This window comes from Pedobacter sp. N23S346, from assembly GCF_048515415.1.
In the GTDB taxonomy this organism is placed as follows: Bacteria; Bacteroidota; Bacteroidia; order Sphingobacteriales; family Sphingobacteriaceae; genus Pedobacter.
In genome coordinates this window covers 115,344-230,686 of sequence record NZ_JBLYEE010000003.1, presented here as the reverse complement: position 1 = coordinate 230,686, position 115,343 = coordinate 115,344, and the positions used below count along the sequence as shown (strand labels likewise).

Sequence of the window (115,343 nt, the reverse complement as noted above, 5' to 3'; positions counted from 1 at the left end):
GGTGTTTTAAAACCATGGCGAAAAAGATTCTCATTACAGGCGCGACAGGGCTCGTTGGAACTGAACTCAAAAAACAGTTATTAAACCATGGATATGAAGTAAATACGCTTTCCCGTAAAAAGAATAGCGATCCAAATAACTTTGTTTGGGATGTTTATAAAGGTGAAATTGATGCAACTTGTCTGCTCGGTGTTGAAGCCATTATCCATTTGGCTGGTGAACCCGTGGCCGATAAAAAATGGACTGATGAACGAAAAAAGCAGATTATAGATAGTCGTGTGAAATCTACTGAACTAATCTACAAAGCCATCAAAGCAACACCAAATCACCAGGTAAAATCTTTTATATCAGCCTCAGCTGTTGGTTTTTATGGCGATTGTGGCGATGAGATTTTAACGGAGGAAAGTCAGAACGGTTATGGCTTCCTGGCAGAATGTTGCAAACTTTGGGAAGATGCGGTTGATGAGGGAAAGAAATTAAGTTTACGAATAGTAAAACTTCGCACTGGGATAGTTTTCAGCAATGATGGTGGTGCATTGCCCCAACTGGATAAACCAGTACGACTATTTGCAGGCGCACCTATAGGAACCGGAAAGCAATGGACGCCGTGGCTTCATATTGATGATATGGTTGGCATGTATATTTACGCGCTTGAAACCTTAAACATGGAAAACTGCTACAATGCCTGCGCTCCATTCCCGGTTACCAACGAAGGCTTAACAAGAGCAATTGCCAAGCATTTACATCGCCCGGTTTGGCCAATTAAAGTACCAAGAAAGGCGATCGAATTACTTATGGGAGAAAGGGCCGAGGCCGTACTGATGAGTAACAACACCTCTGCTCAAAAAATTTTAGATGCAGGTTTTAAATTTAAATTCACACATTTGGATGATGCCCTGACAAATCTATATCAAAAGTAAACCAGCATCAATATCCTTATAAATCAAAAATGAAAAAGACAATCAGTATCTTTTGGTTCCGCCGCGATTTACGCCTGGAAGATAATGCCGCATTATACCATGCCCTTAAAGGGGAACATCCTGTTTTACCACTTTTCATTTTTGATCAAAATATTCTGGATAAGCTGACAACAGATGATGCCCGGGTTACTTTCATTTATCAAACCATCGAGGATTTAAAAAAGTCGCTTCAGGAAAATGGATCAGATATATTGGTCAAATATGGCAAGCCCGAAAACATCTGGCCTGAAGTGCTGAAGGAATATGATGTTACAAAAGTTTATATCAACCATGATTACGAGCCTTATGCCCGAGAACGTGATGATAATATGGCGGAGTTTTTAAGGAGTGAAAATATTGAATTTAAGACTTTTAAAGATCAGGTAATTTTCGAAAAAGGAGAGATTCTGAAGGCAGATAAAACCCCTTACACAGTGTTCACTCCATTTTATAAACAGTGGCTTGCGAAGCTGAATGATTTTTACCTGAAAGCTTATCCAACCCAAAAATATTTTAAAAATTTGTTTGATACGAAGCATTTGCCTTTGCCTGCATTAAAAGCAATGGGCTTTGAAAAAAGCGAATTGGAATTTCCGAAAATCAGCTACGAAAGTAAACTTGATAATTACGCTAAAGAACGAGATTTCCCTGCCTTGCCCGGAACTACACGCATTGGTTTGCATTTGCGTTTCGGAACGATCAGCATCCGAAAGCTTGCAAAAGATGCTGTTGATGCGAAATCGAATGTCTGGCTCTCGGAGTTGGCCTGGCGGGAATTTTACATGATGATTTTGTGGCATTTCCCATACGCTGCTTTCGATTCCTTTAAAAAACAATATGATAAAATTAAGTGGCGTAATGATGAAAAGGAATTTAAAGCCTGGTGCGAAGGAAATACAGGATATCCATTGGTTGATGCAGGCATGCGGCAACTTAACGAAACCGGCTGGATGCACAACCGTGTAAGGATGGTAACGGCAAGTTTCTTATCCAAACACCTGCTAATCGACTGGCGATGGGGAGAAGCTTATTTCGCTAATAAGTTGCTGGATTATGAAATGGCCAGCAACGTGGGCGGTTGGCAATGGGCTGCTGGCTCAGGCAACGATGCAGCACCATATTTCAGGGTTTTTAATCCTGAACTCCAAACTAAGAGATTCGATCCGAAATTTGAATATATCAAGAAGTGGGTACCAGAGTTTGATACCAAAAAATATGCCCAACCAATAGTTGAGCATAAATTCGCAAGGGAAAGGGTTTTAAAAGTATTTAAGGAAGCTTTAAATTAATAAAGCTAGAAAACTGGAGTATTTGGAACCCCACCAGAAGTAAAATGACCCGTACCTTGAAAAAGAATAATTTTATCGCCTATTGTTCCCATATCAATTAAAACTGGGCCATAAACTCCCTGAACACTATAACTAGCTAAATTAAAATATTGGAATCCCACTCCCCCTGTTGTAAGTGTCCAAGTATAATTTAAATTATTAAAATAATAATCTGTTTCATTAGTTCTCCATCCACCAAATGTTTTCTTTAATTCTTGCCTTGATGTACAATAATATCTAGATATTGGATAAGTTACCCAATCAGTTGGAGTTTCATCAACCCAAACATCAACAAATAATCTTCTTTTACCATCTTCATTATAAAACAATGCAGACTTTACAGCTCTGGTTGTAGTCGACTCAACACTTGCCGTTTGATTACTTTTTGCATTAGTGTAACTTTCAGAAAGATTCTTGACAAAGATTCCTTGACTTTGATCTGTTTTGCTAATAGTTCCAACTTCAAATTCATTTTTATGTTGTCCCTTATAAGATACCATTCTTTGATCCTTAGTATATACAGTTGTAAAATCACCAATTTTTACCTCCCCCTTGCTATTTGTAAATAATGCAGAAAGTGGGGTACCGAATTTATACGTCAAGGAGCTATCCGACTTAATCTCTACTATTTGCGAATATTTATTCTTAAAATCATCAAATGAATTATTGGTATTCACATTTTCGTATTCCTTGTTTATTTCCAGATAAACATCATTATAAGACTTAAATTTTTGCAATTCTCTAGGCTTTACATGCAAATTTTCTGGCTTTATCAAAATATTAACCAAAGAATCAAATGCTTTTTGATCTCTGAATTTGAGGTAGCCGTTTTCGATACTAACAGCATTCGTTAAAAGTTTTTCATTTGGATTCCCAATATTGTTGGCATCCTTTTTACAAGAAGCAATCGAGATAATACCTAATAATGGTAGTATTAAGCAGCGTAAACTTATTTTTTTTTCCATATTTATATTGTATGATTTCCCTTACCCTTCAAACATACAACTAAAAATTAGGTTGTACAAAACTTGTCACCAAAAAAAAATGCCCAACTAGTAGTCGGGCACAATTCGAAGAAAAAAATTGAAGTTTTAAGGGAGCATTATCTAATTTGTAACACTAACAATTTCGATATCAAAGTCTAAAGGTGTTGCTCCATTTCCTAAATCTGCAGGAATAATTAAGCGAAGTTTTCCTCCAGCGGTCACCTTGCCTGGTAGAATCAACTGCCAACCCTTGAACAACCCGTTTAATACACTAGTGATCTGACCTGATGGCTGCGCTATTTCAACACCATCTAAAGATCTGACTACATAATTTGCTACAATAGTCGAGTTTAGTGAAATAGCATCCGCGCCTGTTCCAGCATTTATAATACTGTAACGAGCCCGTGAAGCATCTTTAATCACAATTAAATTATTTTTAGTAATAAAACTATTAATTTCAAGTTCATCTATCTGATGCCTTTTTGATTCGCTAAATATACCTAACTCAACCAAAATATTCTCATTCGAACCTACATTAATAGCACTTAAACCATTTTTACCAAAAGCAAGATTCGATGGCAAAATCAATGTTGCCTTTCCTCCTCTGTTTAACTTTGAAAGAACTTCTCTTATTGGAGCAAAAACATAATTCACCGTTGTACTATTAATGCTAAATTGATCCGTATAACCTAAAAATTTGCCTGGAATCATAACATCAGAACTCTCAAGTAATAGTTGTCCAGCTAGCGTTTTGAATTTATAGGAGTAAAATACAGAGTCTGAATTTTTCACTGCGGCACCCGTACCTGGATTAGTGATGCTATAATAATAGCCTTTTGTATCCTTTGTATATTTAATACTGCTGGCATTAACGAAAGTTTGAATCGCGGCATCATCAATCGTTTCGATCGAATCATATTCTTTTTGGCAGGCGCTAAAAAGTACTGTAGCCAATAAGCACAGGCAAAGGCTAATTTTGGTAAATTTGTTCATTTATTATTGTACTTCTGTAAGTGTGATATTAAAATCGAGTATAGAATTGGCTGGAATACTTGCTCCCTGAGCTACATTTCCATAACCATATAATGAAGGCATAATCAATCTGATTTTTCCTCCTTTTTGAATTTTTTGAATTCCTATTTGCCAGCCTGCAATTACATTGCCTAGCAAAAAGGTTATTGGCGTACCTTTCGAGCTATCGAAAATAGTTCCATTTAGTAATTTACCTTCATAATCAGCTGTAATCCGGGTATTAGTGCTGTAACTAATACTTCCATTTCCAGGTTCAATAATCTGATAGAAAAGACCCGATTGATCTTTTACTACATTCTGGATGTTATTGGCTTTTATAAATGCTCTGATTGCGGTAGTATCTGCAGTAAACTGCGGTGCAGGATCATAAGTTTCGAACGCCTCATCCTTTTTACAGGCAGCAAAGCATCCTACAATACAAATTAACAGTATTAAATATTTGAATTTAAGCATCATTGGCAAAAATAAGCTTTTAATACGGTTGCTCCAATTTTTAACCAATTTTAACAAAAAGCTGAAAGCCAAGAGCAAAAGTTGAAAGACTAAAACTGAAAGCCAAAAGACTAAAGCTAAAAGCCAAAATCAGAGGATAATACTATGCAACATAATCGTGTGGTATGCCATTATTACTGTTTTGTATTAGGCTGTTCTAACCGTCTCGCCACTACGGTCTTTCACGCTCGAGCTTTCAGCTTTAACCTTTAAACTTACTGCGTATTAGACAGTTGAATATTAAAATCAAGAACAGAGTTTCCTGGAATCGGTCCTGTGGCATTGCTTCCATATCCAAGACCCGGAGGAATAATTAACCTGATTTCGCCACCTTTCTGAATTTTTGGAATGCCGATTCGCCAACCCTGAATTAATTGCGAAAGCACAAAAGTTTGTTCTTTACCACTACCATTGTCAAATACACTACCATCCAGCAGCCTGCCTTCATACTTAATTGTGATACTCGTATTCGCAGGGTAAGTAAAATTTCCGGTACCAGGCTTGATAATTTGATAATATAAACCAGAGGCATCCTTGGTTGCGGCAATATTATTTTTAGCAATAAAATCAGCAATCTGCTTATCTGGATCTTCATCCCTTTTACAAGAGAAGATTGTGATTATCATAAGCAGCACAAGAAAAGAAAAGTATTTAATTTTAATCATTTTCAAAAATAGGCTTTAATGTACAATTGACAAAGCTCATTGCGAACAGATTTTTTCTTAAACAATTTATCGTAAACCGGAGAACTGAAAATAAAAAAGGTTTAAGATTCTGACGAACCCTAAACCTTTTAACTTTTGACTTTCAGCTTTTACCTTTCTACTTAAAAAATATATTTATTGGCTTCTATCAATTCTTGCGCTACCCGTTGACGAGCATCCTTCACATTAAACGGCTCTACTTTAGTAAACCTGCGGAGCCCAACCAACATCATGCGTTGCTCATCGCCTTCTGCAAAAGCCCAAAGTGCTTCTTTACCTGCTTTGGCTACACCATCAACAGCTTCTACCATATAAATGCGCAATAAATCTAATTGAACAGCTGTTGCCTCCTCGCCTTTTGTAGCGACCAATTTCTCCGTTCTCAACAAAGCTGATTCAAATACGTAAACATAACCAGCCATATCTGCAATGTTCATTAGAATTTCCTGCTCTTTGCTTAGCGTCATCATTAGTTTTTGAACCGCAGCACCAGCCACCATTAGAGTTGCTTTTTTAAGATTAGCCAACACTTTTTTCTCAGCGGCAAATAAGGTAGTGTCTTCTTCACCGAAATCTGGAATGCTCATTAATTCGGCAGCCACTGCTGTTGCAGGTCCCATTAAATCCAACTCACCTTTCATGGCCCGTTTCAACATCATATCAACGGTAAGCAAACGGTTAATTTCGTTTGTTCCCTCAAAAATTCTATTGATCCTTGCATCGCGGTAAGCCATGTCCATTGGTGCATCGGCACTAAAGCCCATACCTCCATAAATCTGAACACCTTCATCTACCGTATAATCCAGGGCTTCTGAACCCCAAACTTTAAGAATAGCACATTCAACAGCGAACTGTTCAACAGATTTTAATCGTGCTTTACCAGATTCCATTCCGTCAGCTAGCAGTTGATCATAGGTATCATCTATATTTTGTCCGGCCCTGTAATTCGCAGCATCAACAGCATAAAGTTTGGAAGCTATTTCAGCGATTTTAAAACGTATGGCACCATATTTCGAAATTGGGCGACCGAATTGACTACGCTCATTCGAATAATTAATAGCTGTATTTAAAGTTGCTTTTGAAGCACCGATTGCCGCAGCAGATAATTTAATCCGACCGATGTTTAAAATATTTACCGCAATTTTAAATCCGTTCTCTCGTTCGCTTAACATATTTTCTACGGGCACAGCACAATCATTAAAGAAAACCTGGCGTGTTGAAGAGCCTTTAATTCCCATTTTATGTTCTTCTGGATTCATGGTAATGCCACCAAAATCTTTCTCTACGATAAATGCTGTCAAATTTTTATCATCATCTATTTTGGCAAACACGATAAAAATATCTGCAAAACCACCATTGGTAATCCACATTTTTTGTCCGTTGATGATGTAATGTTTACCATCTTCAGTCAAGGTTGCTTTTGTTTTGCCTGAATTTGCATCTGAACCAGAATTTGGCTCGGTTAAACAATAAGCAGCCTTCCATTCACCAGATCCTAACTTCGGAATATATTTTGCCTTTTGCGCTTCGTTACCGTAATATAAAATTGGTAGTGTTCCAATTCCGGTGTGTGCTGAAAGTGCAACGGCAAAAGAGTGGCCTGCGCCAATTACATCGGCCACTAACATGGAAGTATTGAAATTTTTCCCGAAACCACCATATTCTTCAGGAACTGAAACTCCAAGAATACCCAATTCGCCAGCTTTGGTTAGAAGTGTTGGCATTAATTCGGGATCTTCCTGCTTATCAATTTTCTCTAAATTCGGATATACTTCCGACGCCAAAAAATCACGACAAGTTTGTGCAATCATTTGTTGCTCTTCATCAAATTCTTCAGGAATGAATATATCCTGATAAACGGTTTCTTTAATTAAAAATTCACCGCCTTTAATTGTGTTTTTTTCCATTTTTAGTAGTATCTAGTAGTGTGTATCAGGTATCAAGACTGGGCTCAAAAACCGGAAGTCACTAGTGTTAGTATTTAGTAGCGAGTATCAGGTATCAAGACTAGGCTCGAAAACCGGATGTCGCTAGGTTTAAGTATTTAGTATCAAGACTGGGCTCAAAACTGGAATCTTGATACTTTCTTTATATTTTAATGCTCTTATCTAACGCATAAATCATTTTTTGTATCTCAGTTGTTTTTTCAATCAAACTTGTCGATAAATTATCATCAAGTAATTCTAGTCGATTTGAAATAATTAGTTGTGTTTCTAATTCAAAAGCTGAACCCTGGCTTATATTCAAGAAATATTTGAATTGAGCACTACTTCCTCTCCCCGAACCTTCAGCAATATTCGAAGAAACCGAAACGGAGCACCTCTTCATTTGTGATATCAAACCATATTTTTCCTCATTTGGTAAAAGTGAAGTCGCTTTATAAACTTCAACGGCAAGTTCAATCGATTTTTGCCAGACCTTTAAATCTTTAAAATTGTGCATGTTTTAATAATATTAAGATTAGAGTAAATATTTGGGATGGAATTCTATTAAGGATGATTATTTCCTACCGATATTCAATCTTGATACTTGATACTCATATCTTGATACTATTTACAACAATTCAAAAATCCCTGCTGCGCCTTGCCCGGTACCTACACACATGGTTACCATTCCATATTTCTTATCTTGTCGTTTCAATTCGTTCATTATTTGCACCGTAAGTTTTGCACCGGTACAACCCAGCGGGTGACCCAAAGCAATTGCCCCTCCATTTACATTAATGATTTCCGGATTTAAATCCAATGTTCTGATAACGGCTAAAGATTGTGACGAGAAAGCCTCATTCAATTCAATCAGATCAATATCATTCTGATTCAATCCAGCCTGCTTTAGCGCTTTCGGGATGGCTTCAATTGGTCCGATGCCCATAATTCTTGGTGGAACGCCTGCTACGCTATAGCTTACTAACCTGGCAATTGGTTCGGCATTCAGTTCTTTCATTTTCTTTTCAGAAACTACTAAAACAAAGGCCGCACCGTCAGATGTTTGTGAAGAATTACCAGCAGTTACACTTCCAACTGCATCAAAAACAGGCTTTAGCTTTGCTAATTTATCTAAAGTGGTATCTGCACGTGGTCCCTCATCTGTATCCACTACATAAGACCTGGTTTTCTTTTTCAGGTTTTCATCCAGATAATTTTCATTAATGGTGATCGGCAAAACACCATCTTTTAAATGACCGTTTTTTATAGCATGAATCGCTTTCTCATGAGAGTTTAGTGCAAATGCATCCTGATCTTCACGACTCACATTGTATTCTTTGGCTACAGCTTCTGCAGTTAAACCCATTCCCCAATACCAATCTGGATTGTTTTTAGCCACCTCAGCATTTGGAACCAGTTTCCAGCCTCCAAAAGGCATTCCACTCATTACTTCCACGCCACCGGCAATGATACAATCGGCCATGCCTGCCTTAATTCTGGCCACCGCAGTTGCAATAGTATCTAATCCGGATGCACAATAACGATTCACCGTAACGCCAGGAACCTTATCAGTATCCAAACCCATTAGTGAAATCATCCGACCAATATTTAAGCCTTGTTCTGCCTCTGGAGTGGCGTTGCCGACAATTACATCATCAATTTGTTCTTTATCTAAATTAGGAACCGATGCTACCAAAGCACGGATCACTTCTGCGGCCAAATCATCAGCCCTTGTAAAACGGAATACGCCACGAGGTGCTTTACCCACTGCTGTACGATATCCGGCTATAATATATGCTTCCATTGTTTTAGCTTTGTTTAGTAGTAAGTAGCGAGTATCAGGTATCAAGACTGGCTCGAAACCAGAAATGCTAATTTTATAGTTTTAAATATGTTTGGAATCTTGATACTTGATACTCATATCTTGATACTCTCTTTTTAATTCCTCAACGGTTTCCCTTTTGTTATAATGCTCTGGATTCGCTCCAAACTCTTTCTTTCGCCAGCAAGTGATAAAAATGCTTCTCTCTCCAAATCCAATAAATATTGTTCGCTCACTTCAGTTGGAGAGGATAAATCACCACCGCACATTACATAACCCAATTTTTCGGAGATTTTTTTATCATGTTCAGATATATAATGACCTGCGTACATGCTATTTGCACCTGCATAAACAATTCCTAAACCTTGCTTACCCAGAACTTTAATATCTGTTCTTTGCACGGGTTTGGTATAGCCTGCATCTGCCAACTCAATAGCTTTTGCTTTAGCATCGGCCAACAAGCGATTGCGATTCATTGAGATAGAAAATTTATCTTTTTGAAGATAGCCTAGTTCATAAGCTTCGTAACCTGAAGTAGAAACCTTCGCCATTCCAATAGTTAAGAAACGTTCCTTCAAAGCATTTTGAACGATCTGATCATCTTTGTATTCATCAGATGCACGTAAAGCGAACTCTTTTGTACCTCCACCGCCAGGAATCACACCAACTCCAAATTCCACTAACCCCATATAAGTTTCTGCGGATAACTGAACATGATCTGCATGTAAGCTAAACTCGCAACCACCACCCAATGTTAAATTATGCGGTGCAACCACAACCGGAATAGAAGAATAACGAATCCGCATAGATGTATTTTGGAACATACGAATCGCCATATTTAATTCATCCCACTCCTGCTCTACCGCCATCATGAAAATCATACCTACGTTGGCTCCAGCAGAGAAGTTTGCACCATCGTTACCAATTACCAAACCGCGATAATCTTTCTCGGCCATATCAATGGCTTTGTTAATTCCTAAGATTACATCACCACCAATGGTATTCATTTTGGTATGGAATTCTACATTCAGGATGCCATCACCTAAATCGATAATGGAAACACCCGAGTTTTTCCAAAGGGTTTTATTTTCGCGAATGTTATCTAAAATAATAAAATCATCTGTTCCAGGTAAAGCTTTATAAGACTTTGTAGGAATATCATAGTACTTCTTAGTGCCACCTTCTACCTTATAAAATGAAGTATTCCCGGCATCCAGCATTTCATGAACCCAAATAGCAGCTTCATTTCCGTATTGCTTCATTCCTTCAATCGCTTCTTTAACGCCAACCGCATCCCAAAGTTCAAAAGGACCTAATTCCCAACCGAAACCTGCACGCATGGCATCGTCGATACGATATAATTCATCTGATATTTCTGGAATCCGATCCGAAACATATTCAAATAAACCGAAAGATGAATGACGGAACAGCTCGCCTGCTTTATCTTTTCCTTTGGCAAAAATCTTCATGCGTTCCTGAAGATTTTCAACCGGCTTGGTCATTTCTAAGGTGGCCGATTTTATTTTTTGCTGTGGCTTATATTCTAATGTTTTTAAATCAAGCGCAAGAATCTCTGTTTTACCTTCAGCCGTTTTAGTTTTTTTATAAAAACCTTGTTTGGTTTTATCACCCAGCCATTTATTTTCTTCCATTTTCTGCACGTAAGCAGGAAGTTTAAATAAATCGTGTGCTTTATCTTCAGGGCAATTATCATAAAGTCCTTTCGCAACCTTAATCATGGTATCTAAACCCACTACATCCGAAGTACGGAAAGTAGCCGATTTTGGCCTGCCCAAAGCAGGGCCTGTAAATTTATCAACTTCTTCAACCGTTAGGTCTAATTTCTCAACCAGATGTAATAGGGCCATAATAGAATAAACCCCTACCCTGTTTGCGATAAAGGCGGGTGTATCTTTACATAAAACCGTGGTTTTACCTAAAAACTTATCGCCATAATGCATTAAGAAATCAACAATTTCTGGTTTGGTATGTGGCGTTGGGATAACCTCCAACAATTTTAAATAACGAGGCGGATTAAAAAAGTGGGTTCCGCAGAAGTTTGCCTTAAAATCTTCACTTCTACCTTCAGCCATCAGGTGAATAGGAATACCGGATGTATTCGAGGTAATCAACGTTCCAGGCTTACGGAATTGCTCCACCTGCTCGAAAACTTTTTTCTTAATGTCGAGATTTTCGACAACCACTTCTATCACCCAATCAAAAACAGCAATTTTCGACATATCATCGTCGAAATTTCCAGTCTTAATTTTATTAACCACCTTTTTTGAATATACCGGCGATGGATTGGTTTTAATCGCCGTTTGTAAGGCCGTATTTACAATTCGATTCTTAACCGCTGAATGATCAAGAGTTAATCCTTTTGCCTGCTCTTCGGCTGTAAGTTCTTTGGGGGCAATATCCAAAAGCAAAACCTCTACACCAATGTTGGCGAAGTGGCACGCAATACGAGACCCCATAATACCTGATCCCAGAACAGCAACTTTATTAATGCTTCGTTTCATAATTATTAATCAACAGTATATGCTACAGTAATATCATTTAATTTTATTAATAGATTGATGAACGTTTCCTTCTCTTTTTTAGAAAAATGCTCATCGAGGTACTCATTAAATTTCCGGACAACACCCTTGGCCATTTGTTTTTTTTCTTTACCAAAATCAGTCAGAAAAACTTTTACGGAACGTTTATCTCCAACCGATGTTTCCCGGTAAATCAACTTGGCCTCTTCCATGTTATTCAGCATCCGAGACAAGCTCGTTGCTTTTACACCAAGTAAGCCAGCCAGGTTAGAAACAGCAGTACCTTCATCATCGTTAATGTTAATTAACATATAGCCGATTGCCTGGGTAATTCCAAAACTGGCAGCCATTTGATTATACTTATTAAACATGTTCTGCCATGCAAATTTGATATGGTAATCTAATGTTTGCTGTTGTTTCATTTCACAAATTTATTATGCTTGCATAACAAAGCTAACAAATGTATTTTGTTAATGCAATAGAAAATTTCAAAATAATTGTTAAAAGATTCTTATTATAGTCGGACATAAATCAGACCTACAGAATTATGCTGTTATTGAAAAAATTTCTACTTACTAATTTAACTATGCTACTGGTAATTAGCAGCATGGCACAAACATCATATTTTGGAAATGTGCATCTTGTTGCTGATAAGCTTGAAGCTTTTAAGAAAACGACCACGCTATTTACACTACCCTATGCAGATTATAAAGAACTTGATAAGTTTGAGGAAGCCATAAAAAATAGCTGGACCATCACCCCTTACAAAATCATTAAGCCCGAAGAACTGGCCAATTATCAAACGTCACCCGATTATTCCTTTTTTTACCTTGATACTTACACTGATCAGGTTGATACAATTGTAAATCAAAATCTTGTTTATGGACTCAAAATGATCTCACCAACAGAAAAACCTAAGCAAATGCAGGAGACCACTTTAGCTACCATAACCTTATTTCCAGATGCAGTTAGCAATTTGCAAATTGCATGGGTTACAGAACAAGGAGGATCAAAAAGGGCGGTAAAATCTAAACAATTGGGGATATTATATAATCACTCTAAATTTTTAAACTGGTCTGCCGGGTTGCTTACCGGCTATTTGAAACAGATTAACGATGGACTATTATTGAAACAAACACGTGGCTTAGATTATCAGTTTTACAATAAAATAAGGGTTCCGGAATTAGTGGAAGAGACACTTTACATTCCTGAATATGTACGGGAGGTTTTTTCTTCGCAACCGGTTACACTCGAACAAGCACCAGTTGAAGAACGATACCGCTATAAATTCAAGTTTGTTACCAATGCTGTGTTGGATAGCCTTATCTTAAAAAAAGGTTCAAGCATAAAATATTTAGTTTATACGAAACGCTCTAATGATAAAATTATCAGTATCTACGATAGCAAAGATGGATTATTGATTTACCAGATGTTCTCTTTCCAATCGCCGAATTTTAGTATGAACGATTTGAATAATATCAAAAAGACAATTAAAGAAATCGAAAAGTAATTGAATTGATAATCATCAGACTGAAACAATATTCTTTACTACACGAAGGAACAACAAAGAGGCTTCAAGTACTAAGGTTGCTACAATTTCGATGTTATTCTTGTCCTAGCCGGACGGGCTCTCTTCTTTGGGCAACCAAAGAAGCAAAGTTGCCGACTCGCAATTTTTCTGTTTAAGTCAGTAGGTAGGCTTTGTTAGTGCCATCCCGAAAAATTGACCATGCCGGTCTAAGAGCAGAACGAAGAAACAGTGGTTTGGCCTTTTTAAGTGGTTATAGCGATCGCTGTATCCCATTTGCTGTCATGCTGAGGGTTAATCTATTTCATAAAAATCAATATAGGTGACGTTTTTTTTGCAATTAATTGATTTTCTGCATTTTAATAAACGATAGCGTACCTAAACACCGTTAAGAACATTTTTCCAAAATCCTTTGACAGGTTCAGGATGACATTTCAAATTTATGGATACAGCTTCACAAAAAAAGCTCCCGATTTTCATCGGGAGCTTTCATTTTATATTTTAAAATCGACTAGTAAAGTGTGAACTCTACACGACGGTTTTGTTGACGACCAGCTGCAGTTTTGTTAGTTGCAATTGGCTGACCCATTCCGTAACCTGTAGCCTCAATACGTGATGCATTTGCACCTTGAGATACTAAGTAAGCTTTAACAGATTCTGCTCTTTCTTTAGATAAACGTAAGTTTAATTCTTTAGAACCAGTATTATCTGTGTGACCAGCTAATTTTAAGCTAAAGTTTTTCTGAACCAATAATCCAGCTACTCTGTTTAAAGAAGCGTAAGATTTAGAACGGATAGTTGCTTTACCTAAATCAAATTCTAAGTTTTTGATTGCTTCGCTAACCACTTTACGATCTTCTTCAGTAATGATTGTTACCTGAGGTTTTGGAGCAACTAATGGACAACCTGATCCATCAACTACAGTACCTGCCGGAGTATCTGGACATTTATCCAATTTATCTGCAACACCATCATTATCGCTATCTTTTAATAGATCAGACATTTCTGAACGTAATTTAGCATTCTCAGCTTTTTGAGCATCAAGATCACCTTTCAACGCATCAGCAGCTTGTTTAGCTTTAACAGCTTCATCATAAGAAACAGCAACCGGGCTATGGAAAGCTAATTGTTGTCCTTTACCTAATGCAAATTCTAAACCAGCATGAGCATAGTTATATTTATCATTAGATCCACGGCTGAAACCATCAAGATTATCAGCATCAACAAAGTTGATTGTCCAACCTAAATCGATGTTAATACCGTCCGATACTTTAAATTTAGCACCTAAACCTACCGGGATCACTAATTTATCAACTTTCTCGCTTTCTACAGATGCACCTGCATTGTTCACAGTAGTAACCTGATAATTTGTAACACCACCACCAACTGATCCGTATAACTGGATATTATTTTGTTGTTTAAATGCACTGAAGTTAAACATGTTTACTACAGCATTTAAGCTTGCAGAATAGTTTAAATCAGTTTCAAAAGATCTGAAAGGGCTAGGATTTACAACACCACTGTTGAAAGGCTCAGTATTGTCACCTTTTAATTTACCACGAACTCCGTCTAAACGTAAAGAGAAATACGGTGTGATTTGTTTTTTGATATACAAACCGTAACCTAAGCTAGATTTCCAGTTAGAATAATCATTTTGTCCTCCTAGTGGAGAAACCGGAGATAAAACTCCTGCATTTACACCAATAGACCATGTTCTGAAAGGAGTAGTTGAGGTAACCGGTTCCTGTGCCGAAGCTGCAGTTCCGATGAACAAACCGGCTAATGCAACCGGTAAAGACTTAAATAGATTTAATTTCATGTTCGTTATATTAATTTGTAAGCGTTTTCCACATTCAGCAATTGCCATACCAAAAATATCGTTTGGAAAAAATAAAATTAATTTAAAATTTAATAGCCGATTGCCTGGTCATCTCCACGCGGATCTGCCCCTCCCTGATAGCTTCCTGAGCTAGTTTTTAAAATGGCATCTACTCTGCCAATTGCACCACGAGGTATTATTTTATAGCCTTTTAACTTTAGTTTTTCTATCGCCAGACTGTCAATAGCATCTTTTTCAACATATACTTCATCTGGCAACCATTGATGATGAAATTTCTTTGCTGCAACCGCTTGTTGCATATTCATATCAAAATCGATCACATTAATTATAGTCTGGAAAACTGATGTAATAATGGTAGAACCACCAGGCGTACCCACAACCATAAATAAATTTCCATTTTTCTCTACAATACTAGGCGTCATCGAACTTAACATTCGTTTACCTGGCATAATGGAATTTGCTTCTCCACCAACTAAGCCATACATATTTGGCGAGCCAGGTTTAACTGAAAAATCATCCATTTCATTGTTTAATAGAAATCCAGCTCCTTTTACTGCCACCAGTGATCCATATGAACCATTAAGCGTTGTGGTAATAGAAACTGCATTTCCATCATGATCTACAATAGAAAAATGGGTAGTTTCCTCATGCTCAGCTCCATTAATTTTTCCAGCTAAAACCTGATTGCTTGGTGTCGCTACGGCCCAGTTAAAAGTGGCCATTCGATTTTTATTGTACGTATTACTGAGCAACTGGCTTTGCGGAACTTTATAAAAATCAGGATCACCAAGATGTGTTGCACGGTCTGCGTAAACCCGTCGTTCGGCCTCTACAATTACCTGAACTGTAGAATCTGTATTATAGCCCCATTTTTTTAGCGGAAATGGTTCCACACTTTTTAATAATTGAACCAGGGCTATTCCACCACTGGATGTTGGCGGCATGGTGATAATTTTGTAACCACGGTAATCGCCAATAATTGGTTTCCGCCATGCGGAATGGTAACTTTTCAAATCTTCTTTAGTAATTAGTCCTCTGCCCCTTTGCATTTCCGCAACAATAGCATCTGCCACCACTCCTTCATAAAAACCAGACCGCCCCTTTTCCTGAACAAGTTTCAATGTATTGGCTAGTTCGTTTTGTATGAGCAAATCATTCTCCTTCCAGGTGCTTTCTAAATTTACCAGAGCAGTTCCATCGGGATTGAAAGCCATGAACTTTTGATGCAAACCATTTAATTCTGCCGCCTGGCGTTTGGTAATCTTGAAACCATTCTGTGCTAAATCTATCGCAGGTTTAAGCACTTCTGCCCAGGTCAATTTGCCATATTTTTGATGTGCTTGTACCATCCCATCAACAGCACCCGGAACGCCAGCAGCTAAGTGACCGTAAAGGCTTTTATCAACTACAGGGTTTCCAACGCTATCCAGATACATGTCTCTACTGGCGGCGGCTGGGGCTTTTTCTCTAAAATCAAGCGCATTTACTTCGCCCTTGGCAGATCGGTAAACCATAAAACCACCGCCTCCGATATTGCCGGCATTTGGATATACTACAGCCAACGCAAACTGAACAGCAACGGCAGCATCAACTGCATTACCTCCTTTTTTTAAGATCTCAATACCAACCTGAGAGGCTTCGGGATGCGCAGAAACCACCATTCCATTTTTATATTCGCCACTATTGTTTTTACTTAATTGCCCGGTTACACAACCTGAAAGCAAAATAGTAACTGTAATTAAAACCGCTAATCCCTTAGTTTGGGGCCTTATAGCTTTCTGCATCTTTATATATTTTTTCGATAATATCGATATTTTTTTCGGTGATTATTTTTCTTTTTAAACTTAATTTTGGTGTCAGCTCTCCCCCAATAATACTCCACTCTGTTGGCAGCAAAGCAAATCTTTTTACCTGCTCCCATTTACCGAAACCAATACTTAAAGCTTCAATTTCTTCATTATATTTGGTTAAAACCAGATCGTTTTTAATCAATTCTGCATGATTGGTGAAATTAATACCCTTTCTACCTGCCCAGGTTTTTAAGGTTTCAAAATTTGGAACAATCAAAGCTGATGGAAATTTCCTGTTCTCACCTAAAACCATAATCTGCTCTATAAAAATAGATTCCTTGTATTTATTTTCTAGCATTTGCGGTGCAATATATTTACCACCTGCGGTTTTAAACATTTCTTTTTTACGATCAGTGATTTTCAGAAATCTCCCATCTATTAATTCACCGATATCTCCGGTATGGAACCAGCCATCCTCATCAATGGCCTCCTTTGTTAAATCAGGGCGATTGTAATAACCCTTCATTACCTGATGACCACGCGTTAATACTTCACCATCCGGAGCAATTTTAACTTCTACACCTGTAATAACTTCACCAACGGTGCCAAACATAGTGCCGCCCATACGGTTCACGGTAATTACGGGCGAGGTTTCTGTTAAACCATAACCTTCAAAAACGGGCATCCCTGCTGCCCAGAAAATCCGGGCCAAGCGTGGGTTTAAGGCTGCTCCACCAGATACGATTACAACGATTTCTCCGCCTAAAGCTTCCTGCCATTTCTTAAACACCAACTTTCGGGCAATGCTTAATTTGAAATTATACCAGGCGCCAGCATCAATCGTATATTGCTCTGCCAAAGCCACCGACCAGAAAAAGATATTTTTTTTAATGCCTGTTAGCGATTTCCCTTTCTCCATAATCTTATCGTACACCTTTTCCAACAGGCGTGGTACAGTAGAAAATAAATTTGGTTTTACATGCTGAATATCTGCCACAATGGTTTCCATACTTTCGGCATAATAAACATCTGTACGATTATACAGGTACAGGTAAATGATCATTCGTTCAAAAATGTGCGATAAAGGCAAGAAGCTTAGTCCTTTTTTTCCTCCCTCCGGAATGATCACCAATGAATTTAAAAAATTAGAAACCAGATTTTTGTGGGTTAGCATTACTCCCTTTGGAGTTCCGGTTGTACCTGAGGTATAAATTAAAGTGAGGATATCTTCGCCACTTACCTTGCTTTTATAGTCATCCAGGTTAATATCTGTGGCAGATTTCCCTGAATCTGTTAATACTTTCCAGTTATCTACCCCGTTTACTTCGCTAAAACTGTATATTTTTATATTCGGATTTACCTCATCAGCACAGGGCTTTATTTTTTCGTATAAGTCCTGATCAGCTACAAAAATGATTGAAACCTCTGCATCTTTGAGGATGAATTTAATATCATGCTCTGCTAGTGTTGGGTACAGCGGAATTTGATAAGCACCGATTTGATTGGCGGCAAAATCGGCGATATTCCATTCTGGTCTGTTGTGAGACATTACCGCCACACGCCCTCCCTTAGCCATTCCAACCTTGATTAATCCGCGACTTAGGTAATCTACAGCATCACAAAATTCTGCTGTACTATAATTCACCCATTTTCCGTGGATTTTACCATTAACGAATTCTTGCTTAGGTTTTTCCAAGCTGTACTTTAATAGATCGAAAACTCGTGTAATTTCTGCAGCCATATCATTCTATAATATTTGGTTAAGTTAAAAAAATCAAACTTGAAAGGTCGCATATCTACAGATATTTTGATGCAATAATTGAGATCGATAACTGAAACACGTTATCAAACCTTCCATTTGAAATATTTTACTAAACTTAAGAATTACAGAATTACTATGCAAGCATTGTTTTTTCAAATCATATTTTTTTACTAAAAAAGTATAATCGGCATTAAAGTTGTTAAGCAGATTATTATTTAAAAATTTACATTAACAAAATCGATTATGAAAAAGTTATTTACAATTTTAGGATGCATTGGACTATTTACGCTTACCTCTACACAGGTTAAGGCGCAAAACTACAAAACTGCCCTTGGTTTAGGTCTTGATTTTGGTGATGGTGCAACATTAGTTGGCCCTTCAGTGAAACATTTTTTCAATGCACATGATGCAGGTCAAGCAGAGGTTTTATTCGGTAGTAACCTAACTACGATCAACTTATTTTATCAATACCATGGTAATGTTAAAGGAGCATCGGGTTTAAAATGGTATGCAGGTGGTGGTCCGGCAGTAAACTTCTTTAGTTTTAATGGATTTAATGATACTTCTTTCGCATTGAAGCCAATGGTTGGTTTAGACTATAAAATTTCTGGCGCTCCTTTAGCATTCGCTTTTGATTGGAGACCAACCATCTATTTAGGTGACAATGATAGTGATTTCGGAGCCGGAAGATTTGGTTTTGGATTTAAATATGCTTTTTAAGCTAAAGAGCGGAAAGCTGAATACATAGAGCACAAAAACCCCGTTAAGAAATTTCCTTAACGGGGTTTTTATCGAAATAGATCAAAGCTCCCGGCAAGAAGAAATACCATATACAAAATAAATTTTCGAATGAAGTTTTAAGCTTTTAAATAACCTGAACGCTAAGTAAGAAACAAATTCATTTGCAAGCTGTTATAGCTCAAATTTTGGTTTAAACCAAAATAAATTTTATCTTTATACCTTATGAAAGCAGAAAAAGCAAATACAGTTAAAGCTGTCGGCGTTGAACAAACTGCTGGCGACAAAGTAAATCCGTTCAAAAAATTGATGGACGATAAAAATCGCATTATCGAAGCGATTAAAGATGGTAAAGATTTATCCATGTTAAAAGGAATTAAGTTTGTCCGCCCGATATGAGATAAACCGTAACGAAGACGGCACATCTTATCAATTTATAACTTTTTCTGGTAATACATACATAGCTTATTTTACAGAATTTTCATTGCAGGATAAGGACGGCAATGAAATCCCGACTGTATCTTTTGGTTTTTATTGTAAGTTGGCTAATGACGAGAAACCTCAACGCTTCGATGCAAAAATAAAACGGACCATCATCTATATTATAAACGAGTTTTTTCGTATACAACCAGCTGAAGCAATACTTTATCTTTGTATGAATCAAGGTGGGAAAGCAAAAAATAGGCATATTACTTTCGATAGATGGTTTAAGGAAGCTGGTGAAGACCTTGAAAAGCATGATGCCGTTGATGAATTGACTGAACCGAGTTTTTACAGTTCTATTATCATTAAATCTACCAACCCCGAAAAGCAAAAATTCATTGATGCATTCTATTATACAATAGGATTTTGGGGCCTGGGATAAGAAAATAATTGAGATAGGTAAATAGGCTTTTTCTTTAAAGTACCGTTACAAAAGAGAGTGATCGAAAGAAATCTATTTTGTAATACTCTAGTCGGCGCAAAGATTTATTAGCAGAGAGTTTAAGTACCAAATACGAACAATTACCCTATTAACTCTAGGCAAAAACAGTGTTAACTGCCATTTAATTAATAATTTAAGACATACAAAAAAGCATCGGCCTTCACCGATGCTTTTGTTATAGTAAAATATTTATCGTCAGAATATAATGACTTTCGGACTTTGCTACGCACAACTACAAGCTTACTTTCCCAACCATTTAGCAAATACTGCTTTCTGAGTAGGTGTTGCATCTTCTTTAATTGTTGGCTTTAAACGCACACTCGGATTCTCTTTCAGGTTTAAAGAGATTTCTTTATCTAAACCATCACGTTTTACTTTCAATTTTAAAACTTCTCCAATGTTTTTCCTGGTCACTAGAGGCAAGGTTTCGAGCGATAACATTGCACTCCTCAATTTAATTGTTTCCAAAGCATCATTTACGGTTACACCGTCTAGAGAAATTATCTCATCGTTTACGTTTAAACCTGCAATCCATGCTGCAGAATTCCTGGTGATTGAAGTTACATTAATGGTTCCGTTGTTGGTTAATTGTCCGGCGGCCCCAGTCACCGGCTTATCTGGCGTTGCGTTTTCCGTGGCTACATCAACACCAGCATATCCGAAATATTTTTTGTACTCAATATCATCTACGCCAATAACATATTTCGCCCAGAAATTAGTGAAACTTATTCCAGAGATTTTTTCTACCATCGCCTTAAATTCGGCATCAGTATAACCGCGTTTTAATGTTTTACATTGCAGGTACATCGCTTTCATTACATCATCCAGACTTTTTTGTCCTTTTGTTGCATTGATGATTTCTAAGTCCATCAAAATCCCAATCACTTCGCCCTTACTATAATATGAGATGGAATTATTTTTTGAATTTTCATTCGGGCGATAGCCAATAATCCAGGCATCATAACTAGATGATGCAGCAGATTGATACTTAGCTCCCGGCGTATTCACTACCGTTCCAATTGCTCCGGCAAGATCTGTAACAAACTGATTAGGGTCGTTAAAGCCAGCCCTTTGCATATATTTATTTTCGTAATATGAGGTAAAACCTTCGGCTACCCAAAGGTTGGTGGTGTAGTTTTCGTTATCGTAATCGAACGGGCCTAAAGCTACCGGACGTAAACGTTTCACATTCCAAAGGTGATGATATTCATGAGCTACAAGAGCTAAGAAGCCTTTATAACCCGCCTCGGTATTGTAAGCATTTCTTGTAGCACCCAAAGTAGTGGAGTTTAAATGTTCCAAACCGCCGCCACCTCTTAAAAAATTATGAACGATAAAAACATAATGTTTGTTAGGATTTTCTCCATAAACCTTGGTTGGTTCTTCAACAATTTTGGCCATATCTACTTTAAGTTTTTCCTTATCATAGTTACCTCCACCATACATCGCCACTTCATGACGAACACCTGCAGCCATAAATTCGAACACATCCTGGTTTCCAACTTCTATCGGACTATCATATAAAATATCAAAATCTGTAGCTGCGTAAGTAAACTGCTGCCCCGCAACTGGCGTTAAGCCGGTAGATACTTTGCTCCAGGTATTGAAAGGAATAATTTTAACGGTGCTTGGTGATTTGATCATCCCATCAGGATGCATAAAAATTCCGGTTGGCGATAAGAAAGCATGAGATTCATCAATAAATGGTGTCCGCACAGAAATTTCGAATGCATAAACCCGGTAGTTGATTTTAATATTGGCTGCCTTTGCAGAAAATATCCGCCAGGTATTTTTCCTCACTTTTTCTACTTTAACGGCTTTACCACCTGCAGTTGCTTTAAATTCTTCTACGCTTTTCTCAAACTCACGTACTAAATATGAACCTGGTGTCCACACTGGCATCTTAACATCTACATAATCTTTCGCCAAGCCAGAGATATTCATCTGAACTTCGGCATAATGTGCTTGTGGTTCTTTAAAAGAAACTTCAAAGCCAATTTTTACCTGCGCCTTTGCTGCCATAATACACGTTAGTAGTAAAACTAAACCTAAAATTGATTTTTTAATAAACATATTAAATGTGATTTGCGACAAATTTATAGTTATTGCTTAGGTTTCCGAATTAAAAACTAGCCTGGGGTGTAAAATAGTTGTGAGTTTTGAGTTGAGAGTCTGAAGTCGTGAGTTTGGACTTGGGAGTCGCCGGGCGATAGCCTTTAGAAGGATGGGGTTGGGAGTCCTAAGTCCAGAGTCTTGAGTCGCTTGGCGATTGGAATTGCTAACCGCCCTGAACTCCCATCTAAAAACTCATAATTCCAAACTAAGCAAGGATGGCAGAAATCCTAACCGCCTTGGACTCCCAACTAAAAACTCATAACTCCGAACTAATCAAGGATAGCAGAAATCCTAACCACCCTGGACTCCCAACTAAAAACTCCCAACTCCTAACCATGCAAGGATAGCAGAAATCCCAACCGCCCTGAACTCCCCACTAAAAACTCATAACTCCTAACTAAACAAGGATGGCAGAAATCCTAACCGCTTTGGACTCCCAACTAAAAACTCATAACTCCAAACTAAGCAAGGATAGCAGAAATCCTAACCGCCCTGAACTCCCCACTAAAAACTCATAACTCCTAACTAAGCAAGGATAGCAGAAATCCTAACCGCCCCAGACTTCCGACTAAAGACTCCGGACTCCCGACTAATCAAGGATAGCAAGAACCCCACTAAGTAACATCCTTAATACAACAAATTTAGGACTAAACTATTTGGATATTTTTACACTCTATATTCCAGAATCATGATCTAATGGAGCTGGTTTGGGGAACTACACAAATATAAACATGAAGAAAAGGTATATTATTTATGCTGTTTTTGCTTTGGGCTTAGCTTATCTGGTTTATTATCGGATCAAAGAAAACAAAAACGTAGAAGGGAAAGACGCTGGCGCAACTGGTCAGGGTAAAGGAGGCGGTGGCAAATCGGCGGCATTAGTGGTTGATGGTATTGTGGTAAAGCCAGTATCTTTTAACAATGAACTGGAAGTTACCGGGGCAATAGAAGCCAACGAATCTGTTGTACTTAAAAGTGAAATCTCTGGTCTGGTGACTGGCATTTATTTCAAAGAAGGAACGAATGTAAGCAAAGGTAGTGTGTTGGTTAAGATTAACGACAGAGATATCCAGGCACAGTTACAGGAAGCGATTACCCGACAAAAACTTTCTGGCACGAATGAAAACAGAGCCAAACAACTATTAGCTAAGGGCGCAATCAGTCAGGAAGAGTATGATACTTCTCTGGCAGATTCCAGATCATTACAATCACAATCGCAATTGGTAAGGGCACAATTAGCGAAAGCAACCATCAGGGCACCATTTTCGGGGAGAATTGGTTTGCGTAGCATTTCTGAAGGCACATACCTTACACCCTCTACCGTAATTGCCAATTTAGTGAGTACCAATCCAATTAAAATTACATTTTCAATTCCTGAGAAATATGCCGGACAAATTAAAACAGGTTCGAGCATTACTTTTACAACCGATGGATCATCGAAAGAGAACACCGGAAAAGTATATGCAATAGAGCCCGGAATTAATGCCGCAACAAGAACTTTACAAATCAGGGCATTGGCACAAAATGCTGATAACGCGCTGTTGCCAGGATCGTTCGCAAAGATAAAACTGGCATTAAATACACTTCAAGATGCTATTCTGATTCCCAACCAGGCTGTTGTTCCGGTTTTAAAAGGAAAGATTGTCTACATTCAAAAAAACGGAAAAGCACAGGAAATAAAAGTGGAAGCTGGTACACGTACCGATGAAAATATAGTCATCACATCTGGATTAAAAGTTGGCGATACCGTATTAACAACCGGATCCATGGCCTTGAAGCAAGATGCACCAGTAAAAGTTCATTTGGTTAAAGAATAATTATGAGTATCTCTACTACGAGTATAAAAAGGCCTGTTTTAGCCATAGTTATGAATTTGCTGATTGTACTTTTCGGCGTAATTGGCTACACTTTTCTAGGAGTCAGGGAATATCCATCTATCGATCCAACCGTGGTTTCGGTGAGAACTTCCTATCCTGGCGCCAACTCTGATATCATTGAATCACAGATTACGGAGCCTTTAGAAAAATCAATCAACTCTATTGATGGTATTCGAAACATTTCTTCTTCCAGTAATCAGGGAACCAGTAATATTACCATCGAATTTAACCTGGATAAAAATATTGAGGAAGCCGCGAATGATGTTCGTGATAAGGTTTCGCAGGCAGCCAGAACCTTACCAAAAGACATTGATGGTTTACCGGTAGTAAGCAAGGCTGATGCAAACTCAGATCCGATTCTTTCAATGACCATTCAAAGTGATAAAAGAAACACATTGGAATTGAGTGATTTTGCGGAGAATGTAATCGCCGACAGGATTCAGACCATTCCAGGGGTGAGTAGCGTACAAATTCAAGGTCAGCGGAAATATGCCATGCGCATCTGGATGGATCCAAATAAGTTAAGTGCTTATGGATTAACCTCGCAGGATCTTGTTACGGCTTTAGATAATGAAAACGTAGAATTACCATCAGGAAAAATTACCGGTGCCACCACAGAATTAACCGTTAAAACCTTGGGTAAATTAACTAATGAAAGTCAGTTCAATAATTTGATTTTAAGATCAGACAGTAACCAGGTGATCAAATTGCAGGATGTTGGTTATGCGGTTTTAGGTCCGGAGAATGAAGAAACCATTTTAAGAGAATCCGGAAAGCCGATGGTTGCAGTGGCAATTATCCCTCAGCCAGGCGCCAATTATCTGGACATTAGTAAAGAATTTTATAACCGTTTTGATAAACTTAAAGCAGATATTCCAAAGGATATTAAACTAAAAGTAGCACTTGACAATACACTTTTCATTAAGCGTTCGGTAACAGAGGTAGCCGAAACCATTGGATTATCACTCGTATTGGTGATTCTGATTATCTATTTATTTTTTAGAGATTGGGCCATTGCTTTCCGTCCGTTAATCGATATTCCGGTATCGCTGGTATTTACATTCTTTATTATGTATGCCTTCGGATTTTCCATCAACGTATTGAGTTTACTGGCCATTGTATTGGCCACAGGCTTAGTGGTGGATGACGGTATTGTGGTTACTGAAAATATTTTCAAAAAGGTAGAAGAAGGCATGTCGCCATTTGAAGCAGCAATTAAAGGTTCGAATGAAATTTTCTTTGCTGTAATTTCAATTTCCATTACACTTGCGGCAGTATTCTTACCCGTAATCTTCTTACAGGGTTTCGTTGGGAGATTGTTCAGGGAGTTCGGGGTGGTAATTGGTGCAGCAGTTTTAATTTCTGCATTCGTATCGCTAACGCTCACGCCGATGTTAAATGCCTATTTAATGAAACCAGGCGGACATAAACCATCAAAATTCTACAACTGGACCGAACCGTATTTTGTTAAACTGAATGATTCATACGCCTCAAACCTGAATAAATTTTTAGATAAACGCTGGCTTTCCATTCCGATTATTGTGGTTTGTATGGGGCTTATTTTTCTCTTCTGGAAATTGTTACCGAAGGAGACCGCACCATATGATGACCGCAGCGCGATTAACATCAGCGCCACTACACCAGAAGGTTCATCTTTTGCTTATACGGATCAGTTTATCATGAAATTGAATCAGTTGGTGATGGATTCTGTACCGGAGAAAAACGTAAATATTACCATCACTTCTCCAGGTTTCGGTGGTTCGGGATCTGTTAACTCAGGTTTTGTACGCATGGGCCTGGTGAATCCGGAAGACCGGGAGCGGACACAAAAGGAAATTGCAGATAAGCTGACGAAGATCACAAAAAAATACACTGAAGGAAAAACGATTATCAATCAGCAGCCAACTATTTCTGTAGGGCGAAGAGGGGGTTTGCCGATCAGCTATATTATCCAGGCACAAAATTTTGAGAAACTGCGGGAGAAAATTCCTCTATTTATGGATGCCGTGGCGAAAGATCCAACCTTTACGGTTTCCGATGTCAACCTGAAATTTAATAAGCCGGAAATTAACTTAACCATCGATCGCGATAAAGCGAAAAACTTAGGCGTTTCTATTGCCGCAATTGCGCAGACGCTTAACTTAGGTTTAAGCGGACAGCGTTTCTCTTACTTTTTTATGAACGGGAAACAGTATCAGGTGATTGGTCAGTTCGATCGTGGTGACCGGAAAGATCCTTTGGATTTAAGTTCGGTATATGTCCGGAGTGATAAGGGAGAATTGGTACAACTGGATAATCTGGTTACCGCAAAAGAAGAAAGTAGTCCGCCACAGTTGTACAGAAATAACCGTTTTATTGCGGCCACTGTTTCTGCTGGCTTAGCCCCCGGTAAAAGTATTGGTGAAGGTATCGATGCCATGGACGCCATATCATCAAAAATACTGGATGAAACCTTTTCAACAGATTTAAGTGGAGAATCGCGGGATTTTAAAGAAAGTTCTTCGAACACTTTTTTTGCATTCGGTTTAGCTTTATTACTAGTGTACTTAATCCTTTCTGCACAGTTTGAAAGCTTTAAAGATCCGATTATCATTATTCTAACGGTACCCATGGCCGTTGCCGGTGCATTTCTATCCCTTTGGTTATGTGGCCAGAGTTGGAATATTTTTAGCCAGATTGGAACCATTATGTTAATTGGCTTGGTAACAAAGAATGGAATTCTGATCGTAGAGTTCGCCAATCAGCTGAAAGAAAAAGGAACGCCTATTGCTGAAGCCATCCGCGAGGCATCTGTTTCCCGTTTACGACCAATTCTGATGACCAGTTTAGCCATTGCCATTGGCGCACTTCCTATTGCTCTGGCTTTAGGTGCGGCTGCAAAAAGCAGAATGAGTATGGGAACGGTAATTGTTGGCGGAACACTATTTTCACTGGTGCTTACCCTATTTGTAATACCGGCCATTTACTCTTATTGGGCCAAGCCGTACAAACCAAATAAACAATTAAAAGATGCCCATCGCTTTGAACAGGAAGCATTAAACATAGAAGAATAAGATGAGCAAGAAATTACAATTATTATCTTTTTTACTGTGCTTATCCTTTTCCGGATTTACACAGGAGCTGCTTACTTTAAAAGAAGCTGTAAGCATTGCGTTGCAGAATAATTACGATATTAAAATCAGCAGGAACGACTTATCAATCGCTAAAAACAATAACAACATTGGGAACGCAGGCATGTTACCAACGCTTGATGGAACTTATGTAAATGGTGGTGGAGTTCAGAACACCAGGCAAACCCCCGCAACCGGACCAGAAAGGGTTATAACCGGCGCGAGAAGTACAAACAACAGTTTGGGTGCCGATTTAAACTGGACTGTTTTTGATGGCTTTACCATGTTTGCGAATTATAACCGGTTAAAAGAATTGCAAAAACAGGGTGAAGTAAATGCCCGGTTAACTATCTTAAACACAGTTGCAGATGTAATTAATGCTTATTATGATGTGATCAGGCAGCAACAATTACTCGTTGCGGCAGATAGTGCCATTGATGTATCTGTTTTACGAACCAATATTGCCAAAACCAAACTGGACCTGGGAAGAGGCTCCAAATTAGATGTGCTAACGGCCCAGGTAGATTATAATACTGATACCTCGAGTTATCTCCAGATTAAGAATTTTTTACAGGTGGCAAAAATTCGGTTAAACCAGATCATGGTACGGGATATTAGCACCAATTTTACAGTCGCCGATAGCATCGACGTAGACCGGGGAATTTTATTCAGTAAACAGGCAGAAATTGCAGAACAGCAAAATCCTGATGTGCAAAATGCTTTTATCAACCAACGGCTGGCCTCGCTGAATCTAAAAGCCGTTCGTGGTGCCAGGTATCCGGCAATCAGTTTGAATTCTGGTTACAGCAGGGCGAATAGCACAAGTCCTACCGGATTTAACCAGAGGTTTGCGGCAAATGGATTTACTTACGGTGTTACTGCCAGCTTAAATTTGTTTAATGGTTTTTTACAGCGACAAAATGAGCGAAATGCAAAGATTGAGATCGAAACATCAAAATTGAATCTGGGCAAAACGAAGCTTGATGTGAATTCTCAATTGCTTTCTGCCTATCAGAATTATGCCACTTACCTCGATTTGGTGAAGCTTGAACAACGGAACGTAGATATTGCCAAAGAAAGTTTAGACATTACCTTGGCCAAGTACCGTTTAGGGAGTATTGCTCCACTTGAATTACGGGAAGCACAGCGTAATGCCATTGATGCACAAAACCGTTTTATTGAAATGCAATATCAGGCCAAGTTAGCAGAAACTATGCTAAAAGAAATAAGTGGAAATATTGATTTGTCGAATTAAACTATACAGATATTTAAAGGTAGATATTTTATGAAACTGAATAATATAGCTTTCTATTTTAGAAATTATTTTAACATAAAGAATGATAAGCATGGTTTTCAAACCCTAAAAGCCTCCAATGAATGCATTTTTTATCGCGAATAATATAAAAACAGAAGAATTAAAGCCACAAATGAGTAACGAAATTATTTCAGGCATAAAATTCTACAATTAATTTTTATATTTAGTGCATGATACTTGTTGCAGATAGTGGCTCATCAAAAACTGATTGGATGGGTTATCTTAATGGAGAAACCATTAGATTTAATACCACTGGAATAAACCCATATTTTTTAAGTGAACAGGATATTTCGAATTTAATTTCGAAAAATGAAACTGTTATACAATACGCAGATCAGGTAAAAGAGATTTACTTCTTCGGTGCTGGTTGCTCTTCGCCTGATAAGCATGAAGTGGTTTCAAACGGCCTTTCTGAAGTTTTCCAAAATGCCTTTATCTCTGTAGATCACGATTTACTAGGCTCCGTTTATGCAACCTGTGGCAATGCCGAAGGGTTAAATTGCATTTTAGGAACAGGATCGAACATTTGCTATTTTGATGGCAAAAAGATTCATGATGGCCACCACGGGTTGGGTTATGTTCTGGGCGATGAGGGTTCAGGCACCTTCTTCGGTAAAAAAGTGTTGCTAGCCTATTTATATGATAAAATGCCTGCTGGTTTAGCTGCCGAATTTAAAAAGGCTTTCCCTGCTGATAAGGAGCAGATTATTACCAATGTTTATCAAAAACCATTTCCTAACATTTACCTGGCAGGCTTTAGTCGGTTTATGGCCAGCCACCGCGATCATCCTTTTATTCAGGATGTTTTGAAAAGTGGGTTTCAGGAATTTGTGAATACTAACGTGAAGGATTACCCAAAGTACAAAGATGTGCCTTGTCATTTCGTTGGCTCTATTGCATACTATTATCAGGAGACTTTAATTGAGGTTTTAGTAGAGAATGGCATTGAACCAGGCAAAATATTACAGAAACCAATAGAAGAGCTTTTCAATTTTATTCTACAAAAAGAAGGAATTGTTCAGCAGGCCAGTTAATATTTCTAAATTTTATTTGTTTATAAATTAATTGTTAAAATATTCTTAAGATTGTAAACTTAACAAGATACATTTTGTTATATTTTTGATGGCAAATAAATTGCTTAAAACATATGAAGAGAATACTGGTAGTTGACGATGATATTGAGGTTTTAGAAACCATACAATTAATACTGGAAATCGGTGGGTTCAAGGTTTCAGCACTTAACGATGGCGAAGAGATATTTAGCAGGATTGAAAGCTTTAAGCCGGATTTGATCTTACTTGACATATCGCTTGGCCATATAGACGGGCGTGTTTTATGTGAGCAATTAAAATCTATTGAGCACACTTCAAAAATTCCAATTCTACTCATTTCCGGTTTATATAATCAGGATGATTTTACTACATTAAATTACGGTCAGGATGATTTTCTTTCAAAACCATTCCAGATGGATGTTCTCCTGAAAAAAATTACCAAAATTCTATCTTTAGAAGAAGATAAACCAAGTTTTCATCTAAATTAGAAATAGATATACTTTATTAAAGGCCAAAAAACGTAACTGTTTTTTGGCTTTTTTTATTTACAATTAAATCGCATCTACAAAACTTTAAGTAGGAAACCAACTCCTGAATAGATAGGCAGCTATTTATTTATTTTTCGTAAACAATAATAAGTCTTAAGGTTGCACATACCTTTACCTTTTCCATCTCCCATCTTCCCTAATAAAGCTATCCGTAAACACATCTTCCCTTTTACATCCCCTTAAAATTCACTGTCATTTTGGCAAACAAAAGGCTTTGGAACAGCCCTTGTTATGCAGGATGTAGATTAAACAATTTATTTACATATGAGCATTCAAGAAAAAGGAAACATCTCAATACATACTGAGAACATTTTCCCAATAATTAAGAAGTTTTTATATTCTGATAACGAGATTTTTCTCCGTGAGTTGGTTTCAAACGCTGTAGATGCGGTTCAGAAAATTAAAAGACTGGGTTCATTAGGTCAGTTTAATGGCGAAGTAGGTCAACCTTTAGTAAAAGTTGCCGTTGACAAAGACGCAAAAACCATTACCATTAGCGACAATGGTTTGGGTATGACCGCCGAAGAAATTAAGAAATACATCAACCAGGTTGCATTTTCTGGCGCAAGTGAATTTGTAGAGAAATTTAAAGATGCAAAAGACGCCAATGAGATTATTGGTAAGTTTGGTTTAGGTTTCTATTCTGCCTTTATGGTTGCAGATTTAGTAGAAATTCAAACCCTATCTTATCAGGATGGTGCGGAGCCAGCACGTTGGGTTTGCGATGGCAGTACAGAATTCGAAATTACGGAAGGCACAAAAACCACCCGTGGTACAGATATCATCCTTCATGTTAACAAAGATTCTGAAGAGTTTTTAGCAGAATCTAAGTTGCAAGAAATTTTAGATAAATATGCTAAATTCTTACCTGTTCCAATTCAGTTCGGTACTAAAACAGAATCTGTAGAAGACGGCGAAGATGAAGAAGGTAAGAAAAAATATATAGATGTAGAAGTTGATAATATCATCAACACTACTAATCCTATCTGGACAAAAGCACCTGCAGATTTGTCAGACGAGGAATACTTAAGCTTCTACCGTGAATTATATCCATTTAGCGAAGAGCCTTTATTCTGGATTCACTTAAACGTAGATTATCCATTTAAATTAACTGGTGTATTGTATTTCCCGAAATTGAAAAATGATTTCGAAATGCAACGCAACAAAATCAAATTATACTCCCGCCAGGTATTTATTACCGACGAGGTTAAAGATATTGTTCCAGAATTTTTAATGCTGTTACATGGTGTAATCGATTCACCAGATATTCCGTTAAACGTTTCGCGTAGTTTCTTACAAGCGGATAGTAACGTAAAGAAAATCAATAACTACATTACTAAAAAAGTTGCTGATAAATTAGCCGAATTATTTACGAAAGACCGTCAGGCATTTGAAGACAAATGGAAAGACATTGGTTTATTCGTGAAATACGGAATGATCAGTGAAGAGAAATTCTATGATAAAGCTAAAGATTTCGCTTTAGTTGGAAACACTAAAAATGAACTTTTCACTTTAAACGAATATAAAGAGAAGGTAGCACCTTTACAGACAGATAAAAACGGTACCGTGGTTTATTTGTACTCCAATGATACTGCAAAACAAGATGCTTTTATTCAATCAGCGAATAAAAAGGATTATGATGTTTTGGTATTAGATTCACCAATAGACAATCACTTCATAAATCAAATGGAGCAGAAATTGGAAAAAACATCGATTAAAAGGGTAGATTCTAGTGTTGCTGATAAGTTGATCGAAAAAGATGAAGTTAACGAGCACGTTTTAAGCGAAGACCAGGTTAAAGAAGTAACAGCGATTTTTGAAAAAGCAATTACTAAACCAGGCATGCAAGTAGAGGTTATCGCTTTGAATCCAGATGAATTACCAGTAACCATTACCATGGATGAATTTATGCGTCGCATGAAAGATATGGCTGCAATGGGTGGAGGAATGGGCTTTTATGGCCAGATGCCAGATAGCTACAAAGTGGCTATTAACGGAAACCACAAATTGGTGAACAAAATCTTAAATACAGAAGGTGAAGCACAGGCTAATCTTGCCAAGCAAGCTGTTGATTTAGCTTTATTGGCTCAGGGAATGTTAACTGGCGCTGAATTAACTGCTTTTGTGAGCAGAAGTGTTGAATTAATCTAATCATTAAATAATATGATTTATGGAAGGGAGAAATCGAAAGGTTTCTCCCTTTTATTTTTTAATAAAAATAGGATTAAACGAATTGTTGGGGGATAAGTATTTTAGACATGCGTTTCAATCTTTCGGTTGCTGTCTCACCAACAGAAAACTCATGCCTATAAATATTAAACTTAGGTAGGTTATCTAATCCTTGGTTGGTGGCGCACCAACTAAAAACCCATCCCTATAATTCAAAACTTAGGCTTGTTGGTGAGATACCAACCTGTAGAGTAAGAATAGAGGACACAAAAAAAGCCCTAATAAATTAGGACTTAATTTCTATAGAATCTCCGGGACGTTAAGATTTTAATAAATATATTAGCTTGCTGCCTGCTTCTGATCAACATTGAAGTAATCTTTATGATCTTCAATCATTTTGGCAATTGTTGCCGCTTTAGTATCCGTTAATTTGAATTCGAATAAAGGCGCCTGATTTTTCTTCGATTTTACCATCTTCTCTGTGTAGAAGCGATAAACTAATCCATTCGTTAGCAAACCATATTTCGCTTTCGTTTTACGGAAATATTTTGATAAACGTGAATCATGAATATCCAAGCTATCTTCGTGGTGCTTACACTCTACCAAAATAGTAGGTTCTCCATCTTTCATAATGGTATAATCAACCTTTTTACTTTTTTTCACTCCAAAGTCCAGCACAGCCTCAGATTGAACCTCTGAAGGATCAAAGCCTAAAATCTGGATGAAAGGCATCACTAATGCATTTCTGGTTGAATCTTCTGTTTGAACTTGTGGAAGCATCTTTTTGATCCTGACAGCAAATTGCCCTATTTCGTCTTTAAGTTCCATGGTAGTGTATATAATTTTTTTAGAGGTATCAGTTTTTTCAAGCTATAGTTGGATGTGGTAATATGCTTATTTGTATTTCTAAATTTTAATCCTTCAACGCTTAACCCGTTTTTGTATGGCCTGTTTAATGATCTTTTCAACAGGCTACACAAATTTGGGCAGGCAGATGTTAGGTTAATTAAAATGATAATGGTTTAAACGCCAATCATCTTAATTATTTGTTTTTGGCAAACAGTTTAAAGATTACAAAAAAGATATATGAAAGACATTTTATTACATGAACCCCCCAGATTTTTACACGAAACCTGTAGATTTTTACACGAAACTAGCGTTGCGTTTTTTTTAATACCATGAAGCTAAATACAATCCATTTTTTATTTAACTTGCAATAATTCATTTCAAGCAACATTATTTATAACTATCATGAATCTAAAATGCGTTGTTATCGACGACGAACAGCATGCAATTGAGGTAATTACCGACCATATCGCAGAGATGCCCGGTTTGAGTGTTTTTAAGACTTTTACCAGTCCTGTCCAGGCACTGACTGAGCTTAGCTTAGATGATGAAATCGATTTATTATTCATGGACATTGATATGCCTGGAATTAACGGCCTCGAATTAGCCAAAAACATCAGGGAAAAGGCGAAGTATTTAATTTTCACCACTGCACATCCTGATTATGCCTTACAAGCCTTCGATGTTCAATCAGATCAATATCTGCTTAAGCCCATCTCATTTGCAAAATTCGCACTAGGCATAGATAGAATTTTGAAAAAGGAAGCAAATAATGCCCGCGCAGCAAAAGAAATAGATCAGGTGTCTGCACTTTATATCAAAGGCGATCACAAATATGCTTTTTCTAATATTGCTATTGATGAGATTCTTTACATCAAAGCACTACAGAATTATATTCAGATTATTACCAATACTGAAACGCATATCACTTATCTCACATTAAAGGAGATTGACAAAGCTCTGGAACGTCATCCATTTATTCGGGTAAACAAATCAAACATCGTTGCTAAATCTGCTATCAAAAAAGTGGATGGAAATATTATCCGTTTAACCAATAATGAAATGATACAAATTGGTGAAGGCTATAAAGAAGCTTTCTTCACCTATGTACAGAATAGTTTATTAAAATCAAACAGAAACCAGTAGTTATTAATCTACGATGTAGCTAGTCATTACTATGGTATGGCTCATATCTCCAGTTGGATTAGTAGCGAAGTTATTTTGAGCCTTAACATTTTTGTATACAAAAACTGTTTTTTTCGCAAGTTTTGGAGTGTTTTGAGTTTTCATAATATGATAAATTTAAAAAAGTTATTATTATAATTAGTTTGTGTAAGCGTACAGGCGAATTTTTTACAAAAACACGGTAGATTATTAGTCTACTATATAACTGGTCATTACTACTGTATGGCTCATATCTCCTGTTGGATTAGTAGCGAAGTTATTTTGAGCTTTAACATTTTTGTAAACAAAAACAGTTTTTTTCGCAAGCTTTGGAGTGTTTTGAGTTTTCATGATATGATAAATTTAAAAGAGTTATTATTGTTGTTATTAATTTCTGTAAAGGTGCAGCCTAAATTTTTGCCCCCCTATTTTTTTACACAAACACTGACTTTTGGAAGATAAAACCTCAATTTCAGTAGATTTAACCTAAAAAATGATACAATTAACGCTTAAAAATTTCTGGAAAAAATATAAACTTCATTGCATTATTTGGGGAATCTATATCATTTACGAGGTCTTTATATTGGGTTTTGCCGCTAATAGATTCCGACCTGTTGGCCAATATGTTCTCGTTTACATTACCAACATTTTCGTTTTTTACACGCATGCTTACCTTGTTGGAAGAGTGATAAAAGACAATAGTGTTGCACTTAAATTTTTAAAGATTTTAGGACTGATAATATTCACGCTATTTGCCTACATCCTTTTAACTTATATATTGGTGGTGTTGTTTGGTAAGTTAGGGATTGTTGAATATGAAGGCTGGAATTTTATTACCCGCACTTTCATTTTATCCTGCATCTACAGGTCTCTGCTTTTCATTGGTTTTGCTACCGGTTATGTTTATATTCTTAAATCATTCGAAGACCAGAAAAAGGTAGAGATTCTGGAGCGACAGAATTTGATTACACAAATTGAGAAACAAAGTTTGGAAACAGATCTGGTTCAATCGCAAAACAATTTTCTGCGAAGCCAGATTAACCCGCACTTCCTGTTTAATACCCTAAACTTTATTTATAACGATACCCGTAAAAAAGCACCCATGGCTGCTGATGCCATCATGAATTTATCAGAAATGATGCGCTATGCATTAAAACAACCTGAAGCTTCTGAACTGGTACCTTTGCGTGAGGAGGTTGAACAAATAGAACATTTAATCAATTTGCATAAATTGCGTACGGCAAATACGATTAACATGTCACTGGAAGTGAATGGCGATTTGTTTGGTTTGAGATTTCCGCCGCTCATCCTGCTTACTCTTGTAGAAAACATTTTTAAGCATGGAAACGTAACCCATTCTACGCAACCTGCTGTGGTAAAAATAGATTACAAACAAAATATCTTAAACATTAGCACCATTAATATGGTGAATGATGGCCGTGGCAAACACGAAAGTCATCATGTTGGCCTTGAGAATGTTGCAAACCGCTTAAAAAGCTTTTATAAAGACGATTTTGTTTTTAAATATTACACAGATCCTTTAAACAGGTACGTGACTGAAATAACTGTTGAGGTAGTTAACCCAATGGCTAAACTCAATATCAGCCGGTAGCTTTGCCACGCTGAAGATCCTTTAACAGTAAATAATACATTACCATTTCATGAGTTCGCTGGCTTTTATCGAAAAGACGGTTGACATGCATGTGCATTAAATCCATAAACAGCCTAACTTTACGGCCCGTTTCCAGGTTTTGTAACAGCAGAACCTGTGATTGAATCATGCGATCAAAACACAATTGCTGGTTTTCATCAAATGCTGTTGCGATGCTGCTTTTATAAGATTGATATTGCTGATTTAGCTTTTTAAAATCTGCTGCATCTAAATGGTGTTCATTATTATATGAATCTGATGCAAGTTTAATCACCTTTCTTAGTTCTTCAATTTCGAAAACGCCTTGCTCCTGTAACTGATCTGCAATTGTTGCACAAAACTTATATTTGCTAAAAGAATCGGGCTGATCAGGGAGAATGGACAATACAAATGCGCTATCAATATTAAAATAAACCTCTACCTGCTCAATCAGATCGCTTCCATAGCGTTCTATTTCCCGCTTATAGGCCCTGGAGTAGAAATCTGATACCAGGCCATTGCTGATGTAAGGAGATAAAAAGCTGGCAAATGAAGCACTGAGTATCTGGTTATGATCTTCATTTTTAACATTGATCCTGAATCTTAAATGATTTCCGTTTTCATTATACCTGATAAAAAACCACGATTTAATCTTATCACCATGTGCCTGCAGAAATGTATGGATTACATTAATGAGAATTTCATCGGCTCGCTGCTGGTGACAAAATATTTCGAAATAAAGCCATTCACTTCCTGGAAGAAAAATTTGCTCAACAGGTCTTACTGCATCTATATTAATTCCCGGAGCCTCATTGTAAATGCGCTCACTGTGTGTAATACCAAGTATAAATTGGGTTAAATAAGGTTTTGCGTGTTCATTAACAACATAATGCTGCTTTGGCAAAATCACTTCTTCGAGATAAATGTGCTTTTGCTTTTGCATGAACTGCATAAATGCTGTTAAATCTTCATCAATGGCTAAGCTGAAGCATAAAGTCTGATCCGATAATCCGGTTTTGAAGTATTCAGATACGCCAAGTTTGGTGAGATGCTGCCTGCATACATCAATAGATAGCGGTACTTTTACAGGAAATAAGGCTTCCTTTTCAACCCGCCACTTCTGCGCGTTTAATATGATATTCTGGTATTGCAGTCTCGGATAATAATTCAAATCTGGAAAAAAAACATCAAGCGGAAGCGATAAACTGCTCTGTATTCCCTGGTACTGTAGATCGCAAAGCAACCTGAATACGGATAGATCTGACCGTGTATAGTTGTATGCAGAAGCAATACGCGGCATCAAACGTTTGTTTAAAAACTTTGACCGAAGCACAACCTGTCCGTTTCGTACCGAGATCTGAATATCATTGAGTAAAAGTGGATTTGCTGAGGTATCGTAATTGAGGATGGAGAGCTGATGTTGGTAAACCAGTTTTCGCCTGTTGATATTGTCTACAGTGGCTTCTACCATATAAGCAACATCAAAAAATAGCACACCTGAATTTGCTTCTTGTTCTATTGTTGAAATTTCTTTGCAATAGTCTTCAACCGCATTGTTTGCCATAGAAAAACGCCCTGCTAATGCATTTGCAGTTACCCCTCCTATTTGATCCATTGTAATTAAATCATCCACTACATTTAATAGTATACTCAGGGAATTTGGAAGCGGACTTGGTTTTTCATTTAAAACCAAGTTTAATTCGTTTAGGAATACCGTTTTGCCAGGTTCGAATTTTTCTATTGATAAAGCTTTTTTCAAGCTAGACTTCAAATCAGCACTTAATTTATTATCCTTTTTTTTGTTATTAAACTGAAGAACGAAATCATCGCCTTCGCTTTGCTCCAGTTCATCATAGCCTACTCCCATTTCCGGATCGAGTGCTAAAAGAAGTGAAACCTCACGCTGTTCGAACTTTTTACTAAATCGCTGAATAAATGTAATTAATGCAGATCTTTCTTCCTTCGGGACGATTTTCTGCAATAGGCTAAGTAAATTTGGAACAGACTTAAAGAGATTGCGGCCTACTCCTCCACTCATAACCTTTCGTTCTGCAATTATATATTGAGGTAGTTTTTCCGTTACCTCTTCCCCAATTCTTTTGAAATAATCTTCACCGATAATATTTGGATCCTGATCAGTAAAAATGAGTTGTAAATCATGCATATCTTTGAGCATACTAAACAGATCTGATTCCCGCCCCGTATCCAACTTAAGCTTCGATATCAAATCCTGCAACCGGATTGGTTGAAGACAGGCATTTAAGATCTGCATCACAAAATCATCATTCCCGATTTCGGCAAGTTCAAAAACACCTTCTGTGCAGGCAATATACCGGATACCATCAAGCGTAGCGTAAAAACTGCTATTGCTAAACACAAAACCATTCTTGTTCAGGAAGGTATCGAAGTCAAATATCAACTGATTGCGATACGGCCAGTCGATAAAACGATGAACAATTTGTTCCTCACCAATTACGAGGTTGGTAGCGTGAGTTTTAATGGCATCGTTTAAAATGCTAAAACTTGCAAATGTTCCATAGGGTGTTGAGCGATATTTTGCCCTGTTGAAATACTTCCAGATGGTAAAGTATACTTTTGGTGGTAAGGCGCTCAAATCCTTTGCTTCCACATCTTTTATCGTTTCATAAAAATCTCCAGACGATATGGATATCGCTTTTTTTAATCCTCCCCAACAAGCCTGCAAATCAGATTGATAAGAAAACATTGGGGTTCGGAAGATGAGTGTTGAACGAAGATTGAGTTTCATGAGATAGTATAACTGGCGAAAATTACAAAGATTAATTATAAAATCGCTATCTGCACAAAACTAAAAAGCCACTTCCATTTTTTCGGAAGTGGCGCTCAACGGGGGGACAATTAACTGAAATTATTTTTTAGTTACCTTAAATTCAGTTCTTCTATTTTTAGCTCTGCCATCAGGATTATCTTTCTTTTTTCTGCCTCTTCCAATCTCATTTGGCGCAATTGGCATAGACTCTCCGTACCCTTTAGAGGTTAGTCTCACCTGAGAAATTCCCTTACTCACCAAGTAATCCACACAAGATTGAGCCCTCTTGTTCGACAACTCCAGGTTGTATTCATCTGTTCCGATATTATCGGTATGCGATCCCAATTCAATTTCCATTTCTGCATTATCTTCCATAATAGGAATCAGAAAATCCAACACCTTTTTTGATGGCTCTGTTAACTCCGCACTGTTAAATTCGTAGTATACATTATCTAATGCGATTGGAATTCCAATTTTAAACGGACTTAAACAGTAATCCTTATAGATCATGGTATCCGCTTTTGCCAACTCTTCGTAAACATAATTTTTAGTGATGGCGAAATAATTTTCCTTAGAGAAAGCCAGTTTTATAGGCCTTTTAGAGTCTGCCTTGAAGTGGTATTTTCCATCTCCGCCAGTGGTAACCTTTTGCATTCCCTCTACGTTAGTAAAAATTACCATTGCACCTGCCATTGGCAGTTTGGTTTTACAATCAGTCAAAATCCCTTCAACAGAGAAGTATTCTTTCTTAATTTCAAATACCTCCAGGCAGCATGATGATTCGCGATCTGAACTGATATACCCTTTCGTATCATCATTATTAGTTGAGGTAAAATATAAGTCGTCTTTTGATGAATTGAATGGATAGCCCATATTTTTAGGTTCAGACCAGGTAACCAGATCACCCTCTGACTCAAAAAAATCTAAACCACCTAAACCAATTCGTCCATCGGTACTGAACATTAATTTTTTGGTAACCGGGTTGTAATATGGTGCACGCTCATCATCTTCGGTATTAATGGTTGGGCCAAGGTTTACCGCCTGACCCAAAGTGCCATCGCTACGAATGGCGCAATACCAAAGATCAAATTTGCCGTAACCACCGGTTCGATCTGATGAAAATAGCAGAAAATTACCGTCTTTGGTTACAAATGGTTGCTGTGAATTAAAATCCTTGCTATTTACCTCCAGGCCTACTGGCTGAGGAGCTGACCACTTATCATTATTTTTTTTAGCGGTGTAAATGGAATAACGCTCTTTTTCTCTCCACGCAGTGAAATAAACTGTATTACCATCCGGAGAAAAGCTTGCCGCAGCAACCTCCATATCTTTAGGTAAATTAATACTCATCATTTTTACAGCAACTTCTGTGGTAGATAGCGCATCTTTAGAGATGTAAAGCGTATTTAGAAACGGATTAGCTTGGGTAGACACCTGAACCTCGCCGGTTTCTGTTTTCATAACATCCCTTTTCCCAGCTACATTGATGGGTCTCGATGAGGTAAAATAAAAGTCTTCCGCAACTTTTACCGGTGCATAGTTCGATCCTAAACCATTTACATTTGCCGGTACTTTTTTAATTTGAACCATTCTTGGAAACCGCATTTCTTCGAGTGCAAATTTGCAGGAAGAAATTTCCTTTTGTGCATCTTTAACCAAGGGATCATTTGGGTTTTTGCTGATAAAAGATTCAAATGAGGCAATCGCCGGATTGAACTTTTTATTCGCTCTCAAACTTTCTGCATAATAAAAAAGTGCTTTTCTATACCTGGTATTGGTAAAGGTAATGGCAATGCCGTAGTACTTTTCAGCTTCTGCAAACTCCCGGTACAAACGGCTTGATTCTGCCAGATTGTAGATTGACCCTTCGTAATCTTCAATCACCTTATTGTCTGAAGTACCCTTCCGCTCTTTTCCATATGGCAAAATTGCCTGCGCAGTATCGCCAGTTATTTTTAAAGCCTTTTTATAAAAAGTAGAGGCCGCATAATAGTCTTTATTTTCAAAATAAGTATCGGCTACTTTCTTATAATTTACTACATATTGGGCATTCGCAAAACCTCCAACTGCCAATAATAAACACAAAAATATTTTTCTCATTTTATTATTAATTATAAGCGTGGACAAAAGAAATTAGGACCGATAATTCCGTTACGCCCAATCAGGGAAATTGACAATTCTATCCCACCATTGCTATTGGATGCACGGTTAAACGATGAAGTATTTACATCATAACTTAAACCGAATACCATATTACTCAACTGCAAACCAACGAATGCGATGGCTGCATCTTTCATACGATAGTTACCACCGAACAAGATATTAGATGACTGGCTTACATTTAGTTGTGCGTAAGCACCTACCGAAACCTCGTTGGTATTTCCCTGATACATCACCAATGCATTCGGAACGAGATCTAAGAAATCTGAGGCACGAATCCGGGCGCCACCATGGCCGGTAAATCGCACCGGGATTCTGGATTCAGTTCCTGTAAAACGATCAATGGGGCGGGTTAAATGTGCTGCACTGGCACCTACAAATACATTAACATTCTGGTTTGGATTACCATCAAAATACATAATACCGAAGTTAACATCAGGTACCAGTGAAGACTGCGACTGAAAAGTTTCGCCATTCATCATACCACCATCATAGCCTGTTAAGGGGTTAAACTGGTTGCCAAATCTTGCCTGAGAGTAATCAAAACTTCTATTGATGATACCTGCCTGCAAGCCGAAATTTATGGTTTGCAATCCTTCTCTACCAAACCTTAAACGATAGGAACCAGACACCAGGGCAGTGAGGTAGTTAAAATCTAATTCACCTGCCCGCTGATTCAGAATGGTACCACCAAAAGCAAAGTTTTTCTTTGGCGCAATATCAAAGGAAGCTCCGCCAGTTAAAAATGAACTGTTTAATGCTCCCCACTGCTGTTTAAAATTTACTGATGCGCGATAATCGCCATCAATAACACCGGTTAATGCAGGATTTAACCAAAGTGGATACGCATAGTATTGCGAAAAATGCGGATCGGTTTGGGCAACTAATCTTGAGGTGCAAAGTAGCAGGCTCAGTACTGCCACAAATGCTTTTAAAGACGATGGTATTTTCATGGTATTTAATTTTGTCTGTTTATTATTTAGCCTACTTATCATTATCTAATTAGCGTTATAGTACCTTTTTTCATTGTACTGGTACCATCGTTAAATTGAACATCTACCATATACACATACACGCCGACCGGCTGATTTACACCTTTGAACGTTCCATCCCATCCGTTAGCTACGTTATCAGATTGGAAGATCAGTTGGCCCCACTGTGTTAATACCGTCATTCTCGCTGATGCTATCGTATTTCCATAGATTAGGAAAATATCGTTTTTACCATCGTTATTAGGTGTAAATGCATTTGGAATATAGATCTGACTTCCGAATGGATTTGCTGCTTTTCCGGTAACCGGACTTGAATTCGCACTGGTTTGGCAAGCTAACTGACCAGTTGCTCTTACAATTAGGGTTACTGCCTGATCTGGTTTTAAGCCAGTTGCCAGATATGTGGTTCCGACAGATGCCTGCCAGGTTAAGCCATTATCTATAGAGATTTCATAACCTGATGCGCCATTAACTGCCGGCCATGCAAACGTTACACTATTTGCAGTAGTTGTTTGCACCACGACTGATGGTGTAGCCAATACTGGAAGAACTGTTACGGTTACAGGTGTTCTACTCGCACTTGCACAACCACCCACTGCAATACTCTCTACATAATAAATAGTGGTAGCCGTAATGTTTGGCGTGGTAAAAGTGATTCCCTCACCCAATACATTTCCATTAGAACTTACATTATACCATCTGTAGATTAATCCTGCTACCGGATTATTTACCGTTAATATCGTGTTGCTACCTGCGCAGACTGTTCCATTAGCCGGAGTTGCAGATGCTGGCGCAAGTGGTACAGGTAAAGCCACTATATTTACTGGCGTTCTTGATGCAGAGATACAAGATCCGTTCGCACCTTCAACATAGTAAGTTACATTGGTTGTAACTGCCGGTGTAGTAAACGACGCGCCTGTTCCTGCGATCGACCCACTTGTTGCTGTAGTGTACCAGTTATAAACGGCACCTGCTTGCGGATTGGTTACGGTTATAATGGCTACATTTCCAATGCACACACTAATGTTCGAGGTGTTAACCACCGGAACAGCTGGTTTCTGGTTTACGGTTACCGTAATCCTTACCCTGCCTCCGTTATTATTACATCCTCCCGCATTCACCGCAGTTACGTAATAATCGGTTGTGCTGGTTAATGCGGGCGTATTGTAAGTTGAACCTGTAAATAACAAGTTGCCACCTAAAGCAGCGCTGTACCATTCGTAAGTTACACCAGTTTGTGCATTGCTGATTACCAATTGAGTTGGCTCACCAGAACAAATACTTGTTCCTGTACTTGCTACCACCGGGTTATTTGGTAAGCTACTTACGGTAACGGCTATTGCTAAACCACTACCTGAAGCATTTTCACATTTATTGTCTCCTTTAACGGTTACGTAATAAGTGGTGTTAGCCGTTAAAACTGGAGTAGTAAACACGCTACCAACAAATACTGCTGAAGTTAAGGTTGCATCACTGTACCAGGTAAATACCGGATTGGTAACCGTGGTGCTGCTTGCGGTTAATACGGCTGCGATGTTTCCACAAATCGATCTTGATCCGCTTACTGATACGTCAGCCTGCACTGCTCTTGTGTTCACCACAACTGTAATTGGTTTAGCATTCGCAGCCGAATTTTCACATTTGTTACTTCCTTTAACAGTTAGATAATAAGTAGTACTTGTTGTTAAAACTGGCGTGATAAAGTTCGGGCCAACAAAAACAACACTGGTGAGTGAGGCATCGCTGTACCAGGTAAATACAGGGTTAGTTACTGTAGTTGAGCTGGCATTAATAGTTGCTGTACCAGAACCACAAACCAAAGTAGGTGCAGATAGCGTGATATCTGCAGCAGTTGCCGCTTCATTCACATTCACCGTAATCACTCTGGCTGTTGCAGTTGAGTTTTCGCATCTGTTGTCACCTTTCACCGTTAAGTAATATCTCGTAGTTGTATTTAACGCAGGCGTATTGAACGTTGCACCAACAAAAGCCACTGAAGTTAAGGCAGCATCTGTGTACCAGGTGAACGTTGGATTAGTTACCGTTGTAGTAGCCGCCGTTAATGTTGCTCTAGATCCTGCACAAATTGTAGCATCAGTTGCAGCTACATCTGCAGCACCTGCTACTGGTTTAACCGTGATGGCTATTGCTAAACCATTGCCTGAAGCATTTTCACATTTATTATCTCCCTTAACGGTTACATAATAAGTAGTGTTAGCCGTTAATACCGGAGTTGTAAATACGCTGCCTACAAATTGTACAGAGGTTAGGGCTGCATCACTGTACCAGGTAAATACCGGATTGGTAACCGTGGTGCTGCTTGCAGTTAATACGGCTGCTACGCTTCCACAGATTGATGTAGACCCGGTTACCGTGATATCAGTTTGTACTGCTCCTGGGTTTACCACAACTGTAATTGGTTTGGCATTCGCAGCCGAATTTTCACATTTGTTACTTCCTTTAACTGTCACATAATAAGTAGTACTCGCTGTTAATACTGGTGTGGTAAAGTTCGGGCCAACAAAAGCAACACTGGTGAGTGAAGCATCGCTGTACCAGGTAAATACAGGGTTAGTTACTGTAGTTGAGCTGGCATTAATAGTTGCTGTACCAGAACCACAAACCAAAGTAGGTGCAGATAGCGTGATATCTGCTGCAGTTGCTGCTTCATTCACATTCACCGTAATCACTCTGGCTGTTGCAGCTGAGCTTTCACATCTGTTATCGCCTTTCACTGTTAAGTAATATCTGGTGGTTGCGTTTAACACTGGCGTATTGAATGTTGCACCTATAAAAGCTACTGAAGTTAAGGCAGCATCTGTGTACCAGGTAAATGTTGGGTTAGTTACTATAGTAGTGGTTGCAACCAAAGCTGCCGAAGTACCCTGACAGATCGTTGCATCATTTGCAGCAACATCTGCTGTACCTGCAATTGGCGTTACTGTAAGCACTACCGCTAAAGCACTACCAGATGCATTTTCGCATTTATTATCTCCCTTAATGGTTACATAATAAGTAGTATTAGCCGTTAATACCGGAGTTGTAAACATGCTGCCTGTAAATGCTACAGTGGTTAATGCGGCATCACTGTACCAGGTAAATACCGGGTTAGTTACGGCAGTGCTACTTGCCGTTAATACCGCTGCTACGCTTCCACAAATCGATCTTGATCCGCTAACAGTAATATCAGCCTGTACCGCTCTTGGATTAACCACAACGGTAACGGCTTTAGCATTAACAGCGGTGTTTTCACATTTATTTGCTCCCTTAACAGTTACATAATAAGTGGTTGTGGCTGTTAACACTGGTGTGGTAAAGTTCGGGCCAACAAAAGCTACACTGGTGAGTGAAGCATCGCTGTACCAGGTAAACACCGGACTGGTTACCGTAGTTGAACTGGCATTAATGGTTACCGCTCCTGAACCACAAACTAAAGCTGGTGTAGATAATGTGATATCTGCTGCAGTTGATGCTTCATTCACATTTACCGTAATTACTCTGGCTGTTGCAGCTGAACTTTCACATTTGTTATCGCCTTTTATGGTTAAGTAATATCTGGTGGTTGCATTTAATGCAGGGGTATTGAACGTTGCACCAACAAAAGCTACTGAAGTTAAGGCAGCATCTGTGTACCAGGTAAATGTTGGGTTAGCTACTGTTGTAGTCGTTGCAATTAAAGCCGCCGAAGTACCCTGACAGATCGTTACATCATTTGCAGCAACATCTGCGGCACCTGCCACTGGTGTTACCGTAATAGTTACCGATCTGCCTGTATTTGGTGCATTTTCACATTTATTATCACCTTTAACAGTAATATAATAAGTTGTTGTGGTATTTAGAATCGGCGTTACAAATACATTTCCAATGTAACTGATGTTGGTTAATTGAGGATCGCTGTACCAGGTAAATACCGGATTAGTTACCGTTGGCGATGTAGCAGTTAAGGTTGAACCTGTTCCTGCGCAAGCAGTGTTATTGCCATTTATAATTACATCAGTGGTTATAGCTAAAGGATTAACCGTTACTACTACCACCTTGGCATCGGCGGCGGTGTTTTCACATCTGTTCGCACCTTTAACGGTTACATAATAGGTAGTGGTTGAGGTTAATCCATTTATCGTGAAGTTTGGCCCAACAAAGGCAACACTGGTTAATGATGCATCATTATACCAGGTAAATACTGGTTGCGTTACGGTTAAACTTGATGCCATTAACATTGTTGTTGAACCCGCACAGATTTGCGTGTTTGCAACGGTGATATCTGCTGCTGTAGCGAATGGCTTTACAGTTACTGTAATCACTTTTACTGCATTCGCAGGGTTTTCACACCTGTTATCGCCTTTTACCGTAACATAGTAAGTAGCAGTTGCCGTTAATGCCGGAGTAGTGAATGATGTGCCAACATAAGCTACGGTTGTTAAAGCCGCATCACTGTACCAGGTGAATGTTGGGTTAGTTACCGTGGTGCTTGATGCTGATAACTGCGTGGTTGAACCTACACAAACTGAGGTTACAACATTAAGGTTAATATCTGCTTCTGTAGCGAAAGGATTAACGTTGATGGTAATTGCCCTGGCCATTACCGGAGTATTTTCACACCTGTTATCCCCTTTTACCGTAACATAATAAGTAGTTGTAGCAGTTAATACCGGTGTTGTAAACTGAGCCGTTGTATTAACCTGATTAGTTAAAGCGGCATCGCTATACCAGGTAAATACCGGGTTAGTAACTGTTGTACTCGTTGCCGATAGCGTTACCGTAACACCACCACAAATAGATGTTGGTCCGGTTAAAGCAATATCTGAAGCCGTTGCTACAGGATTATTCGTAATGGTAATTTCCTGAGCATTTCCAGGTCCGTTGGCACATTTATTATCGCCGCGAACGATAACATAATATTTAGTTGATGCTGTAATTGCAGGCGTTGTGAAGGTAGGAGATGTACTCACAACCTGTGTTAAAGCAGCATCGTTGTACCAGGTAAATACCGGATTGGTTACCGTTGTGCTAGTTGCAGCAAGGGTAGTTGTTGCCGATGCGCACACTGCTGTGTTGCCTGTTATGGTAATATCAGAAGCCAATGCAGCCGGAAGAACCGTGATGGTAGCCTTCGTTCTGATTGAATTGTTACAACCATTCGCATTAACAGCTTCTACGTAATAATCATAAGTTCCTGCAGGCAGGTTGGTAGCGGTTACAAAACTGCTGTTATTAGTTACCAGCATATTTCCGTTTACCGCGGCATCGTACCAGTTATAAGTATTTCCAGCAACCGGAACTACTGTTAAGGTAGCAGAGGTGTTGATACAGGTAGCTGCAGGATTTGCTGCGGCAAGTACAGGTGGTGCAGGTGGTGCGATCACGGTAACTATAACTTTAACCTTAACGGTTTCACAACCATTTGCATTCGCACTTACCGAATATTCGTAAGTACCTGCTGCTAAAGCCGGATCGGTAGTAAAAGTTGTTCCATCTTTTCCCGATTGATAAACGCTTCCTAAATACCACTTGTAAGTGATCCCTGGTTGAGGGTTTTGTACACTCAAAGTTGCAGATGCACCCTGACAAGCACTAACCGTTGCAGCAGTTACAGTAGGTGCAACAATGCTTCTCTGTGCATAGTCAAAATTCACAGAATTTAAAGCCCCTAATAATCCAGAATTTAATCTGAGTTCAACCCCATCAAACCTGTTTGTTGGTACGAAAGTGAGGATGGCCGAGTTGCTGCCCGTTAATAAGTTAAGGCTGATTAATGGATTAGAAATTGAAATGGCATCATTATTTGTTGTAGTTCCCTGGTAAGTAGTTAAGGTTAAGTTTGATAATAAGGCTACTGAAAGCAATTGGCCTGGGGTTGTAATTTTCACCCTCAAAGTATCACCCACATTAGATAAACCAGGGAAACCTAACTGTTGGAACACTGAAGAGCCTAATAAACCTACAGGGATTACTAGACTAGATCCGGTGTTAATGTTGCCATCGATGGCCTGATTTGGATTGATTACCCCGGCACCAATGGTAATACCGCCTGCTACACCATTGGTTTGAGTAGTGGCAGCACCACAAGGAGTTGGTACTGGTGTTCCGTTAGGAATTACTGTAACCACCACCTCTGCTCTGGTTGTTGAAGTACACCCACCAGGGATTGTAGCTTCTACATAATAGGTTGTATTTGTAGATAATGGACCGGTTACATAATTCTCACCAGTAAAAATTGGTGTGGTTGCGGTTGCACTGGTATACCAGTTAATGGTTGCCCCTGCAGTACTTGATGTTGCTGTTAATGAAGCGACAGAATTTTCTGAAATGGTTATTGCAGATGGCGTAATTACCGGAGGATCAATATTACCAATGGTGATGGTTGCAGTTACTCTTGCAGATGCAGCGCTACAACTGTTCACGGCCTCTACCGTGTAGGTAGTATTACTGGTTACGTTGGCAACCGTAAAAGTTATGCCATCTAAACCTGCCTGATAAACGTTTGCAGCGTCGTACCATTTATAGGTAGTTCCGGCAACCGGGTTTTTAACCTGGAATACCACATTCGTATTTAAACAGGCATTAACATCAGGAGCTAATAACACTGGTGTAACAGGAGCTGGATTAACCGTTACGTTCATTACAGTTCTGGCGCTTACACAACCAGATGCAGATACCGCAGCAACGAAGAAGCGGGTATCGCCAGTTAAAACCGGAGTAGTGAAGATGATTCCGTCTTTACCGGTAAAGTAAGTTCCGGCAGTATCGTACCACCTGTAAGTTAAACCTGATGATGGATTATTAACCACCAACTGCGTAGTTTGTCCTATACATGCCGTTACGTTTGGCGAAACCACTTCCGGAGCCACCAAAATACGTTGCGCATAATTGAAGTTGATTGAATTAAGCACACCCAGAACACCACCATTTAAGCGGACTTCTACAGCATCGAAAGTAGTTGCTGGTACAAAGGTGATTAAGGCCTGTGTACTACCATTTAATAATTGAACATTTAAAAGATTATTATTTAAGAATCTTGAATCGCCATTGCTGTTTGTTCCAAGATAGGTGGTGATTTGCGCGTTACCCAGCAAGCTAAGAGAAAGCAATCTGCCAGGTGAAGATACCAAAACACGAACCGTATCGCCCAGTTTTGAAATCGAACCGAAGCTTGCTCTTTGGTAAACCGAAGCCCCCAATGCACCTACCGGCAATACCAATGATGATGCTGTTTGTGTATCGTTGTCAATTGCTAATCCTTGATTAAATACTCCTGCCAGCAATGCCACGCCAGTTACACCACTTGTTTGTGCAATTGCCGACTCGCAAGGAACAGGGTTTGAAGAACCATTTCCATCAACGGTAATGGTAACCTGAATTCTACTGGCCGATGTACATCCGTTAGCCGAAACCGTTTCTACAAAATAACTCGTTGTGGTAGTTAGCGGCGGTGTTACATAAGTGGCACCGGTATAAATTGGCGCAGTCGCATTCGCCGTGCTGTACCAGTTAAAAGTAACAGCTGGATCTGTAGATATTGCCGTTAAAATTACGGTTTGGCCTGGTGCAATGGTTGATGCACTTGCAGTTACAACAGGCAACACCGGACGAGGATTCACCGTTACTGAAACAGTTGCACGGGTTATACTTAAGCAACTTCCCTGAGCTGCTTCCACATAATATGTTGCATTCGCATTTAAAGCCGGGGTAGTTACTACCGCGCCGGTAAATAATAAGTTACCTCCTGTTGAGGCATCATACCAGTTGTACGTAACACCTGCAACAGGATTAGTTACAGATAAGGTAGCTGGCGTTCCTGCACAATTAGCCGCAACAGTTGCCACCACTGGTGTAACCAAAGCAGGTGTAACGGTTACGGTAACCGGAACGCGGATAGGATTTGGACAAGTGCCTTTAGATACCTGGATATAATAGGTAGTCGTATTTGCTAAAGCCGGAGTGGTAAAAGTTTCACCAACGGCAAGTTGTGTACCTCCTGTTGGGGCATTGTACCAGGCTAAAGTGGTACCGCCATTTGCGGTAGCAGTTAATGTAGCAGTACTGCCTGCACAAATGGTTTGTGCACCGGCTGTAACCGTAGGATTAGGATAAACGATTGTTGCACCATAAATATCTAAGCTGGTTACCGCAGAAACCAAAGCACCAATGCGAATCTCTACCCGATTAAATGCACCACCAGCAGCAAGTGTCGCTGCAAAACGGCTTCCGCTTAAAAGCTGAAGGTTTAATAATGATGAACCCAGTTGAACTGTTCTCACCACCGTTGCACCATTAAGAATGGTAACGGTAACGTTGTTTAACAATTGGAGATCCAATAATCCGCCAGGTAAAGCAAGATCTAAACGAACACTATCGGTAGCAGAACCTGTAGTTGGGAAAATTAATTGTTGATATCCTGATGAGGCAACACCTACCCCTAACGTAATTCTGGTGGCGTTGGTTGCATCATTGTCTGTTGAATTTCCGGCACCTGTGATACCACATAAAAGACATAAACCAGTAATACCACTGTTCTGGCTGTTTGCTGCATTACAAGCTGTACCTGTTCCGCCCGGAATTACGGTAACCGTTACCGGAACACGACTTGCGCTTACACAGCCCGCTGCATTTGTGGTTTCAACATAATAGGTTGTGGTAACATTTAAAACCGGAGTAACAAATGAAGTTCCGGTACCCACCTGTGTTCCGCCAGTTGGCGCATCAAACCAGGCAATGGTATTCCCTGCATCGGCAGTAGCCAATAAGGTAGTGGACTGGCCAGCATTAATTACCTGACTATTGGTTGTTACCATTGCTAAAGTTGCTGATGGATTAACAGATACCGTTACTGTTGTTCTCGGACTAACTGCTGTGCCAGATACGGCTTCCACATAAAATACGGTTTGAGCAGTAATGGCCGGAGTAACAAATACGCCGGTATTATTGGTTGCCAATGGCGTATTTCCAGTAGCGGCATACCAGTTGTAAGTTACTCCCGATTGTAAATTGCTTACACTTAATGTTGCAGGAGATCCTGAACAAACTGTAGCCGCAGCTACAACAGGCGCATTCACGGTAACGGTTAAGCCATAACCTGTGGTTGCCTTATTGCCATTTGCATCAGTTGCTGTTAGCGAAACTGTAAATGTTCCACCCACAGTTGGCGTGCCTGTAATTTCTCTGGTTGTGGTATTAAATGATAATCCTGCCGGAAGATTAGCTGCTAAATAAGTATATGGTCCTGTACCACCTGTTACTGCCGGAAGCGTTACTCCAGCATAAACATCTCCAACTACTCCATTTGGTAAAGTAGCGGTGGGTAAGTTCAAGGCACCGATTACGCTGATGCCATAATTGTTGTTTGCTGTTCTGCCCTGGCTATCTGTAACCGTAACTGAAACTACATAGTTACCTGCCTGAGTTGGTGTACCCGTAATGTCTCTGGTGGTCTGATCAAATGATAACCCCGGAGGAAGACCACTTGCTGTATAAGTATATGGCCCCACTCCACCAGTTGCTGCCGGAATGTTTTGAACAGGATAAACTACATTTTCTGTCCCATTGGCTAATGTTGCCGGTGGCAATACCAATGGATCGATTACGGTGATAGAATAATTGGTGGTAACTGTTTTGCCTGTTGCATCAAGAACAGTAACCCGAATAGTAAATGTTCCGGATTCGCCAGGCGTACCCGTAATTTCTCTTGTGGTTGTGTTAAAAGTTAAGCCTAAAGGAAGGCCGGTAGCCGAATAGGTATAAGGTGTTGTTCCACCAGTTGCCTGTGGAATGGTTTGAGTTGGATAAACTGAACCTTTGATTCCGCTGGCTAAAACTGCCGCTGGTAAAATCAATGGATCAGTTACTTTAAGGGTATAGTTAGCAGTAATGGTATTTCCATTGGCATCAGTAACCGTAACCGGGATAGTGTAATTACCAATCTGAGTTGGAGTACCCGTGATTTCTCTGCTTATTGGATCGAAAACTAATCCCGGAGGAAGACCATTTGCAGTATAAATATATGGACCAGTTCCACCAGCTGCTGCCGGAATGGTTTGCGTAACATAAGGTGTTCCGGTTACTCCATCGGCTAATGCACCAGATGCCAGTATTAATGCCGGAGTTACCGTTAAATTAAATGTAGCAGTAACGCTGCAATTTTTTGTATCGGTAACCACCACTGCAAATGTTGGCGTTCCGGTAGCCGTTGGTGTACCGCTTATTAAACCAGTGGATGACAAAGTTAAACCTGCTGGTAAGGTACTTCCTGGTGCCAGTGCGTAGGTGAAAGCTGGTGTACCGCCGGTTGCAACCGGAAGTTGTTTGCTATATGCTGATGCAATTGTTGCGTTGGTTAAGGTCGTTCCTGCAAAAACAATAGCCGGATTTACCGTTACCACTACCGGAATACGAGTGGTATTGGCGCAATTTGCTTTATTTACCTGGATGTAATAAGTGGTGGTTGCTGTAATCGCCGGAGTGGTGAAAGTTTCACCAGCACCTAATTGTGTTCCACCAGTAAGTGAATCAAACCAGGTTAATGTTGTACCGCCATTTGCCGTTGCCGCCAAAGTAGCTGTGCCACCGGCACAAATCGATTGCTCACCTGCTGTTACAGTTGGATTTGGATAAATCACTGTAGCACCATAAATATCTAAAACACGTAATGCTGAAACAGTAGAAGTAAAAGTTACCTCAACACGATCATAAACGCCTCCTGCTACAAGAGTTGCAGCAAACCTGCTTCCTCCCAATAAGGAGAGAGTTAACAAGCTACCACCTACTTGAACTGTTTTAACTACGCTTGTTCCGTTTAATACACGGACAGTAATGTTATTGAAAATACCAACATCGGCTAAACCAACCGGCAAGCCTAAATCTAAACGAATACTATCTGTTGCAGTACCTGCGTTAGGGAAAATTAATTGTTGGTAACCCGATGCACCAACCCCTAACGACAGCTGAATTTTAGTTACGTTATTTGGGTTTGCATCTGTTGAGTTACCTGCATCAACAATCGCACAGAGTACACAAATACCGCTAATACCAGAATTTTGTGCATTCGCCGTGTTACAGGTTGTATTTCCGCCACCGGCGATTACCGTAACAGTAACCGGAACCCGGGAAGCACTCACACAACCCGCAGCACTTGTAGTTTGAACATAATAAGTTGCAGTTGCCTGTAATGCTGGTGTGGTAAATGAATTACCTACTCCAACCTGAGTACCACCAGTTGCTGCATCAAACCAGGTAATGGTATTGCCTGTATCAGCAGTAGCATTTAATGTGGCCGTTTGACCGGCATTAATCACCTGACTACTCGTTGTAACTGTGGCTAAAGTAGCGGGTGGATTTACGGAAACGGTAACAGCAGTTCTTGAACTTACTGCCGTACCAGAGAATGCTTCAACATAAAATGTAGTTTGCGAGGTTACTGCCGGAGTAGTAAAAGTTCCTGCAGAACTGGTTTGTAAAACTGTATTTCCTGTTGGGCCATATAACCGGTAAGAAACATTTGGCACAACATTGCTCACAGTTAGGACAGCGCCTGATCCGGAACATACTGTTGTTGATGCCACAACCGGAGCATTTACATCAACATTGATACCATATGATGTAGTCGCTTTGTTACCGTTTGCATCGGTTGCCGTTACCTGCACATTAAATGTACCTCCTGCTGTTGGTGTACCCGAAATTACCCGTGTAGAAGGATCAAAGGTTAAACCCGGAGGAAGATTTGTGGCGACATAAGTATATGGTGTGGTTCCGCCGCTAACCGCAGGAAGCGTTTGGGCCGGATAAGTTGTTCCAACAATACCACTTGGCAAAGTAGCTGATGGTAAGCTTAGTGTTCCAATTACTTTAATTGAATAAGTATTGCTAGCTGTTCTGCCTTTGCTGTCGGTTACGGTTACGGAAATTATATCATTACCAGCCTGAGTTGGCGTACCTGAAACGATCCTGGTTGTAGGATTGAAGGTTAATCCGGCAGGAACGTTGCTGGCTAAGTAAGTATATGGTCCTTCTCCACCAGTTGCCGGCAAAATTTCTACACCTGCATAAACAGTGTTTTCAGTACCATCAGGAAGCGTAGTTGGCGGCAATATAAGTGGATTAATAACCTCAAGTGCATAATTTGTGGTTACCGTTTTTCCATCTGCATCTGTGGCTGTTATGGCAACGGTAGAAGAACCAGCAACTGTTGGTGTGCCTGTAATTGCCCGCGTAACGGGGTTGAAAGTTAATCCGGCCGGTAAACCCGTAGCCGTATAAGTGTAAGGTGTGGTACCTCCTATTGCTGATGGAATAAATTGTGGTGTATAAACTGAACCTGTTATTCCCATGGCTAAAGTTGCCGAAGGCAAAAGGAATGGATCAGTAACCTTGATGGTATAATTTGCAGTTACAGTGTTTCCATTTGCATCAGTTACGGTTACCGGAATCACGTAGTTACCTGGTGTTGTTGGCGTTCCTGTTATTTGTCTCGTTATCGGATCGAAAGATAATCCCGGAGGAAGATTTACAGCCGCATAAGTATATGGGCCGGTACCGCCTGCTGCCACCGGAATGGTTTGTGTTGGGTAAGTGGTGCCCGTAATTCCATCTGGCAAAACACCAGCGGTTAATGTTAGCGCAGCAGTTACAGTAAGCGTATAAGCTCCTGTAACACTACATCCTTTTGAATCGGTAGCTACAATTGAAAACGTGTAAACATTCGGAACTGTTGGTGTACCAGTAATATTTCCTGAAGTTGAAAGGGCTAAACCTGCTGGCAAAATACTTCCAGCGGCAAGCGCATAAGTAAAACCAGGAGTACCCCCGGTTGCCACAGTGATTTGTCTGTTGTAAGCAAATTGACTGGTTGCATTTGGTAAAGTAGCACCGGCAAATATGATTTGAGGATTTACAGTTACTACTACCGGAACACGCCCAGATTCAGTTGGACAATTCAGGCGCCTTGCAGCAACATAATAAGTTTTATTTACGGTTAAACCTGGCGTGGTGAAAGTTCCGTTAAAGGCTACAGTAGCCAATGGTGTTCCTCCTTCTATATTTTCATACCAGATAAGTTCGTTCGTATTGGCAGTTGTAGCCGTTAAATTAGTAGGTACATTATAACATGCTGCCACTGCATTACTTGCAGGCGCAGTAAAAGTTGGTCTTCCGGCAGAGCGGGTTAGGCCGTAAACATCAATGGTTTGAGTTAAATTTACATTTACGAGGGAAGAAAGGGTTACCTTCACCCGATCGAAAGGCACACCAGGAGAAAACGGCAGGTTAACAATTGATCCGTTATTGAGGAGTGCAAGCAATTCCAGATTTAATAAACTCGGATTTAAAGATTGTGTATAAACCTCTGTATTGCCATTGTAAGCCGTAACCTGGATATTATTTAAAAGACCAAGGTTTAACAGTGCCGATGAAGTTTTGAATCTTAAGTTAAAATCATCAGTGGCATTAGATGGTGTTGAAAAATAGAAATTCTGACTAGCAGTTCCACCTACCGCAAGAACACCTAAACTGATCTGAGAGAAATTATTTGGATCAGCATCAATTGCCCTTTCACTATTAATTACACCAGAATTTCCCAGGCGTAGTGCATCGAGGGTAATTCCGGTTCCTTCAAAACTAGTTGTAAATGCCTGTTCACAGGGGTCAGTGCCCGAGGTATGAAATGCATAATAGACTTTAGTATTATTATTAGTGCCCAACAGCAACGCACTGGTATTATCTCTAATAACTACCCGGTCGTAAATCTGATTTGGTGTAATGGCTACATAAAACCTTCCTAAACCATCTTTAACCAGGCGAAGGTTGCTATTGGTAAACTGTCCGCTGCTAGAGCCATCGGTTACAATTGTACCTGCAGCATTTTTTGCAGCGATATAAAAACTGTGGTTCCCTAAAACAACGTTTCCTAAAACATTAGCCAATAACCCGCCTAAATTACCCCCCAACAATGCATTTAATAAATCAGGATCAGAATCTATCCTGATATAAGTTGTTGTATTTGCAGGTACATTAGATGGGAACTTCAATTCCAGTTCACCACTATAGGCCAATATATTTAAGGCAATACCTCCCGATGATTTTACGGTTGCAAAGGTATTCTCATCTGCAGTGGTAGCATTTGTTGGATTATCAACCGTAGAAACTGAACATGGACCTAAACCAAGTAAACCACAACCAGTAAGACTGGTGGCATTTCCTGATGCAGTTGCCGTATTCGCATAAATTTTTGTTTGTGAATACGATTTAGAAAATATTAGCGTTAATATAACTACGACAGCAAATTTTAATGCATTGCGAATAATCCCTTTTAGGGATAGCGAAGTAGAGATTCTCATCATGTCAGGCGTTATTAGGGTGACTCTGGGTTTGTTTGGTTGTACTTCCGTTACAGCAATACAATGGTCACAAATCTACATGCGAGCAGATCATCTGTATTATCCATTCCTATTCATTGTTTAGTCATCGCATTTCATTCATTTCATTCATACTCGCTTTTATTCCCTAAATCATTTCTGCTATTGTGAAATTATGATGACATTAGCAAAGTCATCATCTCTATATTTAATGAACTCTAACGAACTCCTAATTGAACTCAGGAAGTTTGTACTTACAAAATCAGGATTAAGGAATATCGACCCTGCACATTGTAAAGTAATTTCTGAGTATGTATTCCAAGAAACTAAAAACTATGTTAGTGAAACCACTATCAAACGTTTCTTTGGTTTTGCAAATACATTACATAAATTTTCCTTGTTCACCTTAAATAGCTTATCTCAATACATTGGCTATTCTGACTGGGATTCATTTAAAAAGGATAAACAACATAACATTTCCGTTGATCAAAGCTTATGGCAAACCTTAAAATTGAAGGCCCGGACCATTACCGATTTATCATTAGTTAACAAAAAAAATAATTCAGGTGTTCCTTTTGAGTTCACCGCTAAAAGAAGTTTTTATTATCCTGATTTTGATTACTTTTTAAAGAATAGTTACCAGTTTGCCACCATTAGCGCACAACCGGGTCAGGGGAAGTCGATCTTAATTGCACATTTGGTTGAGCATTTTTTCCATTCAGAAAATGCGTTGTATAAAAATGATATCGTTTTACTCATCAATCCAAATACCATCAATTCTGCTGTTCAGGAAGGATTAACTTTGAAAGAATGGTTTTTAAAAGAGTTTAACTTTAATAGCGTAAGCGAATTAATTACCTATATAAAAAATAATCCGGGTAATAAAGAAGGGCGCTTTGTTATCATTATAGATGGCATAGATGATTACCTTTCGCATAGCAATAGATTTAAACTTTTTGTAGATTTTCTCTACAGCATTGAGGAGAATAATTTCCTTAAAACCATAATTAGTTTACGAACCAATAACTGGATAAACCTGCAACCTGTTTTAACCGGATCTGCATTTTTAACTAAACATTGGTATACCGGTGTATTTTATGATGAAGACATCCTTTGTAATGTGCCGCCATTAAGCACCAAGGAAATTTTATATACGTTAAGCCACATTGAGAAAAAGCTGGTCACCGTAGATGACGTAAGTCAGGCATTACTTACACAATTAAAAATACCGTTCTGGCTACAGGTTTATTATAAACTTATTAGCGAAACAAGAACCCTTGAATTGGATGATCCGTTATTGTGTTATGAACTGATCAACTCCTTTGTAGAGAAGAAAATATTTTTAGCTAAAAAAAGTACAGAGAAAATTTTTTTATTAAAGAAGATTAGTGAACATATTTCTGAAGGGAATAAAGGATTAAGAGTAGCAAAAGAAAACGTGCTTACTTTTATAAACAGTTATCCGGAAGCATATGAAGAGCTTCTTTATACCGGTATGCTGATCGAAGAAAAGCGCTACAGCACCGCTATACCAACTGAGGTGATCAGGTTTTTAAACGATGATATTTACACCTATTTCTTGTTTATTCAAATTACAGAAACTTTTAAGTATAAATCAAGCAAGGCCCTATTCGAATATATTTTATACCATTTTTTACCAAGAACAGCATTAAGAACCAATATTATAAACTGGACTATCCGTTTTTGTATCAATAGAAATGAAATCGCTGAGCTTAAGAATATTCTAAAGCTTCCATTTACGAATGAAGAAAAAAATAATGCCTTTGATTTTATCTGTTGCGTTTCTAAATATGAGCTGAATAAACCCAACTCAAAATTTAATAAACAAAGCATTGGTCAGGATTTCATCGACCTCATGGCCTCGGGCAGAACGATGAGCAAGTTGTATAAAGAAACTATAAAAAATATTTCCGACAACGTGCTGAATGAGGATGTACAGATTATGTTGCACATTATTGAATGTAATATCTCATTAATCGATATAGACAAAGCATCACTGGTGAATACGATGCAGTTACTAAAGCGCAACTATAAAAGGCTAAATGAGCTTTTCCCCATTAATCCTTATGATTTAATCTTATACTTTTATAATAATCTGATTAATAAACCCAATGAAGGTGGCTCTCTGGAAGATAAAATTATTAAGCTTTGTCATCAGATCGACCGGACGCCGCCACTAAAAAATGAAGCACTAACTACTATAGAAGTATTATCCTACAGATTGGTACTAACTACGCTATTTACACAGAAAAATTATGCAGAATGCCACCGCTTTATTATGGCAATTTTAAATAAATATCCAAATATTTTCTACCTCCGGAATTCTGTATTCTCCCCTTTTCTACTCATTCATTTAGGCCATACTTACCTTAAACTTAACTATTATAAGAAAGCACAAAGAATTGTAGCGTTTGTAGAGAAAATTATAGAAAATGATTACACTTACTACACTAAATTTATTTCTGTTGGATTTTTCGTTTTCAAAGCCAGTTTCTATAACTGTATTCACAATTATGAACAAGCGATAGTAGAAAGCAATTTGGGTTTAGAAATTGCCGCGAAAAACGATTTCAAAATGATGGAGGTGGCACTTTATCTGCTTAAGATAGATTCGCTCAAACATTCTGATGTTTCTGAAGAAGTATCTAACGTGATTAAAGAATTGTTAAATTTCTTGTCGCATTACAAAATTTCCATGCCGGATTACACCAACTTAAATGGTGGAGAGTTTGAGCAAACCTTTAAAGTATTAAAATCATATCGAAAATAAAAAGCCTGTTGAGGGTAGTCAACAGGCCTTAAAAATCTCTATTTAATTAAATTGTAGAGTTCATCCAATTTCGGCGATAGTACAATTTCTATTCTTCTGTTTTTACTTCTGCTTTCTGCATTGGTATTTGTACCTAAAGGTTGAAACTCACCTTTTCCGGTTGCGGTCATCCTTACACTTTCTACTTTCTCATTTTCGGTTAAATAACGTACAACCGATGTGGCCCTTAACACACTTAAGTCCCAGTTATCTTTAATCTGGCCAAGGTTATTAATTTTCTGGTTATCGGTATGACCTTCTACCGCGATATTAATTTCGGGCTGTTGCTTTAATACATTTGCAAGTTGAGTTAAAGCTTGCTTGCCTTTCTCATCAATAATAATACTTCCCGAAGGGAACAATAACTTATCTGTCAGGGAAACATAGACCTTACCATTTTTGATTTCTACGGTTAAACCACTTTTAGTGAAGCCCAATAATGCCTGCTGAAGTTTTTCTTTTAATGAATTAGTTGCTTCATCACGCTTACGCAATACTTCTTCTACTTCTTTTAAACGCTTTTCTCTTGCGGCTAAATCACCAGATAGTTTAGTGATTTCGCTGGTTGAATTATTTTTAAGTTTTTTGTAGCTCGCATCAACTTCGTTATAGTTATTCTGCAAATCTCTTAATTCTTCAGCCATTAAAGTGGTATCCTTTTTAAGCTTTGCCACTTCTTTCTCCAGGTTTTCTATTTTAACCAGTCCCTCATTAAAAGCAGTATACAAAGAATCTTTACTCCCCAGCAATGCCTTATATTTTTTGGGAGATAGCACCACGCAGGAGGTAAGCGATGAAATAAACAATAGAACGGCAAAAGCTAAGAAGGTATTTTTCATGTGTAGTAATTAGTATTGAGATTTTAGTATCAAGTATTGAGATTTCAGTATTAAGTATCAAGATTTTGGTGTCAAGTATCAAGATCTTAGTATCAGGTATCAAGACTGAATGTGTTTTAGTTATTGATTTAATGCGTTTCTCAAAAATACAACTAATGGTTGTACGGCTTTAAAAGAACTTATCAACTTATTAACGAGTGTGGGCTTAAAAAATTCTTCATCAGCCAATTCCATTGTAGCTTCGAAACTTTTGAGTTTTAAAAATTCGATATTCGGATCAGCAGGATCATAACCTTTAGGTGCATTTTTTAAAGCATTTGAAGTGCCGAGTTTAAAACTGCTTTTGAAATCTTCATTATTGATAATATCTTTGAATTCGCTGATATTGTAATCTATTTCTTCTCTGATGAGTTTAAGATGTGGTGCCTCTGGCATCCAATACCCTCCGGCAATAAAACTCTTTCCTGGCTGAATATGCAGGTAATATCCAGGCCCGTTACCCCCTTTATTTTTTGCCGAAAACCAAATGCCAAAATTATTTTTGTAAGGATCTTTATTTTTACTGAAACGAACATCACGGTAAATGCGCATTAAGCTTTTCTTCGCATCAGTTTCCGCAGAAATTAATGGATCTGCTTTAGATAACTCAGTGATCAGCGCAGAAACCAGATTTAAGGCATCTTGTTTTGCTTCTTCGTATCTGGTTTTATTCTCAGCAAACCACTCCCTGTTATTGTGATTTGCAACATCTTTTATAAACTTTAATGTTTCTTTTTTTAACATTGCTGAAAATTAAAAAATTATATTTAAAATGGTTGATAGGCTAAAATATCCATCGAACAGATAACCTATAACCTGGGCTTCTGACTTATTTATCGTAATATGGCTTATACTTAATGTTAGGCGATAAAACGTGAAGTAGTATAATTCTGGAATATCGGTAATTAACAGGGTAAAGAATGAAACACCCAGCAAAAATTACAATAAGATAGTGCCAGAAGGTATCATCTGTTAAGGGGCCAAAAAGAAGATAGGTGGCAAAACTGGCGGTGAGCATCTCGATCACATTCATGGCATAACTCACATACATGGCCGCATAAAAGTAACCGGGCTCAATTTCTATTCGCTGCGCACAATGCCCACAAACCTCCTTTGTATGTTGAATATTCCAACCGTACATACTTCCTGTAAAAATATCACCTCTACGGCAATGCGGACATTTACAATGTAAAATAGCATAAAGCTTGGTTGTTCCCATTAATAATTAATAATGTCCTTTTACAGAAATAATATAAACAATATCTGAAGAGACTTCATAAACTAAACGATATTCATTATTTATTCTCCTCGACCAGAATCCGGAAAGGTTATGTTTTAAAGCCTCTGGTTTTCCAGCACCTTCAAATGGATGTTCAGAAAGTTCGTTTAACAAATTCAGGAGTTTCTTTAAAATAACATTATTGCCTGCTTTTTTGTGATAATCTATATCGTTTTTAGCTTGATTGGAAAATTCTAAGTGAAAACTCATTACAAACCTAATAAGGCTTGTAAATCTTCCTTTTCTACTCTTGTTACCTTTCCGTCTACAATCTCTTGCTTACTAAGTTTGATTTTATTAACAAACTCTGGGTTATATGGATTTTTAGTTATTTCAAAACTTATTTCCAATGCTTTAGCTATAGCTTTTAAAGCGGTTAGCTGTACTTCATTTTTAGGGTGTAAAATAAGTGTTTCCATAAATACAAATTTACATATTCAACGAATAGTTTTTAAATCAACTGTTAGTTTAAATTAAATGGCTCTTTCTTCATGTCCAGGTGAACATTTTTCTTGCGGTATTTTTTATACCAAACTACACCAACAACTATTGCCATAATGTACGGAATGGCCAGAAGATAAATTACACCGGTATTTAAACCGGCAGAGACTGTATTTCCGTTTTTGTTACCCTGCTCAGCATTGATGCTACACATGGCACATTGGGCATTAACCTGTAACACGGTTGCAAAGTTTAATACCGCCAGAAATAAGATAAAAATAATTTTCCTTTTCATGTTCACAAATATACTGATTTAACGATTGTACGAGATTAAAAATTATGTCATAAAAAACCCCCGCTTTTTGGGCGAGGGTTAATTGAGAGACAATTACTGAAATTTTTTATTTAAAACAGAAATCCGGAAAAAGTAAAATTCGGATTTTGTACGCTTCTAAACTGTCCTAGAATTTCACCCGTTGTTGGGTTTGTAAAATATGCCAGCGTAAAAGTATCGGCGTTGATCCGTTGTGTAGTTAACGGTGCCATTTGCGTTACAATTAATGATGCATTTCCTGTTGGCGCAATGCCAGTGAATTTATAAACGCCGGCAGTTGTTTTTGTAAATGTATAAGGGAAATCGGCTACAAACCTATTTGCACCCTGATAAATATCAGCACTTAACAACATGGTATTATTAATGGTATTGAAATTAAAAACCATTCTGTCTAATCTCAGATTATATCCGGATGTAAGTGTTCCTGCAGCCGCAGCAGCTCTGCGGGTAACAAACTCTGTTCCCCAACCAGGGTAATTTGTGGCATTCGGCACCACCATACCAGAATACTGTATCCCGAGTAATAAATGTAAAGGATAAAGCGTAGTTGGAGAAGATAAAACTTCGAGCCTTGCGCCATCTACCGTGGTAAAGAAGAGTTGTTTTACCGGGTCCCAGGTAAGTTCTTGTATTGATTTACCTTTATAAATTAAAGCTTCCCTAAATCTAATTCCGGTTAATGTAAATGCAAACCCCGTTGAGGCAGTACTTACACCTCCACTTCCATCATCCCAGATTAATGTAACCACCTTTTGATTATAATTAATTGATGTCTGCACTTTTATGGCATCTACCAATGTGAAGTACATGTTGTTATTATTATCAATGTAATCAACCGAGGTAAAAATAGAATTGAGTAAGCCTTCAGCATTATAGAGATTTTTCTCTGCCTGAGTAGCCTTTACCAATACCAATTTACTTTTTAGCAGTTTACCAGTAAGCATAATGGAATCACCCACCTGCTTATCAAAAGTAAATTCGAAATCAGAATATAATCCCCAACCTGCATTTCCTCCAAAAGTACTTGGATCAGGGTCGGCCAGAATATGTAAGTAACTATAAGTATCGAAGGATAATGTTGGGTTTTGTAATGCTTTTACCCGGAAGGTACTTTCCATGCTTTCTCTAGCCGGATCAACATCCAAATCAGCATACATACTAACTTTATTATCTTTGGTAAAATTGAAGTAGAATGAATAACCACTTCCGCCTGCGGGATATAGGAATGCTTTCCAGCCATTGGCACTTCCGGTTAATTCGTTGGTGTATTTGGTTACTGCAGCAGTAGTTCTTTCCTCTGGTCTTTCACCATCTATCAGTACCTCTTCCTTTTTACAGCCAGTAAATAAGGCAAGAGATAAGAGTGTATATATTAATATTTTTTTCATGTTTAATTTCCCCTTAAATTATTGACCCATTGTACCATAAAAATATGAATTGGCATTAGTGGTTTTGTAGAACGCGCCTAATGAACCTACGAAGCCAATTTGACCAGGTATAATCTGATTGATCCAGTTGATTCTAAATGTTCCTGTTGTTAAATATGTATTTATTGAAGAAACTCCAGGTCTTAATGTATTCATATTACCATACGTAGTAGCAGTTGGTTGTGTAGCATTCAAAGTAATTAAAGCCACTCCTGTTGTTGCGTTTACTACCATGGTATAGTCTGCATCTGCTTGCAGAGCGGAGCCAGCCGCATTGAGATAGTTATACCTAACCGTAAGTAAATTATTTGCCCCAAAAATTAATTGCATATTAATTAATTGCCTACCTGCTCCTCCAATTGCAGGTACTGCTGTTTTTGCAGTATTCCACGCAGCTAAAAATTCTGCAGACTGGTTCGGATCTACTGATGGATTTGTTGTTAGCGTTGTATAACCAATTCCCGGGCCTAGCATTCTGTGTAAAACCGGAGGTGAAATTTTGAAAAGCGCTTTCTGCACCTCCCCTTGTAACTGATAAAAATCAATGTTAAAAGCAGTTTTGAAATAATCTACTACATACTGCTCCTTTTTCTTCAGCTTAACCTGAGCATCGGCTGGTAAGGCGGCTACAATTGCATTATATTGTACGCGCCCCATCATCAGCATATTCGATGATTGTTCTGCAAAATCTTCTCCTGGTGAAACCCTTGCATACTGCGTAATGAAACCTAAAGAATATGCTTCGGTTAAAGATCTCTGTGTCCAGTTAGCTTCATAACCGCCTCTTGAAACTGTTTGATACTCTGTAGAAAAATCAACGGTTTGATTTAAGATGTGCGTGTACTCATGCTGAATAACCTGGATCATTTGCTTTACCGATGCCAAACTCGTTTTATCAAAAGAGTTAATCACATAAAGAACGATTTTTCTTCCACCTTCAGCTGTTCCTAAAGTAATGGTTCCATTGGTATTGTATTCTGCACTACCTGCCAAAACAAACTGCTTTGGCGATATCTTCTTTATAAAATCTGCACCTCCAGCGGCCTCGAATGGCCTAATCCATACATCGCGAACCATTTCCATTGCAGGAATCACCTGCTCAACTACCGGTGGCGTAATGTTTTTCCCGGAAGGCAATTCAAAACGGTCAAATCTATATTTCGTTTCAATGTTATATGGATTTAAAAAATTTTGGTCTAACCAAATATCTGTACTGTTTTTATTGGTAATAATGTTTTGATTGATCGCATCTAAATTCGCATTCAGCGTTTCTTCTTTTTTACAGGATGCAAGGAATGTTAACATGGCTAATGCAACAAATCCATTTTTTAATATCTTATTCATAATTATCTTGGATTTTGGGCTATACCAGAAAGTGTAACCTGATTAGGTAACTGAAATAACTTACGTGGATCATCTGCTGCAAGTGTAATGGTTTCAAATGAGCCATTAACCTTATAAACTCTGTGCTGAACCGGCAATTTGTATCTTAAAATATCAAACCATCTTAAGCCTTCCTGTGTAAACTCCTTCTTTTTGAAGTCTAATATGGTAGCAATCAAACCTGCCTTAGCATCAGTTGTACCATAAAAGGAAGCAATTTTAGCTAAGGTTACAGCATGTGTTGTTGAGTTATAATTTAAAATCCTTGTACTGCAGTAAGTATTCAAATCTGCAAGGGCCAAAGTATTTTGTCCGGCAGATGCATAAGCTTCAGCCCGGTTTAATAAAGCTTCATCAGCTGTTAATACCGGTACAATGGTATATGGGAAACCAATTGTAGCATTCGGGCTTGTTCTTACAAAATACTCATTCCACTTTAGCATCGTATAATGCGGCACTCCATAATAGGCAGATTTATAAGCCCAACGTGCCCCGGTAACATTTACCGTAAACATTTCGTTGTTTTGAATCTGGCCAAAACCATATCTTGGTGAAGTGGTTCTTGCCCATGCTGACGCTGTTTCTATTAACAATAAGGTTGATGGTTCACTAGCCTGGGTAAAGTTGATTACCTGTTCATCTAAAGTGTAGGTATTATATCTGGTATTCCATGGCCTGAGGATTGTTGCAAAAGCATTACCTGGTGAAACCGCGCTTGCATACTGAATCACTTTTTCATACTCCTTCTTAAATAAGAAAAACCTTGCGGCAAATGCATTCGCAGCTGCTACGTTAAAATGATATTTGGCTACCTTATAAGCTGTATTCCTGATTAAGGGTAAGCCTTCCAGTAAATCTTTTTCAATACTGGCATAAACGGAAGCAACCGTACCCCTGTTATATTGAGCAGAAACCACTTTCTCTGGCGTGGTAACATAAGGAATACCGGGAGAATCATTACTTCCTGCCGGATCATAAGCCTTTGAATATAAGGTTACCAGCATAAAATGAGCGTAAGCACGGGCTACTAATGCTTCACCTTTGTATGGAAGTACGGCGCTTCCTAAATTGTTTAGTTCAATTGCTTCTAACGCCGCGTTTGCTGCCGCGATGGCTTCATAACAAGAATTCCAGTACTGTGTTGGCGTATCTTCGATATTATCTTCATTATCCTGCCAATAGTATGGTAGCGAAACCGTTCTGCCTTCAGTACCAATTCCAGGACCTTTATCTTCGGCATTATCAGAAGAAGTCTCCGTAAATGCAATGTAATTACCTTCAGGATAAGCACTTGTAAGCAATTCCGAAACCTTTTCAACAGTATTTATTTGAGTTCTTTGATCTGGTGCCTGCTCTAAAAACTTTTTACATCCAGTTGTAGATATAAGCGCTAAAGCAATGATCGATATATATATTCTTTTCATGATATTTTATTTAGAATCCTACCTTTAGAGATAATGTGAATTGACGGGGAATAGGCAAGGCTACACCTCCTGATCCAAAGAATTCAGGATCCTGACCATTCAATTTTTTATCTGAATAGATTAAGAATAAGTTATTACCAACAGCACTAATTGAGGAATTAGTTAAGCCTAACTTTTTGGTATACTTACCTGGAATATTATAGCTTAAAATAATCTGTTTCATCCGAACAAAGCCACCATCTGCAACACGTTCTGTAGAATAATTATAGTTGTTATAAGCATAATTATTTCCAAAAGCCTGAGCTTCCAATACATCTAAAATAGAGGGCACATTGGTTTTCAACTCATCACCCTGCATTTCCCAACGGCTTAAGAAAGCTTTAGGCATGGCATCTAAATCAGTGTAGCTGGTTTTAAAAGCTGGCGAAAGGCGTACTTTGTTTCCTGCTGCAAAGGTGACCAAGGTAGACAAGGTGAAATTTTTATACCTAAATGTATTGGAGTAACCACCAGTATATTGAGGATCAATTGGTCCTTCATATTTTAAGTACTTAATTACATCACTTTGTAAATAAACATCTCCAGTTACAATGCCTTCATCGTTAATAAATCTTGGCGAACCATTTAAGGGATCTAAACCTTGAAAATCAAGCGAAAACAAACCTCTTTGAGAATAACCTTCGAGCGGACCACCATCAGCACCAATTAAACCGAAAATAGATGGCTGATTTTTTAGGTTGGTAATCTCGTTACGGTTGTAACCAAATATTAATTGTGTAGACCAGTTAAAATCAGAAGAAGTAATTACTTTGGCCCCTAATGCGGCTTCGATACCTTCAGATTTCATATCAGCATAGTTTGCTTGCTTAATTGCTTCGCCACCTATACCTGAAGTTCTAAAAGCGCCTATCAAATCAAAACTTTTTCTCCTGTAGGCATCAACCGTTAATGTTAAACGTTCTTTAAATAAGCCTAAATCCAGGCCAATATTTAATTCATTTAATTTTTCGAAGGTTAACTCGGAGTTTTCGAGACCAGAAATATATAATTTCGTTTCTTTTTCACCCAAATACGGACGGCGGGTACCCATACTTTGTACCACTAAACTAGAGTTTGTTGCAGAACCCATACTGGCCACCAAGCCATAAGTTGCTCTCAACGTAGCGCGGCTAACAATGCGTTTAAGCCGCTCATTTTGCATGAAGTCTTCCGTATCGATATTCCAGGCACCAGAAACATTCCATGTTGGTAACCATCTTGCTGTTGGTGATTCTCCTAATAAATTTGAACCATCATAACGACCCGTGGCATTAATGCTATATTTTCCTTTGTATGAATAAGCTGCCCTTAATGAATAGTTTAAATAACGTTCATAGCGATAATTCATGCTATAGTAGTTAAAGCCACCTTCAACATTTTGTTTCACTATGTTCGGATCAATAAAAGGAACGCCCCCTTTATCATATTGATAACCATAACCATCGAAAATTTTGTTCTGACGATTAATGTAACGCATCTCCTGAGCTGCAAAAACATTAAATAAATGATCTTCATTAAATGTCTTATCATACTCTAAACTGTTACGTACATAATAGTTGGTGATGTTATCATCGTTGGTTTTATAAAATCCACCATAAGGCAATACAGATACTGGTAAAGCATTTGGATTATCAGGATTTCTATATAAAAATTTATTATTGTTCCTAATAGTTGCATCATCAGGACTGATACCCGCACGGTATGCTTGTGCCATGTTGGAGTTTTCGGTAATTTTATGCTCCTGACTGGTTTTAGCAAAGCGATAAGCCCCGTCAAATGAATACTTTAAATTTTTGGTGATTTTATATTTTACCCCCCCTTGCACTTTAAAATCAATAAGTCCAAGTTCTAAAGTATTATTCTCTAATTCATTAAGAATATTAAACGGGGCATAGTTTTGAGTGAAGAACTCCCGATTACCATTTGCATCATAAGGCGTTAATGCACGACTGGTATTTAAAGCATAGCTAAATGGATTAATATCAAAATCGCGATCGTATGTACCATAAACAGGATTTCCATTTCTACCCAATGTACCCGGTGCTTGCTGATCGCGGATTGATCCTTGCGTAATTAATTCAAAACTTAGCTTGTCGCTAATCTCAAAATTTCCGCGAAAATTTCCAGTAAACCTTTTCACCTGATCAGCAATTGTCCAGCCGTTATCTTGTAAAAAGCTGGTTGAGGCATAAATTTTAGATTTTTCAGTTCCCGTAGCCACACTCACTGAATGTTCCTGCATTAATGATTGCTTAAACAATACATCAAACCAATCGGTATTGGCATTTGCATAACGCTGCAAAAATTGTTTTTGACTTTGAGCGTCATTTTTCAAACCATAAGTTCCCGTTGCAGCATCGTACTTATACATTTCGTTGTACATTTTGGTAAATACACCACCATTCGCACTACGCGATGAACTGGAGTGGTTTAACCAACCCTTATTTTGCATTTCCAGATAAACATTCATCTGATCTGCAGAATTTAAGATGTCGAAATTATCATATGATGGTTTCATATAACTGGAGAAGTTACCTGTATAGGAAATAACTGGTTTTCCAGCGGTATTTCTTCCTTTTTTAGTGGTAATAATAACCACCCCATTCATGGCCCGGGCACCATATTGCGCAGTTGCTGCGGCATCCTTTAAAATATTAAAACTCTCAATATCATCAGGATTAAGACCCGCTACTGAAGATCCAACCAAGGTTGACGGATCACCTGTAGATAATTGTTCGTTGGAAATGTTGACCACATCTTCCAGTATAATCCCATCCACTACCCATAATGGTTTATTATCACCAGAAATAGAGGTAGCACCACGAACACGAATTTTAGGCGCCGCACCAAAGGTTCCGGATACGTTTTGAACGGATACACCCGCCACACGACCTTCAAGCATTCTGCTTACATCTGTAATACCATCTCTTTTTACATCAGAAGCCTTTAATGATGTAGCAGCACCGGTAAATAACTTTTTATTTAATTCCTGGTAGCCGGTAGATACTACATTAACTTCGCTAAGTTGCTCTGCATCTTCTGCCAAAACAACGTTTACAACTGTTTTACCATTAATTGGCACTTCCATGGTTTTATAACCCACATAGCTAAAAACTAAAACAGCATCTTCTTTTACTGTGATGGTATAATCTCCGTTTGTAGTTGTAGAAACTGCATTTGCAGCTCCTTTTTCTCTAACACTCACACCAGGAAGTACAGCGCCAGACTTATCTCTTACCTTACCTGTAATCTTTACAGCTGCAAAATAATCAACCACCTGATCTAAAATTGATTTATCCTCATGTTTAATCAGGATGGTTTTATCTTCAATAGTATAAGTTAAATCCCTACCGGAAATGATTTTGGCCATTACTTCCGTAATAGTTGATTTATTAAAATCTGCATTAAAGGTAGCCGTGCTTTTGATCTTATTGGTTGATAATAAAACATCGTAACCAGATTGCTTTCTGATTTCTTTGATCATTCTCTCCAACGTAACATTTCTTTCCTTTAAGGTAATCAGTTGACCAAACGAAGCTGCACTAACCTGCATCAGGGAAGCAAGCAATATGACCGTAATTAACTTCATCATCAATAGCAATTTAGGTATGTAGCGGCGATGCGTACATAAAATTCTTATATAAATTTTGTACATTTAATAGTCTGTTTTTTTTGCGGGACACAGTATTGTTTAAGCGCATAATGTGCCTTTCGCGGTTATCCAAGAAATAATTAATATTAAATCGATTCCGGTTTTCCGGAATAGCCAGACAGATAAATTAAAGGGGTGTTACAAGCACTCCTTTTTTTATCTCATTAGCTTTCGAACGTTAGTGCTGTTGTCGAAGTTTCTGCATAGTTGGTTTGGTTTAGGTTAAGGTTGATAGTTAATAGTATTTTTAGAGATAGGGGTTAGTTACTCCTCCATCTGTTCCTTTTTAATCTTTGTAAACAATGAGTTTGTTTCCCTGCATCTCAAAACGAACTTCACCAGTTTGTTCGAATTTTCTTAATACCTGAGAAATTTTATCAAATCTGCTTACCGTACCGTAGTACATCACATCTTTGGCTTCTTTGTCTGCATATTCTACTTTGACATTATACCATCTGGCTATTTTACGGAGGATACTTTCTTGCTTTTCATTGTTAAACATAAAATATCCATTTTTCCATGCCACAGATTCATCAGAATCTACTGCCTTAATTTCGATTCCATTTTCAGATAATACCGATTGCTGACCGGGTTTTAAAACCTCATATTCATTTGAGTTATTAATCGCTGAAATTCTTACGCTTCCTTCCAGTAATGTCGTTTTCGTCAGGCTTTCGTCGGTATAACTATTGATGTTAAAGTGCGTACCTAAAACCTCTAATTTTTGTTTATCCGTTTCAACGATAAAAGGATGCTTGCTGTCTTTAGCTACCTCGAAATAAGCTTCGCCTTTTAATTTGACCTTCCGAACAGTTGTTGTACCAATGTTTATTGGGTATTCTAAAGAAGAAGTTGCATTCAGCCATACCGTAGAACCATCAGGTAAACGTATTTGCCACTCTCCGCCGTTCGGGGTTGAGATGATATTAACCTGATTATCATCAGCCGTGGCACTATTTTTTTCAATATTATATACCAATTGTCCACTGGTGGTTTTTGAAATGGATAAGCCGGCTTCCTTAATCAAATCGCCATCAGCGATATCGTTTAAGGAAATTTTCCTGCCATTGGCCAGTGTTAAGGTAGCCTTATTTCCACCCGGAGCAATGTCGGTTAAAAAAACATGCTTTTTTTCTCTGTTGTTTTGAAAGCGTAATGTTACCGCTAATGCTAGTGCAAGAACAGCTGCTGCTGCCAGCCACTTAAAATAAATCTTAATCGAATGTTTTTTAGGAGCAACCAGCCGATCAACCGATAAAATATGATCAATTACCTGGTTCCATTTATCATGATCGATATTTTCTGAATCTGGTTGTGCCTGAGCAGATTCATATGCATAAAGCATATTGGTTATTTCAGCAGATACAATGGAAGGATATTTTTCTACCAAACTGAGCAATTCAGTTTTCTCATCTGTTGCCAATTGGCCAGACTCGAATTTTGCAACCAGAAATTTTACTCTTTCTTCCATAGATCTTATACTAAGAAGCAAAAAGAATGAATCAGGACTATCGAAAATTATTTATTTTTTAATTTTTTATCGAGACCTCTAATAAAACCAGCCAGATTAGTGGAATACCATGTTGAATCAGGTTTTCTCGAATGCTTTTTAACGCAATTACTAAAGCATTTTTGACAGTACTGGGAGATAGACCCAGAATTTCTGATATTTCAGGAATAGTTTTACCCTCACCCCTACTCAATTCATAAATTTTTCGTCGTTGTTGGGGTAATTTCCCTACTGCAGATGTGATTAACTTATTTATTTCGTTCAGATGAATGGAATCAAGGGTAACATTGTCGCGATCAGAATGGCGGCTTTTTAATAAATCGATAGCCTTATCTTCTTTAACCTTTTTTCTAAGATAGCTTAAGCATTCATTAGAAACATATTTATATAGGTAGGCTTTTACGTTTTCAACCTGTTCCAACTTATCGCGGTTTAGCCAGATGCGCAGAAAAGCATCTTGAATAACTTCCTCAGCAGCATGTTCAGATTTTGTAAACTTAAGCGCAAATGATTGTAAAACAGATAGGTATTTAAAAAAAAGAATTGAAAACGCTTTTTCACTCCCTTCAACAATTTCTTTAATCAGCTCCCGCTCTTTGTCACAATCCTTAAAAGCCATATATCAATCGGTCATCATTCGTTTCAAATAAGTAAATCACGAGGATATCAAAAGAGATATGCTTAGGCCATCTGAACAGAAGGCCGTAAGCATGTACCAATAATACAAAATATTGTCTATTGTTTAACAAAAAACAACATTAAAAACCTGAATCTTTTTAATGCTGATAATATGGCGAGATCATCAGGTAAACCACCACACCTGTAATGGCTACGTATAACCACAATGGAAACGTAATTCTGGCGATTTTACGGTGTTTATCGAAACGCTCTGCCAAAGCTCTGACGTAGGTAACCAGTACCAATGGAATAATTGCAATGGAGAGTAAAATATGCGTGAGCAAGATAAAGAAGTAGGCGTATTTAATCGTGCCCTCACCTCCGAATTTGGTAGAAGGTGTAGTCATGTGGTAGGCAATGTACATCACCAGAAACAATAAGGAACAACCTATGGCAGATTTCATTAGATTCTGATGGAGTGCAATCTTACCATTTTTAATTGCCCAAACCGCAATCACCAATAAAATTGCAGTAATGCCATTAATGGTGGCATAAATAGGTGGCAAAAATGGAAGTGTAGGCGCGTCTATACCCAAATCCTTAAGCTTCACAACAAATAAAAATGCAACTGCTACAGGTATGAAGATGGAAAGAATAATAATCCACTTGCTATATTTTTTCTCAATTGAAGAATTTTCCATGAGTTTAAGATATTAATATTTTATAGTACTGGTAGTGAACAACTGTAACAGATCATTTGCAAACTGAGAACTGTGAACTGATAACTGTAAACTATCGCCCGTCTTTAACATTCCTCAGATATTCTGCAATCAACACTTTAATTTCATCTTCTAACCTGGCTGTAGATTCCGGGCTATCGGTTTCATAAACACCCCGTATGCGATGCTGTACGTCGATCAATAAAATTTTATTGCTAAAAATATAGCGCGGCTTTTCCTGACTTTCATCACTAACTATATCTAATAAGAGGCCCTTGCGGATTAGTGGATAAGTGATGCTGGTATCACCGGCAAGAACATTCCATTTCTCTGGCTTGGCACCCAATTGAGCAGCATAAGCTTTAATCTTAGTTACATCAGTCGGATTTACAGACAGGCTTAAAAACTTCACCAATGGTTTCTTTTCGTAACCCTCAGCCAGGGTTTGGATGTATTTAGTTACCCCTGCATTAGTTGCTTCGGTATTAACTAAGTTTAATACGATTATTTTGTCTTTAAGTGTTGCCCAGGAAACGCTGTCGCCACCTTGATTGATGAGTTTAAAATCAGGTATCTGATGATAAATGGTATCTGGAATCTTTTTGCCCTTTACGGTATGGAAGGTTGATGCAACCACTTTTTCTCCAAAAATCGGAAGGCTCTTATATCTGTTCTTAGCGAACTGTGGCAATAAGTAAAAAAATAAAAATCCCGGTACAGCTAAGGTGCTTACCAGGATTATTACTTTTTGGATGGATTTCCCTTTCATTAATGATTCATCATGTGGATATTCAAAAATCCACCTTCAATTAACATTAAAACAATAAAATAGATAATGAAAATTAATGATAATATTAAAGAAAGCTGAAAACCTAGTTTCTCATATTTCAGGTGCATAAAATAGGCAACGATATAGAAAGCTTTCACTAAAGTTAAAGCGATATAAACGAAGTTACCAATTGAATGACTCATGTAGCCGTTTGGTAAAACCCAAAGTGCTACTATAAATTCGATTACTGTAATCAATAAAAGGATACCAAATACCTGCCAGATTTTACCTTTTGATAAACCTGCGTGTTCTTCGTGCCCTTCTGTATGTGTGTGATGTTCTGACATGATAATATTTTATAATAGTGATAAATTAAACCAAATAGAAGAATGTAAATACAAACACCCATACCAAATCTACAAAGTGCCAGTATAAACCAACTTTCTCAACCATTAAATAATGACCTCTTTTTTCAAAAGTTCCATTGATGGTCATTACCAGTACAATGATATTGATGATTACTCCACTGAATACGTGGAAACCGTGAAATCCGGTAATGGTGAAAAACAAATTAGCAAATTGCTGTGCCGCAACAGCAGAAACATCACCATTAAAGAATTCTTTCAATTTCTCAGCGGTTGGAATTTGAGCAAACCAAAACCCTTCATGGTGTAGGTGTGTCCATTCTAAAGCCTGGCAACCTAAGAACATGAAACCACCAATAATGGTAGCAACCATCCACCAGATTACTTCTTTTTTCGCACGGCGATGACCAGCTTCAACAGCTAAAACCATTGTTACAGAACTCATGATCAAGATAAAGGTCATAATCCCCACAAATACTAGCGGAGCACCTGAATCAGTAATACCCGGAACGGATTGGAAAACCAAATCAGGATCAGGCCATGTTAATTTAGAAAAACGCTGAGCGCCGTAATAGATTAATAATGATGAAAAGGTAAAAGCATCTGACAAGAGGAAAAACCACATCATGATTTTGCCATATTCTACCGACCACGGAGAACGGCCACCATTCCATGGCCCGGTTTTAACTTGATCTAATTGTGATACTGAATTCATTTGGAAATAGTATAATAGTTTGTTAACAAATTTAACGGTTCAAAAGTAAAAAAACATACAGATATATCCATAATATATCTATAAAATGCCAAAAAATAGAAGCAATTTCCATTCTATATTTGCTTTTAGCTGGCGAGATGTTCTTGTAGCTACCCACCAAGGCACTAATAATGAGTCCAACGCCACCTATAATGTGTAATAAGTGTAAGCCAGAAACCACGTAGATAAATGAAATGGCAGCGTTATTACCCACTAGCGTAGCTCCGGTTTTAACCATACTGCCCCATGCATTAAACTGCATTACACCAAATGCAACAGCTAAAATAACAGTTACCCATAACATATTGCGTTGAAGGCTGAAGTTTAGTTTCCTCATCGCTTTAGCAGCGAGAACCAGAGAAATACTACTGGCAATGATTACCAGACTGCTATAAATAAATGCATCAGGCAATACCAAACCATGGCCCTTACCTTTTGATGCTGCAAATACCAAATAGTAACTGGTAAAACCACCAAACATAATGGTGGAGGAAACCACAAAAAGCCAGACAATAAACTTGCGAGGTTTTGGGTCAAATGTATCTTGGATTTTTTCCATTGTTAGCACCATAAAATTATTTTGCTATAAAATTTAATAATAACCCCAGCTGTACAGCTGGAATGTAAAAAAAAGAACAGAACATTACTTTCCTTGCATCGGCAAGGTCTCTGCTCAATAAAAGTTTTAATGCCAGCCAGCTAAATATTAAACCAGCAATTAAGGACAAACCAGCAATGTAATAACCGCCAAAACCATAAAAGGTTGGAAGCAGACTCACCGGAATTAAAATCAGTGTACTCAAAAAAGTAAGCAAGGCTGATGTCTTATCCCTCTTCTTTGTAGGCAGCAATCTAAAACCAGCTTTTTTATAATCATCATCCAATACCCATGCAATCGCCCAAAAGTGTGGAAACTGCCAAACGAATTGAATTAAAAATAATACGATAGCGATCCAATAATCAATCGGTTGAAACATTTCGGCCTTTAAATTTCCAAAAGCAGCAAGATACCCGATCAGTGGTGGTAAAGCCCCAGGGATTGCACCAACAAATACTGCTATTGGAGATTTTCTTTTTAAGGGAGTATAAACAAAGGCATACAAAAAAATAGAGAATACGGAAAGCAAACCTGTTTCGAGATTGAGCTTTCCTAATAACCAGGTACCCAAAAAAGCCATAAAGACCCCAATAATTAAGCCCTGCCCTGTGGTCATCCTTCCGGCTGGCATAGGTCTGTCTTTGGTTCTTGCCATTAACTTATCCAGATCCTTTTCAATAATCTCATTAAAGCAGTTAGCAGCGGCAGTAACTAAAAACCCACCGGCAATTAGGATCAGCCAGTTTCCCCAGTTGATGGATTGCACAATATTAGTTTCACCTAAATCATTCATCCTCTTTACCCAATTGAGATCATGGCTTCTGCCAATTTGCATCTTCTGCCCAATTAAAAAGGAAATTGAAGCCGAAAACACCACCGTAAACGATAGCCTGAATTTGATGAGTTTAGAAAAATCTGAGAAAACCTGTTTCAACTTCCTTAAATATTATTGTTTATAAGTACTTGTGCGATAAACCAACAAATACAAATAAAACTGTAAACTAAATAACAACGTAGAAAATAAGATATGCAATGCCTGCGCTGCTGGTGGAAATGCAAAATATGCCAATGCAAAACCACTTAATAACTGAATGAGTAAGGTAACCAAAATAAACCTTGCCGTTAATAACGGCGCTGCCTTTCCACTAAACCTATCGATTACCATTTTGTAAACAATCGCATTAGAAATAACCACCAATATGGCTAAATCTCTATGGTAAGTGAAAATGGAATCCAATCGTGAAATCCAGGTATCTCTTAAACCATTTGATAACGATTTCGCTACTACATCAACAGACTCTCTTACTTCTGTACCCAAAACAATCTGAAGGATACTTAACATTACTGTAAATAATAAAAAGCCCTTAAGCCAAAGGATCCGGTACATAATTACCGATGGTGCTTTATTTAGTTGCTTAGCATAATTGTAGGTATAAATTGATATTGCTAAAATAACCAACGCTAAAAGCATATGCACCGTAACTACCCATTGTGCCAGATTTGTAGAAACCACTATGGAACCTAACCAGGCCTGATAGCCGACTACCAAAATATTTAGTACACTTAAAACAATGATTCGCTTCGCAGTCTTTCTGTAAGTGAAAGAGTAAACCAACGTTAAAAGCAAGAATATCCCTGCCAAAACTCCGACTAACCTATTGATGTACTCCACCCAGGTTTTAGTAGCATTAAATTCTTCAGGCACCGTAATGCTTTGATCATGCCTGATCGAATCTGCCAGTGCTACTTTACCCATACTTTCTAAGTATTTGGCAAACTTTTCATTTTTCTTTAACCGTCCGGCTACGTACTTTTCTTTATAATCTGCCGGCAATTGCGAAACATCAGTAGGCGGAATATACCGATCGAAACATTTTGGCCAGTCAGGGCAACCCATACCAGATCCCGTACTCCTTACAATACCGCCGGCAAGAATAACCATTAACGTAACGATAATGGTTATTAAATTAATCCTGATAAATCGTTGTTCTGATCTGCTGATCATTATACTTTTTTATGTGAAAGGGGTATCTGGATAAGCAGAAACTTAATCAGATACCCCTTTTAAATTGTATTAAAGCTTTCTAATTAGCCTTTGTTTTCTTCAACCGGATTAGCCAATTCCCAATCTTGCTGTATTTTTTCTGCTTCTGCATTTCCTTCAAAATCGTGAGGCAAGTTAGAGCTCATGGTTTGAGAGAAAGGAACCGTTTGTGGAATAAAGTCTGCATCATGACCAGGTTTACTGTAGTCATATGGCCATCTGTAAACTGTTGGAATTTCTCCTGGCCAGTTACCGTGTATGTGCTCAACTGGTGCTGTCCACTCTAAAGTATTTGCTTCCCAAGGGTTTTGGGGAGCAACTTTTCCTTTAAAGATTGAATAGAAGAAATTGAACAAGAATGCTACCTGTGCTAAAGCGGCCATAATTGCTGCCCATGTTACAAATACGTTAACTGTTAACCATTTTTTCATGAATTCGAATTCAGTGAAAGCATAGTAACGACGAGGTACACCATCTAAACCTAAAAAGTGTAGTGGGAAGAATACCAGGTAAGCTGCAATGAAAGTTAACCAGAAGTGTAAGTAACCCAATTTAGGATTTAACATTCTTCCGAACATTCTAGGGAACCAGTGATAAACACCTGCAAGCATACCAAAGATTGCTGCAGAACCCATTACCAGGTGGAAGTGGGCAACAACAAAGTAAGTATCGTGTAAGTTAATATCTAATGATGCATTACCTAAGAAGATCCCGGTTAAACCACCAGAGATAAAGAATGAAACTAAACCAATTGCAAACAACATTGCCGGAGTGAAACGGATGTTACCGCGCCATAATGTAGCTAAGTAGTTAAAAGTTTTTACTGCTGATGGAACCGCAATAATTAAAGTGGTAATCATAAATACACCACCCAATAAAGGATTCATACCTGTTACAAACATGTGGTGACCCCACACGATAAACGAAAGTACAGTAATACCAATTAAAGAGTAGACCATCGCATGGTAACCAAAGATCGGTTTACGGGAGTTTACAGAGATAACTTCTGATGAGATACCCAATGCTGGCATAATTACGATATATACCTCAGGGTGACCTAAGAACCAGAATAAATGCTGCCATAAAATTGGAGATCCACCTTCGTTTGGTAAAATATCAGTACCCATAACGATATCAGAAAGATAAAAACTGGTACCAAAACTACGGTCAAATATCATTAATACAACACCAGCTACTAAAACCGGGAAAGATAAGATACCTAAGATAGCAGTTAAGAAAAGTGCCCAGATGGTTAAAGGCATTTTCCAAAGATCCATACCTTTAGTACGCATGTTTAAGATGGTACTTACATAGTTAATACCACCCATTAAAGATGATGCTACGAAAAGAACCATACTTGCTAACCATAAGGTCATCCCCATACCAGATCCCGGCATTGCCTTCGCAATAATGGATAGTGGCGGATATACTGTCCAACCACCAGATGCTGGTCCGGTTTGTACGAAGAATGAAGACATCATGATCACACAAGCTAAAAAGAACAACCAGTATGAAAGCATGTTTAAGAATGGAGATGCCATATCTCTGGCGCCTAACTGTAGTGGGATTAATAAATTACTAAAAGTACCACTCAAACCCGCAGTTAATACGAAGAATACCATGATGGTACCGTGAATGGTTACTAAGGCTAAATAAAAATCAGACTTGATACGACCACCTTCAGCCCATTTTCCTAAAAATGTTTCTAAGAAAGGGAAGCTTTGATCTGGCCAGGCCAATTGAATACGGAATAAAATTGATAAGCCCATCGCAATCACTGCCATGATAATACCTGTAATTAGATATTGCTTAGCAATCATTTTATGATCCATGCTGAAGATATACTTGGAAATTAAGGTTTCCTTGTGGTGCCCATGATCAGCGTGATCGTGATTGTGTTCGTCGTGTAATGCTATTGTTGACATAATTCTTTCGCTCTGCGGTAATATTATTTATTTAAAGCCATTTGGTTTGTTTTCACAGCTGCTGAATCAGTAGCTGATGAATCTGATGCCGCTTTAGGGGCAGCAGGAGCAACCGGCAAATTAAATTCTTTTCTCAAATCGTCGTTTAAATATGTTTTCTGTTCTGCCAGCCAGGTTTTGTATTCTGCTTCAGAAACTACCCGTACCACTTTCTGCATATTGTAGTGACCAGATCCACAGATTTTAGCACAAAGGAGAACAAACTTAAAGTTAGGATCATTTGTTTCCTGCTGCACCTGCGCAGTAGTTTTTGTTGGCGTAAATTCGAAGAACGTTCTCATACCTGGTACAGTATTCAATTGAATTCTGAAATGAGGCATATAGAAACTATGGATAACATCTTTACTGGTTAAGATCAATTTAACTGGTTTTCCAACAGGAATTACCATTTCATCTGCCATTTCATCATCACGAGAGTGAATATCCTTAAAATCAATACCTAACTGATTCGTAGCTGTAGTAAGCTTATAGTTTTTCTCACCAACAATTCCATCAGCTCCAGGGTAACGGAAAGACCATTTGAACTGCTCTGAAGTAACCTCAATTTGTAATGGCTTATTATTTGGATCTTCTGTTTTGAAGAAAATTGATCTCCAAGTTAAGAAACCCATTAATACCAATACCGTTAAAACCAATGCAGGAACGATAGTCCAGATTTTTTCGATGGTATTGTTATGTGGGTAATAATATGCTTTTCTTTTAGCAGAATATCTGTAAATATAAGAAAATCCGAATAATAGAATGTGCGTGAAAACGAAAACGATGGTTGTAATGATCAACGTTAGGTTGAACATTTCATCAATTTTCTTTCCATGTTCTGAAGCTGCATCTGGAAGCAACATTGAACCATGAACTGTATATTCCCAATACACACCGTATAAACCTAAAACCAGGAACAATGCAAATAAACTCGCATGAACCCTGTTCCAGTTGATACCTACAGGCTTACCTTGCGCTTCGCGGCTTAACTCATATACCTTTATTGATTTCCCAATAATTGCAATGAATAAACATACGGCCAGGAAAATCAGAATGTAAAAAATTACTGATTTATAAATCTCACCCATATCAACTTTCGGTGCCGCGGCAGCACCTGCTACGGATGCCTCCTGCGCAAATGCGCTCGTGTTTGCAAAAACAGTAAATAGTACTGCTAAAGCTGCGGTCGTTTTATTCGTGATAAACTTTCTTAAACTCATTTTCTTAAAAGTAGTACGCTGTACTGCTAATTATAATAATAATATAAATATTTGCCCTTATAATGTCACCTGCTAAAGTTGGTGATGCAAACTTTCTTGTAATAATGGGTGATTTTTTGCAATCAAAGGTTTTTTACTCAATGATGTTAAAACCGTAAAGGTAAACAATCCTACGAAACCAATTGCAGTTCCGATCTCAATCACACCAAATCCATTATGACCATCTTCTACTGCACCTGGCATAATCATTTGATAATAATCTACCCAATGGCCCAAAAGAACTACAATAGATACAAACAATAATTTCACATCTGTTCTTTTATTATCTCTGTCCATTAACAATAATACAGGAGCTAAGAAATTCATTGCCAGGTTTAAGAAAAACCAAAACTTGTAATATTCAAAACGTCTGTAGAAATAAACTGTTTCTTCCGGCATGTTTGCATAGTAGATCAATAAGAACTGCGCAAACCAAACATATGTCCAGAAGATAGAGAAACCAAAGATAAACTGACCTAAGTTATGTAAGTGGCTATTGTTAACCCATTGCATATAACCAGCTCTTCTTAATAAGATCAGGATGATTGCAATAGTAGCTAAACTACTTACCCACATGGCAGCAAAATTATACCAACCGAACATGGTTGAGAACCAGTGTGCCTCTAGAGACATGATGGTATCAAAAGCAAAGATCGGTGTAGTAAATCCGTAGATTACTAAAAAGATACAAGCATTTTTAAATCCTTTTCTATATGATTCAAGTCCACCTGCTAAATCTTCATTATATGATAATTTAACAAAAAGCATTGCGAAGATGCTATATACACCTAAAAATACAACCTGGCGACCTAAAAAGAATGGAACATTTAAGAAAACCGCTTTACCGGCAATTAATGAATCATAGTTAGGGCTGTTTGGATCTGTTAATCCATCTGCATGCCAGTGATGATATAAGTTGTGTGTAAATAAACCTGCCGAAATAATTACAATCAGCAATACAGCTGCAATAGGCAAAGTTTTAGCCATTGCCTGCGGTACACGTAAAATAGATGCAGACCAACCAGCCTGAGCTACATATTGAACAGCAAGGAAAAACATACCTGACATACAAACGCATGCGAAGTAGTATCCCATAAGCAACAGGTTGGCAAAAGTACGCTCGTGCATTACTTTATCTCCAGCAATGAACCCATAAGCAACAGCGGCGATACCTAATGCGATACCAACTATACTTAAGGTTTTTACTTTTCCTGTAAACTCAAATTGTTCACTAAAATTAATATTGTGAGTTCCCATTTATATTCTGCTTTACTATTGTCCTTTTTGTAATTGTTGAACATACATCACTACTTTCCAACGATCTGTTGGCGTAATTTGTGAAGCATGCGAGCCCATGTTATTTACTCCGTATGTAATGGTGTGATAAATTTTACCCGGGGTAAGATCTACCATGTTACCACCTCTGGATGAAGCGCCTGTTTGATAAGCCGGAACACCGCTAAATTTCTCAATTTTCACTAAATGTCCTTGTCCATCTCCCTTATCACCATGGCAAGGGCTACAAAATACCGTAAACAAATGTTTACCTGCGGCCAGATTAATAGTATCTACTGGTAACGGATTTACCATGCTCACACCTGCTGCTTCATATCCTTCCTTGGTGTTAGGATACTCATCATATTCTGTAAAACCTACTGGTTTTGTGTTTGCTGGTGGCAATTGAGCAGCATGACCTTTAAAGCTAGGTACGTGTGCGGTATCAACTGGCTGATCCGGATTTAAAGCAATCGGATCATACATATTTCTGGCATATTCTAAACCAGTACTGCGTTTATCTTTACAAGCTGTGAAAGTAGCTGCAAAAGCGATAGCTAAAAACGCCGTATAAACAAATTTATTCTTATTCATAGCTAATGTACTTCCTTTCATTATACTTTACTTCTAAAGCACCTGCATCTTTTAATAATCCATCAATTACAGTATGTGCTGCGTTATCTTTTGCATCAATAGCGATAACAAAACGATCGTCAGTTGCACGAAGATCCATTACTCTTGGCGATCTTCCTGGAAACAAATGCGTAGAAGCATAGTAAGTTAACACCATTCCGAAAGCACAAAACAGTACCGTCAATTCGAACATTATCGGAATAAAATCTGGCAAGGCAAATGATGGCTTACCACCAATATTTACTTTCCAGTCAATCACTGCACAGAAATAAATCAATGCAAATGCTGCGCAGGTTCCGGTGATACCAAAGCAAAATGCTGCAATATCAATTCTAGATCTTTTAATTCCCAATTTGGCTTCTATTCCGTGGATAGGCATTGGGGTATACACATCATAAATACTGATGTTATTTTCCTGAAGCTTTTCGATGCCATGCATCATTTCGTCAGGATCGCCAAAGCTGCCTAAAATATATTTGATATTACTCATTGTTATATTTTTGCGTAATCTTCTTGTTTAACACTATCAAATTTCTGTAAAGACTCTACGTATTCTGCAACGTATTCTTTATTCTCATGCCCTTCTTTAATCTGTTTCATCTTCGCCTGCTCACTTGCAGATTTCAATAATAATTTCACCTCTGCAATAGCGATTGAAGGTAATACTCTTAAGAATAATAAGAATAAAGTAAAGAACAAACCAATTGAACCTACGAATACACTTACATCAACCCAGGTAGGCGAAAACATTGCCCAACTCGATGGAATATAATCACGGTGTAATGAGGTAACGATAATTACGAAACGCTCGAACCACATACCGATGTTTACCACGATCGATAAAATCCAGGTTGCCCTGATGCTTAAACGAATTTTCTTAAACCAAAGTAATTGTGGAGAGATTACGTTACAAGTCATCATCATCCAGTATGCCCACCAGTAAGGACCAGTAGATCTGTTAATGAAGGCGTACTGCTCATATTCAGATCCTGAATACCATGCAATGAAGAACTCTGTTAAATAAGCTACACCTACGATAGATCCAGTTAAGATGATGATTTTATTCATCGATTCGATGTGGAACATGGTGATGTAGTTCTCAAGACCCAATACTTTACGGGCAACCAATAATAAAGTTAACACCATCGCAAAGCCTGAGAAAATCGCTCCAGCTACGAAATATGGAGGGAAAATTGTAGTGTGCCATCCTGGAATTACTGATGTTGCAAAGTCCATTGATACAATAGTGTGTACCGAAAGTACAAGTGGTGTAGAGATACCTGCTAAGATTAACGACACCGCTTCGAAACGTTGCCATGTTTTAACACTTCCACTCCACCCGAAAGAGAAGATAGAATAGATTTTTCTACGGGTGCCCACTGCACGGTCACGAATGGTTGCGATATCCGGTAATAAACCTGTGTACCAGAATAACAGTGATACAGAGAAATAAGTAGAGATGGCAAACATATCCCATACCAATGGTGAGTTAAAGTTTACCCAAAGCGATCCAAACTGATTTGGCAATGGTAAAACCCAGTAAGCTAACCATGGACGGCCCATGTGTGATACTACGTAAGTTGCTGCACAGATTACGGCGAAGATGGTCATCGCCTCTGCTGAACGGTTAATCGAGTTTCTCCAGTTCTGACGGAAGAGTAATAGTACTGCTGAAATTAGTGTTCCAGCGTGACCGATACCTACCCACCATACGAAACCGGTGATATCCCAAGCCCAACCCACTGTTTTATTTAAGCCCCAAGCTCCGATACCGTTCCAAAAAGTGTAACTAACAGCTACTACCCAAAGTAAAGCGCCTAAAGAGGCAACGATGAAACCAATCCACCAAGCTTTGTTTGGCTTGTTTTCTACCGGGCTCAAAATATCATCCGTAATCTTAGCATACGTGATATTATCGCCGGTAATTAATGGTTCTCTAAGTATTGATTCGTTATGTCCTGACATAATTTGTATTTTCTTTATGCTAAAGCTTACGCTTGTACTTTTGTATCTGTGTTTCTAATTTTAGTCATATATCCGATACCAGGTTTCACGTTGATTTCTTCTAATACGTAGTAAATACGCTCAGAACGTAAAGCTTTTGAAACTTCTGAATTAGGATCATTTGAATCACCAAATATGATTGCATTTGCTGAACAAGCTTCCTGACAAGCCATTTTGATATCGCCATCTTTTAATGGACGTTTCTGCAATTTAGCTTCTAATTTACCTGCCTGAATACGTTGAATACACATTGAGCATTTCTCCATTACACCACGTGAACGTGCAGTTACATCCGGATTTAAAACCAATTGAGTAAACTCGTTATTTAAGTAGTTATCGAAACGTGAATCATTCCAGTAGTTGAACCAGTTGAAACGACGAACTTTGTATGGACAGTTATTCGCACAGTAACGTGTACCAACGCAACGGTTATAAGCCATGTGGTTTAAACCATCAGACGAGTGAACAGTTGCCAATACCGGACAAACCGTTTCGCATGGAGCATGATCACAGTGCTGACATAACATCGGTTGGTGAACAACAGAAACGTGATCTAAATCTTCCAGATTAGCAATTTCTTTTTCTTTAGTTACATCACCTGCTGGTGTTTCATAGCTATAATAACGATCGATACGAATCCAGTGCATTTCACGACGACGGCGAACCTCATCACGACCTACAACAGGAATGTTATTTTCTACGTTACAAGCCACTACGCAAGAACCACAACCAGTACAAGCATTCAAATCGATTGCCATTACCCAGTTGTTACCTGGTTTCTCATATTGATCCCAAAGATCGTAATCTTTATGTTCACCTTTTTCGTTACCAGCCGCAGGGTCTTTTAAGAACTCTTTGAAAGTAGCTTCTTTAATTACTGCACGACCTTCGAAAGAGTGGTGAGTTTGTGTTTGTGCCAATTCGTAGTAACCACCTGTTGGGGTAATCGTTACTGAAGTAGCATATTGCATGGTTCCGTTAGTGAAAGAAACAAAAGGGAAAGCATTTTTACCTACATCGTTACCCGCTTTACCAACTTTGGTACGGCCATAACCTAATGCAATTGATGCAGTTCCTTGTGCTTGTCCAGGTTGGATCAATACAGGAAGGTCTATAGAATATCCGTTTGCTCCTTTAACAGAAACCACATCAAATTCTTTAATTTTTAATTTCTCAGCGTACTTTGGTGCCAGGGCAACATAGTTATCCCAGGTTACTTTAGAAACCGGATCAGGTAATTCCTGTAAAAACGCATTGTTAGCATTTTTACCATCACGCATTGGGATATTTTCGTAAACCTGTAACTCGATGTCTTTAGCTAAAGATTTGCTTCTGTTTAAAATGGAAGCAGCGACTGGCGCAACAGATTGTGTAAATGAATAAGCTGCAGCAGGTTTTGGCGCAATCTTGATTACCCCTTTTTCTAAGACATCATTCCATTTTAAGCCAAGTGCAGGTAGCATTTTGGTTTCCCAGTTGCTACGAACAAATTGATAATAATCTTTAACCGGTGCATCAGCCCAAACCAATAAGCTTTCTTCTGCCTGGCGGCTATTGAAAACCGGATTGATAGTAGGTTGAACAATTGAATAATAACCTTCGTATGCATTTGCATCGCCCCATGACTCTAAGTAATTATGGTTAATGGCAATAGCATCACAAAGTGAGGCCGTTTCATCAGCACGATCGGCGAAAGAAATTTTAGTAGGAACATTTTTCAATGCAGCTTCGAATTTCTTTGCATCAATATAATCGTAAACAGGATTACTGTTTAAGAATAAAACTGCACCAACTTCACCACGACTCATTTCAGCAACTAAACTGTTAAATTCAGCATCGTTACCAGCATATAAATAACATGGGTTATCTAAATCGATTGTAGTACCATAACTGCCAATTGCAGCATTGATCGCATTTACAAGAATTTGAGTAGAAACATCGTTCGATCCACAAACAACAAGCGCTTTACCCTTGTTTTGTAATAATTCTTTCGCAGCTAATTTAATTACTTTATCAGCAGTTGTATTGTTACCTAACGTTCCACCAGGTAAAGATTGACCAGTAACTGCATTATATAAAGCAATTAACGCAGGACCTTCTTCTGATAATTTTACCGGAACACGTGTATCTGCATTAGTACCAGTTAAGCTCATACCACTTTCGAATTGAATGTGGCGACTCATTTTTTTGCTCTCCAGAGATTTATAGTTACGATTAGCTGTGTATTGAGAAGTAAACTCTTCTCCGCTAATCCATGTACCTAGAAAATCGGCACCAAAACTTAGAATTAAATCAGCCTTATCGAAATTATATTTTGGTAAAACTGCTTTACCAAAACTGTTTTGATTGGCCTGGATAATACCTGTATAAGAAACAGCATCATACTGAACCAATTTAGCAGCCGGATATTTGGTAATAAACTGTGCCAAAACAGCATTTGTTGAAGGACTGTTTACTGTTGAAGCAACTACACGGATTTTCTTTCCTGAAGCTTGTGCTTTAGCCAGTTCAGTTTTAACAAAACCATCTAATTTAGCCCAGGTAGTTTCTTCATTTTTAAGCAGTGGAGCTTTTAATTTAGAAACATCATATAAATCTAAAACTGAAGCTTGTGCTCTTGCGTCTGTTCCGCAATTAAACTCACCTGCATTAGGATTTGGTTCAATTTTGATTGGACGGCCTTCTCTTGTTTTAACTAAGATACTCTGGCCATTAAAGCTTGAGGTATAATAGTTAGGAATACCTGGAGTAACCTCTTCAGGTTTTACCAGGTAAGGAATAGATTTATGAATCGGGGCTGTTTGACATGCAGCCAAAGTAACGGCACCTAAACCAAAACCTAACGCCTTTAAAAAGTCGCGGCGTGGGGTAACGGTACTTAACCCTGCTTCATTTAAAACATCTTCTATTGGAAGTGGCTCGGCAAATTCGTTTTTGTTATTCTTAACAAAATCGGGTGTATTGTTATACTCCTCTAGGCCTTTCCAGTATTTTTTGTTGCTTTCCATTTAAGCTATATTACTGTTTATTCGAACGTTCTTACTAAACTCTATCTATTAATAGTGGCATTTACCACATTCTAAACCACCCAATAACGCTGGTGTGATTTTCTCGCCTTTTTTAATTTTCTCATGCGCTTCGATAACCTTAGCGTAGAAAGCATTATTTTTCTGACCAGAAATATCAGTTTCCTTGTGGCAGTTGATACACCATTTCATGGTTAATGGAGAATATTGATAAATTTCTTCCATGGTATTAACCGGACCGTGACAAGCAAAACACACAGGTTCTGTTGGTTGAAGACCTTTTGCCTTACGAATTGCATCTTCTGCAACCACTACGTGTTGTGAGTGATTGAAGTAAGCAAAATCAGGTAGGTTGTGCACACGCACCCATTCCATTGGTTTTGATTTACTCTCATCGTATTTCTGAGTTTCAGGATCGTAACCCAATGCATTGTAGATTTTTTTAATTTCCGGAGAAATTTCACCATCATATTTATCTCTTGCCTGTACTGCTTTGTGGCAGTTCATACAAACATTTAATGAAGGAATCGTAGCATTTTTAGATTTAAACGCTCCATTGTGGCAATACTGACAATCAATCTGATTGATCCCGGCATGCAGCTCATGAGAGAATTTAATCGGCTGTACTGGTTGATAACCGGTATGAACACCAGTATTCCACATACCCATCCAACCGAATGAACCTAAAGCAATGATTAAACACAGTATGAAGAACATCACGAACTTCTTGTTTTTAAACATCTTGCGGATTCCTACTTTTAAAGGAACATCCTCTTCCATCTCAATGCCTTGTTTTTGTAGAATTAAGCGTTCCAATAACTTACTGGCACGACCTAAGATTACTAAAATAACAATAGCAACAATTACAATGGCAATGATACCTGCAAGCGATAAACCTGAAGTACCTTCTTCAGTAGCTTTAGGAGCATTAGGATCAACAGCAGCTTTCGGCTCGCCTTCCTTAACGTAGGCTAAGATGTCTTTAACTTTAGCTTCATCCAACTCAGGGAAAGAAGTCATCGCTACTTTACCATTATCGTTGAATAATTTAACCGCCTCTGGATTTCCAGATGCGATCATCGCCTGAGAATTAGGAATCCACTTTAAAAGGAACTCTTCTGAATGGCGATCGGATACTCCAGTTAAGGCAGGACCGACTAATTTCGCATCTAAGGCGTGGCATGACGAACATTTAGCTTTGAAAAGCGTTCTCCCCTCTTTAGCATCCTGCGCGTTAACAGTCGAAACTGCTATTACAGAAATTGCTGAAAATACGAATAACGACTTCCAAACACTTTTTAAAATCATCGAGATATCTCTCATAATGAACACTTTATACTTATTTAATTTACTTTTTGTTGTGAACTTGATGCCTGAGCTATGGTAGCCCCATCAAAACTTGAACAAAAGTATAACTTATTAATAAATCCCATGACATAATAGTGACCGGAAATACAATTTATAATCATTCTAAACAAATGCCGATTCTGGCGTTTCAGGCAAGAAAAAAGCCCATTTTTGACCTTTATCTCAAATGGGCATTCTGAAATCTATTTGCTTTATTGGATTTTCCTTTTTATTGTTTCAATATCCAGGCGAACATTAGCGGGGCAACGATTGTAGCATCGCTTTCCACAATAAATTTCGGCGTATGGATATCTAATTTCCCCCAGGTGATCTTTTCATTTGGAACTGCACCTGAATAAGAACCATAAGAAGTGGTAGAATCTGAGATCTGGCAGAAGTAACTCCAGAAAGGAATGTTTTCCATTTCCATATCCTGATAAAGCATCGGAACTACACAAATCGGGAAGTCACCAGCAATACCACCACCAATCTGGAAGAAACCAATTCCTTTGCCACCGCTGTTCGCAATATACCAGTCGGCTAACCAACCCATATATTCGATCCCACCTTTAACAGTGGTTGCGGTAAGCTCTTTTTTCATAACATAAGAAGCGAAGATATTACCCATGGTAGAATCTTCCCATCCTGGTACAACGATTGGCAAATTCTTTTCAGCCGCAGCCAGCATCCATGAATTTTTTGGATCAATTTCATAATACTGCTCTAAATCACCACTTAAAAGCATTTTGTACATAAATTCATGTGGGAAATAGCGTTCGCCAGCAGCTTCTGCATCCATCCAGATTTTCTGAATGTGCTTTTGTAAACGACGGAAAGCTTCTTCTTCCGGAATACAGGTATCTGTAACGCGATTGTAATGGTTTTCTAAAAGATCCCACTCATCCTGCGGGCTTAAATCGCGGTAATTTGGTACGCGTTTATAATGTGAGTGTGCAACCAGGTTCATAATATCTTCTTCCAGGTTGGCACCAGTACAAGAAATAATGGCCACTTTATCCTGGCGGATCATTTCTGCAAGTGAAATTCCCAATTCTGCAGTACTCATGGCGCCAGCGAGTGTAATCATCATTTTACCACCCTCATCCAAATGCGTTTCGTACCCTTTAGCCGCATCCATCATTGCTGCAGCATTAAAATGGAGGTAATTACGCTCCATAAACTGAGATATTGGTCCTCTTGTATTACTCATTTTGTTTTGTCTTATTTTCGCAAAAGTAGGCATTTAGCCTGAAATTAAACCGCAAAGCGAGCAAAGTTTTTCGCAAGGCAGGCAATGCCTAATCAATTAATAAGATATCAATCGGTTTTCAAGACTCCATATCCGATGAACTAATGACCCATGAACTATCAAACTTTTACTAAATTTCCTTTTCTTTGCAGTATAATGAAAAAATTTCCCCTGCTCCTATTAATTATATTCATTTCAGGAACATCATTTGCCCAAATGAAGTTGATAAAAAAACTGCTTTCTAATGAAAAAGACACACTGCGTAAGGCAAGTTTTTTGCCCCTTCCATCTTTCGGATACGCTCAGGAAACCGGCTTTCAGTTTGGCGTTGGTGCCATAGTAGGCTTTTACGCTGATCGGGCAGATACTACGAATCGTCCTTCTTCCTTAACGTTAAACCTTAATTATTCAACATTGAAAGCCTACAATATGAGTTCGATGATTGACATCTGGGGTAAAGGGAATAAGCTCCATTACATTAGCGAATTGCGTTTTAAAAGGATGCCTTTTAATTTTTATGGCATTGGCAACAGTACGCAGGAAGCCAATGAAGACAAATTGCTTCAGCAGCAAATAAAGGTATTGCTTCAGGTAGAAAAGCAACTGTTACCGAAAGCTTATACAGGCGTTTCTGTTGGGTTTGAAAATTATAAATACCGTGATTTCGTAGCAGATGGGATTTTTAGTCGCGATCCTTATTATAACAATAGAACAGGAAGCGTTTTTTATTTAGGCGTATCGCAAAGTTATGATACGAGAAACAACAATAACTATACTACAAAAGGTCTTTTTGTAAGGGGAACGTATCAATATGCGCCTAATATTTTCGCTGATGGAAACTTTACAGGCAGTCAGATTAAAATTGATGCAAGAAATTTCTGGACATTAAATAAAAGCTTCGCTATAGGTGTTCAGGGATTATACAATACCGTTATTGGCAAAAATACGCCTATTTATCTGCTCCCGCAGATGGGTACTGATGAAATGATGCGCGGCTATTACAACGGGCGTTACCGGGATGAAAATCTACTTGCTTTCCAGGCAGAATTGCGTTACCGCTACAGCAGCCGTTTCGGGGCCACGGTTTTTGGAGGTACAGGAACCGTTTGGGGAATCGACGATTTTTCTGCTCGTTCCTTCAAACCTAATTATGGTGCAGGCTTTAGATACTTCTTCGATCCGGAAAAGGGCATCAGCGTTCGTTTGGATTATGGCGTTGGAGAAAAAAGGCCGAACGAAAAACGCCAGAGTGGATTTTATATTAGTATAGCGGAGGCTTTTTAGGGAAGGGAAATGTGAGATGGAATATGGATGATGGACTAATTGCTTATTCTTATTCCTTATTTCCAGATTAGTTCCTCCTGCGCTCCTCTTCATTTCCAGTTTTTCTGTCAAGCTGTTTAATTTTTTCATTACCAAAATTAAAGCGAGCAGTAAAACGGAATTGTCTTGCGTCGTAATAATTATTGTATTCTTGCTCGATATTGTTAATTAAACTACTGAATCGGTATCTATTGGTTTTTAAAACATCATTTGCATTAATTGATAATTGAAGTTTTTTATTCAGCAGCAAAGTTTTTACACCAAAATCTAAATTGCACTGACTTTTATTTTCGTTTAATCCATCAACCGTGGGAAACTGATACCAAAAATTGATTTCAGCAAGAAACGTTTTGCCTTTATTAAGTATGAATTGATTTGAAGTGGAAAAGTAAGCCCCAAATCCTCGTAAATTACTTAATGTTTGTATGATGCTTGAATTTGATATATTATAAAAAACATCGAATTGATTTATCGTCTGCCAATTTTTAAAAGGACTTAAAACCACAGCATTACTAAATTGATAATTATAACCTGTAATAAAATTAACAGGCTTTGAGGCTTGTGTAATTAGGTTAGCATCGATGAAATTTACTTCAGCGAAACCATTTACGGTATTGCTGAACGAAAATGTACTGGTTAATACATTTTTATAAGTATGTGAAATTTCGATATTGTGATTAAATGAAGGTTTCAAAAACGGATTGCCCTCGGCATATACAAACTGATTGCTATACCAACGGAAAGGATTTAGTTTTCGGTAAGCAGGTCGGTTAATTCTCCGTCCATAGTTTATATTCCAAACATTTTCACCTGTTGCCCGATACACTGCGTAAAAGGTAGGGAACAATTGAAAATAATTATTCTTATTTGGCTCATCCAAAGAACCACCGTTGGTTTGAGTATATTCTCCCCGTAAACCAACCTGGAAATCCCATTTTTTTATGGTCTTATTTAGGTTAACATATAAAGCTTGCGTATTCTCCCGGTAACTAAATAAATTGCTTTGGCTTAAATCGAGATCATAAATTGAATTTAGCTTTTTATAGAATGCCACATCACTTTCATTATCGATGAAGCTTAGTTTGGTTCCAAAAGAGAGTCTAAAAGTTTTGAAGGGTAAATCAACATCGGCGGTTAACGTAAATAAATTTATTTTTTGCACACTCGTAGATAAATATTCAGCAAATGAATTGGGAACAACAATCTCATTTTCTAAGTAGCTTCGATTATCAAAAAACCGACTTTTATCATCATTGAATTTAAACCAATCGGCATTGATGATGATCTGCTTACCTGATGAATCTAAAGATTGTTTCAAATATAAATTTGCAGCATTAAAGTGTGATCTGATTTTTGCATTGGCATTAGAATTTAATATAGAATCTAAACGTCCGTTCGCATTAATCACTTTTGTTTTAATATTTTCTTCCGAATGAAAATTGGTCAAACCACCATTATATGATAAACCTAGCAAAGTTTTCTTTGAAAGCTGATAATCCAAACCGACTTGTCCGCTGGGAACAGTTCTGAAATTACGATCCTTGTTTACAACGTTCCAGGTTTGAGTGGGATAAAAAATGTTGCTCTGCTCAAAAGGAACGATTGAACCTTTGCGAACATTAAAGGTGGAATAAAGGGTGATTTTATTTTTGCGATAATTGAAATTTCCTCCTGCAGATAAAGTAAGGTGTGTGGCTTTGGTAAAAACCGTATTTACCGATCCCTTTATCCCTTCAGAAGAAACTTTTTTCAGGACGATATTAATTAAACCATTATTCCCCTGGGCATCATACTTTGCTGGCGGATTGGCAATCACCTCAATTTTCGAAATCTGATCAGAAGATATTGATTTGAGGTAATTTGACAAATCATCCTGACTTAGCTGAGCAAGTTTGTCGTTGATCATTACATTAACAGCACCCTTCCCAACCAGAGAAATCTGATCATTCAAAACCCGAATACCAGGAACTTTTGCCAGCAACTCAAACGCATCGGTGCCAAAAGCTAACACACTGTTTTCTACATTAAAAACGGTACGGTCTATCTTTTTTTCGATCAAGTTTTTTTTTGAATCGATTTGAACATCAGCAAGTGTATTTATGTCTTCTTTAAGCTGAATATTAATTGAGGTATCTTTAAGTAAATTAAGATCGCTTTGCTGCGTTAAAAAATTAATTGCCGAGAAGATCATGTTGTATTTACCTGTCGGCAAGTTGTGGAAGTCGTAATTTCCTAGACTATCTGATTGCGTATAAATTGTTTTATTACCGACACCAGTTAGCTTTACGGAAACGTATTGCAGAGGTTGATCATTATCACCTATTGTTTTACCAAAAACTTTAAATTGTCCGTTAGCATTAATTTTAATAATGATCAGCAATAAAACGATTATCACAGAGGGTTTAATCATTAGCGATCTAAACCTACTCCAAACAGTTTAGCCTTTCCCGTTTTCAAATCATAAAAAATTGAATCGGCTTTAACTGTTTTATTAGCAGTTGATGAAAGTTCAGCCTGCTCAGCTGTTAAAATTCGATTCAAACCATTATAAATAATCTTTGATCCGGAAATCGTAGTTTGACCATAGGATACTTTAGCATTTCCAAACAAATAAATGATGTTTTTACCCTTACTGTATTTCACGCTATCTGCCCGATATTCTACCTTTGCATCGGTTTCAAGTGCATTTGTTATTTCCAGTTCTAAAGGCTGAAGAACCGAATGCGTGTTTTTAGCCAAATCAAAAATGATTTGATCTCCGGTCTCAATTTTTCCATTTTTTTCGAAAGAAGCTTTTTTGGCAATAATAATATTTCCCGGGAGATTATATTCTACCATTTCCGCTTTCAAAATACCGTTATCAATTTGGATTTCAGCACCTTCAATGTAGGATATGTGGTGTTTCACATCGCCCGTTAATTTTTGATAGGAAATAATCGTAGGAACTATATTTATTTTATTTAAGCTTGTATCCTCTTTTACTAATGCAATTTTTGTTTCCTTCGCAAGAGAATGACTGGCTTTATCTGATTTAGGCTCATGAATTACCGATCCCCTTAATTTGCTTTCACTTTTCATTGCAATTGTTGTTTGCGCATAAACTACCTGAATTGCAAATAGACACACCAATCCGAAAGCAGGGGGCAAAGCCAACAAATAAACTAACTTTTTCATACTCTTAGATTTTGAATTGAATAACATCTTAATCCGATCTTTGAGCGGGTTTTTAACAAAATTGAGTACCAATGGCATATCTGTTTTAGTAATAGCAAGCTTCAATAATAGGTTAGCATAAGCATGATTTCCAACGCTTAAAGAAGTCGTTTCATCGGCTTCATATTCATTCACTTGTTCTAGTGCACGATCATACAGATAGATAATCGGATTGAACCATAAAAACGCCTTAAGAATCATTAATAAAAGCTTATCAGCAGAGTGAAACTGTCTTGCATGAACCTTTTCATGCTGAATTAAAACATCCAATTCGGCATCATTTAAACTTTCCTGATCAATAAATACATAATTGAAAAACGAACAGTTGGTAAAGCCAGTCTTTTTTGAAATCAATTTCAAACCTGCTTCATTCTTTACATAATTGGTCGTATACCTTAATAGCACGAACAACTTATACAAATGAATTAAAAGTATAGTCAGGCCAATTGCTCCATAAACATAAGGAAGTAATCCGAACCAATTTATTGGAGATTTTACTTCCTTATATTCAATTTCTAAAGGCTGACTAAGATGCACCGTTGCGGCATTGTTAAATTTTAATTCGGGATGAGATGGCAAAATTTCTGCATGCGCCACCACCAATTCCCGCTGTAAGTTAAACTGTAGCGTAGGAATAATAAAACTCATCAACAATGTCCCTAACAGGTAAAATCGATTGAACCTGAAGAAAGTGAGTCTTCTTAAAACCAGGAAATAAAATCCAAAAAACAAAGTGGTGCAGGAGCTTACTTCAAGCAAATATTTTAACCATTCCATGCGATCAGTTTAAATTAACAACCCGTTTTTACAAAAGACACAAAGCCATCCAAAATGAGATTGCTCATCTTGCGAACGTTCCGCTCATCATTGATGAACTTTAAGTTGCTTTCATCGGAGATGTTACCCATTTCGATCAATACCGCAGGCACCTTAGATTCCCTTAATAAAAATAGACTGGCATCCTTCAAAGCGTGTTTAACTTCAATGCCCTTCAGTTCATTTAATTTATCCAATATACCTGTACCTAAATTCTCTGCTACTTTGATGTTGCTGTTCAGTTTCGAAACATAAACTTCTATCCCGTTTGAAGGGGTTTGATGATCAAGCGTAGCGTTGTGGTGAATAGAGATAAAGGCAGTAGCTTTTTGCTTTGGTAACCGATCGCGAAGTGATAAAAACTGATCATCCGATCTCGTTAGAATAACCTTTATCCCTCTTTTGGCGGCCTCTTCTTTCAAGATTTTAACTGCACGAAGGTTCAAATCTTTTTCCTTTTGTCCATCTAATGCGATACTTGCACCATCCTTTCCTCCATGACCAGCATCCACAATTAAAATCATATCCGCCTCGTTAAAAGCAAATGGCGCATTTGGATTCACATTAATGGCATTTTCAGAATAATCCATCAGGCTGGCATTTACACTGGTTACTTCAGTCTGATTTTTTGCCAAAGCAGGTTTGCTGATCTCTACATCTTTGCGGTTTACAAATGCAACTGAACAAACCAGAATAACAGGCACTATTAAAAAATACGCAAGCTTTTGAAGCTTTGAATTGGGTTCTTTGTACATCATCATAATTCTATTTTTTAATGGGAGTTTACTGAAACTGTTGGTTGAAAAATTGTTAGCAGGCATGGCCAGATTCAATAGTAAAGAAGCATAGGTATTCTTATCCGCTATTTTTGAAATCTCCCGGTCGGCCAAAAATTCATGGTTGTGGTCAATTGCATTTCTCCAGAAATAAATAACAGGATTAAACCAGAGAATAGCGGTAGCCAGGTTAACCAAAACCTTATCCAGCGCATGGAGTTGCTGCACATGAACCATTTCGTGTTTAATGACCAATGCCTTTTCACTAGGTGGTAAGGCCAAATCAATCACAATAGTGCTGAAGAAAGAACAATTTTTTAGGGCTGATTGAGACTCAACTAATAAAACATCTCCTTCCTGCTCGATGGTATATTTGCGCAACTGATTTTTGATGTGTAAGAACATGAAAAGCCACCTCAATATGAAAATCGCAAAAACGATAACATAAAGGTAATTAAGGATTTCCATCACGTTTAACCCGGAATTTACCAAACTGGCTCCTTCGATAACATCTTTTTCAAACCCAGCTTCATTACTATATTGCACTTTAGACTTAACTTCAGTATCAGTTGCTATAACCTCATGTAACCTTTCTACCGTTAATGCAGGAATGGTAAAGCTCAACAACAACATCAGCAATAGGTAAATCCTATTTAAATTGAAAAATGTAAGCTTTACCAGAAACAGTTGATAAAGTGCAAAAAATAGTGCGGTACAAACAGAAACCTTGAGTAAGTAAATTAAAATCATAGGTTTTGATTTTGATTGATTATTTTTTTGATCTCTTCTATATCCTTTTCACTTAACTTTTCTTCTTTCACCATAAAGGATAAAAGACTTGCTGGTGAATTATCGAAATAACCAGAAAATAACTTAGAAAAGGTTGTCTTTGTATATTGATCTTTAGTGATGGCTGGAAAATATTCGTAAGTTTTGCCATAGGCTTTATAGTTAACGTAACCCTTTTTTTCCAAAAGCCTCACAATAGAAGATATGGTGTTGTAGGGTGGCTTCGGCTCATCATCCAATTCATCAATAATATCTTTTACAAATGCTTTTTGCAGCTTCCATAAAACCTGCATAATGCGTTCTTCTGTTTTGGTTAATTCTTCCATACCCAAACTTATAACTTATTTTTCAGTTATACAACTTAAAAACAAGTTATATCACTGTTTATTCAGTTTAAAATATTAAACAATTGAATTACAGACTTATAAAATCAAAAGTAATAGAAATTTTGAAGTTAGTATCAGGTAGTAAGCGATTGATATAACAATCTAGTATGGCCAAACCACTGTCTTTCGTTCTACTCTTAGACCGGCATGGTCAATTTTTCGGGATGGCAATGTCCAAGCCTACCTACTGACTTGGATAGAAAAACGGCGCAGCCCTCATGAATGCAATTAAAAATATAAAGACTATATGAAATAATTGTGAGCCGGCAACTTTGGTTTTTCACTTGCGTTTATTGGTTATTTTGTGTTCAAGCTAGCTTCGCTGGTCTTTTGGTTGCCCAAAGAAGAGAGCCCGTCCGGCTAGGACAAGATAAAATCGTTTTAAATATGATGAGTAAAATACTTTTTATTGTAGCATCAATGCTATCATTTTCATTGGTACGCCATAAACCTTCGCATATACACATCAATTAATTTACTTCCCCAATCCTGCCAAGGCATTAATGGTTAATGCTACAATTACGGTATTAAAAATAAAAGCGATTAAACTATGAAGCAGAGAAAGCCTCCTGATTTTGCGGGAAGAGATTTCCACATCAGAAACCTGAAAGGTCATGCCAAGTACAAAAGAAAAATAAGCAAAATCAATAAAATCGGGAGCATCATCACCAGGAAATTCAAGTCCAGATCCTTTGTTAGATGCGGATGGTTCATTGCTATCTTCATAAAAAAGATGCGCATAACGCATACTGAAAGTAGTGTGAACGAGAAACCACGACAAAAACATCCCTGAAATGGCGATAACCAGATCAAGCGGTTTAATATCATGATTAATCAACAATAAAACCACCGCAAGTAAGCCTGCAAAAGTAGAAACCAAAACAATTGCAAAAATCTCGCCCCGGGTTTCGTCTTGCTTCACGGCCTTTAAACGGGTCTCTTCTGTAGAAGTATTAAAAAACATATACCAATGCAGGCTGATTAAAACCAGGCAAAAGATATCCCACCCAAACATAATGTGAGCCAGCGTTCCAATTTTGCAAAGCATAGCACCAAAATAGCCCGCTAAACCAATAACAAAACTAATCAGCAAGATGTATAATGCCGACAACTTTTGAATGCCTTTTAATTCTGGTTCGATTTTCACTGCTTAAATTTCAATTTAAAATGTTCTTTTGCCTGGCCTTTCTTAAAGTAAACCAAACCAATCCAGAATAAATCTACTGTTACGGTAACATCTGGATGATTTTTTATTTCTTCCCATGCCTCTTTCATTCCTTGACTCCAATAAATATCATCAAAAATCAGCAAAGAATCTTCCGTTATTTTAGGCAAACACCATTTAAAATAATTCAGGGTAGCATCCTTTCTATGGTTGCCATCAATATAAACGAAATCAAGACTAGGTTGCCTGGCAATAATATCCGGCAAAATGCCATCGAAATTGCCCACATGAAGTTCGATATTATTTAAATCCAGATCGTTAAAGTTTTGCTTTGCCACTGCTGCGGTTTGCGGACAACCTTCTATGGTAATAATTTCGGCATCCGGACAAGCTTTGGATAAATAAGAAGTGGTGATCCCCAAACAGGTACCCAGTTCAATTGCAGTTTTAGGATGGGTATCTTTAGCTAAACGATAAATCAATTTCGCTAAACGTGGGCTTTTTAACGCATTTTTAGCGATTTGATTAACCTTTTTTGTTCTATTTTTATTAAGGTGAGATCCTGCACCCAAATCGGTAACCGTAATAGTGGATTCGTCAGAAAAAAGTTTTTTTCTTTGCAGTTCTATATTTTTGTATTCAGATTTATCAGTAAAATCGTAAATTACCTCATCGGCAAGCTTATATACAAATGGCGAGTGTGTGCCATGCCTGGTTTTAGCTGTTAATCGATGTTTTAGGTAATCGGTAATGAATTGAAATAGCATATTGCAAAAGTAATTAATCGCCGCATACGGGTTATATGTTTTATGGAAAATATCACAGAGATAAGTGCTTTAGTTAAATTGCTGGATGATCCAGATGAAGAGGTCTATCATCATGTAGAGAAAAAATTGCTCGAATATGGTGGCGACGTTATTCATTACCTGGAAAATGCCTGGGAGCAATCTTTCGATGGGCTTTTGCAAGAACGCATTGAAAATATTGTACACCAGATTCAGTTTAATACTGTTAAAGAAGACCTGAACTTATGGTATTTAAGTGGTGCATTTGATTTGCTCCAGGGGGCGATGATCATCAACCGCTACCAATATCCTGATCTTGATGAACAAAAAATAATCAACCATATCGAAGAAATTAAACGGGATATCTGGCTGGGTTTACAATATGAAATGAGTTCAGTAGAGAAAGTTAAACTCATTAACCACGTTTTATATCAACAATATGGCTTCGGTGGAAACACAAAAAACCACCATGATCCCCAAAACTCTTACTTAAACCAGGTTTTAGAAAGTAAAAAAGGAAATCAGATCTCATTGGCAATTATCTATTCTACCCTCGCTCAAAAATTAGATTTACCCGTTTATGGAATCAATTTACCCCAGCATTTTATTTTAGGATATATTGATGATAGCAAGCAGGAAGGAACGGATTATAGCGTTTTATTTTATATCAATGCCTTTAACCGTGGAAATATCTTTGGCAAACACGATGTAGATCAGTTTTTGCGTCAGTTGAATTTAGAACCACTTCCGGAATATTATAAACCTTGCAGCAATACAGATATTATCCGCAGGGTGATCAGAAATTTAATTTCTGCTTATGAAAACGCCAGTGCGACAGAAAAAGTTAAAGAACTAAACGAATTACAAGATATTATTAAAGAAGAGCCAAAAACCAACTAACATTTTAAGATGCAAACTAAATCCTTATTTCTCCTTTCGCTTACCATCCTGTTTATTTTCTTCAGTACAAATCTTTCGGCACAAAAAACAACTAAACCAAATGTGATTGCCTACTATACAGGCAACGGAACGGTGATCGACAGTTTTCCAATAGAAAAAATCAGTCACCTCATTTATAGTTTCGGTCATTTAAAGGGCGATAGTCTTCATATCAGTTCTGCTAAAGATTCTGCATTGATTACCAGAATGGTTGGCTTAAAAAAACGAAACCCTGATTTAAAAGTAATGATAGCAATGGGTGGCTGGAGCGCTTGCCCGGATTGCTCTGAAGTTTTTAGCAGGGCTAATGGAAGAAAAATGTTTGCGAAGACAACCAAATCTCTTTTAGATTATTTTAAAGCAGATGGAATTGATATAGACTGGGAATATCCGGCAGTTGAAGGTTACCCAGGCCACAAATATATGGAGGCTGACAAACAAAATTTCACTTTGCTAATAAAAGCCTTAAGAGATGAATTGGGTAAAAAAGCAGAAATCAGCTTCGCTGCTGGTGGAACTAAAAACTGTCTGGATTCTTGTTTTGAATGGAAAAAAGTGATGCCCTTGGTTAATCGGGTAAATTTGATGAGCTACGATCTGGTAGGTGGTTACGCAAAAACCAGTGGTCACCATACACCGCTTTATTCTACTACAAAACAACAATCGTCTGCAGATTATGCCATTAAAGAAATGATTAAATATGGCGTTCCTGCTAATAAAATTGCTTTGGGTGCCGCATTCTATGGGAGAATATTTGAGAATACAACAGATGCTAATCATGGCTTGTATCAGCCTACTAAATTTGTGGATGGCGTTTCTTCCAGAGATTACAAAACGTTCTTTAGCAAAGAAAGTGGTTATCAATATTATTGGGATGACGAAGCAAAGGCGCCATATTATTACAATGCTGCCACCAAACGTTTGGTTACCTTTGATGATGAAAAATCTATAGCACTAAAAACCAAATATGTTATCGATCAAAAACTAAACGGGATTATGTTCTGGGAATTGAACGATGATCCTTACAAAAACGGTTTGCTTGATATTATAGATGTAGAACTGAAAAAATAAATGAAGCAGCAACGCTAAGTTGCAGCTTTAGTATGTCCTCCTATTTACAGTTATAGGTAAATGTATATTCATCAATTGAGGTATTGGTAAGTCCGGCTATGCCACCGATGTAAATTGTACTGGTTTCAGTTATATTTATTGCCGTTGCATTTCCCTTAGCATCGAACTGGTATGCGTATGCTGAACCACTTATTATTTCAACATCTCCATTTGGACCAGTTGCTGTGTCTGAAATTGAAGCTAAAGCATTTTTTGATGGTTTACCAAAGTAATTACCGGTTTGATAGTCAACAATATTTGTTAGCGGATTTGAGGGCCAGGAAACGTTAACGGCCTTATCGCTTCTGTAGCTAAATGTTGTAGTGCTGGTGATCTGTCCGGTTAATCCATCAGTAACCACGGCCCTAATTAAATTACCATCTGCATAAGTTAATACGGTGGTGGCAGTTAATATGTCATTTTCATAACTTTTAACTTCTGTTAAATAGCCGTCTGCATTATAACTGTACCTTTTGGTATTCTCAAATGTTGCCACACCAGCTATTATAGAACCACCGCTTCCACTGGATATGGCCCTTCCGTTAGATAAAACAAATTCATCCACAAGACCATCCTCATCAGTTGCTGTGATTTTATTGGTGTTAAATACCCGGGTATAGGTGCCCCCCTCTGAATTAGATTCTTTAATTACCCGGCCAATAGCATCATATTCCAGATTAAGGGTGAATTCTCCTGTCCCACTGATTGCCTTCCATCTGGTTAACTGACAACTGCTACCATTTGGATCGCTATAATCTATTTCTTTTTTACAACTTGCAATTGAAATAATGGCAACGAAAGCTACCATGAAGCATTTAATTTGGTTATTCATCTTTACAGAATTAGAGCGTAAACTACTAGCCGCAAATATATTAAAAATTTGTGCAACTGGTAATCTTTTGGTAACCAGTGTAATCCTAGTAAAGCCTGTTAATTCATTTTTTGTGTTTTCAGCCAATTTGCCATCAGGTTAAACCAATCCACATCTGAAGTTTTATTGATTAAGCCAAAACCATGACCACCTTTTTCATAAAGATAAACTTCGGAAGAAACACCATTTGCCTTCAAAGCATCACTCATTAAAATGCTATTGGCATAAGGAACCGCATTGTCATCTTTCGCATGTATGAAGTAGACTGGTGGCGACTTTTTATTTACGTTTTTATTGGCCGAGAAATAATGTTTTAAGCTATCCGTAGGATGATCACCAAGTAAGTTTTTCATTGTACCTGCATGGACAGATTCTTCGAAGCTAATTACCGGATAAACCAATACGCCAAAATTTGGCCGAAGATCTATCTTTTCAGGATTGGAAATTTTTAAATCACCATAATGTGTAATCAGGGTTGAGGCAAAATGCCCGCCAGCTGAGAACCCCATGATACCGATTTTATTCTTTTTGATGCCATATTTTTTAGCATTTTTTCTCACCAGGTAAATCGCCTGTTGCGCATCTTGTAATGGACCATAAGTTTTATCAATCATGATCTGATCGCTCGGTAAACGATACTTAAATACAAAGGCCGTAACGCCAATTGCATTGAAGCGCTTGGCAACGTCTATCCCTTCATGACTAAAGGCCAAAGCGCCATAACCACCACCCGGACAGATAATCACCGCAGCACCTGTTGCAATATCTTTCGGAGCTTCAAATACAGTTAAAGTGGGTATAGATACCTTAGTGATACTTAGTGTTCCATTCGCCCTAACTTCTGTATTTTCTACATAGGTTGATGGAGTAGGTTTTGCTCCCGGAATACTTCCGTTATAGATGGGAATAACTTCCTGGGCTTTTGATAGACTTGCAACCATAAGCAATAATGTGATAAAAAATGATATTTTAGCCATTTTTAATAATTTTAAAATTCCATTAAATACGCTTTTAAAAAGTCGTTGATATCGCCATTTAAAACTGCATCAGGATTTGAAGTCTGGTAGTTTGTCCGGTGATCCTTCACCCTTCGGTCATCCAGCACATAACTTCTGATTTGCGATCCCCACTCTATTTTTTTCTTCGAACCTTCAACTGCTGCAATAGCATCATTGCGCTTGCGCTCTTCAATCTCATACAATTGCGATTTTAATAATCGAATGGCATTTTCCTTATTCTGCAATTGCGATCTAGATTCCTGATTTTTGATGATAATACCTGATGGTTTGTGGTATAAACGAACAGCAGTTTCCACCTTGTTTACATTTTGTCCACCAGCACCACCTGCCCTGAAGGTTTCAAATTCAATATCAGCCGGATTAATATCAATCTGAATCGTATCATCCACCAAAGGATAAACATATACCGAAGCAAAGGAGGTGTGCCTGCGGGCATTTGAATCGAATGGAGATATCCTCACCAAACGATGCACGCCATTTTCACCCTTTAAATATCCATAAGAAAAATCACCATCAAATTGAAGCGTTACCGATTTAATTCCGGCAATCTCCCCTTCCTGACTATCCTGTTCCGTAATTTTATATCCATTTTTCTCGCCCCACATAATGTACATCCGCATCAGCATATAAGCCCAGTCGCAACTTTCCGTACCACCAGCACCAGCCGTAATTTGCATGACGGCAGAAAGCTGATCTTCCTTATTACGAAGCATATTTTTCAGTTCCAGTTCTTCTACCGCCTGAGTGCTGGCTTCGAACTGTTCTTTCATTTCTGCTTCTAAAGCGTCACCAGCCTGGAAAAACTCCAGCATTACCGCAGCATCTTCCACCGAATTATGGGTATCATTGAAACCATCCGTCCACTTTTTCTTGGAACCGATTTCAGCAAGAATTTTTTCTGCTTTTTTTGGATCATCCCAGAAATCGGGCGCCATTGTTAATTTTTCTTCTTCGCGAATGGCGTAAAGGAGCTCATCAACGTCAAAGATGCCTCCTCAGGGACGTTACTCTGTCCCTTAAATCCTGCAAGTTTTCTTTTGTCATAGCGGCAAATATATAAAATCGAATTGAGCATAGCGCATTGCCGACTCCGTTTTAAGGTGAAGATTTACGGTTAAGCATTTGGCAAAACATTGAAAATGATTTTTTTTCTATTTTTTCATCCCCATATAATCAAGGGTTAAGTTAGAAAGCAATTTAACACCCAATACGAAACCACTTTCATCCAGGTAAAAATCTGGTGTATGGTGCGATGGTGCTTTTAAAGGGTCTTTACCCTTTGGCATCCCACCCAAAAACACAAATAAACCTGGAACTTTCTCCTGGAAAAACGAAAAATCTTCTGCGCCTGTAACCGGCGGACGTAACAATACATGATCCGCACCAGCTGTAGCCTGCATGCTGGGTAACATTTTCTCCGTTAATGCAATATTGTTAAAGGTAACCGGGTAATGGTTACTAAACGGAATTTTTACTTCAGCCGTTGCACCATTTGCCTCAGCTGTTTTAGTAGCAATAGTTTTAATTCGATCGATAAACATGGCTTCGTCTTCCTTACTAAAATTACGAACAGTGCCTAACATCTCTACCTTTTCTGGAATAATATTAGAACGAACCCCGCCATTAATGGCGCCAATAGTTACCACGCCAGGATTTTCAGTAACATTCAGGTTTCTGCTTACAATGGTTTGAAGATTGTTAATAATCTGTGCGGAAACCACAATCGGATCTATGCTGCTCCAAGGATAGGCACCGTGTGCCTGCCGACCTTTAACCGTAATCTTCATATCGTTTACAGCGGCCATTGTTCCACCCGGACGATAAGTTACATTTCCAACTTCAGTTTGAGAGTTGATGTGCAAGCCGAAAATAACATCAACTTTTGGGTTTTCTAAAACGCCTTCCTTAATCATTAATGCTGCCCCACCCTCATCACCAGCAGGAACACCTTCTTCCGCAGGTTGAAAAATAAACTTTACTGTTCCGGAAATGTCTTTTTTCATTGAACTTAATACTTCTGCAACCCCCATGAGTATGGCTACATGACTATCATGACCACAAGCATGCATCACGCCAACTTCCTGTCCGTTATATTGTGTTTTAACTTTTGAAGCAAATGGAACATCTACACGTTCAGTTACTGGCAAGCCATCCATATCGGCACGCAGTGCCACCACCGGACCAGGTTTACCGCCTTTTAAGATTCCTATCACTCCTGTTTTTGCAACGCCTGTGGTTACAACAAAACCTAAAGCGGTTAAGTGTTTCGCAATAATGCCAGCAGTTCTTACTTCGGTATTACCTAATTCGGGATGTTCATGAAAATCTCTGCGCCAGGTGATGACTTTTTGTTCGATCGCATCTGCTTTTTTAGAAACTTCTGCTCTTAAGGGTGATTTTTGAGCGAATGAACTTAAGGAAAGGAAGAATAATCCGGTGAGGTAAATGTATTTCATGAAAAGGAATTGAAGTTTAGGTTAATGATGATCTAAGCTATGAATTTTTGCTCGATAAATGCAAATTTGTTAAGGTGTGTATAGTTATGTTCCTTAAAAACAAGTAGGATATTGATTGAGCATTACTGTTAACATTACGCAGAAAGCAATCTTAAAAATAATATAAAAAGCATCATTTTTGAACATTAAAAAGACCGTTTTAAATTTTTGCTTTATTACTTTTACAAAAAAACAAAGATTATGTTACCGAAAATAAATTTCACAGAAACAGCGGCTTACAAATATTTGGCCGATCATTTTATTGATATTAACCAGAAAAGTATTAAAGACCTCTTCACTGAAGATGCAGATCGTTTCAATAAGTTTTCTGTTTTTTTTGAAGATATCCTATTAGATTATAGCAAAAACCGCATCAGCGATGAAACCCTGGCTTTACTGATTCAGCTCGCCCGCGAGTGCAAATTAGATGAGGCTATAAAATCCATGTATGCTGGCGATAAAATTAATGAAACCGAAGATCGCTCCGTACTTCATATCGCCCTACGTAATTTAAGCAACACGCCAATTTTAGTAGATGGTAAAGATGTAATGCCAGATGTAAATGCGGTGCTTGCTAAAATGGAAAAATTCAGCAACAGCATTATTAGTGGCGAATGGAAAGGCTATACGGGCAAAGCCATTACCGATGTGGTTAATATTGGTATTGGTGGATCTGATTTGGGTCCGGTGATGGTTACTGAAGCTTTAAAACACTATAAAAACCATTTAAATATTCATTTTGTATCTAATATTGATGGTACACATATTGCAGAAACTTTAGTTGGTTTAGATGCTGAAACAACCTTATTTTTGGTGGCTTCGAAAACTTTTACCACACAAGAAACCATGACTAATGCACATTCTGCACGTTCATGGTTCTTAGAAAAAGGTGGTAAAGAAAATGATATTGCGAAACATTTTGCTGCATTATCTACCAATGCAAAAGATGTATCTGCCTTCGGTATCGATACAGAAAATATGTTTGAATTCTGGGATTGGGTTGGTGGTCGTTATTCTTTATGGAGTGCAATTGGTTTATCCATTTCGTTAAGCATTGGTTTTGACAACTTTAAAGAACTACTTGCAGGTGCACATGCAGCAGATAACCACTTCAAAACTGCTGAATTTGAAAACAATGTTCCGGTAATTTTAGCTTTACTTGGCGTGTGGTATATCAATTTCTATAATGCCGAAACGCAGGTAATTTTACCTTATGATCAGTACATGCATCGCTTTGCGGCTTATTTCCAACAGGGCGATATGGAAAGTAATGGTAAACATGTGGATAGAAATGGCAATGAAGTTGATTACGAAACCGGACCAATTATCTGGGGGGAGCCGGGAACCAACGGTCAACATGCTTTTTACCAATTGATTCATCAGGGTACAAGAATTATCCCAGCTGATTTCATCGCGCCTGCGCAAAGTTTGAATCCACTTGGCGATCATCACCCGATTTTACTTTCGAACTTCTTCGCACAAACTGAAGCTTTAATGAATGGTAAAACTGAAGAAGAAGTGGTTGCTGAATTGAAGAAAGATGGTAAATCTGAAGAGGAAATTTCAAAAATTGCGCCTTTCAAAGTATTTGAAGGCAATCGCCCGACCAACTCTATCCTCTTGAAAAAAGGAACACCATACACTTTAGGTAGTTTAGTGGCCATTTACGAGCATAAAATCTTCGTTCAGGGTGTAATCTGGAATATTTTCAGCTTTGATCAATGGGGCGTTGAGTTAGGTAAACAACTTGCCAAGAAAATCCTTCCGGAATTAGATGGAAATGAAAAAGTAGAAAGCCACGACAGTTCAACAAACGGCTTAATTAATCAATACAAGGCCTGGAGATCATAAAAATTTCTTATCACATAGGATGATTATTGTCCTTAAAGCCATCGCATTGAAAAAATGTGATGGCTTTTTTTATTGTGTAACTTTATGTCAAAATCCCAGTACCTGTTATGGAATCTACGAAACCCATACATCTTTAAATTGTTATAATATTAAAACACAACATCATGAAACATTTAAAACTGATTTTGAGTATGGCTTTGGTTGCCCTTACCACGCAACTTTTTGCCCAGACAAATAAAGAAACAACCATAAAAATAATAGACGAAAAGGATTACACGTTTGTTGCCAATTCTGCGATCCCCATGTCTAACATGGACATTTCGCAAATATTATCAAGAATGCCTGGATCTCAAGGTGGAGGAGTAATCAACTTAACGGGCAGCCAGTACGATTTTAGGGTTACAAAAGATAGTGTGGTTGCTTATTTACCATATTACGGCCGTTCATTTAGTGCACCGATGAATCCAAATGAAGGCGGCATAAAATTTACTTCAAAGGATTTCAGCTATAAGGAATCCAAGAACAAAAAGGGTGCGTACACCATCCAGATTAATACTAAAGACGTTAAGCGGGAAAATTTCAGACTCACCCTAAGCGTAACCGAAAATGGCTATGCAAGCCTTGTTGCCAGTGGTTACAATAAACAACCCATTACCTTTAATGGCTATTTAAGCGAATCAAAGAAAAAAGATCAATAAACAAGAAAGCCAGATTTAAATCTGGCTTTCTTGTTTATTGATCTGAATATTTTATTTCTTCGAGATTTTGATTTCAAAGATGTGTGGCCATTTCTTGCCAGTAACAAACAATCTTTTGGTGGCTTTGTCGTAAGCGATTCCATTCAGCACATTATTTGCCTTTTCATCATCTGTTTTAAAATAATCTGCAGGAAGCAAACCCGTTAAATTGATTTTACCTTCAACAGCACCCGTTTCCGGATTGATGATTAAAATATTGTTAGTGGTATAAACATTGGCATAAATTTTACCATCAATAAATTCCAATTCATTTAATTGCTGTATAGCTCCTTTGTTATCAAAAATTTCGATCTCACCTGTTGTTTTATAAGTGTTCTTATCTAAAAAGAATATGGAGCTCGAACCATCGGTTTTCAAGATTTTTTCTCCATCAAAATTTAGTCCCCATCCCTCCTGTGTACCATCATTATAGGTGAATTCTGATAATTTTTTGAAGGTGTTTTTATCATATACAAAGCCTGTTTTTTCGCGGTAAGTTAACTGAACAATTTTATCGCCCACTACTGTCATGCCTTCTCCAAAATATTGCTTATCCAAATCGGCTTTTAACACTACCTTACCAGATGCTGGTTCTACCTTCCGCAAGCTCGAATGACCATAATCACCAGCGCTTTCATAGAAATAACCATCGTGATACTCTAATCCTTCTACATACGAGGAAGTATCATGCGGCAAGGTTTTAATTACCTTATAAGTATACTCAATTGGAGCCTGGGCTGCCAAAATGTTTACGTTAGATGTTAAATCTTCAGATTTTCCATCGCCAAATATTTTTGCGGTGATGATGTGGTTACCTAATTTCAGACCTTCAGTCTTCATTTTAATTGCTGAGGTATCTACCTTCGAAACCATTTTAGCACTATCGATCAGGTAAATTACCGAATCCACTTTACTTTCCTTTCCGAAGAGTACCTTAACTTCAAATTCACTCCCTGAAGCCACGTTAAGCCCCATCATCGGCGAAACAAAAGATCGATAAGTTTTCGATGCATCGTCTTTACACGAACTTAAAAAGGCAACTGTAATTCCTAGAAATAAGAGGGTTCTGATTTGTTTAGTCTTCAGGCCAAAAAGCATCTTCAATGTGGTTTAATGTATAATTATTTTTTGTAAAGGTAATCGCAATTATATCAAAACGAATATCATTTTGATGATTCATGATTTCAATATATTCTGCAGAGGCCAATTCCATCTGCTTTTGTTTGGCTTGGTCTACAAAATCTTCAGGCTCACCAAAAGCGATTGAAGTTCTGGCTTTCACTTCCACAAAAACCATTATGCTGTTTTTGTAAGCAATTAAATCCAGTTCAGCCTTTCCATGCGTCCAGTTTTCATCCAAAATTTCATAACCATGAGCCTCCAGGTATTCCTTTGCAATAACTTCTCCTTGTTTCCCTAAATCGTTGTGAAGCGCCATAAGAGATAATTATTGAGTTATTTAATGAATGAATGTTGAATGATAGAGTTATTGAATGTATAAATGTTGAATGAGCTAATGTTTATTTCAAATGTATTATAAAAATGATAAATATTAAATGTTATGTGTATCCCCATTCTATCTTTCGATCATTCTCCCATTCAGGCATTCTCTCATTCAGTCATTCAAACCTTCAATCCTTACTTCACAATAACAGAACCTAAAAACTTATTAATTTCTCTTTCCACGCCTTTGATTACACTATATCTTTGCATCAGGATGATCTGGTTATCAGCATCTTTTTCATCTTTAATTTCTTTTAATAAGTTAGATAAAATGCGATCAACTTTCCGCTTCTTTAAATGAAAGATCCCGCCAAGAATAGTGGCTTTAAGATTCATGGATTCATCTTTAACGTAAATTAAGTGTTTGTTCAACCAATTTTCACTCAATGCATATTCAGATGTAGATAGGGTAATGGCCAAATCGGCAATATCGCGATCTTCATGCTTGATAAAATGATTTGCAGTAGGTAATCTGCCGTTATCAATTTCCGATTTATAGTATTCGATGATACTTTTGCAAAGCTGGTTTTCAAATTCAACATCAGCCAGGTTTTGCATTACGAAAGAGCCGATATACATATCATCAATACTATCCCAGTTTACAAATTCGTGTCCGTAAGCAAGTAGTAACCTAACAATCTCTCTTTCCTGAATTTCATCGGTATCAACTTTTGGTTCTCCGTATCCAGATGGGCCTGCATCATCATCCCACAAATTATCTGGCGGACCAAGTGGCTCCGGCGCCCCCCCAGAATGGGTGTTCTGCTGATTGCTTTGCGCATTTGCACGTTGGTTACTTTCAAAATTCTTTTTAACCTTGCCTGAGCGGATCTTATTCAATTCTGCAAGTAACACACTTTCCTCTATTTCGAGTAAGTTGCTGCTTTCACGGATAAAAACAGATGCCTTAATCTGATCGGGGATTTTGGCAATACTTTCTACAATATCGCGGATAATGCCAGCCCTTTTAATGGGATCATCGCCTGCATCTTTTAGCAAAACATTGGCCTTATAGAGGATAAAATCTTTACGGTTATTCTCGAGATAAGTTTTGAAGGCTCCGGCGCCCACGTGATGCATATAAGAATCTGGGTCATGTCCATCAGGGAAAGAAACAATTTTAACGTTGAGTCCTTCTTCCAGAATCATATCTAAACCACGTAACGAAGCTTTTATCCCGGCAGCATCTCCATCAAACAATATGGTGATGTTTTGCGTAAAACGACCAATTAACTTAATCTGCTCAACCGTTAATGAGGTGCCCGAAGAGGCTACCACATTTTCTATTCCGGCTTGATGTACCGATAAAACATCTGCGTAACCTTCGGCCAGGTAACAGTTATCTAAATCACGTATGGCTTTCTTAGCATGAAACAAGCCATACAGTACATTCGATTTATGGTAAATTTCACTTTCGGGCGAGTTTACGTATTTGGGAACGTTTTTATCTGTTTTTAACGTTCTTCCACCGAAACCAATAATTCTACCTGTAAAATTATGAATAGGAAACATTACACGGCCGCGGAAACGATCGTAGATTTTTCCGTTATCATTTTTAATTGATAAACCGGTTGATTCTAAAAATTCAAGCTTATGCCCGGCATTGGTGGCATTTTGCGTGAGTGCATCCCAGATATCAGGCGAATAACCTACTTCAAATTTTTTGAGGATGTCTTCTCTAAAGCCACGTTCTTTAAAATAACTTAAGCCTATTCCTTTGCCTTCGTCAGTTTCCCAGAGTTGTTTCACGAAAAAGGCCGCGGCATATTGAGACACAATATAAAGGCTTTCCTTTGCACTTTGTGCCTCTGCAGCTTCTGGTGAGAGTTCTGCCTCTTCTACTTCTATGTTATATTTATTGGCTAAAAATTTAAGCGCTTCAGGGTATGAGTATTTCTCATGATCCATAATAAAGCGTACCGAATCGCCACCTTTTCCGCACCCGAAGCACTTGTAAATACCTTTAGTAACCGATACGTGAAACGATGGAGTCTTCTCGCCATGAAAAGGGCAATTCCCAATTAAACTGGTTCCGCGTTTTTTTAAGTGCACAAAATCCCCTACTACCTCCTCTATCCGGGCAGTATCCATTATCTTATCTATCGTTTCGCGGTTGATCAATTTAGTATAAAGTATTTAGTATCACAAGACAAGCAGGATGTTAAATATCATAAGTTTTTATCGCCCAGACCTATAACTTACAACTTTTAACTTTATTTTACTAAAGGCAATAACTGATCTGCCACCAACTTATTACCCACATCGTTTAAGTGAACCCGATCATTAGTCAAAATTCCTTTCTCCTTATCTTCCAGATTATTTTTCGCTTCATAATCAACGAAAACTTTTCTTAAATCGCACAGCGGAAGATTATTCTTGCTTGCCAATTCCCTTATTCCTGCAGCATATTTGTTTAGATCGGCATCCATTTCATTGGTGCCGTCTTTTTTCTCGCCAATTACAGAAGGTGTACAAAGCACAACTTTACTTCCTGCGCCCTGAATTTTATTAATCAAAGCCTGATAAAACTTGAAATACTTATCGTAATCTGTTCCGGTATGCGAAGTTTGCTTATGCCAAACATCATTGATACCAACATAGATCACCACTAAATCGGGTTTTTTATTTAAAACGTCATCTTCTAAACGCAGGTATAAATCATAGATTTTATTTCCACCAACACCAGCGCCAAGTACTTCATATTTAGTAGAATCAAGCGATTTTTTAATCAGGTTCACATACCCATTTTTAGATACCCCCATTTGTGTAATCGAATCTCCAAAAAAGATAATTCGTTTTGGTTTAAGCGTCATTGATGTTAATATAATCAGGCTAAAGCCAATTAGAATTGTAGTTCTGAGCAGGGTTTTCATCTTGTTTATTTTGGTTAGTTATTTTGATGTATTTTTCTTAAAATCTAAATCCTGAAAATCGAAGCTAAAATCTGTCAAAGGCAAAATGGCTTCAATTTTAAATCCATCAGCAATGGCATTATTATTCAGACTAAAATTCACAAATGCATCGGCATCCAAACTTCTATCATACCATTTAACAATAAACGTATTTCCTTTGTAATATGTCATATCGCCACGCAGTTTAGGCGCATTTTTAGCTTGAAAATGCATTTTACCATTTACTTCGCTTATGGTAACATCACCAAACCATGTATCATGGTAAGTTCCGTAATAGTTTTTAACATCGGGGCTGGATGAATTGGTTTTTTGTTGAGCAGCAATATCCGTCCAAACCTTAGTCACCATTTCATTGGCCTCTTTTTCATCGGCCAACCTCTTATCATTATTGGCTTTGATTCTATTTTGGTCTTTAATACCTAAGTAGCCATCTTTTATAGAATTGGTTATAGCACTAAATGCTGCACCCGATTGTTGATTGGTTAGCACGATAATGCCCAATTTCATTTCTGGCAAAATGGTTATCTGCGTAACAATTCCTGATAAACCACCCGTGTGCGTAGCCTGGAAATTACCGTTTACATTGCTTAAAAACCAACCCAGTCCATAACTGTTAAAACTAGCCGGATTGCCACCAGCAATAATGGTTTGCGGTGTCCAGAGTTCTCTAGCTACAGCCGGGCTGAACAATTTCTGATCAAGCTTATCGCCATATTTACCTCCGTTTATCATCGCCTGCACCCATTTACTCATATCCGTTACACTCGAATAAATACCGCCTGCTGCATTTGCGATTTCGCCAAAGCTTAATCCCACAGGCAACAACTTACCCTCGTAAGGTGCATGGCCATCAATAACGTTCGATTTATCTTTCAACCGATACCATGAAGCAGCAGTTTTAGACATTCCTAAAGGTTTGATAATCCTACTTTCAATGAAATTTTCATAAGTGATTCCAGAAACCCTGGCAACCACATCACCAGCCACGATATACATTAAGTTATCGTAATCGAATTTAGTTCGGAAAGAAGAAACGGGTTTTAGGTAGCGAAGATTATGGATCAGCTGCTTTTTATCTACGGTTGAAGAATCCGGCCAGATCATTAAATCGCCAGATCCAAGCCCCAAACCACTGCGATGGGTAAGCAGATCGCGAATGGTGAATTCGCTGGTTACATAAGCATCGTACATTTTAAATTCTGGAATTACATCAGTCACTTTCGTATCCCAGGTGATTTTTTTCTCATCAACCAACATCCCTAAAGCGGCCGCAGTAAAGGCTTTGGTATTCGAGGCTACACCAAAAAGCGTATTTTCATCCACTTTTTGATTGGTTTTTATAGAGCGAACCCCATAACCTTTTAGATGAATAATCTTTCCATCTTTAATAACCGAGACTGCAATACCCGGAACATTGAAGGTGGTAAGTGTTTTCTCTACCACACTGTCTATCTGTTTTGAAGAAAGTACCTGGGCTTGTAAATTAGCCTGGCTAAAAAAAAAGAGAACGGGAATAATTTTGAATATGGTACTGAATTGCTGTTTCATTTTGCTGGGTTAATAATTGCGTAAAGATAATAAATCTTTGATGTGCCAGCTATAATCTACTTACCCTTTTCGAGCTTATAATCTTTATGTACAATTAAGAAACTGGCCCGCTCTTCTTTTTTAAATGGATAATCCCAGTTGCCCTGGTAGGTAATTTTTGTTGGCAATTTATCTTCCCCAAAATAGCCCATCTCGATATTCATCTGCACATTAAAATCGAACAACATATTGCCGTATTTCATATCTACATAACGGCCGAGGATATTGAAATTTCGTTTATCAAATATGGTAACCAACTCTTTGATCATTACGCCATCTTTAGTCCAGCTGCTTAAATCGGGCTTTACCGAAACTTTAAAGCGGTAAACTGGAATAGAATCGAGATAAGTTCCACTTGTAAAAGCATAATCATAATACTGCCGCATATTGGCGGTAAAGATTTCGGTTTTACTGCCAATAAATGGAACCTTCACCGGGCGCCCCGGATTAAATATCAACGTTTTTAACTTGTCTTTATAACTTTCATTTGTTCCACCCTTACCATCGCCAGTTGGCGCATTAGACACAAAATCGGTATTATAAGCATTCATGAAAATGTAATCAAACATTTCTACTGTATACAGCTGATATTTTCCGTTCTTCTTAAAAATCTTGCCCGTATCCTGTTTAACCAGGTATTCCATTTTATAAGGGCCACTATTGTTGTGTTTTATTTTGCGATAAATTTTGCCATCAACCTTGTTCTTTTTATCATAAGTGTAGATTCTATTTTCGGCAATAAAACTATAACGTTTCATATCTCTAA

At 38.0% G+C, this 115,343-nt stretch carries 84 protein-coding genes (1 of these 84 only partly in view); 20 read left to right on the top strand and 64 right to left on the bottom strand.

The genetic code is table 11. The annotated features are described in order from the left end of the window. The first annotated feature begins 14 nt into the window (after window positions 1–14). Window positions 15–920, top strand: a complete 906-nt coding sequence (locus ACN1CD_RS07800) for a TIGR01777 family oxidoreductase (RefSeq protein ID WP_419129852.1) — start codon at window positions 15–17, stop codon at window positions 918–920. Window positions 921–949: 29 nt separating this feature from the next. Continuing rightward, window positions 950–2,248, top strand: a complete 1,299-nt coding sequence (locus tag ACN1CD_RS07795) for a cryptochrome/photolyase family protein (protein ID WP_419129851.1) — start codon at window positions 950–952, stop codon at window positions 2,246–2,248. 5 nt (window positions 2,249–2,253) lie between these two features. On the opposite strand, the gene ACN1CD_RS07790 is transcribed toward ACN1CD_RS07795, so the two are convergent. From ACN1CD_RS07790 to ACN1CD_RS07750, 9 genes are all read right to left on the bottom strand, one after another. Beyond that, window positions 2,254–3,252 (bottom strand): hypothetical protein, encoded by a 999-nt coding sequence (locus tag ACN1CD_RS07790; protein ID WP_419129850.1) that lies wholly within the window; start codon window positions 3,250–3,252, stop codon window positions 2,254–2,256. Between the two features lie 141 nt (window positions 3,253–3,393). Then, window positions 3,394–4,266 carry an FKBP-type peptidyl-prolyl cis-trans isomerase gene (locus ACN1CD_RS07785; RefSeq protein WP_419129849.1) on the bottom strand — a complete coding sequence of 291 codons (873 nt, stop codon included), beginning with the start codon at window positions 4,264–4,266 and terminating at the stop codon, window positions 3,394–3,396. Window positions 4,267–4,269: 3 nt separating this feature from the next. Further along, window positions 4,270–4,761: an FKBP-type peptidyl-prolyl cis-trans isomerase gene (locus tag ACN1CD_RS07780; RefSeq protein WP_419129848.1), complete on the bottom strand. Its 492-nt coding sequence runs from the start codon at window positions 4,759–4,761 to the stop codon at window positions 4,270–4,272. Window positions 4,762–5,012: 251 nt separating this feature from the next. Beyond that, complete coding sequence (locus tag ACN1CD_RS07775; RefSeq protein WP_419129847.1) at window positions 5,013–5,423, bottom strand: FKBP-type peptidyl-prolyl cis-trans isomerase; 411 nt, start codon at window positions 5,421–5,423, stop codon at window positions 5,013–5,015. A gap of 200 nt (window positions 5,424–5,623) precedes the next feature. Continuing rightward, on the bottom strand, window positions 5,624–7,408 hold the full coding sequence (locus ACN1CD_RS07770) for an acyl-CoA dehydrogenase family protein (RefSeq protein WP_419129846.1): 1,785 nt from the start codon (window positions 7,406–7,408) through the stop codon (window positions 5,624–5,626). A gap of 181 nt (window positions 7,409–7,589) precedes the next feature. Continuing rightward, on the bottom strand, window positions 7,590–7,943 hold the full coding sequence (locus ACN1CD_RS07765; RefSeq protein WP_419129845.1) for a four helix bundle protein: 354 nt from the start codon (window positions 7,941–7,943) through the stop codon (window positions 7,590–7,592). Window positions 7,944–8,054: 111 nt separating this feature from the next. After that, window positions 8,055–9,230: an acetyl-CoA C-acyltransferase gene (locus ACN1CD_RS07760; protein WP_419129844.1), complete on the bottom strand. Its 1,176-nt coding sequence runs from the start codon at window positions 9,228–9,230 to the stop codon at window positions 8,055–8,057. 134 nt (window positions 9,231–9,364) lie between these two features. Next, window positions 9,365–11,770, bottom strand: coding sequence for a 3-hydroxyacyl-CoA dehydrogenase NAD-binding domain-containing protein (locus tag ACN1CD_RS07755; RefSeq protein WP_419129843.1), 2,406 nt, complete (start codon window positions 11,768–11,770; stop codon window positions 9,365–9,367). 5 nt (window positions 11,771–11,775) lie between these two features. Further along, entirely contained in the window at window positions 11,776–12,210 is a 435-nt protein-coding gene (locus ACN1CD_RS07750) for a MarR family winged helix-turn-helix transcriptional regulator (RefSeq protein WP_419129842.1), read from the bottom strand. 164 nt (window positions 12,211–12,374) lie between these two features. Between ACN1CD_RS07750 and ACN1CD_RS07745 the strand changes: the two genes are divergently transcribed. Beyond that, the gene (locus ACN1CD_RS07745) at window positions 12,375–13,298 is read left to right on the top strand and encodes a hypothetical protein (RefSeq protein WP_419129841.1); all 924 of its coding nucleotides are present in this window, start codon (window positions 12,375–12,377) and stop codon (window positions 13,296–13,298) included. 529 nt (window positions 13,299–13,827) lie between these two features. Here ACN1CD_RS07745 and ACN1CD_RS07740 read toward each other — a convergent pair. The 3 genes from ACN1CD_RS07740 to ACN1CD_RS07730 form a co-directional block, all read right to left on the bottom strand. Further along, entirely contained in the window at window positions 13,828–15,135 is a 1,308-nt protein-coding gene (locus tag ACN1CD_RS07740; protein ID WP_419129840.1) for a DUF6089 family protein, read from the bottom strand. An 89-nt stretch (window positions 15,136–15,224) separates the two neighbouring features. After that, a complete protein-coding gene (ggt, locus tag ACN1CD_RS07735) occupies window positions 15,225–16,940 on the bottom strand; it encodes a gamma-glutamyltransferase (RefSeq protein ID WP_419129839.1) in 1,716 nt (571 codons plus the stop codon). Further along, window positions 16,912–18,687 (bottom strand): AMP-dependent synthetase/ligase, encoded by a 1,776-nt coding sequence (locus tag ACN1CD_RS07730; protein WP_419129838.1) that lies wholly within the window; start codon window positions 18,685–18,687, stop codon window positions 16,912–16,914. The genes ggt and ACN1CD_RS07730 overlap by 29 nt, the downstream gene beginning before the upstream one ends. A gap of 264 nt (window positions 18,688–18,951) precedes the next feature. Between ACN1CD_RS07730 and ACN1CD_RS07725 the strand changes: the two genes are divergently transcribed. The 3 genes from ACN1CD_RS07725 to ACN1CD_RS07715 all read left to right on the top strand — a co-directional run bounded on the left by ACN1CD_RS07725 (window position 18,952) and on the right by ACN1CD_RS07715 (window position 20,311). Continuing rightward, window positions 18,952–19,428 carry a hypothetical protein gene (locus ACN1CD_RS07725; protein ID WP_419129837.1) on the top strand — a complete coding sequence of 159 codons (477 nt, stop codon included), beginning with the start codon at window positions 18,952–18,954 and terminating at the stop codon, window positions 19,426–19,428. 243 nt (window positions 19,429–19,671) lie between these two features. Further along, window positions 19,672–19,845 carry a hypothetical protein gene (locus tag ACN1CD_RS07720; RefSeq protein WP_419129836.1) on the top strand — a complete coding sequence of 58 codons (174 nt, stop codon included), beginning with the start codon at window positions 19,672–19,674 and terminating at the stop codon, window positions 19,843–19,845. After that, window positions 19,829–20,311: a DUF6169 family protein gene (locus ACN1CD_RS07715; protein WP_419129835.1), complete on the top strand. Its 483-nt coding sequence runs from the start codon at window positions 19,829–19,831 to the stop codon at window positions 20,309–20,311. The genes ACN1CD_RS07720 and ACN1CD_RS07715 overlap by 17 nt, the downstream gene beginning before the upstream one ends. A gap of 300 nt (window positions 20,312–20,611) precedes the next feature. Here the strand turns inward: ACN1CD_RS07715 and ACN1CD_RS07710 are convergent, their stop codons facing one another. Next, the gene (locus ACN1CD_RS07710) at window positions 20,612–22,393 is read right to left on the bottom strand and encodes a M61 family metallopeptidase (RefSeq protein WP_419129834.1); all 1,782 of its coding nucleotides are present in this window, start codon (window positions 22,391–22,393) and stop codon (window positions 20,612–20,614) included. Window positions 22,394–23,217: 824 nt separating this feature from the next. Here ACN1CD_RS07710 and ACN1CD_RS07705 point away from each other — a divergent pair. The 6 genes from ACN1CD_RS07705 to htpG all read left to right on the top strand — a co-directional run bounded on the left by ACN1CD_RS07705 (window position 23,218) and on the right by htpG (window position 32,539). Next, a complete protein-coding gene (locus tag ACN1CD_RS07705; RefSeq protein WP_419129833.1) occupies window positions 23,218–24,303 on the top strand; it encodes an efflux RND transporter periplasmic adaptor subunit in 1,086 nt (361 codons plus the stop codon). 2 nt (window positions 24,304–24,305) lie between these two features. Continuing rightward, window positions 24,306–27,416 (top strand): efflux RND transporter permease subunit, encoded by a 3,111-nt coding sequence (locus ACN1CD_RS07700; RefSeq protein ID WP_419129832.1) that lies wholly within the window; start codon window positions 24,306–24,308, stop codon window positions 27,414–27,416. Between the two features lies 1 nt (window position 27,417). Continuing rightward, the gene (locus ACN1CD_RS07695) at window positions 27,418–28,728 is read left to right on the top strand and encodes a TolC family protein (RefSeq protein WP_419129831.1); all 1,311 of its coding nucleotides are present in this window, start codon (window positions 27,418–27,420) and stop codon (window positions 28,726–28,728) included. A 230-nt stretch (window positions 28,729–28,958) separates the two neighbouring features. Continuing rightward, window positions 28,959–29,822 (top strand): N-acetylglucosamine kinase, encoded by an 864-nt coding sequence (locus ACN1CD_RS07690; protein WP_419129830.1) that lies wholly within the window; start codon window positions 28,959–28,961, stop codon window positions 29,820–29,822. A gap of 113 nt (window positions 29,823–29,935) precedes the next feature. Then, window positions 29,936–30,328, top strand: a complete 393-nt coding sequence (locus tag ACN1CD_RS07685; RefSeq protein WP_419129829.1) for a response regulator — start codon at window positions 29,936–29,938, stop codon at window positions 30,326–30,328. Between the two features lie 324 nt (window positions 30,329–30,652). Next, window positions 30,653–32,539, top strand: coding sequence for a molecular chaperone HtpG (htpG, locus tag ACN1CD_RS07680; RefSeq protein WP_419129828.1), 1,887 nt, complete (start codon window positions 30,653–30,655; stop codon window positions 32,537–32,539). Window positions 32,540–32,896: 357 nt separating this feature from the next. On the opposite strand, the gene ACN1CD_RS07675 is transcribed toward htpG, so the two are convergent. Continuing rightward, a complete protein-coding gene (locus tag ACN1CD_RS07675; RefSeq protein WP_419129827.1) occupies window positions 32,897–33,385 on the bottom strand; it encodes a type I restriction enzyme HsdR N-terminal domain-containing protein in 489 nt (162 codons plus the stop codon). Between the two features lie 423 nt (window positions 33,386–33,808). On the opposite strand from ACN1CD_RS07675, the gene ACN1CD_RS07670 reads away from it, so the two are divergent. Continuing rightward, window positions 33,809–34,549: a LytR/AlgR family response regulator transcription factor gene (locus ACN1CD_RS07670; protein WP_419129826.1), complete on the top strand. Its 741-nt coding sequence runs from the start codon at window positions 33,809–33,811 to the stop codon at window positions 34,547–34,549. A gap of 3 nt (window positions 34,550–34,552) precedes the next feature. Here ACN1CD_RS07670 and ACN1CD_RS07665 read toward each other — a convergent pair whose 3' ends face one another. Both ACN1CD_RS07665 and ACN1CD_RS07660 read right to left on the bottom strand, forming a co-directional pair. Continuing rightward, a complete protein-coding gene (locus ACN1CD_RS07665) occupies window positions 34,553–34,693 on the bottom strand; it encodes a hypothetical protein (protein ID WP_154283037.1) in 141 nt (46 codons plus the stop codon). An 84-nt stretch (window positions 34,694–34,777) separates the two neighbouring features. Continuing rightward, window positions 34,778–34,918: a hypothetical protein gene (locus ACN1CD_RS07660; RefSeq protein WP_419129825.1), complete on the bottom strand. Its 141-nt coding sequence runs from the start codon at window positions 34,916–34,918 to the stop codon at window positions 34,778–34,780. A 142-nt stretch (window positions 34,919–35,060) separates the two neighbouring features. On the opposite strand from ACN1CD_RS07660, the gene ACN1CD_RS07655 reads away from it, so the two are divergent. Next, complete coding sequence (locus ACN1CD_RS07655; RefSeq protein ID WP_419129824.1) at window positions 35,061–36,179, top strand: sensor histidine kinase; 1,119 nt, start codon at window positions 35,061–35,063, stop codon at window positions 36,177–36,179. On the opposite strand, the gene ACN1CD_RS07650 is transcribed toward ACN1CD_RS07655, so the two are convergent. From ACN1CD_RS07650 to ACN1CD_RS07635, 4 genes are all read right to left on the bottom strand, one after another. Continuing rightward, a complete protein-coding gene (locus tag ACN1CD_RS07650; RefSeq protein ID WP_419129823.1) occupies window positions 36,169–38,964 on the bottom strand; it encodes a thiopeptide-type bacteriocin biosynthesis protein in 2,796 nt (931 codons plus the stop codon). The genes ACN1CD_RS07655 and ACN1CD_RS07650 overlap by 11 nt on opposite strands. A gap of 120 nt (window positions 38,965–39,084) precedes the next feature. Further along, window positions 39,085–41,085 (bottom strand): OmpA family protein, encoded by a 2,001-nt coding sequence (locus ACN1CD_RS07645; protein ID WP_419129822.1) that lies wholly within the window; start codon window positions 41,083–41,085, stop codon window positions 39,085–39,087. An 11-nt stretch (window positions 41,086–41,096) separates the two neighbouring features. Beyond that, entirely contained in the window at window positions 41,097–42,098 is a 1,002-nt protein-coding gene (locus tag ACN1CD_RS07640) for a PorP/SprF family type IX secretion system membrane protein (protein ID WP_419129821.1), read from the bottom strand. Window positions 42,099–42,139: 41 nt separating this feature from the next. Further along, window positions 42,140–56,464, bottom strand: a complete 14,325-nt coding sequence (locus ACN1CD_RS07635) for a putative Ig domain-containing protein (RefSeq protein ID WP_419129820.1) — start codon at window positions 56,462–56,464, stop codon at window positions 42,140–42,142. Window positions 56,465–56,690: 226 nt separating this feature from the next. Here ACN1CD_RS07635 and ACN1CD_RS07630 point away from each other — a divergent pair, with 226 nt between their 5' ends. Further along, the gene (locus tag ACN1CD_RS07630) at window positions 56,691–59,270 is read left to right on the top strand and encodes a hypothetical protein (RefSeq protein ID WP_419129819.1); all 2,580 of its coding nucleotides are present in this window, start codon (window positions 56,691–56,693) and stop codon (window positions 59,268–59,270) included. Window positions 59,271–59,308: 38 nt separating this feature from the next. Here ACN1CD_RS07630 and ACN1CD_RS07625 read toward each other — a convergent pair whose 3' ends face one another. The 28 genes from ACN1CD_RS07625 to ACN1CD_RS07490 all read right to left on the bottom strand — a co-directional run bounded on the left by ACN1CD_RS07625 (window position 59,309) and on the right by ACN1CD_RS07490 (window position 90,261). Beyond that, window positions 59,309–60,148, bottom strand: a complete 840-nt coding sequence (locus tag ACN1CD_RS07625) for an OmpA family protein (RefSeq protein WP_419129818.1) — start codon at window positions 60,146–60,148, stop codon at window positions 59,309–59,311. Between the two features lie 120 nt (window positions 60,149–60,268). Beyond that, window positions 60,269–60,931, bottom strand: a complete 663-nt coding sequence (locus ACN1CD_RS07620) for a DUF2461 domain-containing protein (RefSeq protein WP_419129817.1) — start codon at window positions 60,929–60,931, stop codon at window positions 60,269–60,271. 85 nt (window positions 60,932–61,016) lie between these two features. Then, window positions 61,017–61,406 carry a DUF983 domain-containing protein gene (locus ACN1CD_RS07615; RefSeq protein WP_419129816.1) on the bottom strand — a complete coding sequence of 130 codons (390 nt, stop codon included), beginning with the start codon at window positions 61,404–61,406 and terminating at the stop codon, window positions 61,017–61,019. A gap of 6 nt (window positions 61,407–61,412) precedes the next feature. Continuing rightward, window positions 61,413–61,676, bottom strand: coding sequence for a Txe/YoeB family addiction module toxin (locus tag ACN1CD_RS07610; protein ID WP_419129815.1), 264 nt, complete (start codon window positions 61,674–61,676; stop codon window positions 61,413–61,415). Continuing rightward, on the bottom strand, window positions 61,676–61,885 hold the full coding sequence (locus ACN1CD_RS07605) for a DUF2683 family protein (RefSeq protein ID WP_419129814.1): 210 nt from the start codon (window positions 61,883–61,885) through the stop codon (window positions 61,676–61,678). The genes ACN1CD_RS07610 and ACN1CD_RS07605 overlap by 1 nt, the downstream gene beginning before the upstream one ends. A gap of 44 nt (window positions 61,886–61,929) precedes the next feature. Then, window positions 61,930–62,202 (bottom strand): hypothetical protein, encoded by a 273-nt coding sequence (locus tag ACN1CD_RS07600; RefSeq protein ID WP_419129813.1) that lies wholly within the window; start codon window positions 62,200–62,202, stop codon window positions 61,930–61,932. A 110-nt stretch (window positions 62,203–62,312) separates the two neighbouring features. Continuing rightward, window positions 62,313–63,629: a DUF4302 domain-containing protein gene (locus tag ACN1CD_RS07595; protein WP_419129812.1), complete on the bottom strand. Its 1,317-nt coding sequence runs from the start codon at window positions 63,627–63,629 to the stop codon at window positions 62,313–62,315. 18 nt (window positions 63,630–63,647) lie between these two features. Then, complete coding sequence (locus ACN1CD_RS07590) at window positions 63,648–65,012, bottom strand: zinc-binding metallopeptidase (RefSeq protein WP_419129811.1); 1,365 nt, start codon at window positions 65,010–65,012, stop codon at window positions 63,648–63,650. A 2-nt stretch (window positions 65,013–65,014) separates the two neighbouring features. Next, entirely contained in the window at window positions 65,015–66,475 is a 1,461-nt protein-coding gene (locus ACN1CD_RS07585; RefSeq protein ID WP_419129810.1) for a RagB/SusD family nutrient uptake outer membrane protein, read from the bottom strand. A gap of 10 nt (window positions 66,476–66,485) precedes the next feature. Next, a complete protein-coding gene (locus ACN1CD_RS07580) occupies window positions 66,486–70,106 on the bottom strand; it encodes a SusC/RagA family TonB-linked outer membrane protein (RefSeq protein ID WP_419129809.1) in 3,621 nt (1,206 codons plus the stop codon). Between the two features lie 346 nt (window positions 70,107–70,452). Continuing rightward, window positions 70,453–71,637, bottom strand: coding sequence for a FecR family protein (locus tag ACN1CD_RS07575; protein ID WP_419129808.1), 1,185 nt, complete (start codon window positions 71,635–71,637; stop codon window positions 70,453–70,455). 58 nt (window positions 71,638–71,695) lie between these two features. Next, window positions 71,696–72,295, bottom strand: a complete 600-nt coding sequence (locus tag ACN1CD_RS07570) for an RNA polymerase sigma factor (RefSeq protein ID WP_419129807.1) — start codon at window positions 72,293–72,295, stop codon at window positions 71,696–71,698. A gap of 157 nt (window positions 72,296–72,452) precedes the next feature. Further along, a complete protein-coding gene (locus ACN1CD_RS07565) occupies window positions 72,453–72,995 on the bottom strand; it encodes a DUF420 domain-containing protein (RefSeq protein WP_419129806.1) in 543 nt (180 codons plus the stop codon). A 91-nt stretch (window positions 72,996–73,086) separates the two neighbouring features. Beyond that, window positions 73,087–73,782 (bottom strand): SCO family protein, encoded by a 696-nt coding sequence (locus tag ACN1CD_RS07560; RefSeq protein ID WP_419129805.1) that lies wholly within the window; start codon window positions 73,780–73,782, stop codon window positions 73,087–73,089. Further along, a complete protein-coding gene (locus ACN1CD_RS07555) occupies window positions 73,782–74,129 on the bottom strand; it encodes a cytochrome C oxidase subunit IV family protein (RefSeq protein WP_419129804.1) in 348 nt (115 codons plus the stop codon). Before ACN1CD_RS07555 ends, ACN1CD_RS07560 begins: the two co-directional genes overlap by 1 nt. A gap of 25 nt (window positions 74,130–74,154) precedes the next feature. Continuing rightward, a complete protein-coding gene (locus ACN1CD_RS07550; protein WP_419129803.1) occupies window positions 74,155–74,862 on the bottom strand; it encodes a cytochrome c oxidase subunit 3 in 708 nt (235 codons plus the stop codon). Between the two features lie 31 nt (window positions 74,863–74,893). Further along, entirely contained in the window at window positions 74,894–75,460 is a 567-nt protein-coding gene (locus ACN1CD_RS07545; RefSeq protein ID WP_419129802.1) for a cytochrome c oxidase subunit 3, read from the bottom strand. 16 nt (window positions 75,461–75,476) lie between these two features. Continuing rightward, a complete protein-coding gene (gene cyoE, locus ACN1CD_RS07540; RefSeq protein WP_419129801.1) occupies window positions 75,477–76,433 on the bottom strand; it encodes a heme o synthase in 957 nt (318 codons plus the stop codon). A 12-nt stretch (window positions 76,434–76,445) separates the two neighbouring features. Beyond that, window positions 76,446–77,504: a COX15/CtaA family protein gene (locus ACN1CD_RS07535; RefSeq protein ID WP_419129800.1), complete on the bottom strand. Its 1,059-nt coding sequence runs from the start codon at window positions 77,502–77,504 to the stop codon at window positions 76,446–76,448. A gap of 83 nt (window positions 77,505–77,587) precedes the next feature. Beyond that, complete coding sequence (locus ACN1CD_RS07530; protein ID WP_419129799.1) at window positions 77,588–79,468, bottom strand: cytochrome c oxidase subunit I; 1,881 nt, start codon at window positions 79,466–79,468, stop codon at window positions 77,588–77,590. A 23-nt stretch (window positions 79,469–79,491) separates the two neighbouring features. Beyond that, the gene (locus ACN1CD_RS07525; RefSeq protein WP_419129798.1) at window positions 79,492–80,727 is read right to left on the bottom strand and encodes a cytochrome c oxidase subunit II; all 1,236 of its coding nucleotides are present in this window, start codon (window positions 80,725–80,727) and stop codon (window positions 79,492–79,494) included. Window positions 80,728–80,799: 72 nt separating this feature from the next. Then, complete coding sequence (locus ACN1CD_RS07520; protein WP_419129797.1) at window positions 80,800–82,023, bottom strand: quinol:cytochrome C oxidoreductase; 1,224 nt, start codon at window positions 82,021–82,023, stop codon at window positions 80,800–80,802. 15 nt (window positions 82,024–82,038) lie between these two features. Continuing rightward, a complete protein-coding gene (locus ACN1CD_RS07515; RefSeq protein ID WP_419129796.1) occupies window positions 82,039–82,656 on the bottom strand; it encodes a c-type cytochrome in 618 nt (205 codons plus the stop codon). Then, window positions 82,628–83,164, bottom strand: a complete 537-nt coding sequence (locus ACN1CD_RS07510) for a DUF3341 domain-containing protein (protein WP_320462273.1) — start codon at window positions 83,162–83,164, stop codon at window positions 82,628–82,630. The genes ACN1CD_RS07515 and ACN1CD_RS07510 overlap by 29 nt, the downstream gene beginning before the upstream one ends. Before the next feature lie 2 nt (window positions 83,165–83,166). Continuing rightward, a complete protein-coding gene (gene nrfD, locus ACN1CD_RS07505) occupies window positions 83,167–84,639 on the bottom strand; it encodes an NrfD/PsrC family molybdoenzyme membrane anchor subunit (protein WP_320462274.1) in 1,473 nt (490 codons plus the stop codon). A 26-nt stretch (window positions 84,640–84,665) separates the two neighbouring features. Continuing rightward, window positions 84,666–87,686 (bottom strand): TAT-variant-translocated molybdopterin oxidoreductase, encoded by a 3,021-nt coding sequence (locus tag ACN1CD_RS07500; RefSeq protein WP_419129795.1) that lies wholly within the window; start codon window positions 87,684–87,686, stop codon window positions 84,666–84,668. Between the two features lie 48 nt (window positions 87,687–87,734). After that, window positions 87,735–89,027, bottom strand: coding sequence for a c-type cytochrome (locus ACN1CD_RS07495; protein ID WP_419129794.1), 1,293 nt, complete (start codon window positions 89,025–89,027; stop codon window positions 87,735–87,737). Window positions 89,028–89,280: 253 nt separating this feature from the next. Further along, window positions 89,281–90,261, bottom strand: coding sequence for a deoxyhypusine synthase family protein (locus ACN1CD_RS07490; protein ID WP_057931708.1), 981 nt, complete (start codon window positions 90,259–90,261; stop codon window positions 89,281–89,283). A 195-nt stretch (window positions 90,262–90,456) separates the two neighbouring features. Between ACN1CD_RS07490 and ACN1CD_RS07485 the strand changes: the two genes are divergently transcribed. Continuing rightward, a complete protein-coding gene (locus ACN1CD_RS07485; protein ID WP_419129793.1) occupies window positions 90,457–91,584 on the top strand; it encodes a polymerase in 1,128 nt (375 codons plus the stop codon). 67 nt (window positions 91,585–91,651) lie between these two features. Here the strand turns inward: ACN1CD_RS07485 and ACN1CD_RS07480 are convergent, their stop codons facing one another. From ACN1CD_RS07480 to ACN1CD_RS07455, 6 genes are all read right to left on the bottom strand, one after another. Beyond that, complete coding sequence (locus tag ACN1CD_RS07480) at window positions 91,652–94,033, bottom strand: outer membrane beta-barrel protein (RefSeq protein ID WP_419129792.1); 2,382 nt, start codon at window positions 94,031–94,033, stop codon at window positions 91,652–91,654. Next, on the bottom strand, window positions 94,033–95,613 hold the full coding sequence (locus tag ACN1CD_RS07475; protein ID WP_419129791.1) for a M56 family metallopeptidase: 1,581 nt from the start codon (window positions 95,611–95,613) through the stop codon (window positions 94,033–94,035). Before ACN1CD_RS07475 ends, ACN1CD_RS07480 begins: the two co-directional genes overlap by 1 nt. 14 nt (window positions 95,614–95,627) lie before the next feature. After that, window positions 95,628–97,178 (bottom strand): N-acetylmuramoyl-L-alanine amidase, encoded by a 1,551-nt coding sequence (locus ACN1CD_RS07470; RefSeq protein WP_419129790.1) that lies wholly within the window; start codon window positions 97,176–97,178, stop codon window positions 95,628–95,630. Further along, entirely contained in the window at window positions 97,175–97,543 is a 369-nt protein-coding gene (locus ACN1CD_RS07465; RefSeq protein WP_419129789.1) for a BlaI/MecI/CopY family transcriptional regulator, read from the bottom strand. Before ACN1CD_RS07465 ends, ACN1CD_RS07470 begins: the two co-directional genes overlap by 4 nt. 535 nt (window positions 97,544–98,078) lie before the next feature. After that, window positions 98,079–98,750 (bottom strand): DUF1345 domain-containing protein, encoded by a 672-nt coding sequence (locus tag ACN1CD_RS07460; RefSeq protein ID WP_419129788.1) that lies wholly within the window; start codon window positions 98,748–98,750, stop codon window positions 98,079–98,081. After that, window positions 98,747–99,535 carry an O-methyltransferase gene (locus ACN1CD_RS07455; RefSeq protein WP_419129787.1) on the bottom strand — a complete coding sequence of 263 codons (789 nt, stop codon included), beginning with the start codon at window positions 99,533–99,535 and terminating at the stop codon, window positions 98,747–98,749. Before ACN1CD_RS07455 ends, ACN1CD_RS07460 begins: the two co-directional genes overlap by 4 nt. Before the next feature lie 42 nt (window positions 99,536–99,577). Between ACN1CD_RS07455 and ACN1CD_RS07450 the strand changes: the two genes are divergently transcribed. Both ACN1CD_RS07450 and ACN1CD_RS07445 read left to right on the top strand, forming a co-directional pair. Next, window positions 99,578–100,453, top strand: coding sequence for a transglutaminase-like domain-containing protein (locus ACN1CD_RS07450; RefSeq protein ID WP_419129786.1), 876 nt, complete (start codon window positions 99,578–99,580; stop codon window positions 100,451–100,453). Between the two features lie 9 nt (window positions 100,454–100,462). Continuing rightward, window positions 100,463–101,563, top strand: coding sequence for a glycoside hydrolase family 18 protein (locus ACN1CD_RS07445; RefSeq protein WP_419129785.1), 1,101 nt, complete (start codon window positions 100,463–100,465; stop codon window positions 101,561–101,563). 40 nt (window positions 101,564–101,603) lie between these two features. Here ACN1CD_RS07445 and ACN1CD_RS07440 read toward each other — a convergent pair whose 3' ends face one another. The 4 genes from ACN1CD_RS07440 to ACN1CD_RS07425 form a co-directional block, all read right to left on the bottom strand. Then, entirely contained in the window at window positions 101,604–102,434 is an 831-nt protein-coding gene (locus tag ACN1CD_RS07440) for a DUF4595 domain-containing protein (RefSeq protein WP_419129784.1), read from the bottom strand. Between the two features lie 98 nt (window positions 102,435–102,532). Continuing rightward, on the bottom strand, window positions 102,533–103,450 hold the full coding sequence (locus ACN1CD_RS07435) for an alpha/beta hydrolase (RefSeq protein WP_419129783.1): 918 nt from the start codon (window positions 103,448–103,450) through the stop codon (window positions 102,533–102,535). Between the two features lie 11 nt (window positions 103,451–103,461). After that, window positions 103,462–104,536, bottom strand: a protein-coding gene (gene prfB, locus ACN1CD_RS07430) for a peptide chain release factor 2 (RefSeq protein WP_419129782.1) whose coding sequence is annotated in 2 segments (ribosomal slippage) — window positions 103,462–104,475 and window positions 104,477–104,536 — 1,074 coding nt in all. Because the reading frame shifts where the segments join, the coding sequence is not laid out codon by codon here. Between the two features lie 107 nt (window positions 104,537–104,643). Continuing rightward, window positions 104,644–105,948 carry an amidohydrolase gene (locus ACN1CD_RS07425; RefSeq protein WP_419129781.1) on the bottom strand — a complete coding sequence of 435 codons (1,305 nt, stop codon included), beginning with the start codon at window positions 105,946–105,948 and terminating at the stop codon, window positions 104,644–104,646. A 240-nt stretch (window positions 105,949–106,188) separates the two neighbouring features. On the opposite strand from ACN1CD_RS07425, the gene pgi reads away from it, so the two are divergent. Together pgi and ACN1CD_RS07415 are read left to right on the top strand one after the other, a co-directional pair. Continuing rightward, window positions 106,189–107,838, top strand: a complete 1,650-nt coding sequence (gene pgi / locus ACN1CD_RS07420; RefSeq protein ID WP_419129780.1) for a glucose-6-phosphate isomerase — start codon at window positions 106,189–106,191, stop codon at window positions 107,836–107,838. Window positions 107,839–108,002: 164 nt separating this feature from the next. After that, window positions 108,003–108,536, top strand: coding sequence for a DUF4251 domain-containing protein (locus tag ACN1CD_RS07415; RefSeq protein ID WP_419129779.1), 534 nt, complete (start codon window positions 108,003–108,005; stop codon window positions 108,534–108,536). 51 nt (window positions 108,537–108,587) lie between these two features. Here the strand turns inward: ACN1CD_RS07415 and ACN1CD_RS07410 are convergent, their stop codons facing one another. The 6 genes from ACN1CD_RS07410 to ACN1CD_RS07385 all read right to left on the bottom strand — a co-directional run. Beyond that, window positions 108,588–109,673 (bottom strand): glutaminyl-peptide cyclotransferase, encoded by a 1,086-nt coding sequence (locus tag ACN1CD_RS07410; protein WP_419129778.1) that lies wholly within the window; start codon window positions 109,671–109,673, stop codon window positions 108,588–108,590. Beyond that, window positions 109,651–110,013: a YraN family protein gene (locus tag ACN1CD_RS07405; RefSeq protein ID WP_419129777.1), complete on the bottom strand. Its 363-nt coding sequence runs from the start codon at window positions 110,011–110,013 to the stop codon at window positions 109,651–109,653. Before ACN1CD_RS07405 ends, ACN1CD_RS07410 begins: the two co-directional genes overlap by 23 nt. Before the next feature lie 200 nt (window positions 110,014–110,213). After that, a complete protein-coding gene (dnaG, locus tag ACN1CD_RS07400; protein WP_419129776.1) occupies window positions 110,214–112,199 on the bottom strand; it encodes a DNA primase in 1,986 nt (661 codons plus the stop codon). Between the two features lie 92 nt (window positions 112,200–112,291). Then, window positions 112,292–112,951, bottom strand: coding sequence for an SGNH/GDSL hydrolase family protein (locus ACN1CD_RS07395; RefSeq protein WP_419129775.1), 660 nt, complete (start codon window positions 112,949–112,951; stop codon window positions 112,292–112,294). A gap of 18 nt (window positions 112,952–112,969) precedes the next feature. Next, a complete protein-coding gene (locus tag ACN1CD_RS07390) occupies window positions 112,970–114,538 on the bottom strand; it encodes a serine hydrolase (protein ID WP_419129774.1) in 1,569 nt (522 codons plus the stop codon). Window positions 114,539–114,594: 56 nt separating this feature from the next. Then, on the bottom strand, window positions 114,595–115,343 hold the 3' portion of the coding sequence (locus ACN1CD_RS07385) for a hypothetical protein (RefSeq protein ID WP_419129773.1). Its footprint extends 193 nt past the window's final position; only the last 749 of its 942 coding nucleotides appear in the window; its start codon lies off the right edge, out of view; the stop codon is at window positions 114,595–114,597.

Coding starts and splice junctions, on each gene's coding strand:
- ACN1CD_RS07440 (WP_419129784.1), bottom strand. CDS start 102,434: ATGAATAACCAAATTAAATGCTTCATGGTAGCTTTCGTTGCCATTATT.
- ACN1CD_RS07660 (WP_419129825.1), bottom strand. CDS start 34,918: ATGAAAACTCAAAACACTCCAAAGCTTGCGAAAAAAACTGTTTTTGTT.
- ACN1CD_RS07550 (WP_419129803.1), bottom strand. CDS start 74,862: ATGAATTCAGTATCACAATTAGATCAAGTTAAAACCGGGCCATGGAAT.
- ACN1CD_RS07725 (WP_419129837.1), top strand. CDS start 18,952: ATGAAAAAGTTATTTACAATTTTAGGATGCATTGGACTATTTACGCTT.
- ACN1CD_RS07500 (WP_419129795.1), bottom strand. CDS start 87,686: ATGGAAAGCAACAAAAAATACTGGAAAGGCCTAGAGGAGTATAACAAT.
- ACN1CD_RS07605 (WP_419129814.1), bottom strand. CDS start 61,885: ATGGAAACACTTATTTTACACCCTAAAAATGAAGTACAGCTAACCGCT.
- ACN1CD_RS07740 (WP_419129840.1), bottom strand. CDS start 15,135: ATGAAATTAAATCTATTTAAGTCTTTACCGGTTGCATTAGCCGGTTTG.
- ACN1CD_RS07785 (WP_419129849.1), bottom strand. CDS start 4,266: ATGAACAAATTTACCAAAATTAGCCTTTGCCTGTGCTTATTGGCTACA.
- ACN1CD_RS07485 (WP_419129793.1), top strand. CDS start 90,457: ATGAAAAAATTTCCCCTGCTCCTATTAATTATATTCATTTCAGGAACA.
- ACN1CD_RS07555 (WP_419129804.1), bottom strand. CDS start 74,129: ATGTCAGAACATCACACACATACAGAAGGGCACGAAGAACACGCAGGT.
- ACN1CD_RS07665 (WP_154283037.1), bottom strand. CDS start 34,693: ATGAAAACTCAAAACACTCCAAAACTTGCGAAAAAAACAGTTTTTGTA.
- ACN1CD_RS07580 (WP_419129809.1), bottom strand. CDS start 70,106: ATGATGAAGTTAATTACGGTCATATTGCTTGCTTCCCTGATGCAGGTT.
- ACN1CD_RS07640 (WP_419129821.1), bottom strand. CDS start 42,098: ATGAAAATACCATCGTCTTTAAAAGCATTTGTGGCAGTACTGAGCCTG.
- ACN1CD_RS07720 (WP_419129836.1), top strand. CDS start 19,672: ATGAAAGCAGAAAAAGCAAATACAGTTAAAGCTGTCGGCGTTGAACAA.
- ACN1CD_RS07515 (WP_419129796.1), bottom strand. CDS start 82,656: ATGAAAGGAAGTACATTAGCTATGAATAAGAATAAATTTGTTTATACG.
- ACN1CD_RS07535 (WP_419129800.1), bottom strand. CDS start 77,504: ATGATCAGCAGATCAGAACAACGATTTATCAGGATTAATTTAATAACC.
- ACN1CD_RS07480 (WP_419129792.1), bottom strand. CDS start 94,033: ATGATTAAACCCTCTGTGATAATCGTTTTATTGCTGATCATTATTAAA.
- ACN1CD_RS07470 (WP_419129790.1), bottom strand. CDS start 97,178: ATGATTTTAATTTACTTACTCAAGGTTTCTGTTTGTACCGCACTATTT.
- ACN1CD_RS07415 (WP_419129779.1), top strand. CDS start 108,003: ATGAAACATTTAAAACTGATTTTGAGTATGGCTTTGGTTGCCCTTACC.
- ACN1CD_RS07595 (WP_419129812.1), bottom strand. CDS start 63,629: ATGAAAAAAATATTAATATATACACTCTTATCTCTTGCCTTATTTACT.
- ACN1CD_RS07435 (WP_419129783.1), bottom strand. CDS start 103,450: ATGGCTAAAATATCATTTTTTATCACATTATTGCTTATGGTTGCAAGT.
- ACN1CD_RS07510 (WP_320462273.1), bottom strand. CDS start 83,164: ATGAGTAATATCAAATATATTTTAGGCAGCTTTGGCGATCCTGACGAA.
- ACN1CD_RS07520 (WP_419129797.1), bottom strand. CDS start 82,023: ATGGGAACTCACAATATTAATTTTAGTGAACAATTTGAGTTTACAGGA.
- ACN1CD_RS07610 (WP_419129815.1), bottom strand. CDS start 61,676: ATGAGTTTTCACTTAGAATTTTCCAATCAAGCTAAAAACGATATAGAT.
- ACN1CD_RS07570 (WP_419129807.1), bottom strand. CDS start 72,295: ATGGCTTTTAAGGATTGTGACAAAGAGCGGGAGCTGATTAAAGAAATT.
- ACN1CD_RS07450 (WP_419129786.1), top strand. CDS start 99,578: ATGGAAAATATCACAGAGATAAGTGCTTTAGTTAAATTGCTGGATGAT.
- ACN1CD_RS07635 (WP_419129820.1), bottom strand. CDS start 56,464: ATGATGAGAATCTCTACTTCGCTATCCCTAAAAGGGATTATTCGCAAT.
- ACN1CD_RS07565 (WP_419129806.1), bottom strand. CDS start 72,995: ATGGAAAATTCTTCAATTGAGAAAAAATATAGCAAGTGGATTATTATT.
- ACN1CD_RS07675 (WP_419129827.1), bottom strand. CDS start 33,385: ATGGAACTTAAAGACGAAATAGGGCAATTTGCTGTCAGGATCAAAAAG.
- ACN1CD_RS07395 (WP_419129775.1), bottom strand. CDS start 112,951: ATGAAAACCCTGCTCAGAACTACAATTCTAATTGGCTTTAGCCTGATT.
- ACN1CD_RS07530 (WP_419129799.1), bottom strand. CDS start 79,468: ATGTCAACAATAGCATTACACGACGAACACAATCACGATCACGCTGAT.
- ACN1CD_RS07410 (WP_419129778.1), bottom strand. CDS start 109,673: ATGCTTTTTGGCCTGAAGACTAAACAAATCAGAACCCTCTTATTTCTA.
- ACN1CD_RS07695 (WP_419129831.1), top strand. CDS start 27,418: ATGAGCAAGAAATTACAATTATTATCTTTTTTACTGTGCTTATCCTTT.
- ACN1CD_RS07455 (WP_419129787.1), bottom strand. CDS start 99,535: ATGCTATTTCAATTCATTACCGATTACCTAAAACATCGATTAACAGCT.
- ACN1CD_RS07545 (WP_419129802.1), bottom strand. CDS start 75,460: ATGGAAAAAATCCAAGATACATTTGACCCAAAACCTCGCAAGTTTATT.
- ACN1CD_RS07620 (WP_419129817.1), bottom strand. CDS start 60,931: ATGTTAAAAAAAGAAACATTAAAGTTTATAAAAGATGTTGCAAATCAC.
- ACN1CD_RS07670 (WP_419129826.1), top strand. CDS start 33,809: ATGAATCTAAAATGCGTTGTTATCGACGACGAACAGCATGCAATTGAG.
- ACN1CD_RS07765 (WP_419129845.1), bottom strand. CDS start 7,943: ATGCACAATTTTAAAGATTTAAAGGTCTGGCAAAAATCGATTGAACTT.
- ACN1CD_RS07445 (WP_419129785.1), top strand. CDS start 100,463: ATGCAAACTAAATCCTTATTTCTCCTTTCGCTTACCATCCTGTTTATT.
- ACN1CD_RS07585 (WP_419129810.1), bottom strand. CDS start 66,475: ATGAAAAGAATATATATATCGATCATTGCTTTAGCGCTTATATCTACA.
- ACN1CD_RS07590 (WP_419129811.1), bottom strand. CDS start 65,012: ATGAATAAGATATTAAAAAATGGATTTGTTGCATTAGCCATGTTAACA.
- ACN1CD_RS07465 (WP_419129789.1), bottom strand. CDS start 97,543: ATGGAAGAATTAACCAAAACAGAAGAACGCATTATGCAGGTTTTATGG.
- ACN1CD_RS07705 (WP_419129833.1), top strand. CDS start 23,218: ATGAAGAAAAGGTATATTATTTATGCTGTTTTTGCTTTGGGCTTAGCT.
- ACN1CD_RS07795 (WP_419129851.1), top strand. CDS start 950: ATGAAAAAGACAATCAGTATCTTTTGGTTCCGCCGCGATTTACGCCTG.
- ggt (WP_419129839.1), bottom strand. CDS start 16,940: ATGCAGAAAGCTATAAGGCCCCAAACTAAGGGATTAGCGGTTTTAATT.
- ACN1CD_RS07645 (WP_419129822.1), bottom strand. CDS start 41,085: ATGAGAAAAATATTTTTGTGTTTATTATTGGCAGTTGGAGGTTTTGCG.
- htpG (WP_419129828.1), top strand. CDS start 30,653: ATGAGCATTCAAGAAAAAGGAAACATCTCAATACATACTGAGAACATT.
- ACN1CD_RS07615 (WP_419129816.1), bottom strand. CDS start 61,406: ATGGGAACAACCAAGCTTTATGCTATTTTACATTGTAAATGTCCGCAT.
- ACN1CD_RS07710 (WP_419129834.1), bottom strand. CDS start 22,393: ATGGCAGCAAAGGCGCAGGTAAAAATTGGCTTTGAAGTTTCTTTTAAA.
- ACN1CD_RS07490 (WP_057931708.1), bottom strand. CDS start 90,261: ATGAGTAATACAAGAGGACCAATATCTCAGTTTATGGAGCGTAATTAC.
- ACN1CD_RS07760 (WP_419129844.1), bottom strand. CDS start 9,230: ATGGAAGCATATATTATAGCCGGATATCGTACAGCAGTGGGTAAAGCA.
- ACN1CD_RS07525 (WP_419129798.1), bottom strand. CDS start 80,727: ATGAGTTTAAGAAAGTTTATCACGAATAAAACGACCGCAGCTTTAGCA.
- ACN1CD_RS07775 (WP_419129847.1), bottom strand. CDS start 5,423: ATGATAATCACAATCTTCTCTTGTAAAAGGGATGAAGATCCAGATAAG.
- ACN1CD_RS07685 (WP_419129829.1), top strand. CDS start 29,936: ATGAAGAGAATACTGGTAGTTGACGATGATATTGAGGTTTTAGAAACC.
- ACN1CD_RS07790 (WP_419129850.1), bottom strand. CDS start 3,252: ATGGAAAAAAAAATAAGTTTACGCTGCTTAATACTACCATTATTAGGT.
- ACN1CD_RS07625 (WP_419129818.1), bottom strand. CDS start 60,148: ATGAAAAATACCTTCTTAGCTTTTGCCGTTCTATTGTTTATTTCATCG.
- pgi (WP_419129780.1), top strand. CDS start 106,189: ATGTTACCGAAAATAAATTTCACAGAAACAGCGGCTTACAAATATTTG.
- nrfD (WP_320462274.1), bottom strand. CDS start 84,639: ATGTCAGGACATAACGAATCAATACTTAGAGAACCATTAATTACCGGC.
- ACN1CD_RS07475 (WP_419129791.1), bottom strand. CDS start 95,613: ATGGAATGGTTAAAATATTTGCTTGAAGTAAGCTCCTGCACCACTTTG.
- ACN1CD_RS07655 (WP_419129824.1), top strand. CDS start 35,061: ATGATACAATTAACGCTTAAAAATTTCTGGAAAAAATATAAACTTCAT.
- ACN1CD_RS07560 (WP_419129805.1), bottom strand. CDS start 73,782: ATGAAAGGGAAATCCATCCAAAAAGTAATAATCCTGGTAAGCACCTTA.
- ACN1CD_RS07755 (WP_419129843.1), bottom strand. CDS start 11,770: ATGAAACGAAGCATTAATAAAGTTGCTGTTCTGGGATCAGGTATTATG.
- ACN1CD_RS07745 (WP_419129841.1), top strand. CDS start 12,375: ATGCTACTGGTAATTAGCAGCATGGCACAAACATCATATTTTGGAAAT.
- ACN1CD_RS07600 (WP_419129813.1), bottom strand. CDS start 62,202: ATGAAAAGGAAAATTATTTTTATCTTATTTCTGGCGGTATTAAACTTT.
- ACN1CD_RS07650 (WP_419129823.1), bottom strand. CDS start 38,964: ATGAAACTCAATCTTCGTTCAACACTCATCTTCCGAACCCCAATGTTT.
- ACN1CD_RS07700 (WP_419129832.1), top strand. CDS start 24,306: ATGAGTATCTCTACTACGAGTATAAAAAGGCCTGTTTTAGCCATAGTT.
- ACN1CD_RS07730 (WP_419129838.1), bottom strand. CDS start 18,687: ATGGCTGCAGAAATTACACGAGTTTTCGATCTATTAAAGTACAGCTTG.
- ACN1CD_RS07780 (WP_419129848.1), bottom strand. CDS start 4,761: ATGATGCTTAAATTCAAATATTTAATACTGTTAATTTGTATTGTAGGA.
- ACN1CD_RS07495 (WP_419129794.1), bottom strand. CDS start 89,027: ATGAGAGATATCTCGATGATTTTAAAAAGTGTTTGGAAGTCGTTATTC.
- ACN1CD_RS07750 (WP_419129842.1), bottom strand. CDS start 12,210: ATGAAACAACAGCAAACATTAGATTACCATATCAAATTTGCATGGCAG.
- ACN1CD_RS07390 (WP_419129774.1), bottom strand. CDS start 114,538: ATGAAACAGCAATTCAGTACCATATTCAAAATTATTCCCGTTCTCTTT.
- ACN1CD_RS07630 (WP_419129819.1), top strand. CDS start 56,691: ATGAACTCTAACGAACTCCTAATTGAACTCAGGAAGTTTGTACTTACA.
- ACN1CD_RS07405 (WP_419129777.1), bottom strand. CDS start 110,013: ATGGCGCTTCACAACGATTTAGGGAAACAAGGAGAAGTTATTGCAAAG.
- ACN1CD_RS07800 (WP_419129852.1), top strand. CDS start 15: ATGGCGAAAAAGATTCTCATTACAGGCGCGACAGGGCTCGTTGGAACT.
- ACN1CD_RS07770 (WP_419129846.1), bottom strand. CDS start 7,408: ATGGAAAAAAACACAATTAAAGGCGGTGAATTTTTAATTAAAGAAACC.
- ACN1CD_RS07575 (WP_419129808.1), bottom strand. CDS start 71,637: ATGGAAGAAAGAGTAAAATTTCTGGTTGCAAAATTCGAGTCTGGCCAA.
- ACN1CD_RS07425 (WP_419129781.1), bottom strand. CDS start 105,948: ATGAAATACATTTACCTCACCGGATTATTCTTCCTTTCCTTAAGTTCA.
- ACN1CD_RS07690 (WP_419129830.1), top strand. CDS start 28,959: ATGATACTTGTTGCAGATAGTGGCTCATCAAAAACTGATTGGATGGGT.